Here is a 110,882-nt window from a genome sequence, read left to right as displayed (position 1 = left end):
TGGAAAGCCCCGAAGCCTATGACCGCTTCCTGCACCGGTTCCTCTTCAACATGCCGGGCATCCGGCAGACGCGCACCATCGTGGCGCTTCGCGAGATCAAGCACGAACAGCGGCTGCCGCTGTAGCCGTTTCGGGGCGCTCTATATATAGAGAGGTTCTGTCGCTTGAAACCAACGCATTTTTGCGGTTTCCGCGCGGATTCCGGGCACGCTCGCGGCCGCACTGTTGCGCATTTGCACACGGCGCGGATCCTCGTTGATTCTTCCCTGGCGCCTATTTAGAGTGCGTGAAGTCCGCTGCGCCTGGGACGTGCCGGTGTGATCGGCGCGGCGCGTCGGCGGACGTCTTGAGGAAGTCATGAGCAGTGTGTTTTTGCGTACGGCAGGCGTTGCCTGCGCCCTCGTGATCCTGGCCGGTTGCGCCGCCAGGAAGCCCGCCGCCATCACCGAGGTCCAGCCTGCGGATCCGCCCAAGCCGGTGGCTTGCACGCCCGCCAAGGCTGGTGATCCGATGGTCGGCACCTGGTTGTCGAATTCGCGTCCGCGCGACGTGGCCGGCGACATGCAAGCGCTGATCGTGCTGTCGGCCGACGGCACGATGTCCTACGAATCCCTGCTCAAGATCGGCCGCAAGACGCGTCCCGCGCTGCGCGAGACGGGCTGCTGGAGCGTGGAGAACGGCGTCTACACGATGCGCACCACCAAGTCGGCCGGCGAGCCGGTGGACCCCACCGATCCGATCTATCTGAACCGCTACCGCGTCGAAAAGGTCGAGCAATCCAAGCTGTCGCTGCGTGAACTCAAGAGCGGCGGCATGCTGCTCACCGCGCGCCGCATGCCGGCGGGCTATCGCCTCGCCTACTGAGCGTTGCGCCGGGCGGACACTTCGCCCGGCGGTTTCGCCAAGCGGGCCGGGCTGCGGTAAGGTGCGGGCTTCGACTTTCGCCCCGCCGCCGGTTATCCATGCCCGCCCTGTCCTCCGAAGCACGCGCAATCGCGCTGCTGGCGCTGGCCGCCTTCGTCAGCGCCAGCGCTTTCCGAATCTGTGATCCCATGCTGCCGCAACTGGCGGCGGAATTCGGCACCACCACCGGCCAGGCCGCGCGCGCGGTCACGGCGTTTGCCGTGGCGTATGGCGTGCTGCAGATGTTCTTCGGTCCGGTGGGCGACCGTTACGGCAAATACCGCGTGGTCAGCGTCGCCACCGTGGCGTGTGCGCTGGGCAGCGCCGGCGCCGTCATGGCCGGATCGCTCGATATGCTGGTGTTCTGCCGCACCTTGTCGGGCGCCGCGGGCGCGGGCATCGTGCCGCTGTCCATGGCCTGGATCGGCGACAACGTCCCCTATGAACGCCGGCAGGCGACGCTGGCGCGCTTTCTGACCGGCACCATCCTCGGCATGTCCGCCGGCCAGCTTGCGGGCGGCCTGTTCGCCGATACCGTCGGCTGGCGCTGGGCCTTTGCCGCGCTCGTGGCGGGCTATCTGATCGTGGGCGTGCTGCTGCATCTGGAAGTGCGTCGCCAGCGCGCGGCCGGATTTGCGCAGGTCGATCCCGGTGCGCCACGGCAAGGTTTTATCGCGCAGGCGCGGCTGGTGCTCGGCACGCGGTGGGCGCGCGTGGTGCTGGCGACGGTGTTCATCGAAGGCTTGCTGGTGTTCGGCGCGCTGGCCTTTGCGCCGTCGTACCTGCATGAGCGCTTCGATATCTCGCTGACGGCCGCGGGCGCGCTGGTGGCCGTGTACGCGGTGGGCGGGCTGATCTATACAGTCGTCGCGGGGCGCATCCTCAAGCGGCTCGGCGAGCGCGGCTTGGCTGTCGCGGGCGGACTGGTGCTGGGCGTGGCATTCCTGTCATACCTGTTGGGACCGGTGTGGATGTGGAGCCTCCTGGCAAGCGTCCTGGCGGGTTTTGGGTACTACCTGCTGCACGCGACGCTGCAGACGAACGCAACACAGATGGTGCCGTCGGCGCGTGGCACGGCGGTCGCGTGGTTCGCGTCGTGCCTGTTCATGGGGCAGGCGGCCGGCGTGGCGCTGGCGGGGGCGGTGGTGGACGAGATCGGACCGGGCGCGCTGTTCGGCGGCTCGGCCGTGCTGTTGCCGCTGCTGGGGGCGTTCTTTGCCCGGGCGCTCAAGGCGAGGGCGGGGATGCAGCAGGGGTGAGGGCGTTGGCGTTACGCCAGATTGAAAACAGAAAGGGCCTTGTTCATCGTTGGATGAAAAGGCCCTTTGTTTATGCAGGTGTCAGACACCCTGCCGAGACCGTCGCGGGTTTGTGGCGTTATCTCTCAAGGGTGTCAGACACCTGGGCAGTAGGCTTTCGGTGGGTGTCTGGCACCCGGAGTCAAATCGCCGACAGCCGCTTGAGCACGGTTTCCTTGCCCAGCAGCGCCAGCACCGCATCCACCGCAGGCGTCTGCGTCTGACCGGTGACCGCCACGCGCAGCGGGATGGCCAGTTGCGGCATCTTCAGTCCGCGGTCGGCCAGGACGCCCTTGATCAGCGCGGACAGCGCTTCGCGCGTCCACTCCGAGTCCTGCGCACGCTGTGCGAAATCGGCCAGCGCCTCGCGGGCCGGCGCAGTCAGGTGCTGCTCGGCCAGCTCCGCCGGCGCGCCCTTGAATTCGCCGCAGAACAGCATGGCGCCGTCGGCCAGTTGCTCCAGCGTTTCGGCGCGGTCCTTCAGGAGGCCCATGACGCCCGGCAGGTCGATCTGCTCGGGATAACCGCCGCGCGTCGCCACGCGCGTGGCGACGCGTTCGGCCAGTTCGGCATTGTCCATCTGCTTGATGTAGTGGGCGTTGACCCAGTTCAGCTTCTTGGGATCCCACTGCGACGCCGACTTGGACAGATGCTTGGTGTCGAACCACGACACGAGCTGGTCGCGCGAGAAGAGTTCGTCGTCGCCGTGGCTCCAGCCCAGACGGGCCAGGTAGTTGATCATGGCTTCGGGCAGATAGCCCTCGTTGTCGTACTCCATGACGTTGACCGCGCCGTGGCGCTTGGACAGCTTTTCGCCGTCCGGGCCCAGGATCATCGGCACGTGGCCATATTCTGGCAGGGTGGCGCCAAGCGCGCGCAGGATGTTGATCTGGCGGGGCGTGTTGTTGACGTGGTCGTCACCGCGCAGCACGTGCGTGATGCCCATGTCCCAGTCGTCGACCACGACGCAGAAGTTATAGGTGGGCGTGCCGTCCGGACGCGCGATGATCAGGTCGTCGAGTTCGGTGTTGTCGAAGCTGATCGTGCCCTTGACCATGTCGTTCCAGGACGTGGCGCCGTCCTGGGGATTCTTGAAGCGCACCACCGGCTTGCGGCCTTCGGGGATGGCGGGCAGCGTCTTGCCGGGTTCCGGGCGCCAGGTGCCGTCGTAGCGCGGCTTGTCGCCGCGGGCGCGGGCGGCCTCGCGCATCGCTTCGACTTCTTCGGGCGAGCTGTAGCAGTGATAGGCGGTGCCGGCGGCCAGCATCTGGGCCACGACTTCGCGGTACCGGTCCATGCGCTGCATTTGGTAGAAGGGGCCTTCGTCCGGCTGCATGCCCAGCCATTCCATGCTGTCCAGGATGGCCTGCACCGCTTCCGGCGTGGACCGCTCGACGTCCGTGTCCTCGATGCGCAGCACGAAGGTGCCCTTGTGGTGGCGCGCGAAGGCCCAGGAGAACAGCGCGGTGCGCGCGCCGCCCAGATGCAGGAAACCGGTGGGCGAAGGCGCAAAGCGGGTGCGAATGGGTGTAGTGGCGTTGGAAGTCATAGGTGGCAGTGTTAGCGGCTGCGGCGCCACAAAGCGGCGTCGGGCAGTGTCCTCATCAAGCGGACAGCGGGCTTGTCTTGATACGATGAACGCTATTTTAGATTAGTGTGAACAGGCCCTGGCCCGACCTCCCCATGTTGAGACACGCTCTTGCGCCGATGTTCGAACCCGCCTCGCTGGTGATCGTGGCCGATCGGCCGCTGCCCGCGGCAAGTTCCCTGTCTCCCGCCCTGAAGACAAAGACCACGGTTGTCGCCGTCGAACCCGGTGCAGCCCCCGACCTGCCGGACAGGCTTGAAGGCCTGGCCCAGGGCGACCGGCCTGATCTGGCCCTGGTTTGCGTGTCGCCTGCCGTGCTGCCCGAAACGCTGCGCCGCCTGGCGCCGTTGTCGCCTCGCGCCGTAATTCTGCTGCCGCACGAATTGCCCGACCCGTACCCGCGCGGCACGCTGGCGCTGTGCCGGGCCTGGGCCGAGGAAAACCACTGCGAACTGCTGGGGCCGCGCTCCTTCGGCGCGCAGCGGCCGCACGCCGGCCTGAACTTCAGCCAGCACCCGGTGCTGGCGCGCAGCGGCCGCGTGGCGCTGGTGGCGCAGTCGCGCTCCATCATGGCCGCCGTCATGGACTGGGCCGAGGACGTGCACATCGGCTTTTCCACCGCCGTGTCGCTGGGCGACGAAGCCGTGGTGGGCCTGCCCAAGCTGCTGGACTACCTGGCCAGCGATCCGCGCACGGACAGCATCGTCCTCTACCTGGAAGACGTCGGGCCCGCCCGCGAGTTCATGAGCACGCTGCGGGCCGCGGCCAGCATCAAGCCGGTGATCGTGCTCAAGGCCGGCCGCTCCGATGCCGACAGCAGCGACGCCGTTTTCGATGCGGCGCTGCGCCGGGCTGGCGCGGTGCGTGTGCGCTACTTCGTGCAGCTCTTCTCGGCCGTGAAGGTGCTGGGCTACACGCGCCGCCCCAAGGGCCGCCGGGTGGCGCTCATCTCCAACGGCAGCGGCCCCCCGCAGCTCGCCATGGACCTGATCGGCCCCGACGCCGCCGTCCTGCGCGCCGACCTGGCGCCCGCCACGCAGCGCGCGCTGGCCGAGATGCTTGAGCCAGACGCCGGCACCGCCAACCCCGTCATCACCTATCTGCCGATGACGCCCGAGCGCATCCGCGCCATGCTGGAAGTCGTCCTGGACGACACCGGCGTGGATGGTGTGCTGGTGCTGCTGGCGCCCGACGCCTTGGCCGACATGCCGGCAGTCGCGCGCGAACTGGCGCAGATCGCGCCGTCCGCCAAGAAACCCGTGGTGACCTGCTTCATGGGCGACGCGGGGATGCGGCCGCTGCGGCGCATGCTGGACGATGCGGGCACGTCGGCATTCCGCACGCCCGAGTCGGCCGCAGACGCGTTCGGCGTGCTGGCGTCGCACCACTACAACCAGCAGTTGCTGTTGCAGACCCAGCCGCCCGAACCTGCCAGTCACGTGCCGGACCTGGCGGCGGCGCGGGAAATCGTCGCGCGCGTACGTGCCGATTGCCGGCGCGAACTGAACACCGCAGAAATCCGCACGTTGCTGGGGCTGTTCTATGTGCCGTTGTCCGACGCCGCCGCGCCATCAGCCGCCGAAGCCGAGTCCCGGCCCATGGCGATCCGCGTGCGTCGCGATCCGCAATTCGGCCCTGTCATCCGCTTTGGCGCGGGCGGGCCGGACGCGGTGCTGTCGCTGGCCGAGCGCGGCATGGACCTGCCGCCGCTGAACGGCTATCTGGCGCGCCAACTCATCGAGCGCAGCCGGCTTTGGCGTCGCGTGCTGGCTCCCCGGGTCGGCCACCTGGCCGCCGAGGCGCTGCAGCAAACCTTGGTGCTGGTGTCCGAGTTGGTGTCGGAACTGCCCGACATCGAATCCCTGGACATCGATCCGCTCTACGCCGGTGAAACGCATCTGCGCGCCGGCGGCCTGCGCATGACGCTGACCGATACGCCGGGCTGCGCTTCGCCGCAGACCACGGGCTACCCGCACATGGCGATCCACCCGTATCCGGCTCGGCTGGTGCAGGTGCGCCGGTTCGATGACGGCATCCCGTGGGTGCTGCGTCCGATCCGCCCGGAAGACGGGGAGGCGCTGCAGGAATTCATTCGCGGCCTGTCGGAGCGGTCGCGCTACATGCGGTTCGTGTCGATGATGCGCGAACTCACGCCGCGCATGGTGTCGCGCTACACGCAGGTGGACTATCACCGCGAACTGGCCCTGGTGGCGGCGACGCAGGTGCCCAATCCCGCCAATCGCGGCCATCCGCGCGAGGTGCTGGTGGGCTTTGCGCACTACCTGCGCAATCCCGACGGGCGGGGGGCGGAATACGCGCTGGTGATCGGCGACGACTGGCAACGGCGCGGGTTGGGACGTCAGCTCATGACGGCGCTGATCGACGCCGCGCGCGAGCAGGGCCTGGAATACATCGACGGCCTGGTGCTGTCGACGAACCGGCCCATGCTGGCACTGATGACCAGCCTGGGCTTCACGAACGATCGCGATCCCGAGGACCCGACGATGCGCCGGGTCTGGCTGGACCTGGGCTGAGTCTGATTCAGGATCTGGGTCTGGACCTTGGGCTGGGCCCGGGTCTGGACCCGTCACCCGTCACCCGTCGCGCCGGATCGCTTCAGGCGGTCCGGCGCGACGGCTGCGCGGGTTTGAGCCGCGCGGCCGCTTCGTCTACCGACAGCACGTCGCCGAAGAACAGCATCCAGCCGTGCAGCGCGTTTTCGTGCTCGGCCGGCGTCACCGCGGCCAGCGCGTCGTCGATCATGATGGTCCGGAAGTCCCGCATCATTGCGTCGCGCGCGGTGGATTCGCAGCACACGTTGGTGACCGTCCCGGCGATCAGCAGCGTATCCACGCCCAGCCCGCGCAGCAGGGGTTCCAATTCCGACGAACCCGGCGCCATGGCGCTGTAAAAGCGCTTGACCACGCGCGGGTCCGTGGACTGCGCGTGCAGGTCCGGATGCAGCGCAAAGCCCGGCGAATCGCGCCGCAGGGTCTCCAGGCGGCGGGCGCTGCGTTCGGGCGTGAGCATCACGCCATGATGATGCGACCAGAACACGTCCGCGTTGTCCGACGCCGTCTGCACCCACACCACGACCCCGCCCGCATCGCGCACGGCGCCGCACAGGCGGTTGATGGGGTCGATGATCTCGCGCGCGGGGGCGCATTCGCCCTGATAACCCGGCATCAGGAAATACTGCTGCATGTCGATCACCACCACCGCGGTGCGCGCGGCCGGCAGTTCGTCATAGGGATGCAGGCAGCCCTGACGGGCCACGACGCGATCCTTCACCCACTGGGGGAATTCCATGCTGCCTCCTTAGCCGTAACGCCGCGCCACGGCGGACTCGACGCGGTAGATGATGAGGTACATGACGCTGGAAATCAGCGCCAGCATCACGATGGCGGTCATGACGATGTTCAGCTTGAACACCTGGCTGCCGTTCATGATGAGAAAGCCCAGGCCCGAATCCGCCGACTGGAACTCGCCCACGATCACGCCCACCAGCGCCAGGCCGATGTTCATCTTCACGGCCGCGATCAACGTGGGCACGCTGCCCGGCAGCACGACCTTGGTCAGCACCTGCCAACGGCTGGCGCCGAAGGTGTGGGCAAGCTTCACCTTGTTCAGGTCGATACCGCGGAATCCCGCGTACACGACCATGATGGTCACGAACACCGCAATGGCCACCGCCATGCCGTAGACCGCGTAATCGGAACCCAGCCACAGATAGAAGATCGGCACGAATGCGATCTTGGGCATGGCGTTGGCCACCACCAGGAAGGGGTCCAGCACCTTGTACAGAAAGTCGGACCACCACAGTGCGGCCGCCACCACGATCCCGATGCCCATGCTGAGCACAAAGCCGACCAGCGTGGCCGACAGCGTCGTCATGATGTGCTTGCCCAGGCTGCCGTGGTTCCACAGTTCCAGGAACGTGGGCCACAGCGCGCTGGGATAGCTAGTGAGCAGCGGATTGACGATGTGCATGCGCGGCAGGATTTCCCACGCGCATAGAAAGACCACCAGCAGCAGCGCCTGGGCCACGCGGATGTTGCGGCGGCGCGCGCGGTCGCGGCGCAGGTAGTTCAGGTATTTCTCGCTAGGGCCGGGCACGGCGCGCAGCGGAACGGTATTGGCAATCGGCGCGTTCATGGGTCAGCCCTCCACGTGAACATCCAGCTCGTCCCAGAGCTGTTTGAAGTAGGTGTTGAACTCCGGCCGCGAACGCGCCTGAAATGGTGTGGGGCGGACCTGGCCGTCGCCGTAATGGATGCGGTACTGGCTCTTTAAGCGTCCTGGCCGGCGCGACAGCACGATCACGCGGTCGGTCATCGCGATGGCCTCGCCGATGTCGTGCGTCACCAGCACTACCGTCTTGCCTTCGCGCCGCAGGATGTCCACGACTTCGTCGGAAATCGCCAGCCGCGTCTGCGAATCCAATGCCGAAAACGGTTCGTCCAGCAGGATCACGTCGGGCTCGGTGACCAGCGTGCGCGCCAGCGCCGCGCGTTGACGCATGCCGCCGGACAGCTGCCGCGGCGTGTGCGACAGGAACGCGCCCAGGCCGCATTTTTCAAGCAGGTGCACGGCGCGCGCCTCGCTGCGTGCGTCGCGCCGCCCCTGGATCTCGGCGCCCAGCATCACGTTGTCCAGGATGGTGCGCCACTCGAACAGATAGTCCTGCTGCAGCATGTAGCCGATGCGGGCATTCGGCTTGGTCACCGCCTGCCCGTCGACCAGCACCGCGCCCGAGGTCGGCGGAATCAAACCCGCGATCAACGACAGCAGCGTGCTCTTGCCACAGCCGCTTTGCCCGATCAGGCTGACAAACTCGCCCGGCGCCAGACTGAACGAGACGTTCGATAGCGCCTCGGTCTCGCCTTCCGGCGTGAAGTACGAAAGACAGACGTCGCGCAGTTCGATCTTGGCCGTCGCGGTCGCCGGCTTCAGGTTATGGATGGCGGCGCCCATCATTGCGCCTTCTTAGCGAAGTCGGCGATCACCACGTCCTCGTACTTGACGCGGGCGGTGTCCTTCATCACGGCACTGGCCACCAGCATGTCCTGCAGTTGCGTCATCGCCTGCGCGGTCACCAGCGGCGTGGTCTTCCAGATCTGATATTGCTTGTAGCGATCGATCGCCTCGGTCACCGCGGCCTGGTCCATGCCGGGAAAGAAGGTCATGATCTGCGGGGCCAGCGTGGCGGCGGGCGTGTCCTTCACATACTTCTCGGCGCGCGCGACCACGTCGGTCCAGGCCTGGATGACCTTGGGGTTGTCGCGGATGTATTTGTCGGTGGCGGTGAAGACCGTGTAGTCCACCTGGCCCACTTCATGTCCCACGGACGCGACGATGTGCCCCTTGCCGTTGCGCACCAGCTCGCCGGCCTCCGGCTCCAGGAAGATGCCGTATTCGCCCTGGCCCGCCATCCAGGCGCCAGCGCGCGCGGGGATGCCGATGTTGTTGAGCAGCTTTACGTCCTTTTGAGGATCCAGGCCATGCTTGCGCAGCGCGGTCTCCAGGAACACGATGGGATTCGATCCCGGGCGAAAGCCGATCACTTCTTTGCCCTTGAGCATGGACCAGTCGAACTTGTCGACCGGCTTGCGCGACAGCAGGAAAAAGCCGTCGGTGGCGGTCAGGCCGGCAAAGATCTTGGGCTTGACCGGCGATTCGCTGTTCTGCACGTAGATGGACGCCTCGGGCCCGATCAGCACGATGTCCGCGCTGCCCGACAGCAGGGCGGTCATGCCCTTGTCGGTGCCTTGCGAGGTTTTCATGGACACGTCCAGCCCGGCGTCCTTGAAATAGCCCTGCGATAGCGCGACATACTTGGGCACGTACAGGATCGATCGCACCACTTCTTCGTAGCGCACCTTCACGGGAGGGTTCAGGGCTTCGGCCTGAGCGGCCAGAGGGGCAAGCAGCGCGAGCAGCGCCGCGCTTGCCAGGCGGGGCAAGGGCAAGGTCTTCACGGGACTTTCTCCTGCGTCTTGAATGCGCGGACGGATCGGCGCAACACGGCCAATGGGATGGATCGACTGCAACAACAGGGAAGCCCGAACAGAGAAGGCCCGGGCCGGTAAGGCTTGGATCGAATACTATATTCAAGACAAGGAGGCGACAAGCGTTTTGAGATTGGCGTTTTTCTCTATGGACGCAAGCCTTCCGAGCCGGGACAATGCGAGGCTGGAATACCAGTTGGTATACAAAATAAGATTTTGAGCCGCTTCAGATTTGAATCGTGACGGGGCAGGGCTCATCCCATCGTAGGCGCGCAATGCCGGCGCGCCCATCAGCCAGGAACACGAGCCGCGTCTGGCGCGCCGCCCGTCTTCGTTCCTGGCCCGTGCTGCGCTAAACCAGCACTTCGTTCAGGAAGTCCGAAATGTCCGCCACTTCTTCGGCGCAGACCGAGTGCGGCATCGGATACGTGTGCCAGCGCACGTCGTAACCCAGGCGCTTCAATTCTGCCAACGACGCTTCGGCGCGCGCCAGCGCCACCACCGGATCGTATTGGCCATGCGCCATGAAGATAGGCGTGGCATTGTTGGCGGGCTGACGCTCGGCTTCTGCCGTGTCCAGCAGCGGCAGATAGCCAGACAGCGCCATCATGCCGGCCAGTTTCTCTTTCAAGCGCAGACCCGTGTGCAGGGTCATCGCGCTGCCTTGCGAGAACCCGGCCAGCACGATGTTCGACGTCGGGATGCCGCGCGCGTTCTCGCGCGCGATCAGCTGGTGGATGGCGGCTTCAGAGGCGCGGATGCCGCGGCCGTCTTCCACGCGCACCAGATCCATCACCAGGATGTCGTACCAGGAACGCATCGACATGCCGTTGTTGATGGTGACCCGTTGAACCGGCGCATTCGGAAACACGAAGCGCACGCCACGCCCGGCGGGCAGGCGCAGCTCCGGCACGATGGGCGCGAAATCGTTGCCGTCGGCGCCCAGGCCGTGCAGCCAGATCACGGCGTGCGTGGGGTTGGGAGCGGTTTCGATCTCGATGCAGTCGAGCAGGTCGGGTGCGGTCATGGACGGGCTGTTGGGAATATCAGAGGGTAAGGGTCTTGAGCGCCTGGAACAGCGCGCGGTAATGCTTTTTCTGCGGCTCCTGGCCCTGCAACAGCGATGCGTTGGCCAGCTTTTCCTTGCGCGCGGCGCGGATCAGCGTGCGCAATTGCTGCACGTCGGCCTGCGGGTTGTTGGTCAGGAGGCGGGTCAGGGCGTCGTCGTCGTCGAGCAGGCGGTCACGCAGCCCTTCAAGGCGGTGCATGGCGGCCGTTTCCTCGCGGGAGCCGTTCTCCCAGACGTCGAGCTGCTTGCGGATGACGTCAGCCGGCGCGTCGCGCATCAGCTTGCCCACGAAGTGGACCTGACGCCGCAAACCCTCGCGGCCGGTGGTGCGCTGGGCCATGCGGATGGCCTCGTACAGCCGTTCTTCGAGCGGCAGTTGCTTCAGACGTTCGGGCGACAGCGCGATCAATTGCTTGCCCAGGTCCAGCAGGGCGTGCATCTCACGCTTGACCTGGGACTTGCTGGGACGGTCGTAGCCGTTCTCGTCGTAACCGTCGTCGACGGAATCTTCTTGGGGATGGGAATTCATGGAAAACTGCGCAATGACAGACTTGGCTATGATAACCGTCTCTGCAAATTGGACTGCAATGGTTAAAACCTCCTCATCCTTGCCGCTGGCGGCGAATCACGCGCGTTTTTCCGAACTTGTCGAACAAACCCTGGCCTACGCGCGCCAGATCGGCGCTTCCGACGCCGCCGCGGAAGTCTCCGAAAGCCTGGGACTGTCCGTCTCGGTCCGCAAGAACGACATCGAAACCGTTGAGCAGACGCGCGACCGGGCGCTGGACCTGACGGTCTACGCCGGCCAAAGCCGCGGCTCCGCGTCGACGTCCGACTTCTCCGAGGCCGCCCTGCGCCAGACGGTCGAAGCCGCCTGGCACATCGCCCGCCATACCGCCGCCGACCCGGCCGCCGGCCTGCCCGACGCCGATCAGCTGGCCACCGAATTTCCCGATCTGGACCTGCACCGCGCCTGGACAGTCTCCACCGAGGAGGCGGCCGAACTGGCGCTGCGCGCCGAGCGCGCCGCACGCGAGGTCGATCCCCGCATCACCAACACCGACGGCGCCACGGTTGGCACGTACGAAGGCCAGTTCGTGATGGGCAACACGCGCGGCTTCCTGGGCGGCTACCCGTATTCGCGCCACAGCCTGTCGGTTGCGCCCATCGCGGGCCGCGGCAACGGCATGCAGCGCGACTACTGGTACACGTCCGAGCGCGATCCGGCCAAGATGGCTTCGCCCGAAGCCATCGGCCGCTACGCCGCCGAACGTACGCTGTCGCGCCTGTCGGCCCGCCGCGTGCGCACCGGCAAGTTTCCGGTCCTGTTCGAGGCGCCGCTGGCGCTTGGCCTGGTCGGCGCGCTGACGCAGGCCGTCAACGGCGGCTCGCTGTACCGCAAGGCCAGTTTTCTGGTGGATTCGCTGGGCAAGCCGCTCTTTCCCAAGCACATCAATCTGGTCGAAGATCCGCACATCCGCGGCGCCATGGGCAGCTCGCCGTTCGACGACGAAGGCGTGCGCACGCGCCGCCGCAACGTGGTGTCGGGCGGGGTGCTGGAAGGCTATTTCCTGTCGTCCTACACCGCCCGCAAGCTGGGCATGACCACCACCGGCAACGCCGGCGGCTCGCACAACCTGGTGTTCAGCTCCACGCAGACCCGCCGCGGCGACGATTTCGAAGCCATGCTCAAGAAGCTCGGCACGGGCTTTCTCGTCACCGAACTGATCGGTCAAGGCGTCAATTACGTGACGGGCGACTACTCGCGCGGCGCCTTCGGCTATTGGGTCGAAAACGGCCAGATCCAGCATGCGGTGCAGGAAGTCACCATTGCCGGCAACCTGGCCGACATGTTCAAGCAGATCGTCGCGATCGGCGCCGACACGATCTCGCGCGGCACAAAGACCACCGGCTCGATCCTCATCGAGCAGATGGCAATCGCCGGGATCTGATCCCGCGAGCCGGCGGCGCGCAATGCGCCGCCGGATTTCTGCATTTGTCCGCTTGGCAATCCCCCCCGCATGGCAATCCCGCGCATTGCAACCCCTTTACGCTCGGGATTTCCTCTAGCCGTTCCGGCCAGTGCCACCGTGTAATATCCGGCGGGTATTGCTCAAAGTCCCGGGTGTTGCCGTATAGGAGCAAAGTGATGCAACGACGTTCATTCCTGAAGCGCGCCAGCCTGGGCGCCGTCGCTGGCGCCGCCGTCAGTGGGCCCGCGTTCGCCCAGGACATGCCCTCGGTCAGCTGGCGCCTGTCTTCAGGCTTTCCCAGCACCCTGGACCTGCGCGTCGGCGCCGCCGAAAACTTCTGCAAGTTCGTTGCCGAATCCACCGGCGGCAAGTTCAACATCCGCCACTTCCCCGACGGCGAAGTCGTTGCCGCCGCCGACCTCATGGAAGCCGTGTCCACCAAAAAGGTGGAGTGCGGCCACGTCTCCTCGCGCCTCTACTACGCCAAGAATCCCGCGTTCAGCTTCGACGCGGCCGTGCCGTTCGGCCTGAATGCGCGCCAGATGAACGCCTGGATGAGCGAAGGCGAGGGCGTGCGCCTGACGCGCGAACTCTTCAAGCCCGAAAAGATCATCAACTTTCCGCTGGGCAACACCGGCTCCCAGATGGGCGGCTGGTACGTCAAGGAAATCAAGCGCACCGGCGACCTGAAAGACCTGAAGATGCGAGTCGGCGGCTTGGCCGGCGACGTGCTGTCCCGTCTGGGCGTTGTCCCCCAGCAGGCCGATCTGGCCAAGCTGGCCGAGCTCTTCGAAAAAGAGGGCCTGCAGGCAGTGGCGGGGGCGGGCGCGTATGAAGATGCCAAGCTTGGACTGAATAAAGTAGCTAAGTATTACTACGCACCTGGTTGGTGGGCAGGCGGCGAACAGCTGTCGCTCTATATCAACGACGAGGTCTGGAACCAGTTGCCCAAGCACTACCAGGCCGTCGTGCAGTCCGCCGCGCTGGCTGCGCACACCTCGGCAACGGCGCGGTTCGATGCCCTCAATCCGCAGGCGCTGGCGCAATTAACCTCGAATGGCGCGCAAGTGCGCGCATTCCCCCGGTCAATCATGGACGCCGCGTTTGAAGCATCGCAGCAGGTCTACAAGGACTTGAGCGCCAAAGACCCCAGATTCAAGGCATTGCATGATAGTTACATGGGCTTTCGCGACAGCGAGATGCCGTGGTTTCGCCTGACCGAAGGCGCGTTCGGCCAGTACCTGGGCGTGGCGCTGTCGGCCAGGAGTTAGGAGGAAGCCGGTGCCGAATGGCATTCGGTGAGTTTGAGGGTTTCTGCTAGTAACCACACGTTTTTTACAAAAAAATGGGCGGTTTTGAGGCTTTTGTTGAACGGCATTCGAGTTTCGGCCTGATACAAAGGAGTAATATCCCGGGTCTTGACGCGCATACATGCGGCCTTTAGGCGGCATCGACGTCAATCCGGCAGGATTACATCAGCCCGGATTACCAATATTCCGAGACAGACTTTAAGGTGGTAACAACCATGCAATCCAAGACCAAAAAGCTGCTGGCCGCGCTGATCGCCGCCGGTATCGTCCCGGCCGCCAACGCTGCCGACATCAAGCTGGGCGTGGCTGAAGCCCTGTCCGGCGGCGCCGCCCAATACGGCGTGTCGATCCGCAACGGTTTCCAGCTCGCTGCCGATGAAATCAATGCCGCAGGCGGCATCAACGGCAACAAGATCGTCCTGGTGATCGAAGACGAACAAGGCAAGAAAGAAGAAGCCATCAACGTCTTCAAGAAGCTGATCTTCAAGGACAACGTCCTGATGGTCTTCGGTCCCACCCTGTCGAACTCCGCCCAGGCCGCCGACCCGGTCGCCCAGGCCGCCAAGACGGTCGCTTTCGGCACCTCCAACACCGCTGACGGCATCACCTCCATCGGCAACTACGTGTTCCGCAACTCGGTCACCGAAGCCGACGTGCTGCCCGCCACCATCTCCACCGTCAAGGCCAAGACCGGCCTGAAGAACGTGGCGGTGCTCTACGGCAACGACGACGTCTTCACCAAGAGCGGCTACGACAATTTCAAGAAGGCCCTGGAAGACCAGAAGATCCCGGTCACCACGACCGAAACGTTCGCCAAGGGCGACGTGGACTTCAAGGCCCAGCTCACCAAGATCAAGGGCACCAACCCCGACGCCATCGTGCTGTCCGCACTGCTCGCCGAAGGCGCCCCGATCATGGTCCAGGCCCGCCAGCTCGGCCTGAACGTGCCCGTCATTGGCGGCAACGGCATGAACTCGGTCAAGATTTTCGACCTGGCCCCCGGCGGCGCGTCGAACAATCTCTGGATCGGCAGCCCGTGGTCGATCGAGAACAAGGCCCCCGAGAACGTCAAGTTCATCGACGCCTACAAGGCCAAGTTCACGAATGCCCCCGACCAGTTCGCGGCGCAGTCGTATGACGCCATGTACATCGTTGCCCAGGCCCTGAAGAACACCAAGATCACCGGCGAACTGGCCAAGGATCGCGCTGCTCTGCGCGATGCCCTGCCGTCCGTGACCTGGACCGGCGCCACCGGCCCGTTCAAGTTCCGCCAGGCCACCGACCGCGCCGGCAAGCCGGCCGGTTACGACGCCGACCAGGCGCCGATCGTCAGCGTGACCAAGGACGGCAAGTACGTCATCGAGAAGTAAGCAGTACGCATCCCCGCGCGGGGGGATGCGCCTTGCGGATGGCCTGCTGGCCGTCTGCAAGGCGCTTTTTATCGCAGGGCCGTCCCAAGTAAAAAGCTTCCCCGGAAGCAGAAAAGACCTCGCTGTGGGCACAGCGAGGTGGCCCTCTCAGATCTGGAAAGTCCCATCATGTTCGAACAACAATTCGTCAATGCCTTGTCGCTGGGCTGTGTGTATGCACTGTTCGCGCTGGGCTTCACGCTGATCTTCGGCGTGCTCGGGGTGATCAACCTGGCGCATGGCGCCGTCTTCATGGTTGGCGCCTACGCAGCACTCGTCGTGGTCCAGCAGTTCAGCCTGCCCTTGTGGGCCGCGCTGATGGTCGCGTTCTTCGTCGCCGGCTTCACCGGGGTCATCATCGACTACCTGGTCCTCAAGCCGCTGCGCAAGCGCAACGCACCCCACCTGATTCCCATGATCGCCACCATCGGTGTCGGCATCATCCTGAACAACGGCGCCCAAAGCATCTTTGGCGCCAGCAACCTGCGCTTCCCGCACGGCACCGTGCCCGAGGAAGTCATCGAAGTCGCCGGCCTGCACCTGACCGTCATCGAACTGGGCATCATCTTCCTGTCGTTCGCGCTGATGGCCGTGCTGATGTACGTGATGCGCCGCACGCAGTTCGGCCGCGCGCTGCGCGCCATCGCCGAATCGCCCAAGGCCGCCTGGCTGCTGGGCATCAACGTCGAAAAGCTGTTCATCACCACCTCGTTCGCCGCGGCCGCCCTGGGCGGCGTGGCCGGCGTGCTGATCGGCCTGTACTCGAACGCGCTGTTCCCGCTGATGGGCCAGCCGATGCTGCACAAGGGCATCGCGGTCATCATCCTGGGTGGCATGGGAGACATTCGCGGCGCCATGCTGGGCGGTCTCTTCCTGGGCTTCGCCGAGGTGCTGTCCGTGGCTTACATCGGCTCCACCATGCGCGACGCGGTGGCTTTCGGCCTGCTGTTCCTGATCCTGCTGGTCCGCCCGCAAGGTCTGTTCGGCAAAGTGGTTCAACGCAAGGCTTAAGGTATGAGCGGATTCGAAAATTTCTGGGCCATCTACGGCAACCTGGTGCTGACGCTTGGCACCAATGCACTCCTGGCCCTCTCCATCTGGCTGACGCTGGCCTGCGGCATGCTGGCCATGGCCAACGCCGCCTTCATGGGCATCGGGGCTTACACCGCCGCGCTGCTCACCATGAATTACGACGCTCCGTTCACGGTGGCGCTGGCTGGCGGCATGGCCGCGCCCGCGCTGGTGGCGGCCCTGATCGGCCTGCCGACGTTGCGGCTGTCGGGGGTCTACCTGGCGATGGCCACGCTGGGCTTCGGTGAAGTGGTCCGCGTGACCATCCTGAACACCGAGTCCCTCACCGGCGGCGCGCTGGGCCTGAACGGCATCCCGCAACTCACGCAGTGGTGGCACGTCCTGTTGGCCGTCATCATCGTGCTATTCGTGCTGTGGCGCGTGCGTGCCTCCAAGATCGGCCGCTCCTTCGACGCCATCCGTGGCGACGAGACGGCGGCGGGCCTGATGGGCATCAACGTGCGTTCGAACAAGATGCTGGCCTTTGTTGCCGGCGCCATGATCGCCGGCCTGGCTGGCGCGTTGAACGCGCACCTGACGTTCTTCATCGGTCCCAACGAATACGGCTTCGACCGTGGCGTCGAAATCCTGACGATGGCGATCCTGGGCGGCATCGGCGGCCTGGCCGGTCCCGTGATCGGCAGCTTCATCATTACGGTGCTGCCTGAATTGCTGCGCGGATTTGCGGATCTGCGCCTGATCGCGAATGGAGTGATCCTGGTGGTGATTGTGTTGTTCCTGCCGCAAGGCATCTGGGATCCGGCGCGCTTCAAGCGCTGGATGCGTCAAAGCCGCCAGGGAGGGAAGCGTCATGCTTGAGCTGTCCTCCGTCTCCAAGAGCTTTGGCGGCCTGCATGTGCTGCATGACGTCAGCCTGTCCGTGCCCGAAGGCGCCATCTTCGGCCTGATCGGCCCGAACGGCGCCGGCAAGACCACGGTCTTCAACCTCATCACCGGCCTCTTGCCGCCCAGCGGCGGCACCATCACGTTCCAGGGCGAAAGCGTCCTGCGCAAGAAGCCGCACAGCATCACGCGCATGGGCATCGCCCGCACGTTCCAGAACATCCGTCTGTTCAAGGAAATGACGCTGCTGGAGAACGTCGTCGTGGGCGCCTACCGCCACATGAACTACGGTTTCCCCAGCCTGCTGCTGGGCTTGCCCGGCTACCGCGAGCACGAGCAGCGCGCCCGCGAACGCGCACATGAACTGCTGACGTGGATGCGCCTGGATCACAAGGCCAACGATCTGGCGGACAACCTGTCCTACGGCGAACAGCGCCGCCTGGAGCTGGCGCGCGCGCTGGCCACCGAGCCCAAGCTGCTGCTGCTGGACGAACCCGTCGCCGGCATGAACACCGGCGAACGCGCCGAACTGATGCGCGAGATCCTGGCGATCCGCGACCGCGGCTACACCATCCTCATGATCGAGCACGACATGCGCTTCGTCATGGGCTTGTGCGAACGCATTGCGGTGCTGAACTTCGGCAAGATCATCGCCTGCGGCGGTCCCGAGGAAATCCGCAACAACGAGCAGGTCATCGAGGCCTACCTGGGCCGCGAAGACGACGAAGACACCGAACAAGCGGAGGCCGCCAAATGAGCGCCATGCTGGAAGTCCGCGGCCTCGAGGTCAACTACGGCCACATCGAAGCCGTGCGCGGCATCGACCTGGACCTGAACGCCAACGAAATCACCGCCCTGGTCGGCGCCAACGGCGCCGGCAAGTCGACCACGCTGCTGGCGCTGTCGGGCCTCCTGCCCAAAGCGCGCGGCCGCATCCTCTTCGAGGGCGAAGACGTCACCAACCTCGCGCCGAACCAGCTGGTCGCGCGCGGCATCGTGCAGGTGCCGGAAGGCCGGGCCATCCTCACCACGATGACGGTGCTGGAAAACCTGGAACTCGGCGCCTATCGCCGCGGCCTGAAGAACGTCGCCACCGACCTGGAATACGTGTTCAACCTGTTTCCGCGCCTGAAGGAACGGATCAATGGCATGGCCGGCAACCTGTCCGGCGGCGAACAGCAGATGCTGGCCATCGGCCGCGCCTTGATGGCCAAGCCGCGCCTGTTGCTGCTGGACGAACCGTCGATGGGCCTGGCGCCGATCGTGGTCCAGGAAATCTTCCGTTCACTGCGCGCCATCAACGCCGACGGCCTCACGCTGTTCCTCGTCGAGCAGAACGTGCGCCAGGCCTTGAAGATCGCGCAACACGGCTATGTGCTTGAAAACGGCGCGTTGGCGCTGAAGGGCACCGGCCGCGAACTGCTGGGCCATCCCCGCGTCCTGGAAGCCTACCTGGGCGCCTGACGGGGCAGGGGGGGGGCATCATTTGTCCCCTTATCCAAATTGCGGCTGCCGTCTGGCGGCGGTCAGCCGCAAGTCACCCGAATTCTTTCCGCTTGCCCATTTTTTGAGCAACCGTGTTAGAATTTCAGGCTTTCCCTCATTTTGACCTTTGCACGGGCGGATTCATAACGCTTAGGCGGGGGGCGATTAGGGGCTGTAGGTTGTGGCCAAGGCGTGTAGCCAAAGCGCTGCAATACGCGGCCTAGTTTGGGAAAGAACACTGGCGGGATGTTCCGGCCAGAGCAAATTTTTATTCTTAGGAACCATCATGAAGACCTTTGTGGCCAAGCCGCATGAAGTCCAACGTGACTGGTTTGTGATCGACGCCAAGGGCAAAGTCCTCGGTCGTGTGGCCAGCGAAGTCGCACGTCGTCTGCGTGGCAAGCACAAACCTGAATTCACGCCTCACGTTGATACCGGTGACTACATCGTCATCATCAACGCGTCCGATATCGTTGTTACCGGTGCCAAGGCGAAGGACAAGAAGTACTTCCGCCACACGACGTACCCGGGCGGTATCCGTGAAACGAACTTCGAGAAAATGCAAGAGCGTTTTCCCGGCCGTGCCATTCAGAAGGCCGTCAAGGGCATGCTGCCCAAGGGTCCTCTGGGCTACGCCATGATCAAGAAGCTTAAGGTCTATGCCGGTGCCGAGCACCCGCATACCGCCCAGCAGCCCAAGACGCTGGATATCTAAGGAAACGCCATGATCGGTAACTGGAATTACGGAACCGGCCGTCGCAAAACTTCGGTGGCTCGCGTTTTCATCAAGAAGGGCACTGGCAAGATCGTCGTCAACGGCAAGCCCGTCGACGAGTTCTTCGCTCGTGAAACCGGCCGTATGGTCGTGCGCCAGCCGCTGGAACTGACCGGCCACCTGGAATCGTTTGACATCAAGGTCAACGTGCACGGCGGCGGCGAAACCGGCCAAGCCGGCGCAATCCGTCACGGCATCACGCGTGCCCTGATCGATTACGACGCCACGCTGAAGCCCTCGCTGTCGCAAGCTGGCTTCGTCACGCGCGATGCCCGTGAAGTCGAACGTAAGAAGGTCGGCTTCCGCAAGGCGCGTCGTCGCAAGCAGTTCAGCAAGCGTTAATGCCCTGCAAAAAGCCCGCTTCGGCGGGCTTTTTGTTTTTGGGCCGGCAATGCGTCATCGCCGGCCGCGCGCGGAACTCCGCGCCACCCGCCCGGTCGGAAAAAAGGTTTGCAGTGCCAAATCCGGCACGCCGGTGCAATCCGCCGTTTCCCGAGCGATACAATCGTCATTCGTTCTCCGAAGAGCATCCATCATGGCCCAAGCATCGAACACCCGCATCAAGGTTGGTATCGTCGGCGGCACCGGATATACCGGCGTCGAACTGCTGCGCTTGCTGTCGCAGCATCCCAACGTGGAACTGACTGCCATCACGTCCCGCAAGGAAGACGGCCTGCCCGTCGCCGACATGTATCCCAACCTGCGCGGCCGTGTGAAGCTTGCCTTCTCGGCCCCGGAAAAGGCCTCGCTGACCGACTGCGACGTCGTCTTCTTTGCCACGCCGCACGGCGTGGCCATGGCGCAGGCGCAAGAGCTCATCGCTGCCGGCACCCGCGTCATCGACCTGGCCGCCGACTTCCGCCTGCAGGACATCCCCACGTTCGAGCGCTGGTACAAGATTCCCCATACCTGCCCGGACATCCTGGCCGAATCGCAATACGGCCTGGTCGAACTGAACCGCGAAGCCATCTCCAAGGCGCGCGTCATCGGCAACCCCGGCTGCTACCCAACCACGGTGCTGCTCGGCCTGGCGCCGCTGCTTGAAGGCGGCAAGGCGCTGGTCGATACGCAAACCCTGATCGCGGACTGCAAGTCGGGCGTGTCCGGCGCGGGCCGCAAGGCAGAAGTGGGCTCGCTGTTCTCTGAAGCCTCCGACAACTTCAAGGCCTACGGCGTGGCCGGCCATCGTCACCACCCCGAGATCTCCGCCCAGCTCGAAAAGCTGGCCGGCGGCAAGGTGGGCCTGACGTTCGTGCCGCATCTGGTGCCGATGATCCGCGGCATGTTCTCCACCATCTATGCCCGCATCAAGCCCGAAGCGCGCGACACCGACTTCCAGGCGCTGTTCGAACAGCGCTATGCCAACGAGCCCTTCGTGGACGTCATGCCCGCCGGCAGCCATCCCGAAACGCGTTCGGTGCGCGGTTCCAACAACCTGCGCATTGCGCTCAGCCGCCCGGACAACGGCGACCTGCTGATCGTCATGGTGGTGCAGGACAATCTGGTCAAGGGCGCCGCCGGCCAGGCGGTGCAGAACATGAACCTCATGTTCGGCATCCCCGAAACGGTCGGCCTCGACCAGGTCGCCATCCTGCCGTAAGGCCAGGGCGGCCCGCTCGGCGGGCCGCCAACATTGCTCTTTATGCCTGCAGATCCGTCAGTCAGTTCCCCGCCTCGGGCCCGTTATGGCGCCATCGTGCGTCTCTGCGCGATGCTGCTGCTGGGCGTGCTGGTGGGTGGCGCCGCCGGGTTCTTTCACGCGCGGCACCTCTACCGTCCGCAGGACGCCGTGGTCATCAGCGTCCAGCAGGCCGAAGCCCAGGACGAGGCCATGCGACAGCAGGCCACGCAGCTGCGCTACATCCGCGGCCAGCTCGATACCGCCGACGGTGAACTGGTCATCGAACGATCCGCCCGCCAGGAACTCGAAACCCAGCTCCACGCCGCGCAAGCCGAAGTCGGCCGCGTACGCGACCAGCTCGCGTTCTATGAGCAACTGCTGCCGCCCGGTCCTGAAGGGTCTGTGGACATCCGGGGCGTGCAGATCGACCGCGAAGGCGGCGGTCTACGCTACAAGGTGCTGCTGATGCGCAGCGGCCGCAATGGCGGAACGCCCTTCGCGGGGGCGCTGCGCTTTCAGGCCACAGGCGTGCTCAAGGGCGAAACCGTCACCGTCGACCTCGCGCCCATGCAGGTCAAGGCCGAAACCGGTCCCGTCACGGCCACGGGCGAAAACCTGGCTGCCGCCTCGCTTGCCCTGCAGTTCGACCAATACCAACGCAGCCAGGGCATCCTGGCCGTGCCCGAGGGATTTGTCCCCGAAAGTGTGACCGTTAGCGTCCTCGAGGGTGAAACCGTCCGCGCATCGCGCAGTGTCAAACTGGAACTTTGAGTCTGGTCAAGCCCTGCGCTATAGTGACACCATACGAGCGGCGACGCCGCTCACTGAAATATGGCCGATTCGGCCAGGAGTGAACCATGAATGCAGTGACCGAAACCGTCGACCTTCAGGCCCCCCCGCCTGTTCCCCTGGTGTTCACCGACTCGGCTGCCGCCAAAGTGAAAGACCTGTTGGCCGAAGAAGGCAACCCCGAACTGAAGCTGCGCGTATTCGTCCAGGGCGGCGGCTGTTCCGGCTTCCAGTACGGTTTCACGTTTGACGAAGTCGTCAACGAAGACGACACCGTGCTGGACAAGGACGGCGTGCAGTTGCTCGTCGACCCGATGAGCTTCCAATACCTGGTCGGCGCCGAGATCGACTACAAGGAAGACCTGGAAGGCGCGCAGTTCGTCATCCGCAATCCCAACGCCAGCACCACCTGCGGCTGCGGCTCCTCGTTCTCGGTGTAATCGCCAAGGCAGGAAAGAAAATAGCCCTTCGGTTTTCCGAAGGGCTTTTTGCATTGGGGCGGCGCTTGGTGCGCGGCGGGGATTCTGCGCGCGATGCGGTGCGTCCCTACGGTGGGCCTGGCGCCAAGCCCAGATCGCCGCCTGGGCCTGATGCGGAGCTCAAGCCGGATACAGCGCTCCAAGAATCCTCGGGCCGCGTGCGCCGGTCACGCTGGGCAGGCCGGCCGGCTTGCGCATCATGAACGCATGCGCCAGCCACGCAAATGCCAAGGCCTCCACCTGCTGCGCCGGCACGCCTAGCGCATCGGTGGGACGAACGGGGCGTTGCAGGCAATACGCCAGTTCCTGCATCAGGCCGGCGTTGTGCGCCCCGCCGCCGCACACAAAGACCTCCTGCGTCCCCGCCGCGGCCCGATCGATCGCGTCGGCGACCGTCCTGGCGGTCAGCCGCTGCAGCGTCGCCTGCACATCTTGAGGGGCGGGCGCGGCACCGTCGAACTCCGCCAGTCGGGCGTCCAGCCACTGCATGTTGAACAGGTCGCGGCCCGTGGATTTGGGGGGCGGCAAACCGAACCACGGCTCGCTGCCGATCAGTTGTTCGAGCAGGGGCGCCAGCACCTGTCCCGTCGCGGCCCAGCGGCCGCCGGCGTCGTAAGGTCGGCCCAGATGGCGCTGGCACCAGCCGTCCAGCAACACGTTGGCTGGGCCGGTGTCAAAGCCGCGCGCTGGCTGCCCCGGCTCAAGCAGTGTCACATTGGCAATGCCGCCCAGGTTAAGCACGGCGCGGCCGTGGCTGGCGCCGAAGATGGCGGCGTGAAACGGCGGCACCAGCGGCGCGCCCTGGCCGCCTGCGGCGACGTCGCGCGTACGGAAGTCGGCGATCACCGAAATGCCGGTCTGTTCCGCCAGCAGGGCAGGCGCGTTGAGCTGCAGCGTGTAGCCCAGGTCAGGTCGGTGCCGCACGGTCTGGCCGTGTGCCCCAATGGCGCTGACGTCGGCTGCGGCCACGCCGGCATTCGCAAGCAGCTTTGCCACGGCCTGGGCATACACGCGCGCCAGTGCATTGGCCGCGAGCGCGGCGCGGGCAAGCTCGTCGCCTCCCGAAACGTTCAGTGCCAGCAACTCCCGGCGCAGATTCTCCGGCATGGGCAGGCTGGCATTGGCCAACACCTGCGGCGGTTGTCCGTCTTCGAGGTGGGCCAGCACGCCGTCGACGCCATCGACGCTGGTGCCCGACATCAGGCCGATGTAGAGCGGGCGACGGTCTTGCTGCAAGGGCAGGGTGGCATTCACGGGCGCCTCCAAATAAAAAAGGCGGCTGGGGCTTGCCGCCCCGCCGCCGCACCCGCTGCGCGCGGGCCTGTTTAGTGCGGACCTGCCTTAGCGGCTGGCCACGTTGGTCAGCGCGTCAGGCAGCGTCTGCTGGAATTGCGTCAGCAACTGGATCTGCTGCTTGTAGGGTCCGACCGCCTGGTTGAACGCGCGGACTTCCGCGGGTTCAAGGGCGCGCGCCACGGGCAGGTCCACCGACAGCGGGTCGATGGGCTGGTTGTCGACGCGGAATTCGTAGTGCAGGTGGGGACCGGTGGCCCAGCCGGTGGAACCGACATAGCCCAGCAGTTGGCCTTGCGAGACCTTGGAGCCCTTGGTGACGCCTTCGGCGATGCGGCTCTGGTGCGCGTACAGCGTCGAATACTTGCCGTGGTGCTTGACGATGACCACGTTGCCGTAGCCGTTCTGCCAGCCCGAGAATTCGACCGTGCCGTCCGCGGTGGAGTGGATCGGCGTGCCCGACGGCGCGGCGTAGTCGACGCCCTTGTGTCCCGTCCAGGTCTTGTGGATGGGATGCATGCGCATGCCGAACGTCGAACTGATGCGGCTGAACTTCAGGGCGGTGCGCAGGAATGCGCCGCGCAGGCTGGTGCCGTCGAAGTCGTAATAGGAGCCGGACTTTTCGTCGGGGCTGAACCAGACGGCGTTGAAGGTCTTGCCGCCGTTGATGAATTCCAGGGCCAGCACGCGGCCAGCGCCAGCGTAGCGGCCGTCGTGCGAACGCACTTCGTAGACCACGCGGAACTGATCGCCTTGGCGCAGGTCGCGCAGGAAGTCGATCTTGGCGCTGAGGATGTCGGCCATTTGCATGGTGACCGAGTCCGGGATGCCGGCGGAGTCCGTGGCGCCGAACAGCGAGGACTTGATGGTGCCGACGGCGACGCGGGTCTGGCGTTCGGTGCTTTCGGTGACTTCCTCGGCCTTGTAGCTGTCGCCGGACGGGGCCACGTGCAGCATGCGCGTCACGACCTGGCCGTCGGTTTCGTTGCCGGGGGTGTGGATGTAGCGCAGCCAGACCAGATTGCCCTGTTCATCCGTGGCGGCCTGCACCGAGCGGCCCGGGTACAGCTTGTAGATGCTGCGGGCGCTGGCGTCGTGCGTCAGGAAGGATTGCAGGTTGGGCGCGTCGAGTTCCAGGCGCTGCAGCACTGCCGACAGCGTGTCGCCCGGACGGATCCGGGTTTCGCTGATGTAGGGGGCGGCGCTGGGGGTGCTGACTTCGACTTGCTCGGCGGTCAGCGGCAGAATGCTCTGGATGACGCGCGAGGGGGGGAGTTCGGTGCGGTCGGGTTGCTGCACCATGCCGAGAGCGGCGGCGCCTGCGAACAGACCAATTGCGGTGACAAGAAGCGTGCGGCGGAAAAGTCCCGAGCGATGGGGCTTGGGCTCAACGGGCGCAAATACGGCAGCGACTTTGCGCTTGAGGCCACTCGCCAGTTCGTGGAGGCCACGAGTCATCGTGAAAATACCCTCTCAGGTGGCTTGAACTCGCAGGGTGCGGTACACGAACGGCCCTCGCGCGCCACGTTTCCGGGGCAAGGGCTGGCGCGGGGGCGCATCTGTGAACAAGGGATGGTAGAGCGAACGCACCTGCGTACATATGGCAGTTGCGTATGATTAGGCCGGTATCCTAGCCGATTCGGCTAGAATTTACGATAGTTTTCGTCACTTTTTACACCTTTTTGTCGGCTGAAGCCGCCTTGGGCCCCCTGTCATGTCACCCACCGAAGCCCCCATTACCCCCGAAGTCGAAGCGGATCTGCGTATAGCCAAGCGCGGCTGCGATGAACTGCTGGTCGAGTCCGAATTCGCCCGCAAGCTGGCCAAGAGCCGCGCCACCGGCGTGCCGCTGCGCATCAAGCTTGGCCTGGATCCGACCGCGCCGGACATTCACCTGGGTCATACGGTGGTGCTGAACAAGATGCGCCAGTTGCAGGACCTGGGGCACAACGTCATCTTCCTGATCGGCGATTTCACTTCGACCATCGGTGACCCCAGCGGCCGCAACAGCACGCGCCCGCCGCTGACGCGCGAACAGATCGAGGCCAACGCCAAGACCTATTACGCCCAGGCCAGCCTGGTGCTGGATCCGGCCCGCACCGAGATCCGCTACAACTCCGAATGGTGCGATCCCCTGGGCGCGCGCGGCATGATCCAGCTGGCATCGCGCTATACGGTCGCCCGCATGATGGAGCGCGAAGACTTCACCAAGCGCTTCAAGGGCGGCATCCCCATCTCGGTGCATGAATTCCTGTATCCGCTGATGCAGGGTTACGACTCGGTCGCGCTGAAGTCCGATCTGGAGCTGGGGGGCACCGATCAGAAGTTCAACCTGCTGGTGGGACGCGAGCTGCAAAAGGAATATGGACAGGAGCCGCAGTGCATCCTGACGATGCCGCTCCTGGTCGGGACGGACGGCGTAGAGAAGATGTCCAAGTCCAAGGGCAACTACATCGGCATTTCGGAGTCGCCCGATTCCATGTTCGGCAAGCTCATGTCGATTTCCGACACGCTGATGTGGCGATACTTCGAGCTGCTGTCCTTCCGCTCGCTTGAGGACATCGCCGCGCTCAAGCAGGAGATCGACGGCGGCCGCAATCCGCGCGACGCCAAGGTCATGCTGGCCCAGGAAATCATCGCGCGGTTCCATTCGGCCAAGGCGGCGGACGACGCGCTGGCCTCGTTTGAGGCACGGTTCCGCGACGGCGCCATTCCTGACGACATGCCCGAAGTCAACATCGGCGGCGCGCCGGTAGGCATCCTGAAGCTGTTGCGTGAAGCGGGGCTGGTCGCTTCCGGCTCGGAAGCGCAGCGCAACGTCGAGCAAGGCGGCGTGCGCGTCAACGGCGATCGCGTGGAAGACAAATCGTTGCAATTGCCGGCCGGGACTTACGTCGTTCAGGTGGGCAAGCGCAAGTTTGCGCGTGTTAACTTGAACCCGTAAATGCGAAGTTTTGATACGCTGAGGGTACATACAAACGCCTGGCGCCTTTGCGGCATTTAAAGGAGCACGACATGGAACTTTCGAGTTTGTCCTTTTCCGATCACGAGTCGATTCCCGAACGCTATGCTTTCGGCAAGATCGATGCGCAATCGCACGTCGCGCTGGCAGACAACTGCAACCCGCAATTCTCCTGGGACGACGTCCCCGCGGGCACGCAGTCGTTTGCGCTGATCTGCCACGATCCCGATGTGCCCTCGCGTCCTGACGACGTCAACCAGGAAGGCCGCGAAGTGCCCGCCGACCTCGCTCGTGTCGACTTCTTCCATTGGGTGCTGGTCGATCTGCCGGCCGACCTGCGCGAGATCGACGAAGGCGCGTTTTCCAACGGCATCACGCCGCGCGGCAAGGGCGGCCCGTTGGCCCCCATGGACGCGCGCCAAGGCATCAATTCCTATTCGTCGTGGTTCGCCAATGACCACGACATGAGCGGCGAGTACTTCGGCTACGACGGTCCGTGCCCGCCCTGGAACGATGCCCTGGTCCATCGCTACATCTTTACGCTGTACGCCCTGGACGTGCCCAGCCTGAACCTGCAGGGCTCTTTCACCGGCGAAGACGCGCTGCGGGCCATTCAGAAGCATGTGCTCGCGCAAGCGTCGCTGACCGGCACCTATACGCTCAATCCGGCGCTGGCGCCCAAGCAAATCGGGGCCACGTCGGCCTGATCGAGACCGCCATGTACGCAGGGCCGCCAAGCGCGGCCCTTTTTTTTGCCCGCGCCCTTTGCATGAATCTTTCTCAAGTCGTCATGAGAGCCGTTTCCCGGCCCGCGGCGATGCCGTGGTTTTCGCGCCCGTCCGCCGGAAATTGGGCCGGTTCAGGCCGTTTTGAGCGCAAATGATCCCGCATGACGGGGTAAACTACTCAGCATTCTGCGGGTTTACCCGCCCGACGCCGTTTTCTTCTCTCTCGTTTTTTCCTTTTACCGCCTCAGGAAACCCCCGTCATGTTTGACCGCAACCTCACCTTGTCCAAGGCTGACCCGGACGTTTGGGCCGCCATCCAGAAGGAAGATCAGCGCCAAGAGCAGCACATCGAGCTGATCGCTTCGGAGAACTACGCCAGCCCGGCCGTCATGGAAGCGCAAGGCACGCAGCTCACGAACAAGTACGCCGAAGGCTACCCGGGCAAGCGCTACTACGGTGGTTGCGAATACGTGGACGTGGTCGAGCAACTGGCCATCGACCGCCTGAAGCAGATCTTCGGCGCCGAGGCCGCCAACGTGCAGCCCAACTCCGGCTCGCAGGCGAACCAGGGCGTGTACATGGCCGTGCTCAAGCCGGGCGACACCGTGCTGGGCATGAGCCTGGCCGAAGGCGGTCACCTGACGCATGGCGCGTCGGTCAACGCGTCGGGCAAGCTGTACAACTTCATCTCGTACGGCCTGGATGAAAACGAAGTCCTGAACTACGAGCAGGTCGAACAGCTGGCCAAGGAACACAAGCCCAAGCTGATCGTGGCAGGCGCATCGGCCTATGCCCTGCATATCGACTTCGAGCGCATGGCCCGCATCGCCCGTGAAAACGGCGCGCTGTTCATGGTCGACATCGCCCACTACGCGGGTCTGGTCGCCGGCGGCGCCTACCCCAACCCGGTTCCGCACGCCGACTTCGTCACCTCGACCACGCACAAGTCGCTGCGCGGCCCGCGCGGCGGCGTCATCATGATGAAGGCCGAGCACGAGAAGATCATCAACTCGGCAATCTTCCCCGGCATCCAGGGCGGTCCGCTGATGCACGTCATCGCCGGCAAGGCCGTGGCCTTCAAGGAAGCGCTGGAACCCTCGTTCAAGGACTACGCGCAGCAAGTGGTCAAGAACGCCAAGGTGCTGGCCGACACGCTGGTCAAGCGTGGCCTGCGCATTGTCTCGGGCCGTACCGAAAGCCACGTCATGCTGGTGGACCTGCGTTCCAAGGGCATTACGGGCAAGGAAGCCGAAGCGGTGCTGGGCCAGGCCCACATCACGGTCAACAAGAACGCCATCCCGAACGACCCGGAAAAGCCCTTCGTGACCAGCGGCATCCGCCTGGGCACGCCGGCCATGACCACCCGCGGTTTCACCGAAGCCGACGCCGAGCTGACCGCCAACCTGATCGCCGACGTGCTGGACAACCCGCGCGACGAAGCGAACATCGCCGCCGTGCGCGCCAAGGTCAATGAACTGACCTCGCGTCTGCCGGTGTACGGCAAGAAGTAAGCAGGTGCCCCGGACGCGGCCTGGCCGCTTCCGGGCAGAGTCATACCAAGGGACGGCGCCGCAAGGTGCCGTCCCTTAATCTTTCTGAGCGGGTAGGGGGCATCCTGCCGCACGAGGGGGGCAATACGGCGGCCGCGCCGGATTCGTCCCTAATGACGCTTTGCATCATGCCCGTCGTTACAATATGCTCAATTTTTGCGTCCAGCGCCTTTAGGGATCACACATGCGGTGTCCATTTTGCGGCAATGCCGAAACGCAGGTCGTCGACAGCCGGGTCTCCGAAGAGGGCGACGCCATTCGCCGTCGCCGCCGTTGCCTGTCCTGTGACAAGCGGTTCACCACCTATGAACGGGTGGAGCTCGCCATGCCTTCGATCGTCAAGCGCAATGGCAGCCGCAGCGAATACGATCCGGTCAAGCTGCGCGCCAGCCTGAGCCTGGCCCTGCGCAAGCGCCCCGTCAGCACGGAGGACGTGGATGCGGCCGTCGCGCGCATCGAGGAACAACTGCTGGCCAGCGGCCAGCGCGAAGTGCCGTCCGAACACATCGGCGAACTGGTCATGAACGAACTGCGCAAGCTCGACAAGGTGGCCTACGTGCGCTTTGCCTCGGTCTACAAGAGCTTCGAGGACATCGGCGAGTTCGTCGAGGCGATCCGCGAGATGCAGGGGCCGCTGCTGCCCGGCAAGCTGCGCAAGGACTAGCGCCGCACGGCGCGGCCTGACCGATCATGAACGGCGCCTGGAGCGCCGTTCATTGCATTGGCGTCCCGCGCAGGGCATCTCCAGGTGTGAACTCCCCCCGCATCAGGCTTGGCGTCAGGGGCTGAAACTTGCGCCATACGCGGCGCATGTGTTGCGCCGACCCGAATCCGGACTTTTCCGCCACGCGCTCCAGGTCCAGCCGGGTGTCGCGCAACAAGTCGCGCGCCAGTGCCACGCGGATCTGATACAGGTAGTCCATCGGCGTGCAGCCGGCGTGTTCACGAAAGAGGCGCGTCAGATGGCGGGCGCTGGTGTGCGCCTGATCCGCCAGCGACTGGGCCGACCAGGGCGCAGCCGGATCGCGGATGACGGCATCCTGGACCCGGTGCACGCCCGGGTGCATATGGCTGCGATGGTCCAGCCAGGGCGACAACGCGGAATCCGAGCCCGCCCGGCGCTGGTAGACGACCATGTCGCGCGCCGCCTCGCTGGCCGCGCGCGGGCCGCAATGGCGCGACACCATGTGCAATGCCAGATCGATGCCGGCCGTGATGCCCGCGCTGCTGACCAGATTGCCGTCCTCGACGAAGATGCGGTTGTCCAGCACGCGGGCGGTGGGATCCAGCGCGGCAAGCTGTTCCAGACAGGTGTGATGCGTGGTGCACTCGCGCTGCTGCGTCAGGCCGGCCGCGGCCGCGAACAGCGCGCCCGCGCAGACCGTCATCAACGTGAAGCCGTCGGCCGGGTGGCGAACCGCCAGCCAGTCGACGATGGTGCGCGCATCGTCGTCTTCCAGGCGCGTGTGTTTGCCCACTACGCCCGAGATGATGACCAGCGCATTGCGGGGCACGGCCGCCGGCAGCGGTTGCACGTGCGCCAAATGCAGGCCCGGAATGCCGCTTTCGACGTCGCGGGAAGGGCCGCAGAAATGCTGCGCGAACGTGCCCGGACACAGCTTGTTGGCCACGCGGAAGGCTTCCGCCGGACCCGCGAGGTCCAGCAGGACGATGCCCCGCGGCACCACGAAATACACCGGGATCATCTGCGCCTCCAACCGGACGCTACGCGGCCAGCGCGTCGGCCGCGCGCACGATGCGGGCAAAGCGGCCCTGCAGGACCAGCTCGGTCCGGTCGCGGATCTCGGCCGGCGTGTAGTTCCTGCCGGACGGGCTTTGCATGGCAAAGGTCAGCGTGGCGTCGGTGGGAAACACCACCTTGAAGCCGGCGTCGCTGGCATGGCGCGACGTCGTTTCGCAGCACTGTTCCGTGCGGATGCCGGCCACGATGATGCCTTCGACGCCGTGTTTGAGCAGCCAATCGTGCAACGAGGCGCCATGCTCGTCCTTGGCGTACAGCGACGAATGCACTGTCTTGTGAAACACCGCCGTGGGAGAAATTCGCAATTCCTTGAGCGTCCTGACGTGGCCGGAGGCGAGCGAAAACGGATTGGCGGGGTCGTCGGCGGGGCTGGTGTGGAATACCTGCAGGACCGGCATGTCCTTCGCGGCGGCGGCGTCGATCAGCGGCTGGATCTGCGAAATGAACGCCGGATACTCCGATTCGTCCCAAAACGGACGTTGGCGAAAGGATTCCTGGACGTCGATGACGATAAGTGCCTGTTTCATTTCCGGGCCTCCTGGCCATGGATTCGTGGGGGTGACGCCATTTTTACTCCCGATTGGCCGGATCCGCGAGCGCGTTCCAAGACGGCCGGCGGCCCAAAACGGACATGGCGGGGTGGCAGCCGGAAAGCGCCCGGACCGCGCGGCAGATTCGTGCGCGGCGGACATACAATCCTCGGCATGGACATTACCCGCGACTCCGACGATCTCTTCTGGATGCGACGCGCCCTGGCGCTGGCGCACACCGTCATGTTCACCACCGCGCCCAACCCTCGGGTCGGCTGCGTGATCGTGCGTGACGGCCGCGTGCTGGGCGAAGGCGCGACGCAGCCGCCGGGCGGCCCGCACGCGGAAATCTGCGCGCTGCGCGATGCGCAAGCGCGCGGCGAGACGGTCGCCGGTTCCACGCTGTACGTCACGCTGGAACCGTGCAGCCACTTCGGCCGCACGCCGCCATGCGTCGATGCGGTGCTGGCGGCGCGGCCGGCGCGCGTGGTGGTCGCCATGGGTGATCCGAATCCGCTCGTCAACGGGCAGGGGCTGGCGCGGCTGCGCGAAGCGGGCATCGCGGTGACGACCGGCGTCTGCCGCGAAGAAGCGCTGGCGGTGAACGCCGGCTTCATCTCGCGTATGAGCCGCGGCCTGCCGTGGGTGTGGATGAAGATGGCGGCGTCGCTGGACGGCCGCAGTGCGCTCCATAACGGCATGTCGCAATGGATCACCGGACCCGAAGCGCGGGCCGACGGACACCGCTGGCGGGCGCGCAGCTGCGTCGTGCTGACCGGCATGGGCACCGTGCTCAAAGACGATCCGCAGCTGAACGTGCGCGACGTCGATACGCCGCGCCAGCCGCGCAAGGCCGTCGTGGACGGCCAATTCCAGATCCCGGAGACCGCGCGGCTGTTCGATGGCGCAGAGGTCATCGTGTTCACCGCGCGCGAAGATGCTGCGAAGGCAGCGCGCCTGGCGGACAAGAATGCGCGCGTGGTGTGCTTGCCGGGCTCGGAACCTGACCGCGTCGATCTGCCTGCCATGATGCGCTGGATGGCCGAGCAGCAGTTCAACGAGGTTCACGTCGAGGCAGGCGCGGGCCTGAGCGGTGCGCTGGTGTCGGCCGGCTGCGTCGACGAACTGCTGTTGTATCTTGCGCCGGTGCTGCTGGGCGACGCGGCGGGCATGGTGCGCTTGCCGATGCTCGAACACCTGGACGCCGCGCGGCGCTACGAATTTACCGATATCGCGCGCGTTGGCGCCGATCTGTCTGTGCGCGCGCGCGTGGCAGGCACGTGGCGGCAATTGATGGAAAGCGTCGCGTTGCCCACGTTGTCGTAACGGATTTGCTGTTAGCACTCCGCGCGTTCGGCTGCCAATCGTTTGAAAGCCGCGCACAGCTTGCGTCTGCACGATTCACCCTATCGATGCGTGCGGATCGGCATGCGCGATGGGCGCGCACCACACCGCGCACGAAGGCGTTTCGCGTGATTACACGAGCAATTATTCGCGCAAAATGAATTGCCACAAAAGAGTCACGGGCTTAGCATAAGCAGCATGACTTGGCGCTACGCGCTCACGGACCACCCGCACAGCCGCTTCGCGCCCTCGTCACCACGGATTCCCGTGCCGCGAATCGGCGCAGTTCAACACCGACCGGCACGCCACTGAACGAAGTCGCCCAGCGCCGTTCAGCCCGTTCGCTGCGATCGCATGGCGAACGCTCCGGGTTTATCCCGGGCCAACAAGAATCCATCGGATATCGCTCATTCCGTCGTTTCGTTGCCGACCATTTCATGTGCGGTTGCGTCAGGCACGCTATATGCGGGTCTATGCTCGAGACGACGAGTTAACTTGCTCACGTTAGTTGCAATCCCTGACGGAACTAGTGCGAAAGGGGTGCAGCCTAAACACAAAGGGTCCGATCGTGCTTATGGTTGATGTGTGGCGAAAGCAACATAACAACTTGCCGAAAACGCCAACTGCGAAGTTGTTTAGTAATTCGCAGGCGCTGATGCACAATGGGCATGTAGGGACGTATTGAATTTTTCGCGTGTTGTATGTAGGAGGTTTCCGTGCAAAACATCGTCGAAGGCTTCAAGTCGCAGTATGCAAGAGAGCAGGAATCAGAGCTCTCGCTCGAGGAGTATCTGAGCCTCGCCAAGCGCGATCCCATGGCCTACGCCAGCCCCGCTGAGCGCATGCTTGCCGCGATCGGTGAACCTGAAATCGTGGATACGCGCAACGACCCACGTCTTTCCCGTTTGTTTTCCAACCGGACCATCCGGCGCTATCCCGCGTTCCAGGAGTTCTACGGCATGGAGGACGTGATCGGACAGATCGTCGCGTTCTTCAAACACGCCGCGCAGGGGCTGGAAGAGCGCAAGCAAATCCTCTATCTGCTGGGACCGGTGGGCGGCGGCAAGTCGTCCATCGCGGAACGGCTCAAGGCGCTGATGGAAAGTTTTCCCATCTACGCGTTGAAGGGATCGCCGGTGAACGAATCGCCACTTGGGCTGTTCCATCCAGAACGATTCGGCGACACGCTCGAAAAGGAATACGGCATCCCCAAGCGCTACCTGACCGGCATCATGTCGCCGTGGGCAGTCAAGCGCCTGAAGGAGTTCGACGGCGACATCTCGAAGTTCCGTGTCGTGCGCCTGAACCCGTCGGTGCTGCGCCAGATCGCCATCGCCAAGACCGAACCGGGCGACGAAAACAACCAGGACATTTCGTCGCTGGTGGGCAAGGTTGATATCCGCAAGCTCGACCGCCATTCGCAGGACGACCCGGACGCGTACAGCTATTCCGGCGGTCTGTGCCTGGCGAACCAGGGGCTGCTCGAGTTCGTGGAAATGTTCAAGGCCCCGATCAAGATGCTGCATCCGCTGTTGACGGCTACCCAGGAAGGCAACTTCAAGGGCACGGAAGGCTTCTCGGCCATCCCGTTCAACGGCACGATCCTGGCCCACTCGAACGAATCGGAATGGCAGACCTTCCGCAACAACAAGCACAACGAGGCGTTCCTTGACCGTATCTATATCGTCAAGGTGCCTTACTGCTTGCAGGTGTCCGAAGAGGTCCGCATCTACGAAAAACTGCTGCATCACAGCTCGCTGTCCGAAGCGCCGTGCGCGCCCGGAACGCTGGACATGATGGCGCAGTTCTCGGTGCTGACGCGCCTGAAGGAACCCGAGAATTCCAGCATCTATTCCAAGCTGCGGGTCTACGACGGCGAAAGCCTGAAGGACGTCGATCCCAAGGCCAAGGCGCTGCAGGAATACAAGGACTACGCGGGCACGGATGAAGGCATGACCGGCGTCTCCACGCGTTTCGCGTACAAGATCCTGTCCAGCGTCTTCAACTACGACCAGACCGAAGTGGCCGCCAATCCGGTGCACCTGATGTACGTGCTGGAGCAGCGCATCGGCCGCGAAGACTATCCCGACGAAATCCGCCGGCGCTATCTGGAGTTCATCAAGGGCTTCCTGGCGCCGCGTTACGCGGAGTTCATCGGTAAGGAGATCCAGACGGCTTACCTGGAGTCCTACTCCGAATACGGCCAGAACATCTTTGATCGCTACGTCACGTTTGCCGACTGCTGGATCCAGGACGAGGAGTTCCGCGATCCTGAAACCGGCGAAAGCTTCGACCGCAGCGCGCTGAACGACGAGCTGGAAAAGATCGAGAAGCCGGCAGGCATCGCCAATCCGAAGGACTTCCGCAACGAGATCGTGAACTTCGTGCTGCGGGCGCGCGCCAACAACAGCGGCCGCAATCCGAACTGGACCAGCTATGAAAAGCTGCGCGAAGTGATCGAGAAGAAGATGTTCTCGAATACGGAAGACCTGCTGCCGGTGATTTCGTTCAACGCCAAGGCCTCGGCCGAGGACAAGACGAAACATCAGAGCTTCGTCGACCGGATGGTGGAGAAGGGCTACACGGAAAAGCAGGTCAGGCTGCTGTGCGAGTGGTATCTCCGTGTGAGGAAGTCTTCCTGAGCGAGGTGAATCATGAATTCACTGATCGATCGCCGTCTTAACGGTCGCAACAAGAGCGCCGTTAACCGGGAACGCTTTCTGCGGCGTTACAAGGATCAGATCCGCAAGGCGGTACACGGGATGATCCGTGACCGCTCGATCCAGGACATGGATCAAGGCGGTGAGATCAATCTGCCCGCCCGCGATATTTCCGAGCCGACATTCCGGCACGGCGCGGGCGGCGACCGCGAAATGGTGCATCCGGGCAACCGCGAATTCGCCAAGGGCGACACCTTCGACCGGCCGCAGGGCGGGCAGGGCGAGGGCGGCTCCGAGCCGGGTGAAGGTGAATCGGTGGACCAGTTCACCTTCAGCCTGTCGCGTGCCGAATTTCTGAACCTCTTTTTCGAGGATCTGGAACTGCCGCACCTGGCGCGCAACCAGCTGGGCGAAGTCAGCCAGAAGAAGTGGCAGCGCGCCGGCTACACCACCACCGGCTCGCCCAGCACGCTGAGCATCAGCCGCACGCTTAAGTCATCGCTGGCGCGTCGGGTGTCGCTGGGCGTGAAGGCGCGCGCCGACCTGCGCGATGCCGAGGACGCGCTGGAAGAGGCCAAGGCTGCGGGTGTGTCGCAGGCCCGAATCCGCGAGCTGGAACAGGAGGTCGAGGATTGCCGCGAGCGCCTGGCGCGCGTGCCGTTCCTGGACGACCTGGACCTGCGCTATCGCAACCGCGTGTCGGTCGCCATCCCCATGGCGCGCGCCGTCATGTTCTGCCTGATGGACGTGTCCGGTTCCATGGACGAGGGCAAGAAGGATCTGGCCAAACGCTTCTTCACGCTGCTCTACCTGTTCCTGTCGCGCAAGTACGAGCACGTCGATCTGGTGTTCATCCGCCACACCGACAACGCCGAGGAAGTGGACGAGCACACGTTCTTCTACGACCCCAAGAGCGGCGGCACAATCGTGTTGTCGGCGTTGGAGCTGATGCGCGAGATCCTGGAAAAGCGCTATCCGCCGTCCGCGTGGAACGTCTACGCGGCGCAGGCCAGCGACGGCGACTCGTTTGGCGCCGATGCGGGCAAGAGCGCGCGATTCCTGGCCGAACATCTGCTGCCTTCGTCGCGCTACTTTGCCTACATCGAAATCCCCGACTCGCAGGAAGCCCGCAAGAGCAGTCTGTGGGCCGAGTATGAACAGAAACTGGAGCCGCACTTCGTCATGCGGCGCATTTGCGACCGCGGGGAAATCTTTCCCGTGTTCCACGACCTGTTCAAGAAGGAGACCGCATGAACGCCAACATGGGTGCGCTCGTGGAGCCGGGATCGGACGGCGGTGTCCGGCCGATCTCGCAGGGTTCCGAATGGACGTTCGAACTGATCCAGACCTATGACGACGCGATCTCGCAGATTGCGCGCGAATACGGCTTGGACACCTATCCGAACCAGATCGAGGTCATCACCTCGGAACAGATGCTGGACGCGTACGCATCGGCGGGCTTGCCCATTGGCTACCCGCATTGGTCGTACGGCAAGGAATTCATCCGCAACGAGCAGTACTACCGCCGCGGCATGCAGGGGCTGGCGTACGAAATCGTCATCAATTCCAACCCGTGCATTTCTTACCTCATGGAAGAGAATTCCATGCCGATGCAGGCGCTGGTGATCGCGCATGCCTGCTACGGGCACAATTCCTTCTTCAAGGGCAACTATCTTTTCCGGCAATGGACAGACGCCGACGGTGTGCTGGACTACCTGGTGTTCGCGCGCAAGTACGTGATGGCGTGCGAAGACCGCTACGGCATCGACGCCGTGGAGTCGCTGCTGGACTCGTGCCATGCGCTGTCGCATCACGGCGTCGACCGCTACAAGCGCCCGACGCCGGTCTCCTTCAAGGAAGAGGCCACCCGCCAGGCCGAGCGCGAGGAACACGCGCGCCTGCAGTACAACGACCTGTGGCGCACGCTGCCGCGCATCGAAGCGGACAAGGACACGCGCGTCGCCGCGTCCGTGTTTCCGCCCGAGCCCGAGGAAAACCTGCTGTACTTCATCGAGAAGTACTCGCCCAAGCTGGCCCCGTGGCAGAAGGAGCTGGTGCGCATCGTCCGCAAGGTCGCGCAGTATTTCTATCCGCAGACCCAGACCAAGGTCATGAACGAAGGCTGGGCCACGTTCTGGCACTACACCATCCTGAACCGCCTGCACGAGAAGGGGCTGGTGAACGACGGCTTCATGATGGAGTTCCTGCAAAGCCACACCAACGTCGTCAGCCAGCGCGGCTTTGACGAGCGCGGCTATGGCGGCATCAACCCGTACGCGCTGGGCTTTGCAATGATGTCGGACATCCGCCGCATCTGCGAAGCGCCCACGCCCGAAGACCGCCGCTGGTTCCCCGACATCGCGGGCGGCGACTGGTTGAAGACGTTGGACTTCGCCATGCGTAATTTCAAGGACGAGTCCTACATCTCGCAGTATCTGTCCCCGCGCCTGATCCGCGAATTCCGCTTCTTCGCGATCTCGGACCACCAGGCCAACCCCAAACTGGAAGTGGCCGCGATCCACGACGACGAAGGCTACCGCGACATCCGGCGCCTGCTCGCCGCGCAGCACAATCGCGACAACCTGGTGCCCGACATTCAGGTCGTCCGCTTCAACCGCGACACCGACCGCTCGCTGGTGCTGCGCCACTTGAAGAGCCGCGGCCGGCCGCTGGCCGGTGAAGATGCCGAACAGGTCATGAAGCATCTGGCACGTCTGTGGGGATTCCGCGTCCGGCTGGAAGAAACCGAACCGGACGGCACGATCAGCTCCTACCGGGAGCAGGACCCGCCCGCGTCGAAGTAATGACGCCGGCAGGGGAAGGGACGCGCGTAGTGCGTCCCTTTTTGTTTGCCCGCTTGCTGTGCTGTTGCCGATTCTGCTAGAATCGCGGATTCGCATTTTCAGCAGCGCCTTTCATCAGCACCGAAAGGCCCCTGGAAGTGCAGTAGGACAGGTGGCCGAGTGGTTGAAGGCGCACGCCTGGAAAGCGTGTATACGTCAAAAGCGTATCGGGGGTTCGAATCCCCCTCTGTCCGCCAGGAATACTGGCAAGGCCGCCAAGCCCCCAAAAAGCGGCCAAGCCAAAAAGGCCCCAATCTCCCAGAGATCGGGGCCTTTTGCATTTCCGGGAATCGTTACGGTACGCTCGTGCCATGACTTTCGACCTGCCGATTCGATCATCCGCGCCTCGCCTGGATCTCTACAGCCTGCAGGTCTTTGTGGCCGTGGTTGAAGAGGGCAGCATTGCCGCGGCCGCCGCGCGTGAGCACATTGCGCCCTCGGCGCTGAGCAAGCGGCTGTCGGAGCTGGAGCGCATCCTGGATGTGGTGCTGATCACGCGGCATGCTCGAGGGGTGGCGGCGACGGGCGCGGGGCATGCGTTGGCGCGCCATGCGCGGGCGCTGCTGCATCAGGCGCGCGGCCTCACCGACGAGATCCGCGATTTTTCGTCGGGCGTGCGCGGGCATGTGCGCATCGCGGCAAACCTCTCTTCCATCACGCAGTTCCTGCCCCAGGATCTGCGGCGCTTTCTGACGCTGCACCCCGGCGTGCAGATCGATCTGGAGGAGAACGTCAGTTCCGCGGTGACGCGAGCGGTGCAGCAGAACATGAGCGATATCGGTATCTATACCCAGACCGACGACGACAGCGGGCTGCAGAGTTTTCCGTACCGGCGCGATGTGATGACGCTGCTGGCCAACCGGTCTCATCCGCTGGCTGCGCGGGAGCGCGTGGCGTTTGCCGACACGCTGGAATACGACCACGTCGGCATGCACCGGGGCAGCGCGGCGAACTACCTGTTCACGCGCGAGGCGGCAGCCATCAATCGGACGGTGCGGCTGCGGTTCCAGGTCACGTCATACGATGCGCTGGTGTCGATGGTGCGCTGCGAGCTGGGCATTGGCATCGTGCCCGTGGAGGCGCTGTCCCTCTTCGATTGCGGCGATCTACGGATTATCCCTTTGACGGACGCGTGGGCGCGTCGCCAGCTCAAGTTGTGCGTGCGCAGCAATGAGCCCCTGTCCGGCGCTGCCCGGTTGCTGATGGAGCACCTGCTGCAAGAGGCCGCCGCCTCCGGCAATTGAGGCAGGTCTTTCGGGATTCGGATCCGGATGTTGCGTAGCAAAATCCGGACGGCCAACGCAGGCGCCGCCGCGCTCAGCCATCGCGAATGGCGATGCCCCGCTGAAGAATCGCGATTTGTGCCACGCCGGCGGACCTCGGAAGATAGCTCATCAAGCCCATGGACCGCCCGCCGCGCGGGCGCGAGGAGAGAGAGAGAGACGTGAGCCTTCCAAGCCGAGTGCAGATCGTGGAGGTGGGACTGCGGGACGGGCTGCAAAGCGAGCCCGAGTTCGTGCCCACCGACACCAAGGCTGCCATCCTGAATGAACTGATTGCCGCCGGCGTGCGCCACATCGAGGCAACCTCGTTCGTGTCGCCCCGGGCGGTGCCGCAGATGCGCGACGCCGCGGAGTTGCTGGCGCTGGCGGACAAGCGGCCGGGCGTGGTGTTGAGCGCGCTGGCGCCGAACCCGCGCGGTGTTGAACGCGCGCTGGCATCGCGTGCCGATGAAGTCGTGGTGTTCCTGTCGGCCAGCGAAAGCCACAACAGAAAGAACCTGAACCGGTCCGTGGAGCAATCGCTGCGCGACATCGACGATGTGGCGGCGCTGTTGCAGGAACATCCCATGCGGCGCAAGGGCGCCATCGCGGTCGCCTTCGGTTGTCCGTTTGAAGGCGATGTCGATATCGCCACGTTGAAGACCATCGTGGCCGAGTTTGCCCGCCTGGATTTCGACGCCGTCACGCTCGGCGACACGACGGGCATGGCGACGCCGCGGCTCGTGCGCAAGACGGTGGACGCGCTGCGCGCCGCGTTTCCGGCCATGGATTTTTCCCTGCACTTTCACAACACGCGCGGCCTCGGGCTGGTGAATGTGGTCGAGGGGCTGCACGCCGGCATCACGTCCTTTGAATCGTCGCTGGGCGGCTTGGGCGGCTGTCCGTTCGCGCCCGGGGCGACGGGAAATGTCTGCACCGAGGACACGGTCAACCTGCTGCACGAGATGGACATCGAGACGGGCATCGACCTGGCGGCGCTGATCCAGGCGTCGCGGCATCTTGAGCAGGTGATGAAGCGCCCGTTGTCAGGACAGGTGATGAAGGCCGGGCCGCGTCTTGCCTTGCACGATTACGACGGCGCCGTGGCCGCCGTTGGCTGATTTCCGCAACCCTGGATTCAAAAGAACCCATGCCTTTATCCGGATTCCGCATTCTGGATCTGACCCGCATCATCTCGGGTCCGTTCTGCACCTCTCTGCTTGCCGACATGGGCGCAGAGGTCATCAAGATCGAGACGCCGGGCGAAGGCGACCCGGTGCGCGCCCAGGGCGTGATACGCGACGGCCTGAGCTGGTACTTCGCCAACTACAACCGCAACAAGAAATCCGTCACGCTCGACCTTTACAGCGAGGAAGGCAAGGCCGTGCTGCGGCGCCTGATCGCCGAATGCGATGTCATCGTCGAGAACTACCGTCCCGGCGTAATGCAGAAGATGGGGCTGGGCGACGAGGCGCTCAAGGCGCTCAAGCCCGACATCATTCATTGCAGCATCAACGGCTTTGGTACGACGGGGCCTTATCGCGACCGGCCGGCATTCGATTTCATCGCGCAGGCGATGAGCGGGTTCATGAGCCTGAATGGCGCGGAAAGTCAGCCGCCCATGCGCGCGGGCCCCCCCATCAGCGATCTGGTGGCCGGCATGAATGGCGCGCTCGGCATCGTGGCGGCATTGTTGCGCCGCGAGCGCACCGGGCAGGGCGACAGCGTCAGCGTGAGCCTCCTGGGCAGCATGATCGGCCTCTTGAGCTTTCAGGCGTCGAACTACTTTGCCGATGGCCGGCTGCCTGCGCGCACGGGCAACGATCACGGCATCGCGTCGCCCTACGGGCTGTTCGAGACGGCCGACGGGCAGGTCGCAATCGCGCCCAGCAACGACGTCGTCTATCACAAGCTGCTGGACGCGTTGGAGCTGCCGGAACTGCGCGCCGATCCCCGTTTTGCGACGAACGCCGATCGCATGCGCAATCGTGGCGCCATCACCGAGGCCATCCAGACGCGCACGCGCCAGCACACCAGCGCCCACTGGATCGAACGCCTGAACCGGTTCGGCGTGCCGTGCGGTCAGGTGCTGAACCTTCAGGAAGTGTTCGAGGATCCTCAGGTGCAGGACCAGCGCATGGCGATCGACGTGCCGCATGGCGACCATGGCGATGTGCGGATGCTGGGCTTCCCGATCAAGTTTGCGCAGGCCGAAGCCCGGCCCGTGCAAGCCGCGCCCGCGCTGGGCGCCGATACTCGCGATGTGCTGCTGCGATTCGGATTCGCACAGGAGGACATCCGCGGTTTGCAGGAACGCGGCGTCATCTGAATGCGCCGCGGCAGGACCACCAAGGCGATACAGCCTGCCCATAAAGCAATAACGACGGAGACAAACGACATGCTACGCAACCTTCTGCTTTCAGCTTGCGTGCTGGGCGTCGCGGCAGGCGCCCACGCCCAGGAGTCCTACCCGAATCAACCCATCCGCATCATCGTGCCGTTCACGCCGGGCGGCGGCACGGACTTCCTGTCCCGCACAGTGAGCGCCAAGCTGGGCGAGACCGCCAAATGGAACGTGGTGGCCGAGAACCGGCCGGGCGCCGGCGGCACCATCGGCATCGGCGCGGCCGCGCGCGCCAAGCCGGACGGCTATGAAATCGTCATGGGGCAGGTCGACAACCTGGCGGTGGCGCCTTCCATCTACAGCAAGCTCTCCTACGACCCGATCAAGGACTTTGCGCCGATTGGCATCGTGGGCGAAGCGCCCCTGGTCATCGTGGCCGGCAAATCCAGTCCCTACCAGACCTTGCAGGCGCTGATCGAAGCGGCCCGCAAGGCGCCGGGGGCCGTCAACTACGGGTCGCCCGGCGCCGGCACCATCACGCACCTGGCTGCCGAACTGCTCCAGCAGCGCGCGGACGTCAAGCTGGTCCACGTGCCGTACAAGGGGTCGGGGCCCGCCATGGCGGATCTGCTGGGCGGGCAGGTGCCGGTGATCTTCACGTCCATCCCGTCGGCGGCGCCGCAGCTCAAAGCCGGCAGCGCGGTCGCGCTGGCCGTCACCTCGCCGCAGCGCAGCCCGGCGCTGCCCGACGTGCCGACCGTGGCGGAACTGGGTTATCCCGGCTTTGACGTACGGGTCTGGTATGGCTTGCTGGCGCCCGCCAAGACACCCAAACCCATCATCCAGACGCTGAACACGGAGCTCAACAAGGTGCTGGCATTGCCGGCGATGCAGGAGGCCTTGGCCGCTCAGGGTGCGCAAGCCATGCCCACGACGCCGGAACAGTTCGCGGCGACCATCAAGCAGGACTACCAGAAGTGGAAGCCTGTGATCGAGGGTGCGAAGGTGAAGCTGGACTGAGGGTATCGCCGGCTTTGCGCCGGCGATCCCTATGCGCGGAACACGTTGCGCGTCACGTCTTCGGCGTGTCGTACGACGTATCCAGCACGTCGTCTTCGGGCGTGATGACGCCCGGTTCGCCAGGTTCCGCAATGGCGCGGCCACGCCGCGGCATGCCTGCGACGACGTTGCTTTCATCCGGCATGGGCAAGGTCTCGGTACCCTTGCGCGGGTCTGTCGGGGGCTTTTGTTCGTCCGCACCCTTGGACGCAGTGGTGGGATCAGGGGTGGTTTTCAGCATGGCGATTGCTCCGACTGCGCGCGAGGCCAGGATGGCGCCGCGCCTGGACATTGATCCATCTTAGAACCCCCATCCCGGTGAGGCAGCGTTCTGGATGTCACGATTGCAAGGGGCTGTTGCAGCACGAGCCCATCAAAACTTGCCACACTGCGTCCTTATAATCTCGAGCTTCGCGCCGCCATTTTCTGCCGACCGCCCATTCTCGATATCCCCACGCCCACCTTGACCGAATCCGTCGAACGCTCCGTCCATGCTGAACTCGTTGCCGTGCTGGTTGCGGTGACCAACGGCGAGCCGCGGGTGCTGACGACGGACGATGCCAGGGCGTTGCCGGCCGGGCCGTTCGAGTTGTCGCACCGGTCGCTGCAGGCCGGCTTGCGCGATTGGGTCGAGGCGCAGACGCATCATCCGTTGGGGTATGTCGAGCAGCTGTATACCTTTGCGGACGGCGATCGCTCGGATGAGCCCGGCGGGCGGGTCATCTCGGTCAGCTACCTGGGCCTCACGCGTGAAGCGGGCGAGACGGGCGTTGCGCAAGTCGGCTGGCAGGACTGGTATCGCTACTTTCCGTGGGAAGACCGCCGCGCGGGCACGCCGGCGCTCGTCGAGGATGTGATCGTGCCGCGGCTCACCGCGTGGTGCGAAGGCAGCGCGGACGCATCGGTCCGCGCGCGCCGCCAGCAGCGCGCGGCGATCACCTTTGGACTGGATGGCGCGGCGTGGAATGAGGACATGGTGCTGCAGCGCTACGAACTTTTGTTCGAAGCCGGGCTGGTGCCCGAGGCGGTGCGGCGCACCGGCGAAGCCGCGGTGGTGCCCGGACAGCCGATGCGCCACGACCACCGGCGCATCCTGGCCACCGGCATTGCGAGGCTGCGCGCCAAGATCAAGTACCGTCCGGTGGTGTTTGAACTGATGCCGGACGAGTTCACGCTGTTGCAGCTGCAGATGGCAGTCGAGGCGCTGGCGGGGCGTGGGTTGCACAAGCAGAACTTCCGCCGCTTCATCGAGCAGCAGGATCTGGTCGAAGAGACCGGCGCCATGGCGACCGGCACCGCCGGCCGGCCCGCCAAACTGTTCCGGTTCCGGCGCGACGTGCTGCTGGAGCGGGCCATTGCAGGCAGCAAGCTGCCGGTGTCGCGCGTCGTTTGACGCTTGACAAGGCTTATACTCATATTTAGCATAAGTGGTGCGCAATCCTTGCGCGCCTTTTTTTACGCTACAAATACTCAAAATGAGCATTAAAGCCGCAAAGCCCCTCGCAGCCGATCGCCTTCCCGTTCCGCCGCTGCCGGACGTCATGCTGGAGCCGCTCGTCCGGGCGGCGTTGTTGGAGGACCTGGGCCGCGCTGGCGACCTGACGACCGACGCCATCGTGCCGGCCGATGCCACGGCCGAAACGCGGCTCGTGGCGCGGCAGGAGGGCGTGCTGGCGGGATTGGATCTGGCCCGGCTGGCGTTCCGCACGATGGACGCAAACCTGGCATTTACGGTGTCACGCCGCGATGGCAGCGATCTCGAGCCCGGGATGGAAATCGCGCGCATTCAGGGCAATGCGCGCGCGATGCTTAGCGCGGAGCGGGTGGCGCTCAATTTTCTGTGTCACCTAAGCGGCGTGGCGACAGCCACGGCGTCGATTGCTCGGGCCATCTCGGATTTCGGCGCGCGTGTCACGTGCACGCGCAAGACCATGCCGGGGCTGCGGGCGGTGCAGAAGTACGCGGTGCGCGTGGGAGGCGGCAGCAATCACCGTCATGGGCTGGACGACGCGGTACTCATCAAGGACAACCACATTGCGCTGGCCGGCAGCGTGGCGACCGCCGTCGAACGGGCGCGCGCCGGCGTGGGCCACATGGTGAAGATCGAGCTGGAAGTGGACACGCTGGAGCAGCTTGAAGTGGCGCTGTCGCTGGGCGTGGACGTGGTGCTGCTGGACAACATGAGCCTGGATGACCTGCGCCGCGCCGTCGCGATGGCGCGGGGCCGGGCGATTACGGAAGCCTCGGGCCGGATCACGCCCGAAACCGCGGCGGCCGTGGCCGCTACCGGCGTGGACCAGATCGCCGTGGGTTGGCTGACGCACAGCGCCAAGGTGCTGGACATTGGTCTGGACGCCTGACATTTCATTGGTCCCGAACATGAAACGCCTGCTGCTTTCGTCTCTTACGCTTGTTGCTCTGTCGCTGACGGCCTGCGGTAATCCGCCCTCGGGCGAGGCGCCGGGCGATGCGTCGTATCCGTCGCATCCCATCACGATCGTCGTGACGTTTCCGCCCGGCGGCGGGACCGATCTGCTTGCACGCCGCATCGGCGCCAGTCTGCAGGAGTCGTTGGGGCAGCCGGTGGTGGTGGAGAACCGGCCGGGCGCCAGCGGCAACATCGGTGCGCGGATCGTGGCCGAGTCGCCGCCGGACGGCTACACGCTGCTGATGGTGAACAGCTCGTTTGCGATCAACCCGGGCGTCTATCGCAATCTGGGCTTCTCCCCGAAACGGGATTTTGCGGCGGTCATCAATGTGGCTTTCGTGCCCTCGGTGTTTGTCGTGCCGGCGGCGTCGCCTTTGCGCAATCTGGATGACGTGATCGTGGCCGCCGTGCCGGACAAGCCGCTGGCGTTTGCGACGTGCGGCAATGGCACACCGCAGCATCTGGCGGGCGAGATGCTGTCGCGCAAGACGGGCGCGGTGATGCAGCAGGTGCCGTACAAGGGATGTGGCCCGGCGCTGACCGATGTGATGGCGGGGCAGGTGGGCGTAGGGGTGGTGACGGCTTCCAGTGCGGCGCCGTTGATCGCCGCGGGCAAGCTGCGCGCGCTGGCCGTGACGTCGCCCGCGCGGTCACCGCTCATGCCCACCGTGCCGACGGTGGCCGAGCAGGGCGTGTCAGGCTATGCGCTGGATCAGTGGCACGGCCTGTTGACCCCGGCGGCGACGCCGCCGGCAGTGGTCGACAAGCTGAATGCGGCGGTGGGGAAGATCGTGCGGCGGCCGGATGTGCAGGCCGCGCTGCGTGAGCAGGGCTTTACGCCTGCCAGCAGCTCGCCGCAAGAGTTTCAGCAGATGATCGGCGCGGACATCGACCGCTATACGTCGTTGACCGAGGCGATCGGGTTGCGGGCGGATTGAACGGCAAAGCGGCCGATCCGGCGCGTGATGCGCGGAATCGGCCGCGGAGGGGGCTGGAACTACGGTTGCAGCGTCAGCCGCTGTTATCAGACAGCCGCCTTGGCGTGCTGCTCCAGTTGCTCCTTCAGGCCTGGTTCCAGCTTGAGCTGACGCGCCAGCTCATCCAGGTACGCGCGCTCCATGTAGCTTTCCTCGTCCACGACGAGCAGGCTGGCCAGGTACATTTCCGCCGCCATTTCGGGCGTCTTGGCCGACTGGGCAATGACGCTGGGATCCAGCGGACGGGACAGCTCGGCTTCCAGCCAGCGGCGGTCCTGGGCGTCGGATGACAGCTTGGCCAGTTCCGTTTCCAGCAGCGTTTTTTCCTCGGGGCCGATGTGGCCGTCGGCCTTGGCCGCGCCGATCATGGCGGTGAGGACGGCGTTGCTGTGCTGTTCGGCCTCGGGGGCGGGCAGGCTGTCCAGCGTCTGGGGCGGGGCAGTGGGCGCGCCCGCCTGCTTGCGCTGCCAGTCGCCGTAGGCGCGATAGGCCAATGCGCCCAGCGCGGCCATGCCGCCGTACATGGCGACCTTGCCGCCGATCTTGCGGGCCTTCTTGCTGCCCATCAAGAGGCCGAGGGCGCCTGCGCCCAGGGCGCCGCCGCCCAGGCCGGAAAGCAGGGACGATCCCTTGCCGCCGGTGGCGTTCTGCACGCGGTTTGTGGTGTCGGAAAGCAGCCCTTGTCCGGACTGCAACAGTTGATCAAGTAATTGCCGGGCGCTCATGCGGCCTCCTGTAAAACGGTCGGTCAGGGATATCGGACCGTGGCCGTCGCAGGAAGTTCAGCTAACCGTCAGGCGGTTGATCCGGCCCCGGAAGGCTGCGGCAAGTGCTACAACCGTCCTTGTCGCCGGCCGACCGGCCGCCCCATGCAGGCGCAGCCAGATCATCCAAGGCTGTCCCTGGTAGTCCCAACACAGGAGAACCGATCCATGAGCATCCGCGTGCGCCAGAATGCGCCCCAGTCCCTGCAATTCACCGCCACGGCCGAAGGCCACGACCTGCCGCTGGACATGCCCAAGCCGCAAGGCGAGGGGCCGGACCCGCACGATTACTTCGATACCGCGCTGGGCGGCTGCAAGGCGATGACGCTGATGGTCTACGCGCAGCGCAAGGGCCTGCCGCTGGAATCGGTGGGGGTGGAAGTGGTGCGCGATGCCAGCGAGGAACGCCGTGGCATCTACCGCCTGACCGCCAAGCTGACGCTGCACGGCGAGTTGTCCGATGCGCAGATCGACGAATTGCTGGCCGTGGCCGAGAAGTGCCCGATCCACAAGCTGATGACGGCGGTGGACGTGCAGGTGTCCACGCTGATCGTGCGGCCGGACTGAGAAACAGGAAATCGGAGAAGGGGCCGGAGAAACCGGCCCCGTTCGGCAAGGCGGGGCGCCAGGCCCCGTCCCAAGAAAGTCTTACTCTTCCATGCCCGGAACGATGGTCGAGAAGCCGCCGTCCACGTGGGTGATCTCGCCGGTCACCCCGGCAGCCAGGTCCGACAGCATGAAGGCCGCGACGTTGCCGACGTCTTCGATGGTGATGTTGCGGCGCAGGGGGGACTGGTTTTCCACGAATTTCAGGATGGCCGAGAAGTCCTTGATGCCGCTGGCGGCCAGGGTCTTGATCGGGCCGGCGGAGATGCCGTTGGCACGGATGCCGCGGGGGCCCAGCGCCGTGGCCAGGTATCGCACGCTGGCTTCAAGCGACGCCTTGGCCAGACCCATCGTGTTGTAGTTGGGAACCACGCGCTCGGCGCCCAGGTAAGTCAGCGTCAGCACGGAACCGTTGCGGCCTTCCATCAGGGGCAGCGCGGCCTTTGCCATGGCGGCAAAGCTGTAGGCCGAGATGTCGTGGGCGATGCGAAAGCCTTCGCGCGACAGGCCGTCCAGGAAGTTGCCGGCAATGGCTTCACGCGGGGCGAAGCCAATGGAGTGGACCAAGCCGTCCAGGCCGTCCCAGTGCTTGCCCAGTTCGGCGAAGGCGCCGTCGATCTGGCTGTCTTCGGCCACGTCGCAGGGCAGCACGATCTTGCTGCCGAATTCGGCGGCGAATTCGCTGACGCGGTCCTTGAAGCGGTCGCCCACGTAGGTGAACGCCAGTTCGGCGCCTTGCTGATGACAGGCGCGCGCGATGCCGTAGGCGATGGAACGGTTGGAAAGCACCCCGGTGACCAGGATGCGCTTGCCGGCGAGAAAGCCCATAGATGTGTCCTTGAAATTTTTCCCTTCTGGAGGCCGCCTATTTTAGGGAATTTGGCGGTCCAGCGGGCGAGACGGCGCGGCCCCCTTGCGGGGTGCCGCGCCGGGGTGTCGCGCCGAGTGTGCGGCGATTATGGCGGGAGGTTACCCGCGCGCGTTTGTGCCCGGCACGCGCAGCTGCGTGCCGATCTTCAGGGCACTGCCCTTGATGTTGTTGAGCGCACGCAGCGCGTCGACCGTGGTGCCGTATTGCTTGGCCAGCGAGAACAGGGTGTCGCCCTGGCGGACCTTGTGGCTGCGGACGTTGGGGCGGGCGCTGGAAACGCGGGCGGCGGGCGCCTGCGTGGTGCGGCCACGCGGGGCGGCGGCCTTGTTGTCCTGCGGCGCCGCGTCCAGCGCGCCCACCGGCGGGGCCAGCGATGCGATCTGCACGCCGCCCGTGCCGGGGTCGCCCGGCACCAGCAGCGCCTGGCCGTTCGCGGATTTCTGGCGGCGGCTGATGTCGTTGGTCTCGCGCAGAGAAGCCTCGGACACGCCGAAGCGCTTGGCGATGGCCGCGTAGGACTCGCCGCGCCGGGAGTGGTAGACCTTCCAGGCGGACAGGTCGCCCTTGTAGTTGGTGAGGTTGGCGTTGAAGATTTCGACGCGATCGGCTGGCAGCAGCAGGGTGGGGCCGTGGTCGCCGCGGATGACCGGGCGGTTGAAGGACGGGTTCAGGGCCTTGAATTCGTCCAGCGGCATTTCGGCCAGCTTGGCGGCGATTTCAAGGTCGATGTCGCTGTTCTTCTGCACCGTCACGAAGTACGGCGTGTTGCCCACGGGCGGCAGGGCCACGGCATAGCGCTGCGGATCCGCAATGATGTTCTTGATGGCCTGCAGCTTGGGCACGTAGTTGCGGGTCTCGTCCGGCATGTTCAGCGACAGGTAGTCGGTGTTCTGGCCGGCGGCCTCGTTCTTGGCCATGGCGCGCTGCACCGAGCCTTCGCCCCAGTTGTAAGAGGCCAGGGCGAGGTACCAGTCGCCCTGCATTTCAAACAGCTTTTCCAGGTAGTCCAGGGCCGCGTTGGTCGAGGCGATGGGATCGCGGCGCTCGTCGCGCCACCAGTCCTGCTTCAAGTTGAAATGCTGGCCCGTGGCCGGCACGAACTGCCACAGGCCCGAAGCCTGCGCGCGGGACAGCGCCGTCGGGTTGTACGCGCTTTCCACGAAGGGCAGCAGCGCCAGCTCGGTCGGCAGACCGCGGCGGTTGATCTCGTCAACGATGAAATACAGGTATTTGCCTGCGCGTTCCGCCATGCGCTGCACCGCCTCGGGGTGGGACGCGTAGTAGTCGGTCCACTGCTTGGAGAGGTCGGTATTCAGGTTGGGGATCGCGAAACCGCGGCGGATGCGGTCCCAGGCGTCGGCCGGCGGGTTGGTCAGGTCGATCGTGCGGGAAGTGTCCCGGGCGATGTATCGGCCTTGGGAATTGGTGGTGAGGTTCTTGCTATCGGGGGCTTTGGTTCCTGCGCAACCGGCGAGGACTGCCAGCATGAGCGGCAGAAGGAGTCGGGATAGATTCATCAGGTGGTCACTTGAAATCGTTCTTCCATTCACGAAGGGAGGCAAAAACCTCTACCGGCGTTTGCTGGTGGCGTCCGGCCCAGCTTGCGGCGGCCTGGACGACGTCGGGCTGCTGCGTGCGCAAGAACGGATTGGTCGCGCGTTCCTGGCCGATGGTCGAAGGAAGCGTGGGGTGACCATCCGCGCGTAATTGCTGGGCCCGCAGGTGCCACGTTTGCAGGTCGCGGTTGGCCGGTTCGACGGCCGATGCCCAGCGAAGGTTCGCTAGAGTGTACTCGTGTGCGCAAAAAACTTTTGTATCCGGCGGTAAAGCGGAAAATTTTTCCAAGGAATCAAACATTTGCGCTGGGGTGCCTTCGAAAAGCCGGCCACAGCCCCCCGCGAAAAGCGTGTCGCCACAGAACAGCGCGTGCTCGACGCCGGCCGCGCGGCCGGCATAGGCGATGTGTCCGGCGGTGTGGCCCGGGACGTCCAGCACGGTCAGGTCCAGGTCCAGTTCCGGCAGCGTCACGCGGTCGCCTTCGGCCAGACGGACGTCGCAGCGCGGCAGCTTTTCGCGCGCCGGACCATATACGGTGATGCCCTCGATGCGGGACAATTCGAGCACGCCGCCCACATGGTCGCCATGGTGGTGCGTGAGTAGAATGGCGCGCAGCTTCAAGCCATGCTGATCCAGGAACTGCAACACGGGGCCGGCTTCGCCGGGGTCCACGACAGCCGCCAGGCCGTCCTGGACGATTGCCCAGATGTAGTTGTCGGAAAAGGCTGGCAAAGGCAAGACCGCGGCGTTGCGTTCGCGGCCGCCTGCGGGGGCGGTCAAGGCTTGCATGGGATTCGAAGGAAAAAACGTGGCAGAAGAAACTCCGCCGATTGTAGAACTGGCCGAATGGTTCCAGACGCCGCCGGGCCAGTACGTGCTGGCCTGGGAACGGGCCCAGTTCGACGCGGCCGTCGCGGATGTCTTCGGATATTACGCCTGGCAGGTCGGCCTTGCCGACCTGAACCTGTTGCGGGCGAACCGGATGCCGTTCAAGGGCTATGTGGGCACCGAGACCCCTGCGCCGGAAAATATGCCCGGCTGGCAGTCGCGCGTGGTCGTCGCAGAGCCCGAGGCTCTGCCGTTCGAATCGCAAAGCGTCGATCTCCTGATCCTGCCGCACACCTTCGAACTCACGCCCGATCCCCACAACGTGCTGCGCGAGGTCGAGCGCGTGCTGGTGCCCGAGGGGCGGGTCGTCATTTCGGGGTTCAATCCCTGGAGCATGTGGGGCGCGCGCACCCGCATGCCCGGCATGGAGCCCTGGCTGCCGCAGCCCCCGTCGTCCCAGGTGTCGCTTGTGCGGCTCAAGGACTGGTTCAAGCTGCTGTCGCTGGAAGTCGATGAAAGCCAGTTCGGCTGCTACGCGCCGGCCTGCCGCAGCGAAAAATGGCTGCAGCGCTGGGGCTTCCTGGAATCCGCCGGCGCCCGCTGGTGGAGCCTGGGCGGTGCGGTCTACATGGTCTCCGCGGTCAAGCGCGTGACCGGCATGCGTATCATCGGGCCTGCCTGGAAGACCAAACCCAAGCGCGCACGCGCGGCGTCGGTGGTGGTCAACCGCCAGGCGGACGACGGCTTCGACCCCTCCTGAACGGCCGGGCCGGCCTCACATTGCAAGAACAAGGACACGCACGCAGCACCATGCAGGACAACAAAGCGAACGATCAGAAAGTGGAAATGTGGACCGACGGCGCCTGCAAGGGCAATCCGGGTCCCGGCGGCTGGGGCGTGCTGATGCGCGCCGGCGCGCACGAAAAGACGCTGCATGGCGGCGAACTCCAGACCACCAACAACCGGATGGAACTGCTGGCGGTCATCGAAGGCCTGCGCGCCCTCAAGCGTCCGTGCGTCGTCACCATCCACACCGACTCGCAATACGTCATGAAGGGCATGACCGAGTGGCTGGCCAACTGGAAACGGCGCGGCTGGATCACCGCCGAGAAAAAGCCGGTCAAGAATGCCGAGCTCTGGCAGGCGCTGGATGAGCAGGTGCAGCGGCACACGGTGTCGTGGCGCTGGGTTCGCGGTCACGCGGGCGACCCCGGCAACGAGCGCGCCGACCAGCTTGCCAACATGGGCGTCGACGTCGCGCGCCGCGCCTGAACGGTATCGGCCGCCCCGCCGGCATCCGGAAATACCCTCAAATCGGCCCGCTAGGGCAGATTTAGTTCTTTCATCGCGCTTCAGGATTGTTCCAGTATGTAAATCCGGGTGCTAAAGTGCCTTCCCTTCCTCCAGTTCCTGCGGCGACGTCCGAGTGGGGCATGCCCGGTCCGCGTCGCAACACCGCCACTTTCGCGCATGAAAAAAGCTGTACTGCTGGCCGCCGTCGCGGCAGGGTTGGCCGCGGGGGCCGCGCTCGGCGTGTTTGTGCCGCGCTGGCTGGCGCCGTCCGCCGCTCCCGCCCCGGTCACCACCAAATCTCAAGCCGCGCCCGCCGCGCCGTCCCGCGTGGCCGTGGCCGCCGTCCAGGAAATCCCCTTTGCACGCGGCCTGTCCGCAGTGGGCAGCCTGCGTTCCGATGAGTCCGTCGTCCTGCGCCCCGAAGTGACCGGGCGCATCCAGGCCATTGATTTCAAAGAAGGCCAGCCCGTCAAGCAGGGTCAGTTGCTCATCCGCCTGGACGATTCGGTGCCGCGCGCTGAACTTGCGCAGGCGCGCGCGAACCTGACGCTGGCGCAAAGCCATTACCGCCGCGCCGTCGAACTGCAGGGCAAGGGCTTCGTCAGCCAGCAGGCGCGCGACGAGTCGGCCAGCACGCTGAAGGTGCAAGAGGCCGCCGTGGCGCTGGCCCAGGCCCGGCTCGACAAGATGACGATCACCGCGCCGTTCGCGGGCATCGTCGGCCTGCGTAGCGTGTCGGTGGGCGACTACGTGAACCAGGGGCAGGACCTGGCGCCGCTCGAGGCGATCGATCCGCTCAAGGTGGATTTCCGCGTGCCCGAGATGTACTTGAGCAAGGTGCGGGTCGGCCAGCAACTGACGCTGCGCCTGGACGCCTTGCCCGGCCAGGAGCGCCGGGGCCTCGTCTACGCGGTCAGTCCGCTGGTCGACGCGGGGGGGCGGTCGATCCTGCTGCGCGCCACCGTGGCCAACCAGGACGGCGTGCTGCGCCCCGGCATGTTCGCCCGCGTGCAACTGCTGTTCAACGAGGACAAGGCGCTGGTCGCGCCCGAGGCCGCGCTATCGCCGTCGGGCGAAACGCAGTACGTTTACCGGGTCGAGAACGGCGTGGCGCACCGGCGCGAAGTGACCATCGGCGAGCGCCGCGAGGGCCGAGTCGAGATCCTGACCGGCGTCGCCCTGAACGACCAGCTGGTGGTCTCGGGCCTGCAGCGCGTGACCGATGGCGCGCCCGTGACCATCGTGGGCAACGGCCAATAGCCGGCCCCTTACCCTTTCAGCGATAGCGCCATGCGTATCTCGGAAACCTGTATCAAGCGCCCGGTGTTCGCGTCGGTCCTGTCGCTGATCATCGTGCTGATCGGCCTGATCTCGTATTCGCGCCTGACGGTGCGCGAATACCCCAAGATCGACGAACCGATCGTATCGGTCGACACCACGTACAAGGGCGCTTCGCCCGAGGTGATCGAATCGCAGGTGACCAAGCCGCTGGAAGACCAGCTGGCCGGCATCGAAGGCGTGAACGTGATGACCTCACGCAGCCGCTCCGAGCGCAGCCAGATCAACATCAAGTTCAACCTGACGCGCGACCCGGACGCCGCGGCGGCCGAAGTCCGCGACAAGGTCTCGCGCGCGCGGCGCTTTCTGCCGGATGAGATCGACGAGCCCATCATCGGCAAGGTCGAGGCGGATTCCCAGCCCATCATCTACATCGCGGTGGAATCCGGATCGTTCTCGGCCATCCAGACGTCCGACTACATCAACCGCTATATCAAGACCCGTCTGTCGGTGCTGCCGGGGGCGGCCGAGGTGCGCGTCTTTGGCGAGCGGCTGCCGTCCATGCGCATCTACGTCGACCGCGACAAGCTGGCCGCGTACGGCCTGACGGTGCAGGACGTGGAAGCCGCGCTGCGCAGCCAGAACGTGGAAATTCCGGCGGGGCGCATCGAATCGCGCGCGCGGGAATTCTCGGTGGTGTCCGCGACCGACCTGCAGACGCCGGCCCAATTTGAAGACGTGATCGTCGCCAACGTGAAGGGCTATCCGGTGCGGATGCGCGACGTGGCCAAGGTCGAGATCGCGGCAGCCAATGACCGCATCCTGTCCCGCTTCAACGGCAAGCCCGCCATCAACATCGGCGTCACGCGGCAGTCCACCGCCAACCCGCTGGAACTGTCCAAGGCGGCGCGCCAGGAAGTCGCCCGGCTGAACGAGACCCTGCCGGCCGGCATGAAGCTGAATATCGCGTACGACTCGTCCGTGTTCATCGAGCGGTCGATCGATTCCGTGTTCCACACCATCATCGAGGCCATCGTGCTGGTGGTGCTGGTGATCTTCTTCTTCCTGCGCAACCTGCGCGCCAGCATCATTCCCATCGTCACCATCCCGGTGTCGCTGGTGGGCGCGTGTGCGCTGATGTACCTGTTCGGCTTTTCCATCAACACGCTGACCCTGCTGGCCATGGTGCTGGCGATCGGCCTGGTGGTGGACGACGCGATCGTGGTCCTGGAGAACATCTACCGCCACATCGAGGACGGGATGCCACGCAAGGAAGCGGCGCTGCGCGGCTCCAAGGAAATCGGCTTTGCGGTGGTCGCCATGACCATGACGCTGGTCACCGTATATGCGCCGCTGGCGTTCGCCACGGGACGCACCGGCCGGCTGTTCATTGAATTTGCGCTGGCGCTGGCCGGCGCGGTGCTGGTGTCGGGCTTCGTGGCGCTGACGCTCACGCCCATGATGTGTTCCGTGCTGTTGCGGCACGAGACCAGCCATAGCCGCTGGTACAACCTGATCGAAGGCTGGCTGAACGGCATGAGCAACGGCTATCGCCGCATGCTGGGCGCGTCGCTGCGGCATCGTTGGATCGTCGTGGTGATCGGCCTGGCCGTGGCCGCGGGCAGCGGCGTGCTGTTCAAGGTGGTCAAGAGCGAGCTGGCGCCGGTCGAGGACCGCGGCGTGGTGTTCGGCATCGTGAACGCGCCCGAGGGCGCGACCCTGAACTACACGCTGGACAGCATGCTGGGCATCGAGAAGTTCTATGCCGACATTCCGGAAGCCAGCGGCAGCCAGGTCACGGTGGGTTTTCCGACGGTCACGGACGGCACCGCGATCCTGCGCTTGAAGCCCTGGGAAGAGCGCGAGCGCAAGCAGCAGGCCATCACGCAGCAATTGCAGCCGCAGTTTGCCTCGCTGCCGGGCGTGCGCGCCTTTCCCACGAATCCGCCGTCGCTGGGCCAGTCCGCCCGGTCCAAGCCGGTGGAGTTCATCATCATGAGCCAGGCCTCGTATGAAGAGCTGTCGCGGCTGACCCAGATTTTCCTGACCGAGCTGCGCAAGTATCCGGGCCTGCTGAACCTGGACACAGACCTGCGCCTGAACACGCCGGAGCTGCGCGTGCGCGTGGACCGCGACAAGATGGCCGACGTGGGCGCCAACGTGGACGTCGTGGGCCGCACGCTGGAATCCATGCTGGGCGGGCGCCAGGTCACCCGCTACAAGGACGAAGGCGAACAGTACGACGTGATCGTGCAGGTCACGCCGCGCGACCGCGCCAATCCCACCGATATCTCGGGCATCTATGTGCGCGCGCGCGACGGCAGCATGGTCCAGCTGGACAACCTGCTGGGCGTGCACGAAGGCGTGTCGCCGCAGTCGCTCAACCACTTCAACCGCCTGCGCGCCGTGAAGATCGACGCGGCTGTCGCGCCCGGCTATGCGCTGGGCGAAGTGCTGGAACACATGCACCAGGTGGCGCGCGAGGTCCTGCCCAACACGATCATCACGGACCTGGACGGCCAGTCGCGCGAGTTCCGCGATTCGTCGGGCAGCATCTATCTGGTGTTCGCGATGGCGCTGGCGTTCATTTATCTGGTGCTGGCCGCGCAGTTCGAAAGCTGGCGCAATCCGTTCATCATCATGCTGTCGGTGCCGCTGTCCATGACGGGCGCATTGCTGGCGCTGTGGCTGACGGGCGGCACGCTGTCCATCTACAGCCAGATCGGGCTTATTACATTGGTCGGCCTGATCACCAAGCACGGCATCCTGATCGTGGAATTCACGAACCAGTTGCGCGACGAGGGCAGGGAGCTGTTCGAGGCCGTGGTTGAAGCCAGCGTGCTGCGCCTGCGGCCCATTCTGATGACCACGGGCGCCATGGTGCTGGGTACTGTCCCTCTGGCGCTGTCCACCGGCGCGGGCGCGGAATCGCGGCAGCAGATCGGCTGGGTTCTGGTCGGCGGGCTGTTGCTGGGTACACTACTGACCTTGTTCGTCGTGCCGGTGGCCTACACGCTGATTGCCACCGCACGCAAGAAGGCAGGCAAGTCCGGCAGCGAAGCGCATCAATCGCACACGCCGCCAGCCTCGCAGCCTCAAGCATCGGAATAAACCCTTCGGAATAGACGCGTCGGAATAGACGCGTCGGAATCGTTATGCGCCAGATCATCTTTGACACTGAAACCACCGGACTGGACCCTGCACAGGGTCATCGCATCGTCGAAATCGGCTGCGTGGAGCTCGTCAACCGGATGGCCACGGGCAACAATCTGCACATCTATCTGAACCCGGACCGCGACAGCGATCCCGAGGCGCTGGCCGTTCACGGGCTGACCACCGAGTTCCTGTCGGACAAGCCGCGCTTTTCCGAGGTCGCGGACGAATTCGTCAAGTTCATCCAGGGCGCGGAGCTGATCGCGCACAACGCCGCGTTCGACGTGAAGTTCTTCAACGCCGAGCTCGCGAAGACCGGGCGCGGTCCCATCACCGAGTTCTGCGAGACCGTCACCGACTCGCTCCTGCATGCCCGGTCGCTGTTCCCCGGCAAGCGCAATTCGCTGGACGCGCTGTGCGACCGCTTCGGCATCTCGAACGCGCACCGTACGCTGCACGGCGCATTGCTCGACTCGCAGCTTCTGGCGGAAGTCTGGCTGGCGATGACGCGCGGCCAGGACGCGCTGTTGATCGACGTGGACGACAATGCGGGCACCGGCAGCGATGGCCTGGTGCTGGCCAAGTTCGACGCATCGGGGCTGCCGGTGCTGTACGCCAACGCCGAAGAGCTGGCCGAGCACGAGGCTTACGTGGCTGCGCTGGATAAGAGCGTGGGCGGCGAGAGCATCTGGCGCAAGCTCGATGCGCCTGTTGCAGCGGCAGCGTAAAAGGGCTGCACAGCACGGCCGCAAAGAAGTTTTCCCGAGGCGACTTGCACGCGTTTAAAGATTCGTGCTATTATTTCGCCTCTTTCGGGGTGGTTAGCTCAGTGGTAGAGCACTGCCTTCACACGGCAGGGGTCACTGGTTCGAACCCAGTACTACCCACCAAAGACCTTCTCAGGCTTCACAGCCTTTGAAGAGCCCCAAAAGACAAAGCCCGGTTCGTAAGCAGCAATGCAGCAGTAATTCAGCGATATCGGTTTTGTTATTCGGGCAATAAATACTTTGGGCAGTAAATACGTCGGGCAGTAATGCCCAAGCAAAAAGCCAACCTTCATCGGTTGGCTTTTTTGTTTTTGATTCATTAATCTTCTTCTGATCTGTCGCAATCGGCCAGCTTTCGGTTGCGCCAAGCCTGTTCCACGCCTGTCTATCATCGATAAAACGGCGAATGACTGCCGAGCAAAACAGGAGAAGGCCATGGGTCCGCATACCAATACCATGCTCATCATCATCTGCACCGGCGTGGCGCTCATGTTGATCGGCTTCGGGTTTCGTGACCGCAATCTCGGCATGACCCTGATGGGCCTGGGCCTTGTCACCGCGATCGGCGCGATCATCTACAAGGCATACATCACCTTTTACTGACCACTGATAATTGACCGCCGGGGCTGCCGGCGGTTTTCAGTTTTTCTGCGCCTGCTGGCGGGCCACCCGCGCGAGCAGCGTGTCGAGTTGGTTCGCGAACGCCTTGCGGTCGGACTGGCTGAATGACGACGGGCCGCCCGTGTCCACGCCGCTGGCGCGCAGTTCTTCCATCATGTCCCGCATCGCCAGCCGCTCGCGAATGGTTTCCGGCGAGTAGCGTTCGCCGCGGGGGTTGAGCGCCATCGCGCCCTTTTCCAGCACCTGCGCAGCCAGCGGAATGTCGCCGGTGATGACCAGGTCGCCCTTTTCTGCCCGCTCCACGATATGCGCGTCGGCCACGTCAAAGCCGCGCGGCACCTGCACGGCCCGGATCAGCGGCGACGGCGGTGTGTACAGCGCCTGATTGGCCACCAGCGTCAGGGGCACCTGCCAGCGCTGCGCGGCGCGGAACAGGATGTCCTTGATGACGGCGGGGCAGGCGTCCGCGTCGACCCAGATGTGCATTGCGCTTACTTGCCCAGCGCTTTCTCAAGCGCCTCGGCCACGAGGTCGTTGGTCGACACGCCGCGTTCGGCGGCGGCGGCGCGCAGCTTGTCGGCCTGCGCCTGCGACAGCTTCAGCGGGAAGGGCACCAGACCGGCGGCCTGATCCAGCTTGCGTTGCTCGCGGCGGTCGGGCACTTGGGACGAGGCGCCAAAACGGTCGGGCGTCGCCGATTGCTTGAGTTGGCCGGCCAGCTTGAGGGCCTGGTTCTTTTGAAGATCGAATTTGTTCATCGGAATTCCTGATAGGGAGCGCCATCATAGACGCAACGCGCCTCAGCGCGGTTTGGCGTGCTCCAGTTGGGCGATACCTTCCTCGGCGCCGTCGTGCAGCGGCACGCTCAGGCCGAGCCGGGCGGTGGCCGCCGATACCTGCGAGCCCTGCGTCGAACCGGCCGCCAGCAGGTCCTGGCCGGCCTGGTAGACCGCGCGCACGACCACAAGCGCTTCGTCGCGCGTGAGGTCGGTGGTGGTCAGCATCAGCGCCGCCACGCCCACGGTGGGGATGCGGTCCTGCTGATTGGGATACGTGCCCGCCGCGATGTCCAGCGGCATCAGCACGCTGTCGCCGGCCGTGAGGGTTTTGATCGCCTCGGCATCGAGCGGCAGCAGCTTGAGCTGCGCGGGAATCAGCGCATCGCGCAGCGGCGTGGCCGGCACGCCGATCACCTGGGCGGCGGCGTCGACCGCCCCGGATTGCAGCAGCGGCAGGGCGGCAACAAACGGTGTGTCGGACACTTGGTAATCGCGCCCGGCCTGCAGGCCATGCGCGGCCAGCACAGTTTGCAGGGTAGCGCGCACGGCTGACCCTTCGGGACCCAATGCGATCGTCTTGCCCTTCAGATCTCGCACGCCACGCAGAGCGGGATCGTCGCGCACGACGATGTGGACCATCTCCGGATACAGGCTGCCCAGCGCACGCAGGCCGGGAAACGGCCCCTGACCCGCGAAGGGACCCGTGCCCTCGTAGGCCATCTGCGCGGTATCGGCCTGCGCCAGGCCGACGACGGCGTCGCCGCTGCGCAGCAATGCGATGTTGTCGGCCCCGCCGCCGGTGATTAGCGGCGACACCCGGATCTGACGCGCGCGCGCCACGTCGCTCAGGGCGCGGGAAAAGGCCAGGTACTCGCCGCGGTCCGGACCGCCGGCCAGCGGGTAACCCTGCTGGAGCCGGGACAGCCGGCCATTGATGCGCGCCACCGAGCGTTCCAGCTCCTGCTGGACGACGTGCTGGGCCGTGCTGGACGCGCTGTAGGCTACCGAGTGGGTGATCTGGTCGAGCGTGTCCAGCAGCTGGCGCGTGACGGGCGGCGGCGCCCCGGTGTCCAGCGACGGCGCCTCGGCCGCCTTGAAGCCTGCGGGCGTCACCAGCTTCCACGCGCCGTCCGCTTCGCGGTAGATGGCGCTGGCGTGGGCAATGATGCGATCGCCGGCCTTGTTGCCGCCGGACTTCACGCCGCTGATGCTGCGCGGACCGGCGCCCAGCAACGTCACCAGCGACGCCGCGCCGGGCTGATCCCATGCGCCCAGCGAAATGTCGCGGGTCAGTTCCAGGTCGATGTCGTAGTACACGACGCGCCGGGTTTCGCCCGCCGGGGCGGTGCTGTCCGTGGCCGACCCCATGCGCTTGAGGTCAGCGATGCGGAACAGGTCCTGCCCATAGGTCGCATCCAGGCTGCGCGTGACGTCCACGCGCAGGGCGTCCGCGTCGGGCGCGCGGCCGCACGCGGCCAGCACCGCGCACAGCAGGACCATCAAGAGTCTTTTGAACATGGCTACATCCCTCCCACGAACGGCAAGGAAATCAGCGAACTCAGGACGATCACGTTCAGGATGTCCACCAGGAAGGCCCCGGTGACGGGGACCACGATGAAGGCTTCCGGCGCCGGACCGTGGCGGCGCGTGAGCGCCTGCATGTTGGCGATGGCGGTGGCGGTGGCGCCCAGCGCGAAGCCGCAGAATGCCGCGGACATGATGGCGGCCTCGTAGTCGCGCTTGAGCAGCCGGAACACCACCCAGGCGGCATACAGCGCGCAGACCAGCGTCTGCACCGCCAGCATCAGCGCCAGCGGACCGGCCAGGCGCGCGACGCTGGACAGGTCCAGCGTCATCATCGTCATGCCCAGAAACAGCGATAGCGAGATCGTGCCGATGATGTCGGTGGCGCGATCGTCGAGCCGGATGCCCACCAGCGGCCCTGCATTGCGGATTAGTACCCCGGTCGCAAGGCACCACAGGAAGTTGGGCAGGCTGACCGGGGCATCTTCCACCAGCGCTGCCAGCATGCCGCCGACGACCAGGCAGACGAACGCGGCGGTCATGGACAGGATGAACGTACCCGGGGTGGGCGGCTGATGCGTTTCATTCAGGTCGGCGGCCTGGTGGCCTTCGGCCGCGGTGTGGTCCAGGCTGCCCGACACTTTGTGGCGGCGCATGATCCATTCCGCCACGGGGCCGCCCACCACGCCGCCCAGCACCAGTCCCAGCGTCGCCGCCGTCATGGCCAGCGGCATGACGTCCTGGATGTTGTTGAAGTCGGCAAAGCGCGTCGCGTAGGCCGCGCCGGTGCCGTGACCGCCCACCAGCGTGATCGTGCCGCCCAGCAGGCCCATGAGCGGGTGCATGTCCAGCAGCCATGCCATGCCCAGCCCCACGGCGTTCTGCAGGACCAGAAACGGAATCAACGCGAGGAGAAAGGCGATGAGACGGGGCCCGCCGCGCGCCAGCAGCTTGAGGTTGGCGGTAAGCCCGATGCAGCCGAAGAACAGCAGCAGCAGCGTGGGCTTGATGCTGGTCTCCAGCGAGACGGCGACGCCGCCCCAGGTGGACAACAGATAGGCCAATACGGCGAACAGCAGGCCGCCTACGATGGGGTCCGGAATGCTGTAGCGCGCCAGGACGCCGATGCGCGTGGTCATGACCCGTCCGATGACGAGCACGAGGCAGCAGGCGAGGAGGGATTGGACGGGCGAAAGGGAGATCATATGAACCTTCGCGCCCCGCCGGGGCGCAGCAAGACTAGCTGTTCAAACCCGATGTTCAAGCCCGCTGTTCAGGCCATCTTCCGCCGCATCGTTCGCGGACTGCGAAGCTATCTTACGTCCAGGCCAGTGCACCTGTACACGGGTTGGGGGACGCCGTCAGGCGCGCAACGGGCGTGCGGCCGGGAAGGGAAAGGCGCGCGACATGTAACTGGCGCCCTCGCCGTAGCCCGCCAGTTTTTCGGCCAGACCCGGCGTCTGCGGCGCGAGCGGCGCGTAGCCATGACGCAACCAATAGCCGGCCGCCGATGCCAGGGACACCAGGCTGGCGCGCGTCAGGCCGTTGTCCATGGCGCTTGCGGCGGCGGCGCCCACCAGCGCCTGACCCACGCCCGTGCCTTGCGCCGCCGGCACGACCGCGCAGTCATGCAGAAACCAGTGATCGGCCCGCGCCGGCAGCGCGGGTAGCGGCACGTCCAGGGCGGGGGGCAGGCCCGCGTCCCACGGGTAGGAAATCAGGTAGCCCAGCAACACGCCCGAAGACATTGGCGTGCCTGGCTGGGCAACCCAGCAATATTGCGGCGCAAGCGCGAGACGGTTCAGGAAGAAGCCGGCGCCTTCCAGCAGGAACTGAGGATAGGCAAGGGCCTGGGCCTGCAGGATGGCGTCCACATCGCTGACCCGCATGGGACGGACTTGGTATTGCATGACAACCGGAAGACTGGAGATGCCCGCCATTTTAGCGGCCACGTGCGGGCCGGCATTTCATGAAAATTCGACGAGCCCCTGCGCATACTGCACCGCATCGTGTCCCGCATTCCATCATTGCAGAACCCCATGCACATCCAGTTACGGTCCGACCCGCCAGCGCCGCAGGTGCTGGCAAAATCCCTGCCGCTTAGGTCCGTGTGGCCGCCGCAGGCCGCCGACGTGCCGTATGACATCCGCGTCACCTGCGTGATTCCGTGTCTGAACGAGTGCGAGAACCTGCGCGTGCTGCTGCCGCTGCTGCGCAACCGGCTCTCCGCGCTGTGCACCAGTTGGGAGATCATCGTGGCCGATGATGGCAGCACCGACGGCACGGACGCGCTGATGGCCGAATGGACCGAGCACGAAGGCTTTCGCCACGTGCAGTTGTCCCGCAATTTCGGCAAGGAGGCGGCGCTGAGCGCAGGTCTGGAAGCCGCCAGCGGCAACGTGGTCATCTGCCTGGACGCCGACCTGCAGCATCCGCCCGCGTTGATCGAGCTGATGTTGGCGCGATGGGCCGCGGGGGCCGAGATGGTGTACGCCGTGCGGCGCGACCGCGCCGACGAATCCTGGCTCAAGCGCTCGGGCGCGCGCTGGTTCTATCAGTTGCTCAGCAACGCACGCGGCGTGCAGGTGCCAGCGCACGCCGGCGACTTCCGGCTGATGGACCGCAGCGTGGTCGATGCGCTGATTGCGCTGCCCGAGCGCACCCGCTTCATGAAGGGCCTGTATGCCTGGGTCGGCTTCAAGGGCGAGGCCGTGCCCTACACGCCGGACGAGCGCATGCACGGGACCAGCACCTACAGCGGGCTGCGCCTTTTTCGCCTGGCGCTTGACGGCCTGACGGCATTCACGACGTGGCCGCTGCGCATGGTCAGCCTGGTGGGCGTGGCGTTTGCCGTGCTGGCGCTGGCCTATGCGGCCTTTCTCGTGGGCGATTACCTGATGTCCGGCAACGCTGTCTCCGGGTGGACGACCATCGTCACCGCGGTGCTGTTCTTTGCGGGCGTCAATCTGATCTCGCTGGGCGTGGTGGGCGAATACGTGGCCCGCATCTTCGACGAGGTGAAGGGCCGTCCGCTGTTCGTCGTGCGGCGCAGCCGCGGCCGGCCCGCTGGCAAGGCGCAGGGCTGATGATGGCGGACTACAGCACCCCGGCGCGCTCCGAATGGACCCCGCCGGCAGGACGGTTCTTGCTGGCCGTCGGCATCTGGCTGGCCTGGCTGGCGTGGATGCGGCCGCTGACCTTGCCCGATGAAGGGCGCTATGCCGGCGTGGCCTGGGACATGCTGCGCAGCGGCTCACACGCCGTGCCGCTGCTGGACGGCATGCCGTACTTCCACAAGCCGCCGCTGTACTACTGGCTGACCGAGCTGTCGTTCTCGGTGTTCGGCGTGCATCCGTGGGCGGCGCGCGTGCCGTCTTGGCTGGCCGCCTGGGGCGCCGCCGCCGGGTTGTACGTTTTCGTGCGGCGTCATCGCGATGCATTTGCCGCCACGCTGACCGTGCTGGCGCTTTGCACCATGCCGTTCTTCTATGGGGGCGCGCAGTTTGCCAACCTGGACATGCTGGTTGCGGGCCTCATCACGCTGTGCGTCCTGGCCGCCGCTGAAACCGCGCTGCGCGTCGAACGCGGGGAAGGGGCGCGCGGGATGTCCGTGGCTGCCGCGGCGTTGGCCGCGCTGGCGGTATTGGCCAAAGGGCTGATCGGGTTGGTGTTGCCGGGGGCAATCCTGCTGCTCTGGCTGGTCTGGGAGCGGCGCTGGCGCGGGCTGGCGGCGCTGGTGTGGCCGCCGGCGCTGCTGGTGTTCATGGCAGTGGCGGCGCCGTGGTTCGTGCTGATGCAGGTGCGGTATCCCGGCTTCTACGACTATTTCTTCGTCTATCAGCATTTCCAGCGCTTCGCCGCCAGCGGCTTCAACAACGCCCAGCCGTTCTGGTTCTACCTGCCGGTGCTGGCTGGCCTGAGCCTGCCGTGGTCACTGTGGGGCGGCGGCATCCTGCGGCGCGCCTTCTGGATCGCAAGTCCGGCGCGCGGCCTGCGGCGCCTGGGCGCGGTGTGGTTCGCCGTGGTGGTGGTGTTCTTTTCGTTGCCGCATTCCAAGCTGATCGGCTATGTGTTGCCGGCGCTGGCGCCGCTGGCGTTTCTGCTGGCGGAGGTCATCCTGGCGGCGTGGCGCAGCGAGAACGGGGTGACGACGCCGCGCCTCGTGCGCATCAGCGCGGCGGTCGCCGCCGGCATCTGCGTCACTGCTGTGGGCGTTGCGGCATTCAATGCCCGAGGCAGCGCCGCGCCGCTGGCCAAGGTGGTGCGGCAGGAGGCGCGGCCGGACGACACGTTTGTCTCGTTGCATGCCTATCCCTTCGACCTGGCGTTGTACGCACGCGCGCCACGGCCGACGTGGGTCGTGGACGACTGGCGCAATCCCGAAGTGCCGGTGCGCGACAACTGGCGCAAAGAGCTTTATGACGCCGCGAAGTTCGATCCCGTCACCGGAAAGCAGGTGCTGATCAGTGCCGCGCAGTTCGACGCAACGCTGTGTGCGGCGCCGGATGGTGCACGGTTCTGGGTGTGGGGCGGTCATGGCGATGGCGCCATCTACCTGCCGCTGCAAGGGCTGGCTCCCGTCGTTGTGAGCGCCCGGCATGCGATGTGGCGAGTGGACGCGGGAGCGGCGCTCAGGAAGCAGGTTTGTGCCGGAACGCCCACAGCCGGCTAGCGATGAACGTCGCGAACGCCAGGCCGATCAGAATCAGCGCCAGCAGCGTGTCGTACGGCACGTCGGTGGCGTGCAACAGCCAGGCGTAGGCCGTTTCATTGATCAAGAAGCCGATCGCTGAAATGAAAAGGAAACGACGGGCCGCTACGGTCCAGGGGATGGGCGAATGTCGGAACGTGAGCCGGTAATGGCCGCTGAAGGACACCACGAAGGCGACCATCCAGCCGATCAGGTTGGCCGCCAGCGGGGGGGCGCCGAACGCTTCGACGCAGCCCACGGCAACGGCCCAATGCGTTGCCGCGGCGGCGCAACCGACGGCGATGAAAAGGCTGATTTGCCGGATGAGGGCGCGCATGTGGGATGTGGCGGACAGAAAGACGGAGAGGCGGCGATGAGCAAACGCGTCGTGGTGTGCGGTGATGATTTTGGCATGAATGCGGATGTCGACGAGGGCATGATTGCGCTGGCCGGCATGGGGCGCGTCAGTGCGGTCAGTTGCCTGACGCTGGGACCCACCTTCGCGGCCAACGCGCCGCGGCTCGCCGCGTTGGATGTGGACATCGGCCTGCACCTGAATCTGTCGGAAACGTTGCGCGCGGGCGCCGAACCGATGCCCGCGTTGGGCGCGCTGATCCTCAAGGCCTACGCCGGCCTGCTCGACGCGGCGTGGGTCGAGGCGCAGCTTGTCCGGCAGTTCGATGCGTTCGAGGCGGCGTTCGGCCGGGCGCCGGACTATGTGGATGGACACCAGCATGTGCATCAGCTGCCCGGCATCCGCCAGCGCTTGCTGGCATTAATGGCGCGACGTTATGGCACGCAGGCGGGCGCGCAGGCGCCCTGGCTGCGCCAGACCGCGCCCGGCATGCAGTGCGGGATGCCGCTGAAGGAGTCGGTGAAGGCGCGCGTGATCGGCGCGTTGGGGGCGTCGGCGCTGGCGCGCGAGGCCCGTTCAAGCGGCTTGCGGACCAACAGGCGGCTGCTGGGCGTCTATGCGTTCGACGGCGGCAAGCGCCGCTACGCGCACTTCTTGCAGACCTGGCTGTTCAACGCGCGCGAAGGCGATCTCGTCATGTGTCATCCGGCACTGGGCAGCGAGCGGGGCAGCGCCATGGCTCGCCAGCGGCGCGCCGAATTCGACGTGCTGGCCGATCCGAAGCTGGGTGAATGGCTGCGCGCCAATGGCGTCAGCATCACGCGCCTGGCATTGACGCACGCGGAGCCCGTGTTGCCCGTGGCGGCGCGCGCTATCCCTGCGTAAGGCTTTCCAGCAGCCAGGCGCCCGCAGGTCCCAGCGCGCGGCGCGTGGACCAGACCGCGTCGACATGTATGTGGCGCGGCCAACCCGGCACCTTCAATTCCACGAGCTGGTCGCGGCCGAAGCGCTGGATCATCCAGCGCGGCAGTTCGGTCCAGCCAAAGCCCAGGCTGGCCATTTCCAGCAGCATCAGATAGCCCGGCGCCGACCACGTCGAATGGGCCGGCGTGGCCTCCTTGTCGTCCAGTTCGTAGGTGCTCAGTCGCAGCTCGCGTTCGGTCTTCAGGTGATCGGACGTGACCGACGGCAAACTGGCCAGCGGATGCGAGCGCCCCACGCACAGGACGATTTCGGAGCGTTCCGCCAGGCACGCGTGCGCGACGTCCGGCGGATAGCTTTCCTGCGCCGCCATCAGCCCGACGTGCGCGCGGCCCTGCTGCACCAGCGCCACCACGTCCTCGTATTCCGCGATCAGGCATTCGAAGCGCAGCGCCGGATAACGCGCGTCGATCTGGCTCAGCATGGCCTCGAACGTGCGCGACTGGAACGTGTCGGACAGCACGACGGTGAGCCGGGGTTCCAGGCCTTCGGATAACTGGCTGGCGCTGCGGTTCAGGCGATCGTTGGCGGCCAGCACCTGCAAGGCCTGCCCCAGCAGCACCTTGCCGGCGGCGGTCAGGGAAGGCTGGCGCTGACTGCGGTCGAACAGCGCGACGTTCAGGTCCACCTCGAGATTGGCGATGGTCTCGCTGATGGTGGACTGGCTCTTGCCCAGCTTGCGGGCCGCAGCCGAGAACGAGCCTTCAGAGGCGACCTGGGCGAAGGCGGCGAGGGATTCGAGGGAGTGGCGCATAGTGGCCCGGCGGTAGGTGTATCGGTTTTTCCGATGGATATTATCTTTTTCGTACCGGAAATGTCGCGGACAATGCGGTCACTCTTCAGCAATCGACCGCAGGTGGGTCATGACCCAAGCCAAGAAAACCCTAAAAGAACGTTTCATCCACGCCTTCTTGTTCGAAATTATCGCCATCGGCCTGTGTGCGCCCGTGGCCGCGTGGGCCATGGGCAAGTCGCTGTTCGAAATGGGCGTGCTGACCGCGGTCATCGCCTGGATCGCGCTGGTCTGGAACATGATCTACAACGCTGGCTTCGACCGTGTCGAAAACCGCTTCGGCTGGACCCGTACGTTCCGCATCCGCGTACTGCACGCGTTCGGCTTCGAGTTCGGCCTGATCCTGATCGTGATTCCGCTGGCGGCCTGGTGGCTCAGCATCAGCCTGTGGGAAGCCTTCGTGCTGGACATCGCGCTGGTGCTGTTCTATCTGCCCTACGCGTTCTTCTACAACCTGGCGTACGACCGCAGCCGTCCCCGCGTGATCGCGTGGCTGTCCCGCCGCAGCGGCGCCGCTGCCGCCGTCTGACGTCTCTTCAACCCTTCTTGCGCTCGTATGCCTGGCTGGCGTCCTGCATGAAGGTTCTGACAGCGGTCTCGTACTGCGTGCCGCTGCGGAAGGCGCCCGAATGCGAGGCGCCTTCTATTTTCACCAGCCGCTTCAATTCGGGCGCCACGTTGCGGGCAGCGGCAAAGAGTTCGTCGCTCATGGTGTGAGGCACCACGCGGTCGGCCGTGCCGTGCATGAACAGCATGGGCGTGTGCAGCTGGGCCAGCTTGTCCACGGATGCGAACGGCTGCGTGACGAGCAGGCTGGCGCCGGGCACGTTGCCCCAGCGCAGCGTGGCCAGCATGGCGCCGATGCTGGTGAAGCTGGATTCCACGATCAGGCCCGCGAAGTCCGGTTGCTCGGGACGTGAGGCCAGGTCGATGGCAATTGCGCCGCCCAGGCTGTGTCCGTACACAAAGCGGCGCGCCGGATCGGGCTGCAGGCGCGCCAGTTCCTTCAGGCCCGCCATGGCGTCCTCTAGCGCGCTGTCTTCAGAGGGCAGACGCGGCGTGGACGCACCGAAGCCGCGGTAATCGATCGCCAGTATGGAATACCCCATGCGGCTCCAGCCGTCGATGCGGAACGCGCTGCCATTCAGGTTCCAGCGCGCGCCGTGCAGATACAGCACGGTGGGGGCGCCTTTTTTGGGGCTGGCCAGATACCAGGCGCGGATCTTGTCGCCGTTGTCGAGCGCCAGGTCGTAGACCTGCGTTCCCGCGGCTGGGTCCCGCCACCAGGATTGCGGCTCGGACTGTGGCGAAAAAATGGTCTGGCGCTGCCAGGAATCCAGTTGGGAGCAGCCGACCACGCCGGCGGCGGCAAGCACGGCGGCGGCAAACAGGCGGCGGGCGGAGAGTCGGGGCAGGGCGGGCATGAATGATCTGACCCGGCAAGTCGGGCCGGGTTCCGGCATCAGCATACTCCGGCGCGGGCGCCGGAAGTTTGTCCCGATGTTTACCGGTCCGGGCGCGGTCCGCCATCAGGCGGCGCCCGGGTGGACCTCGCGCGTCAACGCCAGCCATGCCTGCGCGGCATACGACAGATAACCGCCACGGCGCCACACCAGGACCATCTCCCAGTCCGTCCCCGAATCACGCAAAGGCACGCGGGCCACGCTCGCATGCAATTCCTCGTTGGCCTTCATGCGCGGCAGAAACGCCACGCCCAGCCCCGCCGCCACCAGCGCCACGATGAAATCGATCTGACCGCTGCGCGCGGCGATGGTCGGGACGAACCCCGCCCGTTGGCACGCGTCGTGGATGATGCGGTTCAGGGCAAACCCTGTTTCGAACAGCACGAAGGGCGAGTCGCGCAGGTCGTGCAGCCCCACCGACTCGGCGCGGGCCTGTGGGTGATCGGCGGGCATCAGCGCCACCAGCGGTTCGCGCGCGACGGGCTGCCATTCGAAGTGGTCCGGCACGGGCTTGAGCGATCCCGCCAGTTCGATTTCACCGGCCATCACCATTTCTTCAAGGCGGCGGCTGCCGTGTTCGACCAGGCTGATCTCGATGCGCGGATAGCGGCTGCGAAAGCGCGCGAACATCGGCGCAAACAGCGAACTGCTGCCCAGCGGCGGCAGGCCCAGGCGCAGCACACCCCGCTTCAGGCCCTTCAGGTCATCCAACTCGGCGTTCAGGTCGTCGCGTTCGGCCAGCATGTTCAGGGCGCGCCGATACACGATCTCGCCCGCGGCCGTCAGCCGCAGCGGCTGCGCCTGCCGGTCCAGCAAAAGCATGCCCAGCTCGTCCTCCAACTGCCGAACGGCCTTGCTGATCGTGGGTTGGGTCGCGTGGATCACTTTGGCCGCCTGGGAGAAACCGCCTTGCCTGACGACCTCCACCAACGCGCGCAACGTTCGCAGTTCCATCGCTATGCCAGTTTGGAATAAATAGGATTCATCGAATTCATTTTATCTATGCGCCTACGAAGCGTAAAACAAGGGCTTGCCGCTGGATCTTCGTCTCATGCCTCGCTTTCGTCATTCCGTCCTTATCCGCAGCGCGCTGCGCCGCAGCCGTCTGCTGCAGATTGCATTGATCGTCCTTTTTTCCGTGCTGGGCCAGGCGATGGCGCAGGCCTCAGGGCTGCCGGTGCCGGGCGGCGTCATCGGGATGGCGCTGGTGCTCATCCTGCTGGCGACGCGGCGCTTGCGCGTGCGCAACGTGCAGCGCGGGGCGAGCTGGCTGCTGGGGGAAATGCTGCTGTTCTTTGTGCCGGCGGTGATGTCATTGCTGGACCACCGCGAATTTCTTAGTCTGCTCGGCGTGAAGCTGCTGGCCGTGATCCTGCTGGGCACGGCGCTTGTCATGGCCGGCACGGCGCTGACGATCGATCTTTGCTATCGCTGGATGAACCGCCATGCAGCCTGAATTCAACCTGCTGTTCTGGCCGGCGGCCACCGTCGCCGCGTATGTCTGCGCGCGCCTGTTCTACCGCCGCTTTGCCTATTGGTGGACATCCACCCTGGTCGTCGCGCCCGCGCTTCTGCTGACGCTGGCCATTCTGCTGCATACCGGCTATCGCGACTACATGTCCGGCTCGCACTGGCTGATGGCCATGCTGGGACCGGTCATCGTGGCGTTCGCGCTGCCGCTTTACGAGCAGCGGGCGCTGATCCGGCGGTACTGGCCGGTATTGGCCGCGGGTGTGGCCGTGGGCAGCGGCATCGCGGGCGTCAGCGCGTGGCTGCTGGGCAGCCTGCTGGATTTACCGCCCGACCTGCGGCTCAGCCTGCTGCCGCGATCGGTCGCCACGCCGTTCGCCATCGCGGTGTCTTCCCACGTGGGCGGGGTGCCCGACCTGACGGCGGTTTTCGTCATCGTCACGGGCGTTTTCGGCGCGGCCATCGGCCAGCTCATGTGCCGCTGGCTGCCGCTGCGCTCGGCGCTGGCGCGCGGCGCGCTGTTCGGCATGGGCGCACATGGCGCCGGCACGGCCAAGGCCCGCGAGCTTGCCGCGGAAGAGGGTGCGGTCGCGGGCCTGGTGATGGTGATGGCGGGCCTGTTCAACGTGCTGGTCACGCCGGCCGTCGTGGTGGGATTGCTGGCCTGAGCCGCTTTTCAGTGCAGCAGTTCCAGCGCGACCGGATACAGCGAGGCGACGAGCAGCAGGGCCATGCCCACATTGAAGGCGCGGATCGCGGCAGGCCGGTGCAGGACGCGGCGCAGGGCTGTACCGAACGTCACCCAGATGCCGATGCTGGGCAGGTTGACGATGCCGCAGACCAGCGTCGCGATCACCAGGTTGGCAAAGAACCCGTTTTGCGGCGTGTAGGTGGCCACCACGCCCACCGCCATCACCCAGGCCTTGGGATTGACCCACTGGAAGGCGGCGGCCTGCAGGAACGTGAACGGTTTGCCGCGCGCCTCGCCCTCGTCCAGCGGACCCGAGGTGGCGATCTTCCAGGCGAGGTAAAGCAGATAGGCCGCGCCGGCATACTTCAGGATGGTGTAGAGGACAGGGGTCTGCTGAAACACCGAGCCCAGGCCCACACCGACCAGAAAAATCATCAGCGTGAAGCCCAGGTTCACGCCCAGCAGGTGCGGAACGCTGCGCCGGAATCCGAAGTTCAGGCCCGACGACGCCAGCATCACGTTGTTGGGGCCGGGCGTGATCGAGCTGACCAGTGCAAACAGCGCCAGCGGACCCAGGAGGGAAAGCGAGGCCAGTGGGACGTCGGCCCAATTGGCGGGAAACAGGTTCATGTCGGGGTCCTTACGATGGCGCGGCGTCCGCCGGCAATAACGGCGATCACGGCGGCGGCAAACACGAACGTCGTCGCCTCCACGGTTTCGCCAAACAGCAAAGCAGCGGCCACGACGGTAAGGAAGGGTTGCAGCAATTGCACTTGTCCGACCCGGGCAATTCCGCCGGCGGCCAAGCCGCGATACCAGGCGAAAAATCCCAGGAACATTGAGCCGAAAGCCAAGTAGGCGAAGGCGGCAACCACATCGGAACTGGGCCAGTGGGGCTGCTGCGCCGCCATCCAGCCGACGGGCAGGGCAACCACCGGTGCGCTGATGGTCAGCGCCCAACATATTGTGCGCCAACCGCCCAGCGTGCGCGAGGCCCGCGCACCCTCCGCGTACCCCATTCCGCCCAGCACCACCGCCACTAGCAGCCACAGGTAGCCGGCCGTCAGCGTGCCTTCGCCCTGGCGCAGCGCATAGGCGGTGACCAGCGCGGCGCCGGCGACGGCCCAGCCCCAGAAGGCGGCGGACGGACGCTCGCCGCTGCGCAGGGCGGCAAAGGCGGCGGTGGATAGCGGCAGCAGGCCGTTGAAGACAGCGCCCTGCGACGAAGGCACCGTCTGCATCGCCATCGACGAGGCCAGCGGCCAACCCACGACGATGCCCAGCGCCGCCAGAATCACGCCTGGCCATTCCTGCCGGTTGGGCCGGCGGCTTCGCGTGAGCCACAACAGGGCGATGGCGGGCAGGGCAGCGATCAGCGCACGACCCAATCCGACCAGCAAGGGCGACAACTCGGCCACCGCGACGCGGGTCATTGGCAGGGTCAGCGAAAACACCAGCACGCCCAGGAAACCATAGCCGTATCCCTCCCAGAGGGAAGTCGAGGCGGCGGAGGCGGCCGAAGGCGTGGGATAAAGCGCGGGACGGGACATGACGGCACCGTAAAAAGTGACATGGCCGCAGCGCCTGCGGTTGCAGGTTTGCGGCATTGCTGTCACTCTACGCACAGCCGTCAGTACAGTACCGGTACACCTTCGCAGTCACTTTAATCACTGGCCTGGTCAAATCTCCATGACAGTTGCTCACTCCCCCCCATCTTCCCTGCCTTGGCAGCCCGTGCGCCAGGCCGATGCCACGCTGGTGGCGCAACTGGCCGATGGCCTGGCCCGCCGCATTGACGAGCAAGGCCTGCGGCCCGGCACGCGCCTGCCGTCCATCCGCAAAATGGCCGAACAGTCGGGCGTCAGCCGTTTTACCGTGGTCGAAGCCTACGACCGCCTCGTGGCGCGCGGACTGGTGCAGTCGCGCCGGGGCGCGGGGTTTTTCGTCAAGGCGCGCAGCGGCCCGTTGACGGCGGTGGCCGCGGCCGCGCCGAGCACGCTTGCGCCGCCCGCGCGGGTCGACATCGCGTGGCTGCTGCGCAGCATGTTCCGGGAATCGACCGCGCCGGGCATGCCGGGCGGCGCGGGCCTGCTGCCCGCAGACTGGCTGGATCCCGACATGGTGGCGGGGGCCGTGCGCGCCGTGGGCCGCTCGGTGCGCGCCAACCTCGTCAGCTACGGCAGCCCCCAGGGCTTCGCGCCGCTGCGCCAGCAGATTGCGGCGGTCCTGCAGAACGAAGGCGTGCCCGCCCATCCCGAACTCAACCTGCTCACGACCAACGGCGTCACCCACGGGCTGGACCTCATCGCGCGCCATCTGGTCAAGCCGGGCGATACCGTCCTGGTCGAGGACCCGGCCTGGTTCGTGATCTTCGGCCGGCTGGCGGCCTTTGGCGCCCGCCTGATCGGCGTGCCGCGCGGCCCGGACGGCCCCGATCTCGACCTGCTCGAGCAACTGGCCGCGCAGCACAAGCCCAAGCTCTTCATCATCAATGGCTCGGTCCACAATCCCACCGGCCACACCCTGTCCGCGGGAGCGGCCTACGGCATTCTGCGCATCGCCGAGCGCCACGATTTCATGGTGGTCGAAGACGACACCTACGGCGAGCTGCATCCGGGGGGCGCCATCAAGCTCGCCGCGCTGGACCGGCTTAACCGCGTCATCTACGTGGGCGGCTATTCCAAGATGCTGGCGGCCAGCCTGCGTGTCGGCTATTTGGCCGCCAATTCCGAACTGCTGCAGAAGCTGGCCGACCTGAAAATGCTGGCGGGGCTGACCTCGCCCGAACTCGGCGAGCGCGTCGTGCACCGCGTCCTCATGGAAGGGCAGTACCGGCGGCATATCGAGCGCGTGCGGCACCGGGTCGATGACGCGCGCCAGCGGTGCATGAAAGGGCTGCTGAAACTGGGCCTGACCATCCCGCACGAGCCGCACGGGGGCATGTTCGTCTGGGCCGATTGCGGGCGCGATTCCGAGGTGCTGGCGCGCGAAGCCGCTGACCGCGGCCTGCTGCTGGCGCCCGGCACGTTGTTTTCGCCGACGCAGGCGCCGTCCACCATGCTGCGCTTTTCGGTATCCGTTGCCGACCACCGGGGAATCTGGGCCGAACTGGAAAAACTTTTCGCGCAGAACGGGTCCTACAATCAATAATTCCGAGCCACATCGCCAGTCACCGAAGGAACCGTCATGTCCGCACCCATCAAGCCTCTCACCCAGAACTTTGCCGTCGCCCCGCAACTGGGGCCCGACGACATGGCCGACGTGGCCGCCGCCGGCTACAAGAGCGTCATCATCAACCGCCCCGATTTCGAGGGCGGTCCTGACCAGCCCACCGCCGCCGACGTGTCGCGCGCCGCGCAGGAAGCCGGCCTGCAGATCGAATACCAGCCCGTCGTGGGCAGCGCCATGACGGCCGCCGACGTCGCGCGCTTTGCGGAACTGCTGCGCACCCTGCCGGGTCCGGTCCTGGCATACTGCCGCACCGGCACCCGCTGCACGAACCTGTTCGCGGCTGCCCAGCAGTTGGGATAAACCCGGCCTTGACCCTCGTCAAGGCCGCCGGTTCGACGGATGTGGACCCGGCGGCTTTCCGGTAGCATAAAGATTCCTTTAAAACAGGAGCAGGCAAGATGTTCAAGAAGATCCTGATTCCCACCGACGGTTCTCCGCTCTCGGCGCAAGCCGCCAACGCAGGTATCTGCTTCGCGCGCTCGGTTGGCGCCGAAGTCGTCGCCCTCTACGTGACGCAGCCGTTCGCGGCCACCATCGGTTTTGACGGCATGGCCGCGGCCTATGCCATCACCGACGAAGACTACGAAAAGGCCTCCGCCGAGCAAGCCGACAAGTACCTCAAGCAGATCATCGACCGCGCCGACACCGCCGGCGTCAAAGCCGATGCGCGCGCGGTGTCCAACTTCAACGTCGCCGACGGCATCGTCCAGGCCGCCACCGACGCCGGCTGCGACCTGATCTTCATCGGCAGCCACGGCCGCAGCGGCCTGTCGCGCCTGCTGCTGGGCAGCGTCACCGCCAAGGTGCTGTCGCTGGCCACCACCGCCGTGCTGGTGTATCGCGTCAAGGAAGACAAGAAGTAATTGCGCGCCAAAGTGGTGCGCACCGCGCGCCGCCGCATGCGCCACAGCCCCTCCCCGGAGGGGCTTTTTTATGCGCCGCGCATTCACTTATACGTTGGTATGGCGGGGCCAAACTCATTGCCCTCGCAAAGACCCCTCAGCGGCCCGTTTTTGGCTTGTATCTTGTCGCATGGCGCGTAATATTTACGCATCTTCATCCAACCGTAGGAAGAGGCCATGACCCGCAAGACGCGCATCGAGCTTTATCGCAATATCGGCATCAGCGCCCATATTGATGCAGGCAAAACGACGACCACCGAGCGCATCCTCTTCTACACCGGCATCACCCACAAGATCGGCGAAGTCCATGACGGCGCCGCGGTGATGGACTGGATGGAACAAGAGCAGGAACGCGGCATCACCATCACGTCGGCCGCCACCACCGCCTTCTGGAAAGGCATGGCGGGCAACTACCCCGAACACCGCATCAACATCATCGACACGCCGGGCCACGTCGACTTCACCATCGAAGTCGAACGTTCCATGCGCGTGCTCGACGGCGCCGTCATGGTCTATGACGCCGTGGGCGGCGTGCAGCCCCAGTCGGAGACCGTCTGGCGCCAGGCCAACAAGTACCGGGTGCCGCGCCTGGCCTTCGTCAACAAGATGGACCGCGTGGGCGCGGACTTCCTGCGCGTGCAGCGCCAGATCGCCGAGCGCCTGAAGGGCGACGCCGTGCCCATCCAGTTGCCGATCGGCGCCGAGGACCACTTCGAAGGCGTGATCGACCTCGTCAAGATGAAAGGCATCATCTGGGACGACGCCAGCCAGGGCGTGAAATTTCAGTACGTGGACATTCCCGCAGCCATGCAGGACGAGGCGCAGAAGTGGCACGACAAGATGGTGGAAAAGGCCGCCGAGGCCAATGAAACCCTGCTCGAAAAATACCTGTCCGGCGAAGCCCTGACCGAAGCGGAAATCAAGGAAGGCCTGCGCGCCCGCACGATCGCCAACGAGATCGTGCCGATGCTGTGCGGCAGCGCGTTCAAGAACAAGGGCGTGCAGGCGATGCTGGATGCAGTCATCGACTACATGCCGTCGCCGGTGGACGTGCCCGCCATCAAGGGCCACGACCAGCGCGACAACGAAATCGAGCGCCACCCGACCGACAACGAGCCGTTCTCTGCACTCGCCTTCAAGATCATGACCGATCCGTTCGTGGGGCAGCTCGTGTTCTTCCGCGTGTATTCCGGCGTGGTCAAATCCGGCGACTCGGTCTACAACCCGATCAAGGAAAAGAAGGAACGCCTGGGCCGCATCCTGCAGATGCATGCCAACGAGCGCCGCGAGATCACCGAGGTCTACGCGGGCGACATCGCCGCGGCCGTGGGCATCAAGGACGTCACCACCGGCGACACGCTGACCGATCCGTCGCACATCATCATCCTTGAGCGCATGGTCTTTCCCGAGCCCGTCATCTCGCAGGCCGTGGAACCCAAGACCAAGGCCGACCAGGAAAAGATGGGGATCGCGCTGGGCCGCCTGGCGCAGGAAGACCCGTCGTTCCGCGTGCGCACCGACGAAGAGTCCGGGCAGACCATCATCTCCGGCATGGGCGAGCTGCACCTGGAGATCCTGGTCGACCGCATGAAGCGTGAATTCAACGTGGAGGCCACGGTGGGCAAGCCGCAGGTGGCGTACCGCGAGACCATCCGCAAGACCTGCAACGAGGTCGAGGGCAAATTCGTCAAGCAATCGGGCGGCCGCGGGCAATATGGCCACGTGGTGCTCAAGCTTGAACCGCAGGAAGCGGGCAAGGGCTACGAGTTCGTCGACGCCATCAAGGGCGGCGTCGTGCCGCGCGAGTTCATTCCGGCGGTGGACAAGGGCATCCGCGAAGCGCTCAACGCCGGCGTGCTGGCGGGGTACCCGGTTGTGGACGTGAAGGCGACGCTGTTCTTCGGCTCGTACCACGACGTCGACTCGAACGAAAACGCCTTCAAGATGGCCGGTTCGATGGCATTCAAGGAAGGCATGCGGCGCGCCGATCCGGTGCTGCTGGAACCCATGATGCAGGTCGAGGTCGAGACGCCCGAGGACTTCACCGGCAACGTCATGGGTGACCTGTCGTCGCGCCGGGGCATGGTGCAGGGCATGGAAGACATCGCGGGCGGCGGCGGCAAGGTCGTGCGCGCCGAAGTGCCGCTGGCCGAGATGTTCGGCTATTCGACGTCGCTGCGGTCACTGACGCAGGGCCGCGCCACGTACACGATGGAGTTCAAGCACTACGCCGAAGCGCCGCGCCAGGTGGCGCAGGAAATCATGGCGGCGCAGGGCGCGGGCCGCTGATTTCCCTGCGGCTGGTTTTCCGGCCGCAGCGTTTCAGGCAACAGCGTTTCAGGCGGCGGCTGCGGCCGTCGCCGGGCGCAGCCGCGACGCGGCCAGCTTCACGCCCAGCAGGATCATCGCAAAGCCGTATGCATGAAAGAGCTGCGGCGCCTCGCCCAGCAGCGGCCAGGCAAGCAGCGCGGCGTAGACCGGCACCAGAAACATCGACAGGCCCGCGGTCGCGGGGCCGGCCACGCTGATTAGCCGGCCGTACACGTAATAGGCGCCCAGGCTAGGCACCACCGCCAGAAACAGCAGCACCGCCGCCAGGCGCGGGTCCGTCCAGGCAGGCGCCATGCCGGCGGCCGCTTCAATGCCCGCGAACGGCGCCAGCGCCAGCGCGCCGCCCAGCATCATGGTCGCCAGCCGCGCGCTGTCGGGCACCAACGGCAGGGTCAGACGCTTTTGCAGCACCGTGTAGAACGCCCACCCGGTGGCCGCCAGCAGCACCCACAAGTCGCCTTGTCCGAACGCCAACCGGGCCAGCACATTGGCGTCACCGCGTGTCAGCACCACCAGCACACCGCCCAGCGCCAGCGCAAGGCCGGCCGCGCGCGGCGCGGACAGCGGCTTGCGCCAGATCACGGCCTCCAGCAGCGTCACCAGCAGCGGGCTGCACGAAAAGATCAGCGCGATATTGGTGGCGCTGGTGGTCTGCGCGCCGATGTACTGCGGCGCCACCGCCACGCCCATGCCCAGCACGGCCAAGGGCAACAGCGCCGGCAAGCCGCGCCACAGCGCCCGGCGATGCGTGCGCAGCGCGGGGAGGGCGAACGGCAAGAGGATCAGAAGGGCAATCAGCCAGCGGCCGAACGCGAGGAAAACGGGGGGAAGGTTGGCGTCGTGGGCCCAGCGGGCTGCGACCATGTTTGAAGCGAATAGCGCCGGAGCGCTGAAGAGCATGACGGCGCCGGACAGGCCGAGACCGGGTTTTGCGGGTGCTGCTGTGTGGGGCATGATTTCCGGCCGCGCGGATCGGCGCGCGGGCTTGCTGCGTGGGAACTGCCGGCGCACCCGCCGGGTTGTGCCGCAGCGAAAGCGCCGAATCGGGGCGTGCTGGATAGGTGCGCGCCTTGGGGAAAGTCTACGTGCCCACGCGCAAAATAGGTTTCCTGATTCCCGCCTGTTTGCGGCAATTTGAAGAATCTTCTTTCTGTAGAATCCGCTCTTGCAGGGATTCTGTCTTCACATATCGCCCACGATGCCCACATTGCCCAAACTCGATGAAACCGACCGCAAGATCCTCCGCGCGCTGCGCGCGGACGGTAGGCTGACCAATCTGAAGCTGGCCGAAACGGTCGGCCTGTCACCCACGCCGTGCTGGAACCGCGTCAAGGCGCTGGAAGAGGCGGGCGTGATCGAAGGCTATGCGGCCTTGCTGAACCAGAAGGCGCTCGGGCTGCCGGACACGGTAATGATCGAAGTCACGCTGGAGCACCACGACGACGACACGCTGGCGCGCTTTGGCGAAGAGATCAGCCGCCTGCCCGAAGTGGTCGAGGCGTTCCTGGTGACGGGCGAATACGACTACCTCATCAAGGTCGCCGTGGCGGGCACGGAGGGCTACGAGGAATTCCTGCGCAAGCGTCTGTACAAGGTGCGCGGTGTGCGGCACAGCCGCTCCACCTTTGTGCTGCGCCGCCTGAAGCACACGCCATCGGTCGAACCCTGAAGGGTGCGTCCGTTATCCGCCGAGGAATTCCTGAATGGCGCCATTGAAGGCGCGCGGATTGCCCAGGTTCATGCCGTGCGATGAGCCCACGATATCCAGGCGCTGGGCTTGCGGCAGCCACTGCGCCAGCGCATCAAGCACGGCCGGATAGGGCGCCGGACTGAGCGCGCCGCCGATCAGCAGCACCGGCATGGTCAGGCTGCCGATCTGCGCGGGCGTCAAGGCGTCGGGCTGCTCGTCCACTTGCGCGAAAAGCGTGCCCACGTTGTCGCGCACCATCTCCTTGAACCACGGCACCATGCGCTGCCACGTGTCGGGTCCGGTCACGGTGTCCACGAACAGGGCCAGCCCTTCTTCGACGTCGCCTTGCCGGATGAGCGTCAGGGCGCGCTGGCGGAAACCGCCGCGTTCATCCTTGCAGCCCGGCAGCGACAGGCCGGGGTCCGCAAGAGTAAGACTGCGTAGCGAGTCGGGCTGGCGCAGGGCGGCTTCCAGCGCGACGCGCCCGCCACGCGAATGGCCTACCAGATGGGCCGGGCCGCCGGCCACCGTGTCGATGAATTCCAGCACGTCGCTGGCATGCTGCTCGACCGAAAAGCCACCGCCTTCGCCGTCCCAGGTCTCCGGCCAATACCGGCGCAGGCACACGGCCAGCACCCGGAAAGAACGCCCGAGCGGCGCCATTTGCGACTTCCAGTAGCGGGCGTCGGACAGCGAGCCATGCACCAACACCAGCGGCGTGCCGCTGCCGTACTCGGTGTAGGACATGGCGTAACCGCCGATGGATGCGGTTTGCAGGGGCAGAACGGGTTCGGAACGCATGTGGATCGGGAGGTGAAGCCAGGCACGCATTCTAGCCCGGCATCGCGTCGCAGCGGGCGTGCCGGACGCTGATACACTCGTCTGCGGCGCGCCGGCGGGAGTCCGCCCGCGCGCCTGTTTTCTTGAACGGAGTTTTCAACGATGTCGCCAGAATCCATCGCCGCCTTGCCGGAATCCGCCCAGCGCGTTGCGCGCCTGCTGGTGGACATGGGGCACGACAAACCCGTGGTGGTGCTGCCCCAGTCGGGCAAGACCTCGGCGGAAGCGGCTGCGGGCCTGGGGTGCGAAGTCGCCCAGATCGCCAAGTCCATCATCTTTCGCCGCGCCACCGACGACGCACCGGTGCTCGTCATCGCCAGCGGCGCCAATCGCGTGGACGAAGCCAAGGTCGCGGCGCAGGTCGGCCCGCTGGCCAAGGCCGATGCGCGTTTTGTGCGCGACATGACCGGTTACGCCATCGGCGGCGTCTGCCCCATCGGCCACGCGGTCAAACCCGTGATGCTGCTGGATGCGGATCTCTTCAATTGCGAAAGCCTGTGGGCCGCCGCCGGCCACCCGCACACCGTGTTCAACCTGACGCCGGCCCAGCTGGCGGACATGACCGGCGCGCCGGTTGCGGACGTGGCGCTGCGAGCCTGAAGGCCCCGGTTTGATCTTTGGGTCTGGGATTCGGATTCGAGCACAGGGCCGGAGACCCCGGCCTGCGCTGCGGCATTGCGCTGCGGCCCGGCCCGGTCAGCCGGGGTGCGCCTGAAGCCCGTCGATCAGCACCTGCCGCCGCCCCTGCGAGCACGATTCCACGCGCGCCTCCACGCCATAAACGGCGGCCAGCGAATCCGGCGTGATGACGTCCGCCGGCGCTCCGGCGGCGTGCAGACGCCCCTCGTGAATCATCACTGCCTGATCCGCGTGCTGCAGGGCCACGTTCAAGTCGTGCAGGACGATCAGGCTGATCAGGCCATGCTCTCGCGTCTCTTGCCGCAGTAGCCGCATGACGTGGAACTGATAGTTCAAATCGAGGGCCGATAGCGGCTCGTCCAGCAGCAGCACGCGCGGATGGCGGATCAACGCCTGCGCCAGGCCCACCAGTTGCTTTTGTCCGCCGGAAAGGGCGTCCAGATAGTGCAGCGCCAGATGCGCAATGCCCAGCCGCGCCAGCAGTTGGTCGATGGCCTGCAGATCAACGGGCCCCGCCGCGGCGTCGCTGGCGCGCGCCGCGACCAGTACCGATTCGAACACGCGCAGGTGAACCGCCGCGGGCAGGCTCTGCGGCAGATACACCACGTGGCGCGCGCGCTCGCCGTGGTCCAGCCGGGTCAGGTCCAGCCCGTCCAGCGCCGCGTTGCCCGTCCGGGGCCGCACCAGACCCGCCAGAGCCTTGAGCAACGTCGACTTGCCGCTGCCGTTGGGGCCCAGCAGGGCCGTCACCTTGCCCGGCGCCAGCGGGGGGATCGACAGGTCGTGCAGGACGTCTTCGCGCCCGTAGCCCACCGTCAGCGCTTGCACCGTCAGTCCGGAAGATTGGGTCGTGTGTGCCGGTGTTGTCATGGCAATTGGCGGCGCAGCACGACGGACACGAAGAAGGGGATGCCGACCAACGCGGTCACGATCCCCACGGGCACCACGACGCCGGGCATCAGATTCTTGGAGGCAATGGACGCCAGCGACAGGATCACGGCGCCCACCAGCGCGCTGCCCGGCAGATAAAAGCGGTGGTCTTCGCCGAACAGCCGCCGCGCAATGTGCGGCGCGACCAGCCCGATGAAACCGATGGTTCCCACGAATGCCACGGCCAGCGCGGACAGCAGGCTCACGCGCGCCAACGCCGACACGCGCACGCGGCGCACGTCCACACCAAAGCTCGCGGCGCGATCCTCGCCCAGCCGCAACGCGGTCAGCTTCCACGATTGCCGCATGGCCAGCGGCAGCGCCACCGCAAACGCCAGCGCCAGCACGCCCACGGTCGTCCAGCTTGAACGCGCGAGGCTGCCCATTGTCCAGAACACCAGATTCTGCAAGGCCTCGGCGCTGGCCGTGAACTGCACCAGCGACACCAGCGCATTGAAGGTGAACACCATGGCGATGCCGAACAGCACGACGCCAGAGGTGTTCATGCCGCCCCAACGGGCCACGGCATCGAGCAGCAGCGCGGCCAGCAGGGCAAACAGAAAGGCGTTGGCGGCAATCAGACAGCCGGCCGGAATGCCGGGCAATCCGAACTGAAGCACGATCGCCAGCGACGCCCCAAAGGCGGCCGCCGACGACACGCCCAGGGTGAACGGGCTGGCGAGCGGGTTGTTCAGAATGGTCTGCATCTCGGCGCCGGCCAAGCCGAGCGCCATGCCCACCAGCGCGGCCATCAGCGCGGACGGCAGGCGGATGTCCCAGACGATCACGCGATAGGTCGGGTCGGCGTCGCCGGGCGCGGCCAGCGTCTGCCAGAGCGCGCGCCAGGGCAGGCCGGACGGGCCCACGGTGAAGTCGATCAGCAGCGCAAACAGAATCGCCGCCAGCAGCAGGGCGATGAGCCCCGCCCGGCGGCGAAGAATGTGGCGGTAAGCGCCTGCCGCGCTTGCGGCGTGCCGCATTACTGCAGCAGTTGCAGCCGGCTCTTGGCCGTGGTGGCGGCCGGCGTGGTCGGGTAGTCGCGAACGATGCGCTGCAAGGTGGTCTTGGCGCCGGCGCGGTTGTTCAGTTCGATCTGGCTGCCGGCGATGATCAGCAGCGCGTCGGGCGCGCGAGCGTTATCCGGCGACTTCTGGACCATGGCGTTCAGTTGCTCGATGGTGCCCTTGAAGTCCTTCAGCGCATAGCGGCTGCTGCCCTGGTAGAACTGGGCGCTGGGCGCGAGCTGGCTGTTGGGATAAAGCGCGGTGAAGGCGGCCAGCGATTCGGCCGCTTCCTTGTATTGGCCCTTTCGGAACAGGTCCATCGCGCCGTCATAGGCGGTCTGTTCTTGGGGGTCGCCGGCGGAGGCGCCCGGGGGATTGGCGCTGCCCGGCGCGGTGCCCGGCTTGGCGCTCGGTTGCTGGCGCGACACCAGTTCAAGCTGGTCGCGCAGTTGGGCGATTTCCTGCTGCAACGACTGGATCTGGTCGGCCAGTTGCAGCTTGGCGCGTTGGCTTTGCTCGTTCTGCTGCTGCACCTGCTGGCGCAAATCCAGGATGGCCTTGCGGGCTTCATCGTCGGAAAAAGCGTGAGCGGGGGCCGTGAGGGCGGCAAGCGCCAGGCCAGTGGCCACAATCAGGGGACGCAGGGACAGAACGTAATCGCGCATGAATATTCCCGGGTATAAAAACAAACGTCGGGACGGCCGGCTGGCCGTCCCGACGCGAGGTAGGGCTCCAGACTAAGCGAAAATCTTAGCGCAGATAGTTGATATCGGCGCGGCGGTTTTCAGCAAAGTCGGCTTCAGTCGTACCCGTCGAGCGCGGCTTCTCTTTGCCGAAGCTGATGGTTTCGATCTGGTTGTCGCTGACGCCCAGCAGGGTCATCATGCGACGCACGGCGTCGGCACGACGCTGGCCGAGGGCCAGGTTGTACTCAGCACCGCCGCGTTCGTCGGTGTTGCCTTCGATCTTGATCTTTTGCTGTTGGTGCGAAGCCAGATACTTGGCATGGGTTTCGACCAGGCCACGGTATTGGTCCGACACGGTGTAGCTGTCGAAATCAAAGTACACCGAGCGCTGTTGCGCCAGGATGCTTTGGGGGTTGAAAGGATCAAGGATTTGGCCAGAGGCCGAAGATCCTTGGCCAGCGCCTCCACCCTGACCCGCTTTATCGTCGAGAGGGACGGAGCTGCAAGCTGCCAGGGCGGCAGCCAGAGCGGCGATGGTTAGGCTTTTGGCAATGCGCGACTTCATGATAGTTCCTTTGCAAAGAGAGTCACACGTGTTATCGGGTAATGAATGGGCCCCAAGTCGGTTCACGTATTTCCCCGTTCAGTACCGAAAGCGTTTGTCGCACGCGTCCATCGCTTGACACACCTGCCAGCACGCTACGGCCATTCTGGATGGCGGCGTAGAGCACTTGCATTCCGTTGGGCGCAAAGCTGGGCGACTGATCGTCACGACCATCAGTCAGCAAGGCTTCTGCACCAGTGGACAAGTTCAGAGATGCGATTCGAAACGCGCCGTCTCGTCTTGCAACGTACAGCAGCGTCGATCCATCGGGGGAAATTCGGGGTGAGATGTTGTAACCACCATTAAACGTGAGACGGCGTGCTTCGCCGCCTGTCGAGCCGGTCTGATAGATTTGCGGCCCGCCGCTGCGGTCACTCGTAAAGATAATGGAAGCGCCGTCGGGCGTAAAGCTCGGCTCGGTGTCAATCCCGGGAGAACGCGTAACTCGGCTCGGATTCGAGCCATCGGCCGCATTAACGACGTAAATTTGCGACAAACCGTCACGCGTCAAGGCGACAGCCAGCTTGCTGCCATCGGGCGACCAACCGGGGGCGCTGTTGTTGCCCTTGAAGTTGGCGACTGGTGCGCGGGCGCTGGTGGCCAGCGTGTGCACGTAGACGACGGGCTTTCCGGACTCGAAGCTCACGTAGGCGAGCTTGGCGCCATCGGGCGACCAGGACGGCGAAATGATCGGCTCGCGCGAGCGCAGGGCAACCTGCGGATTCTGGCCGTCGGCGTCAGCCACCTGCAGTTCGTACGTGGAACCCTTCTTCAGCACGTAAGCGATACGGGTCGAGAACACGCCGCGAACGCCGGTGATCTTTTCGTAGATGCGGTCGGCGATCTGGTGGGCCACACGGCGCAGTTCCTGCTCGGTGCCCGAGAACGCCACGCCGTCCAGCTGCGACTTCTTGACCGTGTCGGCCAGGCGATAGCGCACGTCGTAGCGGCCATCGGCGCCGCGGGTAATGCTGCCGTAGGCGATGAAGTCGGCGCCCTTGCCGCGCCAGTCGTCGTGGGCAATTGGGGAATCGACGTTCAGGCCGGAGCCGGCCGCGTTGATCAGGCGGAACTGGCCGGTGCGGGTAAGGTCGGCGCGGATGACTTCGGCCAGCGCGCGGCCGTGGGTATCGTCAACGGCGAAGTCGGCGATGGCCACGGGGTATTGCGTGGCGCCGGTGCCGGAGATATCGACACGCAATTGCGCGTGGGCGGGCTTCATGGCCATCAGGCAGGCAAGCGCCACCATCAGCAGTCCGATTCCATACGCTCTCCAGAGCGCGAGAGTGGGTACTCGTCGACTATAAGCGGGAGTCATGTTCGTCAATCTCCTGTCAGTCATACATTCTGTAGACAACGTCAATAATGGGTTCGTAGCGGCCCGTCGAGGGCTTCGGGAACGGGTTGCAACGGCGGATGCCCGTCTCGACCGCGCGGTCGAAGCCGGAGTTGCCAGAAGAACTGGTCAACGTAACGCCATTCACCTTCCCGTCAGAACCTAACTGTACCCGGTATTGGGCGGTCGGATTTCCCGAGCCGCTGCGGGGCGGGGGCGGATACGCCACCCCGGGTTGCACGCAGGCGCGGACCTTGGCGCCGTAGCCGCTGTCGCGTCCGCCGCCCGCCTGATTGCGGTCGGCGGTGCCGCCCGGAATGCCGGCGGCGCCCAGGGCGTCGTTGCGGAACGCGTCCTTCAGCGCCTTGTCGGCGGCGGCCTTCTTGGCGGCGGCAGCCTTCTCGGCAGCCGCCTTTTCGGCCGCAGCTTTCTCAGCCGCAGCCTTTTCGGCAGCGGCCTTTTCCGCGGCAGCCTTTTCAGCAGCCGCCTTCTTGGCGGCTTCTTCCTTGGCCTTCTTCTCGGCAGTCGCCTTTTCAGCAGCGGCCTTCTCGGCTGCGGCCTTTTCAGCGGCGGCCTTCTCGGCGGCAGCTTTCTCCGCAGCCGCCTTCTGGGCGGCAGCCTTTTCAGCCGCGGCCTTTTCGGCAGCCGCCTTTTCGGCGGCCTGGCGTTCCTGTTCCAGGCGCTTCTTTTCCTTCAGTTCGGCCTGCTTGCGCTCTTCCTCGAGACGCGCCTTTTCCTTGGCGGCCTCGGCGGCTTCGCGCGCCTTCTCTTCCTGCTCGCGCTTTTTCTTGGCTTCCTGGATGGCGATCTCGGGATCGACTTCCTCGGTCTTGGCCTGAACCTGCGGTTCGGGCTCGGGAGGCGGCGGCGGGGGCGGCGGAGGAGGCGGCTCAGGCGTCTTTTCCGGCTCCGGCTCGGGCTGGGGCTTGGGTTGCGGCTTGGGCGGTTCGGGCTGGGGCGTGGGCGGCGGCGAGACGGGCGAATTGCCGTCTGCCCAGAGCTGCACCTGGACGGGGCCAGGGTTCTCGGTATGCCAGTTCACGCCAAAGATCAGGGCAACCAGCAGCAGCAGGTGCACCGCCACAGCCAGAATCAGCGAATTCCGGTTGTCGTTGTTGGGCGGGGTGGCCGGCGGGCCGCTGCGGTGTCGAATTATGGGTGGCGTCATGTGCGGTGCATGCCGGCCAGGCCGGCGGAGGGCGGCGCGTTAGCGTTTCTTGGCGGGGACGGGCTGGGAGGCGGCGCCGGACTGGTCCACCAGCAGGCCCAGGCGGGTGATGCCGTTGGTGCGCAGCTCGTCCATGACCTTCACGACCGTCTCGTAGGGCACCTTGCCGTCGGCGGCGATCACCACCGGCGTTTCCGCGGTAATGCGCGAACGCACTTGCGCGACCAGTTCGGGGCGCGCGATGTCCTGCATGGTGGCGCCGGCTTCACGCATGCGCAGCGCGATCTTGCCGTCTTCCGAAATCTGGACTTCCAGGGGCTTGACCGGCACGTCGGAGGCGGCGCCCACCGACGGCAGCTGGATCAGTCCGGGCGTGATCAGGGGCGCGGTCACCATGAAGATGACCAGCAGCACCAGCATCACGTCGATGTACGGCACCACGTTGATGTCGGCCTTCATGCGGCGGCCGGACCTGCCGCGCGAGCTTACCGAGGGCATTAGCGCACCTGCCGTTGCAGAATGTTCAGGAATTCATCGACGAAGCTGTCGAAGCGGATCGAGATGCGGTCGATGTCATTCGTGAAGCGGTTGTAGGCAACCACGGCCGGGATGGCGGCGAACAGGCCGATCGCGGTGGCGATCAGCGCCTCGGCAATGCCGGGGGCCACCGAGGCCAGCGTGGCCTGCTGCATGTTCGACAGGCCGATGAAGGCGTGCATGATGCCCCAGACCGTGCCCAACAGGCCGATGTACGGGGACACCGAACCGGCGGACGCCAGGAAGTTGAGGTGGGATTCCAGCGAGTCCATTTCACGCTGGTAGGCGGCGCGCATGGCGCGGCGCGGGCCGTCCAGCACGGCCGTGGCATCGCCGCTGGCGTTGCCGCGGCGGGCCTTCAGGAATTCGGTCATGCCGGCATCGAAGATGCGGGCGAGGGCGCCTTGCTCGTCGCGGCGCGAGGCCACGGCCTGCTGCAGCATCGACAGGTCGCCGCCCGACCAGAAGTCGTCTTCGAAGCGGCGCGTCTGGTCATGGGCCCGCTTGATGGCCATGCGCTTGGCGAAGATGTAGGTCCAGGACATGATCGAGATGCCCAACAGCATCAGCATGATGAGCTGGACCGGCACGCTGGCGTGCGAAATCAGCGAAAGCAACGACATGTCGTTGGTGACTTGCATGGTTATTCCTGAATGAATTCCAGTTTTGCGCGAATGTCAGCCGGCAACTCCGCCGGCCGCATGTGAACGGCATCGACGCAACAGACTTGGATGTTGCCTTCGGCAAGCAGTTCCCCGTTGCGCTCCGCGCGCTGCGCGAAGTGTATCGAAGCGCGGCCCAGTTTGGTGACTCGGCTGCGTATGGTAAGCAAATCGTCCAGTCTGGCCGGTTTGCGGTAGGACATGTCCAGGGCGCGGACAACGAACAGCCGTTGCTCGCTGGCGGCCAGTCCGGACTGGTTGACGCCAAGGTCCCGCAGCCATTCGGTGCGGGCCCGCTCCAGGAATTTCAAGTAGTTGGCGTAGAAAACCACCCCGCCGGCATCCGTGTCTTCGTAGTAGACGCGGACTTGCAGGGTGGATTCGGCGGACTTCGGGTCGGTCACGGTACTCAACAGATGATATGCGGGTCGGGACGCGGAAAGTCCGTAGTGGCTACAAGGTTAGAGCGTGTCGAGCTTGGTCAGCACGGCCTCAAGCGCGGACTCTACCGGAATCTTGGCCGCTTCGGTTTCCCGGCGGGCCTGCAATTCCACCACACCATCGTTCAGGCCGCGTTCTCCAACTGTTACACGCAGCGGCGCACCGATCAGTTCCCACTCGGCAAACATGACGCCGGGGCGGGCATCGCGGTCGTCCAGCACGACATCAACGCCGCGCGCCAGCAGGGATTCATAGAGCTTTTGCGCGGTGTCACGCACCGTTTCACTTTTGCCCCAGCCCACCGGGCAGATCACGACCTCGAACGGCGCGAGCGCTCGGGGCCAGATAATGCCGCGCGCGTCGTGGTTCTGCTCGATGGCGGCGCCCACGATGCGGGTCACGCCGATCCCGTAGCAACCCATTTCCAGGACTGCGGGCTTGCCGGTTTCGTCCAGGAAGGTGGCCTTCAGGGCTTCGGAGTACTTCTTGCCCAGGTAGAAGACGTGGCCCACTTCGATGCCACGCTGGATCGACAGCGTGCCCTTGCCGTCGGGCGAGGGGTCACCGGCGACCACGTTGCGCAGGTCGGCCACGAGTTCGGGCTCGGGCAGGTCGCGGCCCCAGTTCACGCCCTGGGTGTGGAAATCTTCGCGGTTGGCGCCGCACACGAAATCGGCCATGTTGGCCACGGTGCGGTCGGCGATGACGTGGACCGGCTTGACCGTCTTGACCGGGCCCAGGTAGCCGGGCTTGCAGCCAAAGTATTCGACGATCTCAGTTTCGGTGGCAAAGCGGAAGCCCGACAGGCCCGGCAGCTTGCCCGCCTTGATTTCATTCAGTTCGTGGTCGCCGCGCAGCAGCAGCAGCCAGATGTCTACCTTGCCCTTTTCACCGTCGGTGGCCAGGACGATCGACTTGATCGTGCGTTCCAGCGGAATGTCCAGCAGCTTGGCCACGTCCTCGCACTTGGCGGCGCCCGGCGTCGCGACGTCTTGCATCGTCTGGGCGGCAGCGGCACGGGTGGCGTACAGGCTGGGCGCCTCGGCCAGCTCGATGTTGGCGGCGTAGTCCGAGTCCGCGTTGTAGACCAGCAGGTCTTCGCCCGTGTCGGCGATCACCTGGAACTCATGGCTGCGCGTGCCGCCGATGGAACCCGTATCGGCCGCCACCGCGCGGAACTCCAGGCCCAGACGGCCGAAGATGCGCATGTAGGCGGCGAACATGGTGTCGTAGCTCTTCTGGGCGCCGGCTTCGTCACGGTCGAAGGAATAAGCGTCCTTCATCGTGAACTCGCGGCCGCGCATCAGGCCGAAGCGCGGACGGCGCTCGTCACGGAACTTGGTCTGAATGTGATAGAAGTTCAGCGGCAGCTGGCGGTAGCTGTGGATCTCATTGCGCGCGATGTCCGTGATGACTTCCTCGGACGTCGGCTGCAGCACGAAATCGCGCTGGTGCCGATCCTTGATGCGCAGCAGTTCGGCGCCGTACTGCTCCCAGCGGCCGGATTCCTGCCAGAGTTCGGCCGGCTGCACCACGGGCATCAGCAGCTCGATGGCGCCCGCCGCGTTCATTTCTTCGCGGATGATCGCCTCGACCTTGCGGATGACCTTCAGGCCCAGCGGCATGTAGGTGTAGATGCCGCCCGCGAGCTTGCGGATCATGCCGGCGCGGGTCATCAGCTGGTGGCTGGCGACTTCCGCTTCGGACGGGGCTTCTTTGAGGGTGTTGATGTGGTAGTTGGATGCGCGCATGTTTAAAGGTGGCAGCAGATACGTATAATCGACCGTAATTGTATTGAATTCGGTGGGGGTGGCCCATGCTTGACCGCGAAGGCTACCGCCCCAATGTCGGCATCATTCTCGTCAACACTAGAAACGAGGTCTTTTGGGGCAAGCGTATCAGGGAACATGCGTGGCAGTTCCCCCAGGGCGGCATCAAGTATGGCGAAAGCCCGGTGCAGGCCATGTATCGCGAACTCCATGAAGAGGTGGGCCTGAAGCCCGAGCATGTCCGTATTTTGGGGCGTACACGCGATTGGTTACGTTATAACGTGCCCGATCACTTTGTCCGGCGTGAGTGGCGTGGCCACTATAAAGGACAAAAACAGATTTGGTTCTTGTTGCGCCTGGTGGGACGTGACAGTGATGTTTGCTTGCGCGCGACGCAGCATCCGGAATTCGACGCCTGGCGCTGGAGCCAGTACTGGGTTCCGCTGGATGCCGTCATCGAGTTCAAGCGAGACGTCTATACCCAGGCGTTGAACGAGTTGTCGGCTATCCTCTTTCGGCGCCATCACGAGACCCGCTACCTGCGCCAACGGGTGCATGGTCAGCGGGCTGCAGAGAATTTGCCCGAAGGAACGGACGGTCATGCGCATATTGTTGGTTGAAGACGAACGGGACATGGCGTCCTGGCTGATGCGCGCGCTCGCCCAGAGCGGGTTTGTGCCCGATCACGCGGCGGACGCGCGCACGGCCGAAGCCTTCATGGCGGGCACCGAATACGATGCCATCGTCATGGACTTGCGCCTGCCCGACAAGCATGGTCTGGTCGTCCTCCGGGAAATGCGCAACCGGGACGACCGCACGCCCGTCCTGCTCCTGACCGCGCAAGGTGCGCTGCAGGACCGTGTGCGCGGCCTGAATCTCGGCGCCGACGACTTCCTGACCAAGCCCTTTGCTCTCGAAGAACTCGAAGCGCGCTTGACCGCGCTCGTGCGCCGCAGCCGCGGCCGCCAGCATCCGCGCCTGCAGTGCGGCTCGCTGTCCTACGACAGCGAAAGCCGTGCGTTCACGCTGGACGGATCGCTGCTGTTCCTGACGCCGCGCGAACACGCCGCCCTGGCGGCGCTGCTGACGCGCAGCGGCTACCCGGTGGACAAGTCGCAATTGTTCGGCAAGGTCTTCACGCACGACAGCGAAGCCAATCCGGACGCCATCGAGGTGGTGCTGCACCGCCTGCGCAAGAAGCTGGCCGGCAGCGACGTGCGCATCGTGACCGTGCGCGGGCTGGGCTACATGCTGGAAAGCGTCGCCAGCGAGTCCGCGGAACCCTAAGTGAGCCTGCGGATTCCCGGACTGCCGCGCGTCGGCATCCGCGCGCTTCTCATCATCCTGCTGCTGCCCGGCGTGGTGGTGCTGCTGGTCATCGACAGCCTGAACGACTACCGCACCCTGGCCGAGATCACCAACGAAGCCTACGACAGCGCGCTGGTGGAACCTGCACGGGTGCTTGAAAGCAGCCTGGAATTCACGCCGGACGGCAACCTGCAGGTTGCCACGCCGCTCTACGCGCAGGTCATGCTCGAATCTCGAGCCGGCCTGCGCAAGTATTTCCGCATCGAGGAAATCGATCCGCCCTTGCCCGACGGGGCGCCCGTGCCCCAGACGCAGGGCAAGACGCTGCTGGGCATGCCGGAAATGCCGCGCCCGCCGTCCTGGCCCCGGTCCAACGGCCAACCCATCTTCTACGACAGCGTGTACCGCAACGATCCCGTGCGGGTCGTATCCGTGGTGCGCGATCTCTATTACCAGGGCCAGCATCGCCAGGTGCTGGTGGTCGTGGCCGAAAGCACCGGCAAGCGCATCGAGGCCGAGAACAATGCGCGGCGCCAGGAGATCCTGCGCGATTCACGCATGCTGGCGCTGGTCGTGCTGCTGGTCTGGTGGGGCGTGTCGTGGGCCTTGAAACCGCTGCGCCGGCTGCAGGCCGACATCCGCGGACGCCGTCCGGACGACCTGACGCCGCTGGACGCCTCGCGCGTGCCCAGCGAAGTCGCTCCGCTCGTCGAAGCCGTCAATCACCACATCGCCCGCTACCGGCGGGTGCTGGACGAGCAATCCAACTTTCTTGCCGACGCCTCGCATCAATTGCGCACGCCGCTCGCCATCATGCTGACGCAGGCGCAATACACGCTGCGCGAACGCGACCCCGCGCGCGTGCGCGAGGGACTTCGCGCCATCGTCGACCAGCTCGGGCGCACGCGCCGGCTGACCGAACAGCTTTTGTCGCTGGCGCACGCAAACCAGGCCGGCCAGACCCCGCGCCAGTTGCTCGACATGAACGCGGTCTCGCGCGAAGTCGTCTTGCAGTACCTGCCGCTCGCGCACGAAAAACAGCAGGATCTGGGCTGGGTGCAGGCCGATGCCGAAGACGGCCAGGACACGCCGGTGCCGGTGTCCGGCAACGAGGCCGAGCTGCACGAGGCCTTGTCCAATCTCGTGCACAACGCGATCCATTACGCGCCGGTCGGCGCGCAAATCACGGTCTCCGTCTGCCGTGCCGACAACAGGGTCGAGGTCGCCGTGTCCGACAATGGGCCGGGCCTGGATCCCGTCATGCGCACGCGCGCCTTCACACGGTTCGAGCGCGTGGGTACGGACAAGCCGGTGACCTCCTCCGGTTCCGGCCTGGGCCTGGGCATCGCGCGCGCCTACGCCCGGCGCAACGAGGGTGATATCGAACTGCGCGATGGCGAGCCCAACGACCAGGGCGGCGTCGGCCTCGCGTCGGTGCTGTGGCTGCCGCTGGCGCCCACCGTATCGCAGTATCCGCGGCCCGCCGAGGTCCAGCTCAAGGGCGATCAATAACCGAGCAATCAATAAGGCGGCGCTCCCCAGCGCCTTCCTCGACGCTCAATCCATCAAGGTCCGCTTCCCCACTACCCGCTTTTCTCGCGGCTTCGCGCATGCCGATCAGGGATAACCCCCGGATTCAGGAATGCGACAGCGCATAGAAAGCGGATTAGCAGCTTCCTTCCGTAATCTGCGATCCGGCCTGTCGTCAGGGGCCGGGCGCTGTCCGCTTCGAGCAGCGCATGAAAGGCCGGCGCTGTCCGGCACAAGGAAGGAGGACGGAAGTGAAAAAGACAATCAACAGAAAGGACTATTACGGCGGCGCGCTGATGGTCCTTATCGGCATGGCCGCGATTTATGGCGGCACCGACTACCACATCGGCTCGCTCAGCCACATGGGTCCGGGATTCTTCCCCGCGGCGCTCGGCGGCCTGCTGGCGCTCACCGGCCTGCTGATCGCGATGTCGGCGCGCTCGGCCGAACCCGCGGCCCCGGCGCCCGCCGAAGGCCATCCCACCGGCATGCCGGACATCCGTGGCAGCGTCTGCATCCTGCTCGGCATCCTGGCATTCCTGCTGCTGGGCCATTACGGCGGTCTGCTGCCCGCCACGTTCGCCATCGTTTTCATCTCGGCGTTGGGCGACCGCAAGAACACGATCAAACAGGCCATCCTGCTGTCGATCGCCATGTCCGCGATCGCGGTCGTCGTTTTCTGGTGGGCGCTGCAACTGCAGCTTCCGCTGTTCCGCTGGGGTTGATGCGCCATGATTTCTCAAGCTTTGGTAGACCTTTGGTACGGCTTCGGCGTCGCGTTCCAATGGCACAACCTCATGTGGTCGTTCTTCGGCGTGCTGGTGGGCAACCTTATCGGTGTGCTGCCCGGCATGGGCGCGCTGTCCGCGATCTCCATCCTCCTGCCGCTCACCTACGTCATGCAGCCCGTGCCCGCCATCCTGATGCTGGCCGGCATTTTCTATGGCTCGCAATATGGCGGCGCCATCGGCGCGATCCTGCTCAACCTGCCTTCGCATCCGCCGCACGCGGTCACGTGTCTTGATGGTTATCCATTGACCAAGCAGGGCAAGGGCGGGACAGCGCTCGGCATCACGATGATCTGCTCGTTCTTCGCGGCATCGGTCGGCATCATCGTCATGATCTTTGCCTCGCCGCTGCTGGTGGAAGTCGCCTTCAAGTTCGGCCCGACCGAGATCTTCTCGATCATGCTGCTGGGCCTCTTGGCGGGCGCCACCATGTCGCGCGGCTCGCCGCTCAAGGGCGTGGCGATGACGCTGTTCGGCCTGATGTGCGGCGTGGTCGGCACAGACGTGAACACCGGCACGATCCGGTTTTCGTTCGGCCTGCTCGACCTGTCCGACGGCCTTGAACTGGTCGCGATCTCGATGGGGCTGTTCGGCGTTGCCGACTTCCTGATGAGCGTGAACCGCATGACCATCATCGGCAGCGGCGCCAAGCTGCGACTGCGCGACATGCGGCCCAGCAAGCAGGAGCTGAAGACCGCCTTCTGGCCCATGGTGCGTGGCACGGCCGTCGGCACGCTGTTCGGCGCCATGCCCGGCACCGGCCCGACCATCACCACCTTCGTCGCCTACGCGCTGGAGCGCAAGGTCTCCAAGACGCCCGAGAAGTTCGGCACCGGCATGATCGCCGGCGTGGCATCGCCCGAAGCATCGTCGCATTCGAAGACGCAGGTCGACTTCATCCCGACGATGAGCCTGGGCATTCCGGGCGACGCCGTGATGGCGCTGATCCTGGGCGCGCTGCTGATCCAGGGCATCCAGCCCGGCCCGCAGCTCATCACCGAGCATCCGGACATCTTCTGGGGCCTCATCGCCAGCTTCTGGGTCGGCAACGTGCTGCTCATGGTGCTGAACGTGCCGCTCATCGGCGTGTGGGTCAAGCTGCTGCAGGTGCCGTACCGCTACCTCTTTCCCTCGGCGTTGTTCTTCATCGCGGTGGGCGTTTACAGCACGCAGAACAGTCTCTTCCAGATCTGGGAAGTGCTGGCATTCGGCGTGATCGGCGCGGTCCTGATGACGCTGGAGTTCTCGGTGGCGCCCATTCTGCTGGGCTTCGTGCTCGGCCCCATGGTCGAAGAGAATTTCCGCCGCGCGCTGCTGCTGTCGCGCGGTGACCTGGCGGTGTTCGTCGAACGTCCGATCAGCGCATGGTTCATCGGCGCCAGCGCCTTGCTGATCGCGCTGCAGGTCTGGGCCTTCCTGCGTCGCAACAAGGGCAAGAACAAGCCTCAGCTGCCGCAGACGGCCTGATCCCTCGGCTTGCTTCTGGCACACGCGGCCCGGCTTTTGCCGGGCCGTTTGATTTGTACGGCGGCATCCCTCATGCTTGGGGTTTTCATCGCCCGCGCACTGCCACCATGCACATTCTCTTTGCTTGTCCCCATCACGATCCTGACGCCTGGGTGCCTCGCCTCGAGGCCGCCATGCCCGGTTGCCGTATTTCGGTTTGGAATCCCGACGGCCCGCCGTCTGGTGCCGAGGTCGCGCTGGTCTGGCGTCCGCCGGCCCAGCTCTTCCAGCACGAAACCGGTTTGCAAACCCTCTTCAATCTGGGTGCGGGTGTCGATGCCTTGCTGAAGATGCCGGAGATCCCCGCCCACGTTCGCATCGTGCGTCTCGAAGACGCCGGCATGGCCGTGCAGATGGCCGAATACGCGCTGTATGCGCTGCTGCGCGTCTCGCGCGATTTCGAAGCCTTCGACCAGGCGCAGGCACGGCAACATTGGGACACCCGCGAGGGCACCCGGCAGGCGGACTGGCCCGTGGGCGTTCTCGGGTTGGGGCAGGTCGGGGCGCGCGTTGCGCAAACCCTGGCCGAATTCGGCTATCCCGTGGCCGGCTGGTCGCGCTCGCCGCGCGAGATCCCCGGTGTTGAATCCTTCGCTGGCGAGGCCGCCTTGCCGGCCTTCTTGGGCCGCACGCGTTTTCTGGTCAACGTGCTGCCGCTGACGCCCGACACGCAAGGCATCCTCAACCGCGAAACGCTGTCGCAGTTGCTGCCTGGCGCGCATCTGGTCAACGTGGGACGCGGCGAGCATCTGGTCGAAGACGATCTGGTGCAGATGCTCGAAGAGGGCGAAATCGCGGGCGCCACGCTCGACGTCTTCCGCACCGAACCGCTGCCGAAAGACCACCCGTTCTGGCACGACCCGCGCGTCCATGTCACGCCGCATATCGCGGCGCGCACGCTGCGCGACGAAAGCATCGAACAGATCGCGGGCAAGGTCGCGCAACTGATGCGCGGCGAATCCATCACCGGCGTCGTGGAGCGCTCGCGCGGCTACTGAGGCGCGGGCGTCACGGCTTTCTCCAGCCGCTCGTACATCGAGGGCAGGCGCTGCGACAGGAAATCCAGCAGCGTCCGCACGGCGGGCATCATGCCCCGCCGTGACGGATAGATGCAGTGCACGATGCCCTCGGGCGATTGCCATTGCGGCAGCACCGGCACCAGCTGCCCGCGGCGCAGTTCCTCCTGCGTGGCGATCGACGGCAGCAACGCGATGCCGCGTCCCCGCACGGCAGCTTCCGTCAGCACGATGAAGTCGTTGCACGACAGTTGCGGTTTCAGTTCGATCTGCACCTCCTCGCCCTTGTCATTGCGCAGCGGCCACCGCACTTCGTTCTGCGGATCGCTGAAACTCAGCGTCACGTGCGACGCCAGGTCCTGCGGCGTATCGGGCGCGCCGTGGCGCTGCAGGTATCCGGGGCTGGCCACCAGCGTGCCGCGCGCCGTGCCCAGATGCCGGACGACCAATTCGGCGTCCGTGTCGAGCTTCGTGCGGACCCGCAGCGCCAGGTCCACGCCTTCGCGGATCAGATCCACCCGCCGGTTGGTCACCAGCAGTTGCACCGATATTGCGGGCCACGCGTCCAGAAATTCCGGCAGCAGCGGGGCCAGCACGTCCTGCGCGATCGACACCGGGCAGCTCACGATCACCGGGCCGGTCGGCTCCGCCTGCAACTGCCGCATCGCGTCGTCCGCCGCACGCGCCGATGCGGCCATCTCCCGGCAGTAATGCAGATAGCGCTCGCCGGCGGACGTCAGCCGAAGCCGGCGGGTGGTGCGCTGCAAAAGACGCACCCCCAGGCTTTCTTCCAGGTGGGAGATACGGCGGGATAGACGGGATTTCGGAATGTCCAGCGCGCGCGCTGCGGCGCTGAAGCCTCCTTGCTCGACGACTTGCGAGAAGTAGTAGAGGTCATTGAGATCTTGCATGATTGTTCTATGTTTGGAACGAACAGTTCATCATACCCGTATTTATGTATTCAATCGGTCCTACTACAGTGTCGCCATGCACAACGGATCTGCCAACGCCGCCCAAGCGGCAAGGCCCCGCCCGATCATCCTGACGGGTGCGGCGCTGACAGATCCAGACCGTCCACCCCGGGCGGGCCCACTGGAGATATCTGCAATGAAAACCCTGGTCATCCTTTCCTCGATTCTCGGCGAACGTTCCAACAGCAAGCAATTGGCCGATCACCTGATCGCCCGCATCAAGGCGTCGAACCCGGCCTCGGCCATCAAGGTTCGCGACATCGGCGCGCAACCCATTCCTTATTTCGACGGCAACACCGCTGGCGCCCTGTTCACGCCCGCTGAATCGCGCTCGGTTGAGCAACAGCGTCTGGTCGAACTGAGCGACTCGCTAGTCGCCGAAGTGATGGAAGCCGATCGCATCGTCTTCGCCGTGCCCGTGTACAACTTCAACCTGCCGGCGCAGTTCAAGTCCTACCTGGATCACCTGGCGCGCGCCGGCGTCACGTTCCGTTATACGTCGGAAGGCGTGCCCGAGGGGCTCGTCAAGGGTAAACAGGTGCTCGTGCTGACCGCGCGTGGTGGCAAGGCGGAAGGCACGCCGTCCGACACGATGACGCCTTACCTGCGCCAGATGCTGGCGTTCCTGGGAATGACCGAAGTGACTTTCATCGCCGCGGAAGGCATGGCCATGGGCGAAGTGGCCGCGCTGGAAGGACTGGCCCTGGCCAAGCAACGCATCGACGCGCTGCTGCCGGCTGCCAGCGAAGCCTCGCTCGCCGCCTGACCCGGCGGCGCTGCCGGATCAAACAAAAAGGCGAGCCGGAAGGCTCGCCTTTTGCATTGGGCCAGGACGGCTGGCTTAGTCGCGCAGACGCTTGATGAGGCTGGACGTGTCCCAGCGTCCGCCGCCCAGTTTCTGGACGTCGCCGTAGAACTGATCCACCAGCGCGGTCAGCGGCAGACGCGCGCCGTTGTTGCGCGCCTCCGCCAGCACCAGGCCCAGATCCTTGCGCATCCAGTCCACCGCGAAACCGAAGTCGAACTTGTCGTCGACCATGGTGCCGCCGCGGTTCTCCATCTGCCAGCTCTGCGCCGCGCCCTTGCTGATCACGTCCAGCACCTGCTTCATGTCCAGCTCGGCCGCCTGGCCGAATGCGATCGCTTCCGACAGGCCCTGCACGATGCCGGCGATGCAGATCTGGTTGACCATCTTCGCAAGCTGGCCTGCGCCCGGGGGGCCGACCAGCGTGACCGCGCGGCCAAAGCACTGGGCGACGGGCTGGATGGCGTCAAACACCGCCTGCTCGCCGCCGCACATGACTGTCAGCACGCCATTGACGGCGCCTGCCTGACCGCCCGAGACGGGGGCGTCCACGAAGTTCAGGCCCAGCTCCTTGGCTTTCGCGTGCAGTTCGCGCGCCACATCGGCGGAAGCCGTGGTGTGGTCGACGAACACGGCGCCCGACGCCATGCCGGCGAACGCGCCGTCAGGACCCAGCACGACGCTGCGCAGGTCGTCGTCATTGCCCACGCAGGCAAAGACGATCTGCGCGCCGGCAACGGCTTCGCGCGGGGTGGCCGCGCTATGGCCGCCAAACTCGGCGACCCAGGCCTGCGCCTTGGCGGGGGTCCGGTTGTAGACCGTGACGTCATGCCCGGCGCGGGCCAGGTGACCGGCCATGGGCAAGCCCATCACGCCCAATCCGAGGAAAGCGACTTTCTGGGCTACGGCTGCGTCGTAGCTCTTGGTACCGATCGTTGCCATGCAATGGACTCCGCTGAATAAGGGTAGGTCTGTTTCAGGACACTAACCTTAACGCAATCAAAAGCCGGCGGCGAGTCCATCTCTGCGGCTATCGCTGGCGCTGACGTAGCCGTCGACGGCCGGATCGCCCAACCGCCAGATGAACTGCCCCGATCCGAAGTCCATGTACGGATCGTCCATGCCCTGCAGCACATGGCCGCGCTCCCGCAGTCCCTGTGCAACGGCAGGGGATACCGTCGGCTCCAGGTCCACCTCCAGGCCCTGGTTCCACTTCCAGCGCGGTGCATCGCAAGCGGCCTGCGGCTGCTGGCGATAGTCCAGCATGCGCACCAGCGCCTGCATCTGGCCCTGCGGCTGCATGTTGCCGCCCATGACGCCAAAGCTCATCACCGGCGCGCCATCACGCATCAGAAAGCCCGGAATGATCGTGTGGAACGGCCGCTTGCCGCCCGCGACCACATTGGCGTGCTCGGGATCGGCGCTGAAGCAGTGGCCACGGTTCTGCAGGCTGACGCCCGTGCCCGGCACCACGACGCCGGATCCGAATCCCATGTAGTTCGATTGGATGAAGCTGACCATCATCCCGTTGCGGTCGGCGGCGGTCAGGTAGACCGTGCCGCCTTGCGGCGCATGGCCGGTCGCGAAAGTCTGCGCGTGTCGCGGATCGATCAGTCGCGCGCGCTCGGCCAGGTAGTCGGCCCGCAGCATCTCTTCCGGGGCGACCCGCATGTGGCGCGCGTCGGCCACGTGCGCATAGACGTCGGCAAACGCCAGCTTCATCGCTTCGATCAGCAGATGCTGCGTCTCGGGATGATCGATCGGACGCGCCGCCAGATCGAAGTTCTGCAGGATGCCCAGCGCAATCAGCGCCGCGATGCCCTGGCCGTTGGGCGGAATCTGATGCAGCGTATGGCCACGGTACGCCTGGCTGATCGGCGTGACCCACTCGGGGGTGTAGTCGCTCAGATCTTTCAGCGTCAGGGCCGCGTCGTGCGCTTGTGCGTGCGCCACCAGCTTGTGCGCCGTCTCGCCTTCGTAGAAGTCGCGCCCGCTGGTTGCCGCAATGCGCTTGAGCGTCGACGCCGCGCCTTGCAGCACGAAGTGTTCGCCGATGTGCGGCGCACGGCCGCGCGGCAGGAAGTGGTCGGCAAAGCCGGGCTGCGGCTGCAGCACGTCAGCCTGCGCGGTCCACTTCTGATGCACCATCGGCGTGATCGCAAAGCCGCGTTCGGCGTATTCGATGGCGGGCGCCAGGATGTCGGCGAAAGACAGGCGGCCCAGCTTTTCGTGCAACGCAGCCCAGCCGGCCACGCAACCCGGGACGGTCACGCTGTCCCAACCCCTCGCCGGCACCGCGCCCTGATGCTTGCGCCGGAAGTAGTCCACGTTCCAGGCGGCAGGCGCCGGTCCGGAAGCGTTAAGTCCATGCAGCTTGGCGCCGTCCCAGATGATGGCAAAGCAATCCGAACCCAAACCGTTGCTGACGGGTTCGACCATCGCCAGGGTTGCCGCCGCGGCAATGGCCGCGTCCACGGCATTGCCGCCTTGCGCCAGGATGCGCAGGCCGGCCTGCGCAGCCAGTGGCTGGGAGGTGGCGACGACGTTGCGGGCAAAGACGGGCGTGCGGGTACTCGTATACGGATTCTTCCAGTCGAAATTCATGTCGAATCATCGCGTGGGGTAAACCCGTAGCTTAACGTAGATGAAATCGGCTATGTACGATTTGTTGCTGTAGGTAATTTTCAGTAGTCTTCAGCCGAATGCACGACGTTCGCGCAAAGAAAAACCCCCGAGCAAGGCCCGGGGGTTTTTTAGCAGGACAGGGCGCCGCACGGGCGGCGCGTTGTGCCTTTAATCTTCTTCGACGAAGGTTTCTTCGCGCTTCTTGCGGATGGCCGGCAGGGCCACCAGGATCACCAGGAACACGGCGACGGCCAGCAGGGTTGCCGACAGCGGACGCGTCACGAAGGTGGAGAAGTCGCCGCGGGACAGCAGCAGGGCACGGCGGAAGTTTTCTTCCATCATGGGACCCAGCACCAGACCCAGCAGCAGCGGGGCGCCTTCGCACTTCAGCTTCGACCACACATACCCGATGATGCCGAACATGGCCGTCGTGAAGATGTCGAACGGGTTGTAGTTAAGTGAATACACACCGATCGTGCAGAACACCAGGATCGCCGGGAACAGGATGCGGTAGGGCACCTTCAGCAGCTTGACCCACAGGCCGATCAGCGGCAGGTTCAGCACCACCAGCATCAGGTTGCCGATCCACATCGAGGCGATCAGGCCCCAGAACAGCTCCGGGTGGCTCGTCATGACTTGCGGGCCGGGCTGGATGTTGTGGATCGTCATGGCGCCCACCATCAGCGCCATCACGGCGTTGCCGGGGATACCAAGCGTCAGCAGCGGAATGAACGAGGTCTGGGCTGCAGCGTTGTTCGCCGATTCCGGACCTGCCAGGCCGGCCGGGTGGCCCTTGCCAAAGCGTTCCGGATTCTTCGAGATCTTCTTTTCCAGCGTGTAGGAGGCGAACGAGGACAGCACCGCGCCACCACCCGGCAGGATGCCCAGGGCCGAACCCAGCGCCGTGCCGCGCAGCACGGCCGGAGCGGCTTCCTTGAACTCCTGCTTGTTCGGATACAGCGTGCCGATCTTGTCGGTGATGTCGACGCGGTTTTCCTTCTGCTCGAGGTTGGTCATGATTTCGGCAAAGCCGAACACGCCCATGGCCACGATGGCGAAGTCGATGCCGTCTTGCAGTTCCGGCACGCCGAAGTCGAAGCGGGCAACGCCCGAGTTGACGTCGGTACCGACCATGCCGAGCAGCAGGCCCAGGATGATCATCGCGATTGCCTTGGGCAGCGAACCCGAAGCCAGCACCACGGCGCCGACCAAGCCCAGGCACATCAGCGAGAAGTACTCGGCAGGACCGAACTTGAACGCGACTTCAGCCAGCGGGGGCGCGAAGGCAGCCAGCAGCAGCGTGGCAACGCAACCGGCGAAGAACGAACCCAGCGCGGCAATTGCCAGCGCAGCGCCCGCCCGGCCGTTGCGGGCCATCTGGTGACCGTCCAGCACGGTCACCACCGCGGACGTTTCTCCTGGCAACGCCACAAGAATGGCCGTCGTGGAGCCGCCGTATTGGGCGCCGTAGTAAATACCCGCCAGCATGATCAGGCCGGCCACCGGGGGCAGCACGTACGTGATCGGGAGCAGCATTGCGATGGTCGGAACGGGGCCGATGCCCGGCAGCACGCCGATCAGCGTCCCCAGGATGCAGCCCAGCAGTGCGTACATCAGGTTCTCGGGCGTGAACGCCACCGAGAAACCCATCATCAGGTTGTCAAACAATTCCATGACCGGTTGCTCCTCAGTTCATGCCCAGAAACGACGGCCACAGCGGGAAAATCAGCCCCAGCCCCTTGATGAATGCCAGGTACGTGAACACCACCAGGAAGATGCCGTTGGCAACAGCGACCTTCAGGTTGAATTCATGGCTGGCAAGACTGCTGACGACCACCAGCACGAACACCGAGATGTACACGCCCAGCAGCTTGAGGATCACGCCATACAGCACGACGGAGCCCACCACCAGGAAGACGATGCGCCAGTCGAACTTGTCGACGTGAGTTTCATGGGCTTTCTTGGACAGCGAGCCAAGCAGCACGATGGCGCCGAGCAATGCGAGAACAATGCCTAGCCAGAAAGGAAAGTACCCTGGTCCCATTCGGGCAGCAGTACCCATTTGGTAGCTGCTGGCCTGCCAGGCGAATCCCAGTCCGAGAGCGATGAACATCACCCCCGACCAGAAATCCTGTCGATTGCGTAGCTGCATGATTGGTTGGCTCCTGTTTACAGCATGTAGATAAAAGAGGTTTGTAGCCGGATGGACGCTCGCCGAAAGGCGAGTGACAGGCACAAAAAAGGCACTTCGGGGTGCCATTAATTATTCTGAAAGCGACGTCGTGGTTTCTTGAAAGGCCGAATGGTAATGGACGCCCGCCACGCTGCAAACCCTGTAAGGTCTGTGAAAGGCTGGGGTTTTCCCTAGAATTGGGGAACTCCCGATCCCCGTTTGTAACGCGGTCAGAAGTTTGAGGGCTTTTTGAAAGCCAAGTGAAAGTTTATAGAAAGATTCACGAAAGCCGGATCGGCCGGATGCGGCAATTTCGACGGATGGGGACTTTTCTTGGCAGGCAAGAGCCGGTAACCTTCGCGCGCCAAACCCAACCGTATTTCCTACTGAATATTGCCGGGTTTCTCACCTTGCGTGAAGAGGCCCGGTCCAACCCAGGATGGTTTACGATAGCGCCCATGCTGCAAGATCTAGACCAACTCGCCGCCCGAATCGGGCAACTGGTGCAACGCACCCGCCAACTCCACGCCGAGCGTGACGCGTTGCGTCTCCGCCTGAACGACTTCGAAGCCGAGCAGCGTGTGCTCAAGCAGCGCGCTGCTGATCGCGAGGCCGAGGTCGTCACGCTGCAAAGCAAGCTTCAAGATAACGACGGCGCCGTCTCGGCCATGCTCGAGGACGCCAAGCGGGCAGAAGCCGCGCTGCGCGAGCAACTCGCTCGCGAAACCGCCGAACGCCAAGCGCTCGAATCGCGCTTCGCCGCCCGCGAAAGCGAACTGCAGGGCAACCTGCAATCGCGCGACACAGAACTACAGCGCTTGCGTGTGGCCGCCGCTTCGGCCCGCGAGCGCATCGACGCCGTCCTGGCCCGCTTGCCGGGTGCGCCGTCCGGAGAGCAACACTAAATGGAACGTGTAGACGTATCGATCCTCGGCCGTGAGTATTCACTTGCGTGCTCCGCCGAAGAAAAGCCCACGCTGCTGGCTGCCGTGCGCCATGTCGATCAGCTCATGCTGCGCATCCAGGGCACGGGCAAGGTTTCCAGCAACGAACGCATCGCTGTGATGGCTGCATTGCAGATCGCTGGCGAGCTGCTTGCAATGAAAGCGCCGGACGGTCCGCTGGGCGGTTTGGCGGTCGGCGACTTCAAGCGTAGAATTGAGGACATGAACGCAGTACTCGATGACGCCTTGTCGGGTCAGGAAAAACTGCTCTAACGTTCATAGGCTGCATTCAAGATTTTCAAGTTTGTCCCTGCCGTGTTCGTGACTAGGCCATACATTCTCTGAACCTATGTCTTTTTGGCATATTGGTTGCGGGAGTGCAGAGCTGGAGTGATTGTCTCTTGCAGACGAACCCGATGCTCTTCGGAACGCGACCACCTTGAACCTCAGGGTTCGAGATGCCGGCCTTGACGGCACAGGCGGGGCATCTATCCCAGCGGACCTGCCATGGAGCAGGTCCGCGTCGGGTGCCTCTCGGCAATTCCCCTTCGTCCTCCCACATAGGACCAGTCCATGTTCAAACACCCTGTTTTTTCGCTCACCAGGCTTGGTGCGGCGTGCGCAGCCGTGGCCGCCATCGCTGTGGCCCAACCCGTTTTCGCGCAGGCTCAGGCGCCCGCACCGGCGGCCGCTGCCGAGTCCGCCGCGAACCGTGCGCCGGAGCTGACCTTGCAAGCGATGGTGTCGTCCGAGGTCAAGCAGGACACCGTCCGCATCGCCCTGTCCGCCGAAGTCGAAGCGCCGGATCAGCCGACCGCCGGCCAGAAGTTGACCGCTGCGCTCGAAGACGTGGTCAAGCGCGCGCGCGACACCAAGGACGTGGAAGTGCGCACCAGCAACTTCAACGTCTGGCCCAACATGAACAACAAGGGAAAGATCGCCTCGTGGCGCGGCCAGGGCGAGATCGTGCTGGAATCCAAGGACTTCGCGGCTGCCGCGGCCCTGGCTTCCAAGCTTTCCGACAAGACCGCCATTTCCAACATCAGCTTCTCGCTGTCGGACGCCGCGCGTGAAGCCGAAGAGCGCAAGCTGCTCAAAGAAGCGGCACAGGCCTTCAAGGACCGCGCATTGGCCGCGGCCAACGCGTTCGGTTTCTCCGGCTACCGCCTGTCCAAGCTCGATCTCGGCGGCTCCGGCGCTCCCGCGCCGATGCCGCGCATGATGGGCGCGGCCATGGCGAAGGGCGGTTCCTTCAGCAGCGCCGACGTCAGCGTTCCCCTTGAAGCAGGGAACGTGACGGTCAGCGTCGCCGTCAACGGGACGATCGTTTTGCAGTAAGACTGAACATGATGGCGCCCAAGGCGACCATCGGCAGGGACAGCCACTGTCCCATGCTCAATCCACCCGCGAGCAGACCCAGGAAGTTGTCGGGCTCGCGGGTGAACTCCACCAGGAAGCGGAACGTTCCATAACCCATCAGGAACAATCCGCTCACCTGGCCCAGCGGGCGCGGCTTGCTCGAAAACCACCACAGCAGCGCGAACAGCACGATGCCTTCCAGGCCCAGCTCATAGAGTTGCGAGGGATGGCGGGGCAGGCCGTCGCCGCTGTCGGGAAATACCGTCGCCCACGGCACATCGGTGGGACGGCCCCACAACTCGCCATTGATGAAGTTGCCCAGCCGGCCAAAACCCAGGCCCAGCGGAATCAACGGCGCGATGAAATCGCTGATTGCAAAGAACGGCAGGCCCTTCTTGCGCGCAAACAGCAGCATCACCAGGATTACGCCGATCAGGCCGCCGTGGAAAGACATGCCGCCCTGCCACAGGTACAGCACTTCCAGCGGATGCGAAAGGTAATAGCCTGGCTTGTAGAACAGCACATATCCCAGCCTTCCCCCCAGCACCACGCCCAGCACGCTATAGAAGATCAGGTCTTCCAGGTCCCGCACGTTCAGCGATGTAGTGTGCCCGCTCTTGATGCGATGGCGGCCCAGCAAATACACGAGCGCGAAGCCCGCCAGGTACATCAGCCCATACCAGTGAATGGCGAGCGGCCCGATCTGCAGGGCGATGGGGTCGATTTTTGGATATTCCAGCATGTTCTGCCCGACACAATAAAGTTGAATGATAATAACCGGCGAGCACTGAAGATTCGCATGCCAAGCGAGCCAGCTTCCCCGGGTGCGTTCGCCATGTCCGCGCCCCGACGGCCGACAGGAGACACTGACCATGCCGCACAACGAACGTTCCCGCCACATTACCGAAGGCGTCGCGCGCGCACCCAATCGCGCCATGTACTACGCGCTGGGCTACAAAGAAGCAGATTTCCAGAACCCCATGATCGGCGTGGCCAACGGCCATTCGACGATCACGCCCTGTAATAGCGGCTTGCAACGGCTGGCCGACGCCGCCATCGACGCGATCCGCGCGTCACGCGCCAATCCGCAGGTGTTCGGCACGCCCACCATTTCCGATGGCATGTCCATGGGCACCGAAGGCATGAAGTACTCGCTGGTGTCGCGCGAGGTCATCGCCGACTGCATCGAAACCGCCGCGCAAGGCCAGTGGATGGACGGCGTCGTCGTCATCGGCGGATGCGACAAGAACATGCCCGGCGGCATGATCGCCTTGGCGCGCACCAACGTGCCGGGCATCTATGTTTACGGCGGCACCATCAAGCCAGGCCGCTACAAGGGCAACGATCTCACCATTGTGTCCGTGTTCGAGGCCGTTGGCGAATACACCATGGGCCGCATGCCCGAAGAAGATTTCAAGCAGATCGAGAAATGCGCGATTCCCGGCTCGGGCTCCTGTGGCGGCATGTACACCGCCAATACGATGAGCTCGGCATTCGAAGCCATGGGCATGAGCCTGCCGTATTCCAGCACGATGGCCAACGAAGACGAGGAAAAAGTCACTTCGGCCGCCGAGTCCGCGCGCGTGCTGGTCGACGCGGTCAAGCGCAATCTGCGCCCGCGCGACATCATCACGCGCGAAGCCATCGAGAACGCGGTGTCCGTCATCATGGCCACGGGCGGCTCCACCAACGCGGTGCTGCATTTCCTGGCCATCGCGCACGCCGCTGAAGTGCCGTGGACTATCGACGACTTTGAACGCATCCGCCGGCGCGTGCCCGTGCTGTGCGACCTGAAGCCGTCCGGCAAGTACGTGGCCACCGACCTGCATCGTGCCGGCGGCATTCCGCAAGTCATGAAGCTTCTGCTCAACGCGGGCCTGCTGCATGGCGATTGCATCACCATCACGGGCAAGACCATCGCGGAAACGTTGGCCGACGTACCCGACGTGCCGCGCGCGGATCAGGACGTCATCATGCCGATCGATCGCGCGCTCTATCCGCAAGGGCACCTCGCTATCCTGAAGGGAAATCTCTCGCCGGAAGGCTGCGTCGCAAAGATCACTGGGCTGAAGAACCCCGTCATCACGGGACCCGCACGCGTGTTCGATTCCGAAGACGACGCGATGACGGCCATCATGGCACAGCAGATCCGCGACGGCGACGTCGTCGTCATCCGCTACGAAGGCCCGAAGGGCGGTCCGGGCATGCGTGAGATGCTGGCGCCCACGTCCGCGCTTGTGGGGCAGGGGCTGGGCGAAACCGTGGGTCTCATCACAGACGGCCGTTTTTCCGGCGGCACCTGGGGCATGGTGGTGGGCCACGTCGCGCCCGAAGCGTACGTGGGCGGTCCCATCGCCCTCATCCAGGAAGGCGATTCGGTTACCATCGATGCCCACAAGCTGCTGCTGCAGCTCAACATCAGCGACGAAGAGATGGCGGCTCGTCGCCAGGCCTGGGTCCAGCCCAAGCCGCGTTATTCACGCGGTGTGCTTGCCAAGTTCGGCAAGCTCGCCAGCACCGCCAGCCGTGGGGCAGTAACCGATGCGTTTGAAGATTAGTCTGTTGTTGGCCGCGGCCGGCGCCCTGGGCGCTGGCGCGGTGCATGCGCAAACCACTGGCCTGGATCTGGCCAAGAGCAAGGCCTGCATGGCCTGTCATCAGGTGGAAGCCAAACGGGTCGGGCCGCCCTTGAAGAGCGTGGCGGAACGATACGCGGGGCAGGGCGACGCCATGGTGGATTACCTGGCGGGCAAGATCCGCGGCGGTGGCCGCGGCGCCTGGGGCGCGGTGCCCATGCCCGCCCAGACCCACGTCACGCCTGAAGACGCCCGCGCTTTGGCCGAATGGATCTTGTCGCTGGCGCCGGCAAAGCAGTAGCCTTATTCTTATGCCCCGGCACCAAGCCGGGGGCGCCGGCCGCGCGCAGCGGCCGTCTACAGCAAAGGAATCGTCATGGCAGAACAACCATCACCGGGCAATGAAGTCGCCGTACTTGGCGGCGGTTGCTTCTGGTGCGTCGAAGCAGTGTTTGTCGATCTGCGCGGGGTCAAGAGCGTCTTGCCGGGCTACGCCGGCGGACACGTCGACAATCCCAGCTACGAACAGGTCTGCGGCAAGGACACCGGCCACATCGAAGTCGCGCGCATCGAATTCGATCCGGCCGAACTTTCGTACAGCGATCTGCTCCGCGTTTTTTTCGCCACTCACGATCCCACCACGCCGGGTCGCCAGGGCAACGACATCGGCCCGCAGTACGAATCCGCCATCTTCTGGCAGAACGACTCGCAGCGCGAGCAGGCCGAGACCGTCATCGCAGAGGTCGAGGCGCAGAAAGTCTACGATGCGCCCATCGTGACCAAGCTGCTGGCGCCCGCGCATTTCTGGCAGGCCGAGGACTATCACAGCAATTATTTCGCCTTGCATCCCGAACAAGGCTATTGCCAGTTTGTGATCGCACCGAAGGTCGCCAAATTCCGTAAGCAATTCCAGGATCGCCTGGCTCGCTGAGCGGGGGCGATCGTTTCGCGTGACTGAAGGCCTCGTACGGCGGACATCGTTCCACCGATCAATGCGGGGCCTTCTCGCATGTGGGGTTTTTTCCCATGCGGTGCTTTTCCCGATGCGTCGCGTGTCAGATTGACGATCGCCCAAAGAAAAACCCCGCTTCGCAGCGGGGTTTGGACAAGCTTGGTAGACGCACGCCTGGCGCCCGTCTGCAAGCCTTATTCCACGGTCTTCACAACGCCACGGCGCATCTGGTCCAGCTCGATGGATTCGAACAGGGCTTTGAAGTTGCCTTCACCAAAGCCGTCGTTGCCCTTGCGCTGGATGATCTCAAAGAAGATCGGACCGATCTGGTTTTCGGTGAAGATCTGCAGCAGCAGTCCGCCGTCCGGCGCGCCATCCAGCAGGATCCGGTTCTTCTGCAGGCGATCCACGTCTTCGCCGTGGTTCGGCATGCGGCGATCCAGCAGTTCGTAGTAGGTCTCCGGCGTGTCCAGAAACACGACGCCCGTCTCGCGCAGCGCTTCTACCGTCGCATAGATGTCATCGGTCGCCATGGCGATGTGCTGGATGCCTTCGCCGCGGTACAGATCCAGGTATTCCTGAATCTGGCCTTTCTCGTCGGTGCCTTCCTCGTTGATGGGAATGCGGATATTGCCGCAAGGCGACGTCATCGCCTTGGACTTCACGCCCGTCACCTTGCCTTCGATGTCGAAGTAGCGCACCTCGCGGAAGTTGAACAGGCGCTCGTAGAACTCCGACCATTCGGCCATGCGGCCCTTGTGCACGTTGTGCGTCAGGTGGTCGACCAGCGTCAGGCCCGCGCCGCGCCAGTTGACGTCGGTCTGCGCATTGGCCGGATCCAGCGGAATGAAGTCCACGTCGTAGATGCTGATGTCGCCAATGCCGCCGTGGCCTTCCTTGCCGGCCCAGCGGTCCACCAGATAGATCAGCGAATCGCCAATGCCCTTGATGGCAGGAATGTTCAGTTCCATCGGCCCGCTATGGGAATCAAAGCCCCACGCGCCCAGTTCCAGCGCACGCTTGTAGGCGGCGTTGGCGTCCTGCACCCGAAAGCCAATCGCACAGATCGACGGGCCATGCAGGCGAGCAAATCGTTGAGCGAAGGAATCGGGCTCGGCGTTGATCAGGAAGTTCACGCCGCCTTGGCGGTACAGCGTCACGTCCTTGTGGCGATGCTTGGCAATGGCCTTGAAGCCCAGCAACTCAAACACCTTGCGCAGCGCGGCGGGGTCCGGCGCGGCATATTCAATGAACTCGAACCCGGCGGTGCCCATCGGGTTGTCCCAGGGTTGGAAAGCGCTGCTCATAAGTCTGCTCCCTTGCATGTTTTGTGAGGACGACTTGTTCTTCAAGTCTAGACGCAGATTGTAGGTACGAAGGCCGGGCAGACAATTGCAAACATGGCGCGAAAGCCGATGACCTGAGCAATAATATTGCTCGTTATCGAATTTGGGGGGTTGAAGATGTCCGGAATTGAGCTAGACAGGACAGATCTAAGGATTCTGGCTGAACTGCAGCGCGACGGACGCCTCAGCAATCAGGAGTTGGCAGACCGCGTCTCGCTGTCGCCCAGCCCCTGCCTGCGCCGAGTGCGGCGTCTTGAAGAGCAGGGCTTCATCAAGAAATACGTGGCGCTCATCGACGCGGCCAAGGTAGGCCTCGGGCTGCTCGCGTACGTCAATATCCGCCTGAACAAGCACAGCGGATCCAGTCACGCACCCATGAGCGACTTCGCACGCGACGTCCAGCTCTGGCCGGAAGTCGTCGAGTGTTACGCCATGTCCGGCGACATGGACTATCTGCTTCGCATCCAGGTCGCCGATCTGGCGCACTTCTCGCGCTTCGCCATGGACACCCTAATGCGCCACCCGGCGGTGGTGGACATGCGTTCCTTCTTCGCGCTCCAGCAGATCAAGGAAACGACGGAGCTTCGTATATAGACTCAATGAGCGGGGCGGGTGCCGCCGTCGAAGCCATCCCCGTACCTTCTATATATATAGAGGCGAGCCCGCACGCTCTATATAGATAAGTATCGAAGAAGGCCGACTCAGCGGCTTGCCCGCGACTGCGTCCCCAAAAAGAATCACATTTCTGCAAAATGGGTGTCATGCTGATCCCACACGCCAAAATTCTGTGCTATAGTCTCGCTCCTTCGCTGCTCCAACAGTTTTGAACAGCGAAGCCAAGCAGGTGCAACAGGTTCGCGGGTTTCCCCGGCCTGCCGCAAAGGCAGTCAGAAATGAGGCCAAGCGGTTATTGCAAAGATCGGCGCAAATCAGGCGGAAGCCAGTTGCAAGATCTGCAAAAATTGTGCTATAGTCTTGGGCTTGGCTGGTGATGACGAATCAGGGTTTACCCGAATCGATGTTTCAGCCATCTGTGCGGTAACCAGCCTTCGGGTTTTCCGAAGCCGCTTGAAAGTTGAGCGGGGTTGCAAGATGCGGTGCAAATCAGGCAGAAGCCAGTTGCACAATCTGCAAAAGCTGTGTTATAGTAGAGAGCTTGGCGGTTGCCGAAAAATTAGGGTTTACCCTGACGTTTCGATAGTCGCTAAGCGCTGAGAAATCAGCGCCTCGATTTTGAAGTTAAGTAGTACAGAATTTAGCAGTACAGAATTTAGTAAGACCGCTCTTTAACAATTAAACAACCGATAAGTGTGGGCGCTTGATGCGAGTGCAGCGGTTTGGGTTTGGCCTGAATCGCAAGCACAAG

Annotated in this window: 111 protein-coding genes, 2 tRNA genes and 1 other RNA gene (1 of these 114 running past the window's edge); 67 read left to right on the top strand and 47 right to left on the bottom strand. The window is 64.9% G+C overall.

Annotation, left to right across the window (positions count from 1 at the left end):
• From B3098_RS28245 to B3098_RS28235, 3 genes are all read left to right on the top strand, one after another.
• A protein-coding gene (locus B3098_RS28245) for an Lrp/AsnC family transcriptional regulator (protein ID WP_175126229.1) crosses the window boundary here: on the top strand, positions 1–125 show its end. The gene continues 325 nt to the left of window position 1, outside the view; 125 of the gene's 450 nt are visible here — the last part of the coding sequence; its start codon lies beyond the left edge, outside the window; it ends in the stop codon at positions 123–125.
• Between the two features lie 232 nt (positions 126–357).
• Positions 358–864 carry a hypothetical protein gene (locus B3098_RS28240; RefSeq protein ID WP_286900493.1) on the top strand — a complete coding sequence of 169 codons (507 nt, stop codon included), beginning with the start codon at positions 358–360 and terminating at the stop codon, positions 862–864.
• Between the two features lie 98 nt (positions 865–962).
• Positions 963–2,162, top strand: a complete 1,200-nt coding sequence (locus B3098_RS28235; protein WP_286900490.1) for an MFS transporter — start codon at positions 963–965, stop codon at positions 2,160–2,162.
• A 181-nt stretch (positions 2,163–2,343) separates the two neighbouring features.
• Here the strand turns inward: B3098_RS28235 and gltX are convergent, their stop codons facing one another.
• A complete protein-coding gene (gene gltX / locus B3098_RS28230; RefSeq protein WP_279974955.1) occupies positions 2,344–3,750 on the bottom strand; it encodes a glutamate--tRNA ligase in 1,407 nt (468 codons plus the stop codon).
• A gap of 134 nt (positions 3,751–3,884) precedes the next feature.
• Here gltX and B3098_RS28225 point away from each other — a divergent pair, with 134 nt between their 5' ends.
• Positions 3,885–6,323, top strand: a complete 2,439-nt coding sequence (locus B3098_RS28225) for a GNAT family N-acetyltransferase (protein ID WP_279974956.1) — start codon at positions 3,885–3,887, stop codon at positions 6,321–6,323.
• Positions 6,324–6,405: 82 nt separating this feature from the next.
• Here B3098_RS28225 and B3098_RS28220 read toward each other — a convergent pair whose 3' ends face one another.
• The 6 genes from B3098_RS28220 to yjgA form a co-directional block, all read right to left on the bottom strand.
• Entirely contained in the window at positions 6,406–7,098 is a 693-nt protein-coding gene (locus B3098_RS28220) for an isochorismatase family cysteine hydrolase (protein WP_286900487.1), read from the bottom strand.
• A 9-nt stretch (positions 7,099–7,107) separates the two neighbouring features.
• A complete protein-coding gene (locus tag B3098_RS28215; RefSeq protein ID WP_191578201.1) occupies positions 7,108–7,944 on the bottom strand; it encodes an ABC transporter permease in 837 nt (278 codons plus the stop codon).
• 3 nt (positions 7,945–7,947) lie between these two features.
• The gene (locus B3098_RS28210; RefSeq protein ID WP_286900871.1) at positions 7,948–8,763 is read right to left on the bottom strand and encodes an ABC transporter ATP-binding protein; all 816 of its coding nucleotides are present in this window, start codon (positions 8,761–8,763) and stop codon (positions 7,948–7,950) included.
• Complete coding sequence (locus B3098_RS28205; RefSeq protein WP_286900485.1) at positions 8,763–9,767, bottom strand: ABC transporter substrate-binding protein; 1,005 nt, start codon at positions 9,765–9,767, stop codon at positions 8,763–8,765. The genes B3098_RS28210 and B3098_RS28205 overlap by 1 nt, the downstream gene beginning before the upstream one ends.
• Positions 9,768–10,149: 382 nt before the next feature.
• Positions 10,150–10,824, bottom strand: a complete 675-nt coding sequence (locus tag B3098_RS28200; protein WP_286900483.1) for an alpha/beta hydrolase — start codon at positions 10,822–10,824, stop codon at positions 10,150–10,152.
• A gap of 19 nt (positions 10,825–10,843) precedes the next feature.
• Positions 10,844–11,395 carry a ribosome biogenesis factor YjgA gene (yjgA, locus tag B3098_RS28195; RefSeq protein WP_175125487.1) on the bottom strand — a complete coding sequence of 184 codons (552 nt, stop codon included), beginning with the start codon at positions 11,393–11,395 and terminating at the stop codon, positions 10,844–10,846.
• A gap of 58 nt (positions 11,396–11,453) precedes the next feature.
• On the opposite strand from yjgA, the gene pmbA reads away from it, so the two are divergent.
• From pmbA to erpA, 12 genes are all read left to right on the top strand, one after another.
• Entirely contained in the window at positions 11,454–12,818 is a 1,365-nt protein-coding gene (pmbA, locus tag B3098_RS28190; protein WP_286900481.1) for a metalloprotease PmbA, read from the top strand.
• A 197-nt stretch (positions 12,819–13,015) separates the two neighbouring features.
• Positions 13,016–14,110 (top strand): TRAP transporter substrate-binding protein, encoded by a 1,095-nt coding sequence (locus B3098_RS28185; protein ID WP_286900479.1) that lies wholly within the window; start codon positions 13,016–13,018, stop codon positions 14,108–14,110.
• Positions 14,111–14,364: 254 nt separating this feature from the next.
• Positions 14,365–15,519 carry an ABC transporter substrate-binding protein gene (locus tag B3098_RS28180; protein ID WP_175139118.1) on the top strand — a complete coding sequence of 385 codons (1,155 nt, stop codon included), beginning with the start codon at positions 14,365–14,367 and terminating at the stop codon, positions 15,517–15,519.
• Positions 15,520–15,687: 168 nt separating this feature from the next.
• Entirely contained in the window at positions 15,688–16,569 is an 882-nt protein-coding gene (locus tag B3098_RS28175; RefSeq protein ID WP_056564389.1) for a branched-chain amino acid ABC transporter permease, read from the top strand.
• A 3-nt stretch (positions 16,570–16,572) separates the two neighbouring features.
• Positions 16,573–17,448: a branched-chain amino acid ABC transporter permease gene (locus B3098_RS28170; RefSeq protein WP_175125479.1), complete on the top strand. Its 876-nt coding sequence runs from the start codon at positions 16,573–16,575 to the stop codon at positions 17,446–17,448.
• Complete coding sequence (locus B3098_RS28165; protein ID WP_175139117.1) at positions 17,441–18,229, top strand: ABC transporter ATP-binding protein; 789 nt, start codon at positions 17,441–17,443, stop codon at positions 18,227–18,229. The genes B3098_RS28170 and B3098_RS28165 overlap by 8 nt, the downstream gene beginning before the upstream one ends.
• Positions 18,226–18,936, top strand: a complete 711-nt coding sequence (locus B3098_RS28160; RefSeq protein ID WP_175139116.1) for an ABC transporter ATP-binding protein — start codon at positions 18,226–18,228, stop codon at positions 18,934–18,936. Before B3098_RS28165 ends, B3098_RS28160 begins: the two co-directional genes overlap by 4 nt.
• A 307-nt stretch (positions 18,937–19,243) precedes the next feature.
• Positions 19,244–19,672: a 50S ribosomal protein L13 gene (gene rplM / locus B3098_RS28155; RefSeq protein WP_008163100.1), complete on the top strand. Its 429-nt coding sequence runs from the start codon at positions 19,244–19,246 to the stop codon at positions 19,670–19,672.
• A gap of 9 nt (positions 19,673–19,681) precedes the next feature.
• On the top strand, positions 19,682–20,074 hold the full coding sequence (gene rpsI, locus B3098_RS28150; RefSeq protein WP_008163098.1) for a 30S ribosomal protein S9: 393 nt from the start codon (positions 19,682–19,684) through the stop codon (positions 20,072–20,074).
• A 193-nt stretch (positions 20,075–20,267) separates the two neighbouring features.
• The gene (gene argC, locus B3098_RS28145) at positions 20,268–21,332 is read left to right on the top strand and encodes an N-acetyl-gamma-glutamyl-phosphate reductase (protein WP_279974963.1); all 1,065 of its coding nucleotides are present in this window, start codon (positions 20,268–20,270) and stop codon (positions 21,330–21,332) included.
• 42 nt (positions 21,333–21,374) lie between these two features.
• Positions 21,375–22,124: a DUF6776 family protein gene (locus tag B3098_RS28140; protein ID WP_313065619.1), complete on the top strand. Its 750-nt coding sequence runs from the start codon at positions 21,375–21,377 to the stop codon at positions 22,122–22,124.
• 86 nt (positions 22,125–22,210) lie between these two features.
• A complete protein-coding gene (erpA, locus tag B3098_RS28135; RefSeq protein ID WP_063951957.1) occupies positions 22,211–22,582 on the top strand; it encodes an iron-sulfur cluster insertion protein ErpA in 372 nt (123 codons plus the stop codon).
• Between the two features lie 159 nt (positions 22,583–22,741).
• On the opposite strand, the gene B3098_RS28130 is transcribed toward erpA, so the two are convergent.
• Together B3098_RS28130 and B3098_RS28125 are read right to left on the bottom strand one after the other, a co-directional pair.
• Complete coding sequence (locus B3098_RS28130; protein ID WP_279974966.1) at positions 22,742–23,875, bottom strand: anhydro-N-acetylmuramic acid kinase; 1,134 nt, start codon at positions 23,873–23,875, stop codon at positions 22,742–22,744.
• An 87-nt stretch (positions 23,876–23,962) separates the two neighbouring features.
• On the bottom strand, positions 23,963–25,372 hold the full coding sequence (locus tag B3098_RS28125) for a M23 family metallopeptidase (protein ID WP_175139114.1): 1,410 nt from the start codon (positions 25,370–25,372) through the stop codon (positions 23,963–23,965).
• 256 nt (positions 25,373–25,628) lie between these two features.
• On the opposite strand from B3098_RS28125, the gene tyrS reads away from it, so the two are divergent.
• The 4 genes from tyrS (at position 25,629) to nrdR (ending at position 29,818) form a co-directional block, all read left to right on the top strand.
• Entirely contained in the window at positions 25,629–26,858 is a 1,230-nt protein-coding gene (gene tyrS / locus B3098_RS28120; protein ID WP_175186501.1) for a tyrosine--tRNA ligase, read from the top strand.
• Positions 26,859–26,929: 71 nt separating this feature from the next.
• Positions 26,930–27,583, top strand: coding sequence for a YbhB/YbcL family Raf kinase inhibitor-like protein (locus B3098_RS28115; RefSeq protein ID WP_175139112.1), 654 nt, complete (start codon positions 26,930–26,932; stop codon positions 27,581–27,583).
• Positions 27,584–27,864: 281 nt separating this feature from the next.
• Entirely contained in the window at positions 27,865–29,115 is a 1,251-nt protein-coding gene (gene glyA, locus B3098_RS28110; protein WP_175139111.1) for a serine hydroxymethyltransferase, read from the top strand.
• Positions 29,116–29,338: 223 nt separating this feature from the next.
• Positions 29,339–29,818 carry a transcriptional regulator NrdR gene (gene nrdR, locus B3098_RS28105; protein WP_056327845.1) on the top strand — a complete coding sequence of 160 codons (480 nt, stop codon included), beginning with the start codon at positions 29,339–29,341 and terminating at the stop codon, positions 29,816–29,818.
• 49 nt (positions 29,819–29,867) lie between these two features.
• Here the strand turns inward: nrdR and B3098_RS28100 are convergent, their stop codons facing one another.
• The gene (locus tag B3098_RS28100; protein WP_286900471.1) at positions 29,868–30,860 is read right to left on the bottom strand and encodes a GlxA family transcriptional regulator; all 993 of its coding nucleotides are present in this window, start codon (positions 30,858–30,860) and stop codon (positions 29,868–29,870) included.
• Positions 30,861–30,879: 19 nt separating this feature from the next.
• Complete coding sequence (locus B3098_RS28095) at positions 30,880–31,443, bottom strand: cysteine hydrolase family protein (RefSeq protein WP_218342164.1); 564 nt, start codon at positions 31,441–31,443, stop codon at positions 30,880–30,882.
• 213 nt (positions 31,444–31,656) lie between these two features.
• Here B3098_RS28095 and ribD point away from each other — a divergent pair, with 213 nt between their 5' ends.
• The 9 genes from ribD (at position 31,657) to B3098_RS28050 (ending at position 42,919) form a co-directional block, all read left to right on the top strand.
• A complete protein-coding gene (gene ribD / locus B3098_RS28090) occupies positions 31,657–32,772 on the top strand; it encodes a bifunctional diaminohydroxyphosphoribosylaminopyrimidine deaminase/5-amino-6-(5-phosphoribosylamino)uracil reductase RibD (protein WP_414631323.1) in 1,116 nt (371 codons plus the stop codon).
• 743 nt (positions 32,773–33,515) lie between these two features.
• Complete coding sequence (locus B3098_RS28085) at positions 33,516–35,432, top strand: PrkA family serine protein kinase (RefSeq protein WP_370633001.1); 1,917 nt, start codon at positions 33,516–33,518, stop codon at positions 35,430–35,432.
• A gap of 12 nt (positions 35,433–35,444) precedes the next feature.
• Positions 35,445–36,704 carry a YeaH/YhbH family protein gene (locus B3098_RS28080; RefSeq protein ID WP_175125456.1) on the top strand — a complete coding sequence of 420 codons (1,260 nt, stop codon included), beginning with the start codon at positions 35,445–35,447 and terminating at the stop codon, positions 36,702–36,704.
• Positions 36,701–38,254, top strand: coding sequence for a SpoVR family protein (locus B3098_RS28075; protein WP_175125455.1), 1,554 nt, complete (start codon positions 36,701–36,703; stop codon positions 38,252–38,254). The genes B3098_RS28080 and B3098_RS28075 overlap by 4 nt, the downstream gene beginning before the upstream one ends.
• A gap of 145 nt (positions 38,255–38,399) precedes the next feature.
• Positions 38,400–38,490 (top strand) — tRNA-Ser (locus B3098_RS28070).
• A 114-nt stretch (positions 38,491–38,604) separates the two neighbouring features.
• Positions 38,605–39,537 (top strand): LysR substrate-binding domain-containing protein, encoded by a 933-nt coding sequence (locus B3098_RS28065; protein WP_175125454.1) that lies wholly within the window; start codon positions 38,605–38,607, stop codon positions 39,535–39,537.
• Between the two features lie 200 nt (positions 39,538–39,737).
• Positions 39,738–40,676: a hydroxymethylglutaryl-CoA lyase gene (locus B3098_RS28060; RefSeq protein WP_279974972.1), complete on the top strand. Its 939-nt coding sequence runs from the start codon at positions 39,738–39,740 to the stop codon at positions 40,674–40,676.
• Between the two features lie 29 nt (positions 40,677–40,705).
• Complete coding sequence (locus tag B3098_RS28055) at positions 40,706–41,884, top strand: CaiB/BaiF CoA transferase family protein (RefSeq protein WP_175186375.1); 1,179 nt, start codon at positions 40,706–40,708, stop codon at positions 41,882–41,884.
• A 69-nt stretch (positions 41,885–41,953) separates the two neighbouring features.
• Positions 41,954–42,919, top strand: coding sequence for a Bug family tripartite tricarboxylate transporter substrate binding protein (locus B3098_RS28050; protein WP_286900467.1), 966 nt, complete (start codon positions 41,954–41,956; stop codon positions 42,917–42,919).
• Between the two features lie 52 nt (positions 42,920–42,971).
• Here the strand turns inward: B3098_RS28050 and B3098_RS28045 are convergent, their stop codons facing one another.
• The gene (locus B3098_RS28045) at positions 42,972–43,199 is read right to left on the bottom strand and encodes a hypothetical protein (protein ID WP_175125437.1); all 228 of its coding nucleotides are present in this window, start codon (positions 43,197–43,199) and stop codon (positions 42,972–42,974) included.
• Between the two features lie 222 nt (positions 43,200–43,421).
• Between B3098_RS28045 and B3098_RS28040 the strand changes: the two genes are divergently transcribed.
• From B3098_RS28040 to B3098_RS28030, 3 genes are all read left to right on the top strand, one after another.
• Entirely contained in the window at positions 43,422–44,351 is a 930-nt protein-coding gene (locus B3098_RS28040) for an NUDIX hydrolase (RefSeq protein ID WP_286900463.1), read from the top strand.
• Between the two features lie 82 nt (positions 44,352–44,433).
• Positions 44,434–45,318, top strand: coding sequence for a carboxylating nicotinate-nucleotide diphosphorylase (gene nadC / locus B3098_RS28035; protein ID WP_286900460.1), 885 nt, complete (start codon positions 44,434–44,436; stop codon positions 45,316–45,318).
• Positions 45,319–45,337: 19 nt separating this feature from the next.
• Entirely contained in the window at positions 45,338–46,324 is a 987-nt protein-coding gene (locus tag B3098_RS28030; protein ID WP_286900457.1) for a tripartite tricarboxylate transporter substrate binding protein, read from the top strand.
• Positions 46,325–46,410: 86 nt separating this feature from the next.
• Here the strand turns inward: B3098_RS28030 and B3098_RS28025 are convergent, their stop codons facing one another.
• Positions 46,411–47,088: a tellurite resistance TerB family protein gene (locus B3098_RS28025; protein WP_286900455.1), complete on the bottom strand. Its 678-nt coding sequence runs from the start codon at positions 47,086–47,088 to the stop codon at positions 46,411–46,413.
• A gap of 207 nt (positions 47,089–47,295) precedes the next feature.
• Here B3098_RS28025 and B3098_RS28020 point away from each other — a divergent pair, with 207 nt between their 5' ends.
• Positions 47,296–47,694, top strand: coding sequence for an OsmC family protein (locus tag B3098_RS28020; protein WP_056327870.1), 399 nt, complete (start codon positions 47,296–47,298; stop codon positions 47,692–47,694).
• Positions 47,695–47,775: 81 nt separating this feature from the next.
• On the opposite strand, the gene fabI is transcribed toward B3098_RS28020, so the two are convergent.
• The 3 genes from fabI to gloB all read right to left on the bottom strand — a co-directional run bounded on the left by fabI (position 47,776) and on the right by gloB (position 50,950).
• A complete protein-coding gene (gene fabI / locus B3098_RS28015; protein WP_286900451.1) occupies positions 47,776–48,561 on the bottom strand; it encodes an enoyl-ACP reductase FabI in 786 nt (261 codons plus the stop codon).
• A gap of 141 nt (positions 48,562–48,702) precedes the next feature.
• Positions 48,703–50,121: a transglycosylase SLT domain-containing protein gene (locus B3098_RS28010; protein ID WP_175139097.1), complete on the bottom strand. Its 1,419-nt coding sequence runs from the start codon at positions 50,119–50,121 to the stop codon at positions 48,703–48,705.
• Positions 50,122–50,128: 7 nt separating this feature from the next.
• A complete protein-coding gene (gloB, locus tag B3098_RS28005) occupies positions 50,129–50,950 on the bottom strand; it encodes a hydroxyacylglutathione hydrolase (protein WP_175125415.1) in 822 nt (273 codons plus the stop codon).
• Between the two features lie 19 nt (positions 50,951–50,969).
• On the opposite strand from gloB, the gene B3098_RS28000 reads away from it, so the two are divergent.
• From B3098_RS28000 to B3098_RS27975, 6 genes are all read left to right on the top strand, one after another.
• Complete coding sequence (locus B3098_RS28000; protein WP_175139096.1) at positions 50,970–51,749, top strand: class I SAM-dependent methyltransferase; 780 nt, start codon at positions 50,970–50,972, stop codon at positions 51,747–51,749.
• A 50-nt stretch (positions 51,750–51,799) separates the two neighbouring features.
• Entirely contained in the window at positions 51,800–52,261 is a 462-nt protein-coding gene (gene rnhA, locus B3098_RS27995; RefSeq protein ID WP_175139095.1) for a ribonuclease HI, read from the top strand.
• Between the two features lie 198 nt (positions 52,262–52,459).
• The gene (locus B3098_RS27990) at positions 52,460–53,542 is read left to right on the top strand and encodes an efflux RND transporter periplasmic adaptor subunit (protein WP_286900446.1); all 1,083 of its coding nucleotides are present in this window, start codon (positions 52,460–52,462) and stop codon (positions 53,540–53,542) included.
• Between the two features lie 30 nt (positions 53,543–53,572).
• Positions 53,573–56,671: an efflux RND transporter permease subunit gene (locus B3098_RS27985; RefSeq protein ID WP_286900445.1), complete on the top strand. Its 3,099-nt coding sequence runs from the start codon at positions 53,573–53,575 to the stop codon at positions 56,669–56,671.
• 44 nt (positions 56,672–56,715) lie between these two features.
• Positions 56,716–57,441 carry a DNA polymerase III subunit epsilon gene (gene dnaQ, locus B3098_RS27980; protein ID WP_286900443.1) on the top strand — a complete coding sequence of 242 codons (726 nt, stop codon included), beginning with the start codon at positions 56,716–56,718 and terminating at the stop codon, positions 57,439–57,441.
• 87 nt (positions 57,442–57,528) lie between these two features.
• Positions 57,529–57,603: transfer RNA gene (locus B3098_RS27975), tRNA-Val, on the top strand.
• Positions 57,604–57,612: 9 nt separating this feature from the next.
• Here B3098_RS27975 and B3098_RS27970 read toward each other — a convergent pair.
• The gene (locus B3098_RS27970) at positions 57,613–57,927 is read right to left on the bottom strand and encodes a hypothetical protein (protein WP_286900441.1); all 315 of its coding nucleotides are present in this window, start codon (positions 57,925–57,927) and stop codon (positions 57,613–57,615) included.
• Between B3098_RS27970 and B3098_RS27965 the strand changes: the two genes are divergently transcribed.
• Complete coding sequence (locus tag B3098_RS27965) at positions 57,916–58,083, top strand: hypothetical protein (protein ID WP_175125403.1); 168 nt, start codon at positions 57,916–57,918, stop codon at positions 58,081–58,083. The genes B3098_RS27970 and B3098_RS27965 overlap by 12 nt on opposite strands.
• A 36-nt stretch (positions 58,084–58,119) precedes the next feature.
• Here the strand turns inward: B3098_RS27965 and B3098_RS27960 are convergent, their stop codons facing one another.
• The 5 genes from B3098_RS27960 to B3098_RS27940 all read right to left on the bottom strand — a co-directional run bounded on the left by B3098_RS27960 (position 58,120) and on the right by B3098_RS27940 (position 62,293).
• The gene (locus B3098_RS27960) at positions 58,120–58,587 is read right to left on the bottom strand and encodes a YaiI/YqxD family protein (protein WP_175186378.1); all 468 of its coding nucleotides are present in this window, start codon (positions 58,585–58,587) and stop codon (positions 58,120–58,122) included.
• A gap of 5 nt (positions 58,588–58,592) precedes the next feature.
• Entirely contained in the window at positions 58,593–58,859 is a 267-nt protein-coding gene (locus tag B3098_RS27955) for a ribbon-helix-helix protein, CopG family (RefSeq protein WP_175139078.1), read from the bottom strand.
• Between the two features lie 42 nt (positions 58,860–58,901).
• Complete coding sequence (locus B3098_RS27950; protein ID WP_286900435.1) at positions 58,902–60,398, bottom strand: TAXI family TRAP transporter solute-binding subunit; 1,497 nt, start codon at positions 60,396–60,398, stop codon at positions 58,902–58,904.
• Between the two features lie 2 nt (positions 60,399–60,400).
• Positions 60,401–61,609: a sodium/glutamate symporter gene (gene gltS, locus B3098_RS27945; RefSeq protein ID WP_175186380.1), complete on the bottom strand. Its 1,209-nt coding sequence runs from the start codon at positions 61,607–61,609 to the stop codon at positions 60,401–60,403.
• Between the two features lie 156 nt (positions 61,610–61,765).
• Positions 61,766–62,293, bottom strand: coding sequence for a GNAT family N-acetyltransferase (locus B3098_RS27940; protein ID WP_286900870.1), 528 nt, complete (start codon positions 62,291–62,293; stop codon positions 61,766–61,768).
• A gap of 150 nt (positions 62,294–62,443) precedes the next feature.
• Here B3098_RS27940 and B3098_RS27935 point away from each other — a divergent pair, with 150 nt between their 5' ends.
• Both B3098_RS27935 and B3098_RS27930 read left to right on the top strand, forming a co-directional pair.
• A complete protein-coding gene (locus B3098_RS27935; RefSeq protein WP_279974986.1) occupies positions 62,444–63,490 on the top strand; it encodes a glycosyltransferase family 2 protein in 1,047 nt (348 codons plus the stop codon).
• A 2-nt stretch (positions 63,491–63,492) separates the two neighbouring features.
• Complete coding sequence (locus tag B3098_RS27930; RefSeq protein ID WP_286900869.1) at positions 63,493–65,076, top strand: ArnT family glycosyltransferase; 1,584 nt, start codon at positions 63,493–63,495, stop codon at positions 65,074–65,076.
• Here B3098_RS27930 and B3098_RS27925 read toward each other — a convergent pair.
• Complete coding sequence (locus tag B3098_RS27925; RefSeq protein WP_286900434.1) at positions 65,036–65,431, bottom strand: GtrA family protein; 396 nt, start codon at positions 65,429–65,431, stop codon at positions 65,036–65,038. The two genes, B3098_RS27930 and B3098_RS27925, sit on opposite strands and share 41 nt — an antisense overlap.
• A gap of 36 nt (positions 65,432–65,467) precedes the next feature.
• On the opposite strand from B3098_RS27925, the gene B3098_RS27920 reads away from it, so the two are divergent.
• On the top strand, positions 65,468–66,334 hold the full coding sequence (locus B3098_RS27920) for a ChbG/HpnK family deacetylase (protein ID WP_279974988.1): 867 nt from the start codon (positions 65,468–65,470) through the stop codon (positions 66,332–66,334).
• On the opposite strand, the gene B3098_RS27915 is transcribed toward B3098_RS27920, so the two are convergent.
• Positions 66,321–67,184, bottom strand: coding sequence for a LysR family transcriptional regulator (locus tag B3098_RS27915; protein ID WP_105237320.1), 864 nt, complete (start codon positions 67,182–67,184; stop codon positions 66,321–66,323). The genes B3098_RS27920 and B3098_RS27915 overlap by 14 nt on opposite strands.
• Before the next feature lie 109 nt (positions 67,185–67,293).
• Here B3098_RS27915 and B3098_RS27910 point away from each other — a divergent pair, with 109 nt between their 5' ends.
• On the top strand, positions 67,294–67,752 hold the full coding sequence (locus tag B3098_RS27910; protein ID WP_286900431.1) for a multidrug/biocide efflux PACE transporter: 459 nt from the start codon (positions 67,294–67,296) through the stop codon (positions 67,750–67,752).
• A gap of 7 nt (positions 67,753–67,759) precedes the next feature.
• Here the strand turns inward: B3098_RS27910 and B3098_RS27905 are convergent, their stop codons facing one another.
• Together B3098_RS27905 and B3098_RS27900 are read right to left on the bottom strand one after the other, a co-directional pair.
• Complete coding sequence (locus B3098_RS27905) at positions 67,760–68,647, bottom strand: alpha/beta hydrolase (protein ID WP_191578167.1); 888 nt, start codon at positions 68,645–68,647, stop codon at positions 67,760–67,762.
• A 105-nt stretch (positions 68,648–68,752) separates the two neighbouring features.
• On the bottom strand, positions 68,753–69,640 hold the full coding sequence (locus B3098_RS27900) for a LysR family transcriptional regulator (protein ID WP_175125380.1): 888 nt from the start codon (positions 69,638–69,640) through the stop codon (positions 68,753–68,755).
• 97 nt (positions 69,641–69,737) lie between these two features.
• Here B3098_RS27900 and B3098_RS27895 point away from each other — a divergent pair, with 97 nt between their 5' ends.
• Together B3098_RS27895 and B3098_RS27890 are read left to right on the top strand one after the other, a co-directional pair.
• A complete protein-coding gene (locus B3098_RS27895; protein ID WP_286900429.1) occupies positions 69,738–70,142 on the top strand; it encodes a CidA/LrgA family protein in 405 nt (134 codons plus the stop codon).
• Positions 70,132–70,824: an LrgB family protein gene (locus tag B3098_RS27890; protein ID WP_105237325.1), complete on the top strand. Its 693-nt coding sequence runs from the start codon at positions 70,132–70,134 to the stop codon at positions 70,822–70,824. The genes B3098_RS27895 and B3098_RS27890 overlap by 11 nt, the downstream gene beginning before the upstream one ends.
• Before the next feature lie 8 nt (positions 70,825–70,832).
• On the opposite strand, the gene B3098_RS27885 is transcribed toward B3098_RS27890, so the two are convergent.
• Positions 70,833–71,477 (bottom strand): LysE family translocator, encoded by a 645-nt coding sequence (locus tag B3098_RS27885; RefSeq protein ID WP_175139069.1) that lies wholly within the window; start codon positions 71,475–71,477, stop codon positions 70,833–70,835.
• Positions 71,474–72,397 carry a DMT family transporter gene (locus B3098_RS27880; protein WP_218342132.1) on the bottom strand — a complete coding sequence of 308 codons (924 nt, stop codon included), beginning with the start codon at positions 72,395–72,397 and terminating at the stop codon, positions 71,474–71,476. The genes B3098_RS27885 and B3098_RS27880 overlap by 4 nt, the downstream gene beginning before the upstream one ends.
• A gap of 139 nt (positions 72,398–72,536) precedes the next feature.
• Between B3098_RS27880 and B3098_RS27875 the strand changes: the two genes are divergently transcribed.
• The 4 genes from B3098_RS27875 (at position 72,537) to fusA (ending at position 77,269) form a co-directional block, all read left to right on the top strand.
• Positions 72,537–73,997, top strand: coding sequence for a PLP-dependent aminotransferase family protein (locus B3098_RS27875; RefSeq protein WP_414631319.1), 1,461 nt, complete (start codon positions 72,537–72,539; stop codon positions 73,995–73,997).
• A gap of 36 nt (positions 73,998–74,033) precedes the next feature.
• Positions 74,034–74,378 carry a TIGR01244 family sulfur transferase gene (locus B3098_RS27870; protein ID WP_062838528.1) on the top strand — a complete coding sequence of 115 codons (345 nt, stop codon included), beginning with the start codon at positions 74,034–74,036 and terminating at the stop codon, positions 74,376–74,378.
• A gap of 98 nt (positions 74,379–74,476) precedes the next feature.
• The gene (locus tag B3098_RS27865) at positions 74,477–74,941 is read left to right on the top strand and encodes a universal stress protein (RefSeq protein ID WP_175125369.1); all 465 of its coding nucleotides are present in this window, start codon (positions 74,477–74,479) and stop codon (positions 74,939–74,941) included.
• 216 nt (positions 74,942–75,157) lie between these two features.
• Positions 75,158–77,269 (top strand): elongation factor G, encoded by a 2,112-nt coding sequence (gene fusA / locus B3098_RS27860; protein WP_175125367.1) that lies wholly within the window; start codon positions 75,158–75,160, stop codon positions 77,267–77,269.
• Between the two features lie 48 nt (positions 77,270–77,317).
• Here fusA and B3098_RS27855 read toward each other — a convergent pair whose 3' ends face one another.
• The gene (locus B3098_RS27855) at positions 77,318–78,265 is read right to left on the bottom strand and encodes a DMT family transporter (protein WP_286900424.1); all 948 of its coding nucleotides are present in this window, start codon (positions 78,263–78,265) and stop codon (positions 77,318–77,320) included.
• A 244-nt stretch (positions 78,266–78,509) separates the two neighbouring features.
• Between B3098_RS27855 and B3098_RS27850 the strand changes: the two genes are divergently transcribed.
• A complete protein-coding gene (locus B3098_RS27850) occupies positions 78,510–78,980 on the top strand; it encodes an Lrp/AsnC family transcriptional regulator (RefSeq protein WP_286900423.1) in 471 nt (156 codons plus the stop codon).
• 12 nt (positions 78,981–78,992) lie between these two features.
• On the opposite strand, the gene B3098_RS27845 is transcribed toward B3098_RS27850, so the two are convergent.
• Positions 78,993–79,802: an alpha/beta fold hydrolase gene (locus B3098_RS27845; protein WP_175125363.1), complete on the bottom strand. Its 810-nt coding sequence runs from the start codon at positions 79,800–79,802 to the stop codon at positions 78,993–78,995.
• A gap of 141 nt (positions 79,803–79,943) precedes the next feature.
• Here B3098_RS27845 and B3098_RS27840 point away from each other — a divergent pair, with 141 nt between their 5' ends.
• A complete protein-coding gene (locus B3098_RS27840) occupies positions 79,944–80,441 on the top strand; it encodes a YbaK/EbsC family protein (RefSeq protein WP_286900421.1) in 498 nt (165 codons plus the stop codon).
• Positions 80,442–80,537: 96 nt separating this feature from the next.
• Here the strand turns inward: B3098_RS27840 and B3098_RS27835 are convergent, their stop codons facing one another.
• The 10 genes from B3098_RS27835 to B3098_RS27790 form a co-directional block, all read right to left on the bottom strand.
• The gene (locus tag B3098_RS27835; RefSeq protein WP_286900420.1) at positions 80,538–81,350 is read right to left on the bottom strand and encodes an ABC transporter ATP-binding protein; all 813 of its coding nucleotides are present in this window, start codon (positions 81,348–81,350) and stop codon (positions 80,538–80,540) included.
• Complete coding sequence (locus B3098_RS27830; RefSeq protein WP_286900418.1) at positions 81,347–82,390, bottom strand: FecCD family ABC transporter permease; 1,044 nt, start codon at positions 82,388–82,390, stop codon at positions 81,347–81,349. The genes B3098_RS27835 and B3098_RS27830 overlap by 4 nt, the downstream gene beginning before the upstream one ends.
• A complete protein-coding gene (gene ybgF / locus B3098_RS27825; protein ID WP_056564227.1) occupies positions 82,390–83,079 on the bottom strand; it encodes a tol-pal system protein YbgF in 690 nt (229 codons plus the stop codon). Before ybgF ends, B3098_RS27830 begins: the two co-directional genes overlap by 1 nt.
• Before the next feature lie 85 nt (positions 83,080–83,164).
• Positions 83,165–83,665, bottom strand: coding sequence for a peptidoglycan-associated lipoprotein Pal (gene pal, locus B3098_RS27820; protein ID WP_056564223.1), 501 nt, complete (start codon positions 83,663–83,665; stop codon positions 83,165–83,167).
• A 31-nt stretch (positions 83,666–83,696) separates the two neighbouring features.
• Entirely contained in the window at positions 83,697–85,022 is a 1,326-nt protein-coding gene (gene tolB / locus B3098_RS27815) for a Tol-Pal system beta propeller repeat protein TolB (protein ID WP_175186389.1), read from the bottom strand.
• 16 nt (positions 85,023–85,038) lie between these two features.
• Positions 85,039–86,208 (bottom strand): cell envelope integrity protein TolA, encoded by a 1,170-nt coding sequence (gene tolA, locus B3098_RS27810; RefSeq protein WP_279976059.1) that lies wholly within the window; start codon positions 86,206–86,208, stop codon positions 85,039–85,041.
• A gap of 39 nt (positions 86,209–86,247) precedes the next feature.
• Positions 86,248–86,706, bottom strand: a complete 459-nt coding sequence (gene tolR / locus B3098_RS27805) for a protein TolR (RefSeq protein WP_105237338.1) — start codon at positions 86,704–86,706, stop codon at positions 86,248–86,250.
• Positions 86,706–87,386 carry a protein TolQ gene (tolQ, locus tag B3098_RS27800; RefSeq protein ID WP_056564211.1) on the bottom strand — a complete coding sequence of 227 codons (681 nt, stop codon included), beginning with the start codon at positions 87,384–87,386 and terminating at the stop codon, positions 86,706–86,708. Before tolQ ends, tolR begins: the two co-directional genes overlap by 1 nt.
• Before the next feature lie 2 nt (positions 87,387–87,388).
• Positions 87,389–87,811 (bottom strand): tol-pal system-associated acyl-CoA thioesterase, encoded by a 423-nt coding sequence (gene ybgC, locus B3098_RS27795; protein WP_056564208.1) that lies wholly within the window; start codon positions 87,809–87,811, stop codon positions 87,389–87,391.
• A 57-nt stretch (positions 87,812–87,868) separates the two neighbouring features.
• Positions 87,869–89,599: a proline--tRNA ligase gene (locus B3098_RS27790; RefSeq protein WP_175125352.1), complete on the bottom strand. Its 1,731-nt coding sequence runs from the start codon at positions 89,597–89,599 to the stop codon at positions 87,869–87,871.
• Positions 89,600–89,664: 65 nt separating this feature from the next.
• On the opposite strand from B3098_RS27790, the gene B3098_RS27785 reads away from it, so the two are divergent.
• From B3098_RS27785 to B3098_RS27760, 6 genes are all read left to right on the top strand, one after another.
• Complete coding sequence (locus B3098_RS27785) at positions 89,665–90,237, top strand: RNA pyrophosphohydrolase (RefSeq protein ID WP_056327909.1); 573 nt, start codon at positions 89,665–89,667, stop codon at positions 90,235–90,237.
• Positions 90,218–90,904: a response regulator gene (locus tag B3098_RS27780; RefSeq protein ID WP_056327910.1), complete on the top strand. Its 687-nt coding sequence runs from the start codon at positions 90,218–90,220 to the stop codon at positions 90,902–90,904. Before B3098_RS27785 ends, B3098_RS27780 begins: the two co-directional genes overlap by 20 nt.
• The gene (locus B3098_RS27775; RefSeq protein ID WP_175125350.1) at positions 90,905–92,437 is read left to right on the top strand and encodes a sensor histidine kinase; all 1,533 of its coding nucleotides are present in this window, start codon (positions 90,905–90,907) and stop codon (positions 92,435–92,437) included.
• 314 nt (positions 92,438–92,751) lie between these two features.
• On the top strand, positions 92,752–93,180 hold the full coding sequence (locus tag B3098_RS27770; RefSeq protein ID WP_175186404.1) for a tripartite tricarboxylate transporter TctB family protein: 429 nt from the start codon (positions 92,752–92,754) through the stop codon (positions 93,178–93,180).
• A gap of 6 nt (positions 93,181–93,186) precedes the next feature.
• Entirely contained in the window at positions 93,187–94,710 is a 1,524-nt protein-coding gene (locus tag B3098_RS27765) for a tripartite tricarboxylate transporter permease (RefSeq protein ID WP_175139058.1), read from the top strand.
• 107 nt (positions 94,711–94,817) lie between these two features.
• Positions 94,818–95,747: a 2-hydroxyacid dehydrogenase gene (locus tag B3098_RS27760; RefSeq protein WP_279976055.1), complete on the top strand. Its 930-nt coding sequence runs from the start codon at positions 94,818–94,820 to the stop codon at positions 95,745–95,747.
• Here B3098_RS27760 and B3098_RS27755 read toward each other — a convergent pair.
• Complete coding sequence (locus B3098_RS27755) at positions 95,741–96,676, bottom strand: LysR family transcriptional regulator (protein WP_175125345.1); 936 nt, start codon at positions 96,674–96,676, stop codon at positions 95,741–95,743. The two genes, B3098_RS27760 and B3098_RS27755, sit on opposite strands and share 7 nt — an antisense overlap.
• A 196-nt stretch (positions 96,677–96,872) precedes the next feature.
• On the opposite strand from B3098_RS27755, the gene B3098_RS27750 reads away from it, so the two are divergent.
• Positions 96,873–97,502 (top strand): FMN-dependent NADH-azoreductase, encoded by a 630-nt coding sequence (locus tag B3098_RS27750; protein ID WP_218342121.1) that lies wholly within the window; start codon positions 96,873–96,875, stop codon positions 97,500–97,502.
• A gap of 75 nt (positions 97,503–97,577) precedes the next feature.
• On the opposite strand, the gene B3098_RS27745 is transcribed toward B3098_RS27750, so the two are convergent.
• From B3098_RS27745 to B3098_RS27730, 4 genes are all read right to left on the bottom strand, one after another.
• Complete coding sequence (locus B3098_RS27745; RefSeq protein ID WP_286900409.1) at positions 97,578–98,483, bottom strand: NAD(P)-dependent oxidoreductase; 906 nt, start codon at positions 98,481–98,483, stop codon at positions 97,578–97,580.
• Positions 98,484–98,540: 57 nt separating this feature from the next.
• Complete coding sequence (locus B3098_RS27740; protein WP_286900406.1) at positions 98,541–100,145, bottom strand: gamma-glutamyltransferase family protein; 1,605 nt, start codon at positions 100,143–100,145, stop codon at positions 98,541–98,543.
• 189 nt (positions 100,146–100,334) lie between these two features.
• Complete coding sequence (locus B3098_RS27735; protein WP_279976050.1) at positions 100,335–101,840, bottom strand: tripartite tricarboxylate transporter permease; 1,506 nt, start codon at positions 101,838–101,840, stop codon at positions 100,335–100,337.
• A 13-nt stretch (positions 101,841–101,853) separates the two neighbouring features.
• The gene (locus B3098_RS27730) at positions 101,854–102,318 is read right to left on the bottom strand and encodes a tripartite tricarboxylate transporter TctB family protein (RefSeq protein WP_063956077.1); all 465 of its coding nucleotides are present in this window, start codon (positions 102,316–102,318) and stop codon (positions 101,854–101,856) included.
• Positions 102,319–102,797: 479 nt separating this feature from the next.
• Between B3098_RS27730 and B3098_RS27725 the strand changes: the two genes are divergently transcribed.
• The 4 genes from B3098_RS27725 to B3098_RS27710 all read left to right on the top strand — a co-directional run bounded on the left by B3098_RS27725 (position 102,798) and on the right by B3098_RS27710 (position 104,621).
• Positions 102,798–103,244, top strand: a complete 447-nt coding sequence (locus B3098_RS27725; protein WP_175125332.1) for a hypothetical protein — start codon at positions 102,798–102,800, stop codon at positions 103,242–103,244.
• Positions 103,245–103,556 (top strand): cell division protein ZapA, encoded by a 312-nt coding sequence (locus B3098_RS27720; protein ID WP_076518838.1) that lies wholly within the window; start codon positions 103,245–103,247, stop codon positions 103,554–103,556. It begins immediately after the preceding gene.
• Between the two features lie 31 nt (positions 103,557–103,587).
• Positions 103,588–103,773, top strand: a non-coding RNA gene (gene ssrS / locus B3098_RS27715) — 6S RNA.
• A gap of 83 nt (positions 103,774–103,856) precedes the next feature.
• A complete protein-coding gene (locus B3098_RS27710; RefSeq protein WP_286900403.1) occupies positions 103,857–104,621 on the top strand; it encodes an SIMPL domain-containing protein in 765 nt (254 codons plus the stop codon).
• Here the strand turns inward: B3098_RS27710 and lgt are convergent.
• On the bottom strand, positions 104,596–105,384 hold the full coding sequence (gene lgt / locus B3098_RS27705; protein ID WP_286900401.1) for a prolipoprotein diacylglyceryl transferase: 789 nt from the start codon (positions 105,382–105,384) through the stop codon (positions 104,596–104,598). The two genes, B3098_RS27710 and lgt, sit on opposite strands and share 26 nt — an antisense overlap.
• A gap of 130 nt (positions 105,385–105,514) precedes the next feature.
• On the opposite strand from lgt, the gene ilvD reads away from it, so the two are divergent.
• From ilvD to msrA, 3 genes are all read left to right on the top strand, one after another.
• Positions 105,515–107,200, top strand: coding sequence for a dihydroxy-acid dehydratase (gene ilvD, locus B3098_RS27700; protein ID WP_286900399.1), 1,686 nt, complete (start codon positions 105,515–105,517; stop codon positions 107,198–107,200).
• On the top strand, positions 107,184–107,519 hold the full coding sequence (locus B3098_RS27695) for a c-type cytochrome (RefSeq protein WP_175125326.1): 336 nt from the start codon (positions 107,184–107,186) through the stop codon (positions 107,517–107,519). The genes ilvD and B3098_RS27695 overlap by 17 nt, the downstream gene beginning before the upstream one ends.
• Before the next feature lie 75 nt (positions 107,520–107,594).
• Positions 107,595–108,149, top strand: coding sequence for a peptide-methionine (S)-S-oxide reductase MsrA (gene msrA / locus B3098_RS27690; RefSeq protein WP_286900397.1), 555 nt, complete (start codon positions 107,595–107,597; stop codon positions 108,147–108,149).
• Between the two features lie 215 nt (positions 108,150–108,364).
• On the opposite strand, the gene hppD is transcribed toward msrA, so the two are convergent.
• Positions 108,365–109,477, bottom strand: a complete 1,113-nt coding sequence (gene hppD / locus B3098_RS27685) for a 4-hydroxyphenylpyruvate dioxygenase (protein WP_175186401.1) — start codon at positions 109,475–109,477, stop codon at positions 108,365–108,367.
• A gap of 156 nt (positions 109,478–109,633) precedes the next feature.
• On the opposite strand from hppD, the gene B3098_RS27680 reads away from it, so the two are divergent.
• Entirely contained in the window at positions 109,634–110,110 is a 477-nt protein-coding gene (locus B3098_RS27680; protein ID WP_056566859.1) for an Lrp/AsnC family transcriptional regulator, read from the top strand.
• Positions 110,111–110,882: the final 772 nt, after the last annotated feature.

Source organism: Achromobacter sp. UBA2119, assembly GCF_002331005.1.
In the GTDB taxonomy this organism is placed as follows: domain Bacteria; phylum Pseudomonadota; class Gammaproteobacteria; order Burkholderiales; family Burkholderiaceae_B; genus Achromobacter; species Achromobacter animicus.
This window is presented reverse-complemented; position numbering and strand designations above follow the sequence as displayed.

Excerpts from the sequence above, each read along its gene's own strand:
- tolA (WP_279976059.1), bottom strand. The coding sequence starts at position 86,208 with ATGACGCCACCCATAATTCGACACCGCAGCGGCCCGCCGGCCACCCCG.
- B3098_RS27920 (WP_279974988.1), top strand. The coding sequence starts at position 65,468 with ATGAGCAAACGCGTCGTGGTGTGCGGTGATGATTTTGGCATGAATGCG.
- B3098_RS27875 (WP_414631319.1), top strand. The coding sequence starts at position 72,537 with ATGACAGTTGCTCACTCCCCCCCATCTTCCCTGCCTTGGCAGCCCGTG.
- pal (WP_056564223.1), bottom strand. The coding sequence starts at position 83,665 with ATGAAGTCGCGCATTGCCAAAAGCCTAACCATCGCCGCTCTGGCTGCC.
- B3098_RS27965 (WP_175125403.1), top strand. The coding sequence starts at position 57,916 with ATGGGTCCGCATACCAATACCATGCTCATCATCATCTGCACCGGCGTG.
- tolB (WP_175186389.1), bottom strand. The coding sequence starts at position 85,022 with ATGACTCCCGCTTATAGTCGACGAGTACCCACTCTCGCGCTCTGGAGA.
- B3098_RS27790 (WP_175125352.1), bottom strand. The coding sequence starts at position 89,599 with ATGCGCGCATCCAACTACCACATCAACACCCTCAAAGAAGCCCCGTCC.
- B3098_RS27900 (WP_175125380.1), bottom strand. The coding sequence starts at position 69,640 with ATGGAACTGCGAACGTTGCGCGCGTTGGTGGAGGTCGTCAGGCAAGGC.
- B3098_RS28065 (WP_175125454.1), top strand. The coding sequence starts at position 38,605 with ATGACTTTCGACCTGCCGATTCGATCATCCGCGCCTCGCCTGGATCTC.
- B3098_RS27765 (WP_175139058.1), top strand. The coding sequence starts at position 93,187 with ATGATTTCTCAAGCTTTGGTAGACCTTTGGTACGGCTTCGGCGTCGCG.
- B3098_RS27730 (WP_063956077.1), bottom strand. The coding sequence starts at position 102,318 with ATGCAGCTACGCAATCGACAGGATTTCTGGTCGGGGGTGATGTTCATC.
- B3098_RS27755 (WP_175125345.1), bottom strand. The coding sequence starts at position 96,676 with ATGCAAGATCTCAATGACCTCTACTACTTCTCGCAAGTCGTCGAGCAA.
- B3098_RS28235 (WP_286900490.1), top strand. The coding sequence starts at position 963 with ATGCCCGCCCTGTCCTCCGAAGCACGCGCAATCGCGCTGCTGGCGCTG.
- tolR (WP_105237338.1), bottom strand. The coding sequence starts at position 86,706 with ATGCCCTCGGTAAGCTCGCGCGGCAGGTCCGGCCGCCGCATGAAGGCC.
- B3098_RS27970 (WP_286900441.1), bottom strand. The coding sequence starts at position 57,927 with ATGCGGACCCATGGCCTTCTCCTGTTTTGCTCGGCAGTCATTCGCCGT.
- B3098_RS28010 (WP_175139097.1), bottom strand. The coding sequence starts at position 50,121 with ATGAATCTATCCCGACTCCTTCTGCCGCTCATGCTGGCAGTCCTCGCC.
- B3098_RS27890 (WP_105237325.1), top strand. The coding sequence starts at position 70,132 with ATGCAGCCTGAATTCAACCTGCTGTTCTGGCCGGCGGCCACCGTCGCC.
- B3098_RS27780 (WP_056327910.1), top strand. The coding sequence starts at position 90,218 with ATGCGCATATTGTTGGTTGAAGACGAACGGGACATGGCGTCCTGGCTG.
- B3098_RS27680 (WP_056566859.1), top strand. The coding sequence starts at position 109,634 with ATGTCCGGAATTGAGCTAGACAGGACAGATCTAAGGATTCTGGCTGAA.
- ilvD (WP_286900399.1), top strand. The coding sequence starts at position 105,515 with ATGCCGCACAACGAACGTTCCCGCCACATTACCGAAGGCGTCGCGCGC.
- B3098_RS28180 (WP_175139118.1), top strand. The coding sequence starts at position 14,365 with ATGCAATCCAAGACCAAAAAGCTGCTGGCCGCGCTGATCGCCGCCGGT.
- B3098_RS27770 (WP_175186404.1), top strand. The coding sequence starts at position 92,752 with ATGGTCCTTATCGGCATGGCCGCGATTTATGGCGGCACCGACTACCAC.
- ribD (WP_414631323.1), top strand. The coding sequence starts at position 31,657 with ATGCGACGCGCCCTGGCGCTGGCGCACACCGTCATGTTCACCACCGCG.
- B3098_RS27750 (WP_218342121.1), top strand. The coding sequence starts at position 96,873 with ATGAAAACCCTGGTCATCCTTTCCTCGATTCTCGGCGAACGTTCCAAC.
- B3098_RS27785 (WP_056327909.1), top strand. The coding sequence starts at position 89,665 with ATGCTTGACCGCGAAGGCTACCGCCCCAATGTCGGCATCATTCTCGTC.
- B3098_RS28100 (WP_286900471.1), bottom strand. The coding sequence starts at position 30,860 with ATGATCCCGGTGTATTTCGTGGTGCCGCGGGGCATCGTCCTGCTGGAC.
- B3098_RS27830 (WP_286900418.1), bottom strand. The coding sequence starts at position 82,390 with ATGCGGCACGCCGCAAGCGCGGCAGGCGCTTACCGCCACATTCTTCGC.
- B3098_RS28140 (WP_313065619.1), top strand. The coding sequence starts at position 21,375 with ATGCCTGCAGATCCGTCAGTCAGTTCCCCGCCTCGGGCCCGTTATGGC.
- tolQ (WP_056564211.1), bottom strand. The coding sequence starts at position 87,386 with ATGCAAGTCACCAACGACATGTCGTTGCTTTCGCTGATTTCGCACGCC.
- B3098_RS27870 (WP_062838528.1), top strand. The coding sequence starts at position 74,034 with ATGTCCGCACCCATCAAGCCTCTCACCCAGAACTTTGCCGTCGCCCCG.
- gltX (WP_279974955.1), bottom strand. The coding sequence starts at position 3,750 with ATGACTTCCAACGCCACTACACCCATTCGCACCCGCTTTGCGCCTTCG.
- B3098_RS28030 (WP_286900457.1), top strand. The coding sequence starts at position 45,338 with ATGAAACGCCTGCTGCTTTCGTCTCTTACGCTTGTTGCTCTGTCGCTG.
- B3098_RS28020 (WP_056327870.1), top strand. The coding sequence starts at position 47,296 with ATGAGCATCCGCGTGCGCCAGAATGCGCCCCAGTCCCTGCAATTCACC.
- B3098_RS28055 (WP_175186375.1), top strand. The coding sequence starts at position 40,706 with ATGCCTTTATCCGGATTCCGCATTCTGGATCTGACCCGCATCATCTCG.
- B3098_RS27740 (WP_286900406.1), bottom strand. The coding sequence starts at position 100,145 with ATGAATTTCGACTGGAAGAATCCGTATACGAGTACCCGCACGCCCGTC.
- B3098_RS28095 (WP_218342164.1), bottom strand. The coding sequence starts at position 31,443 with ATGAAACAGGCACTTATCGTCATCGACGTCCAGGAATCCTTTCGCCAA.
- B3098_RS27710 (WP_286900403.1), top strand. The coding sequence starts at position 103,857 with ATGTTCAAACACCCTGTTTTTTCGCTCACCAGGCTTGGTGCGGCGTGC.
- tyrS (WP_175186501.1), top strand. The coding sequence starts at position 25,629 with ATGTCACCCACCGAAGCCCCCATTACCCCCGAAGTCGAAGCGGATCTG.
- rpsI (WP_008163098.1), top strand. The coding sequence starts at position 19,682 with ATGATCGGTAACTGGAATTACGGAACCGGCCGTCGCAAAACTTCGGTG.
- B3098_RS27845 (WP_175125363.1), bottom strand. The coding sequence starts at position 79,802 with ATGCGTTCCGAACCCGTTCTGCCCCTGCAAACCGCATCCATCGGCGGT.
- B3098_RS27935 (WP_279974986.1), top strand. The coding sequence starts at position 62,444 with ATGCACATCCAGTTACGGTCCGACCCGCCAGCGCCGCAGGTGCTGGCA.
- rnhA (WP_175139095.1), top strand. The coding sequence starts at position 51,800 with ATGCAGGACAACAAAGCGAACGATCAGAAAGTGGAAATGTGGACCGAC.
- B3098_RS27850 (WP_286900423.1), top strand. The coding sequence starts at position 78,510 with ATGCCCACATTGCCCAAACTCGATGAAACCGACCGCAAGATCCTCCGC.
- B3098_RS27910 (WP_286900431.1), top strand. The coding sequence starts at position 67,294 with ATGACCCAAGCCAAGAAAACCCTAAAAGAACGTTTCATCCACGCCTTC.
- ybgF (WP_056564227.1), bottom strand. The coding sequence starts at position 83,079 with ATGCGCGATTACGTTCTGTCCCTGCGTCCCCTGATTGTGGCCACTGGC.
- B3098_RS27925 (WP_286900434.1), bottom strand. The coding sequence starts at position 65,431 with ATGCGCGCCCTCATCCGGCAAATCAGCCTTTTCATCGCCGTCGGTTGC.
- yjgA (WP_175125487.1), bottom strand. The coding sequence starts at position 11,395 with ATGAATTCCCATCCCCAAGAAGATTCCGTCGACGACGGTTACGACGAG.
- B3098_RS27835 (WP_286900420.1), bottom strand. The coding sequence starts at position 81,350 with ATGACAACACCGGCACACACGACCCAATCTTCCGGACTGACGGTGCAA.
- B3098_RS27760 (WP_279976055.1), top strand. The coding sequence starts at position 94,818 with ATGCACATTCTCTTTGCTTGTCCCCATCACGATCCTGACGCCTGGGTG.
- msrA (WP_286900397.1), top strand. The coding sequence starts at position 107,595 with ATGGCAGAACAACCATCACCGGGCAATGAAGTCGCCGTACTTGGCGGC.
- B3098_RS27915 (WP_105237320.1), bottom strand. The coding sequence starts at position 67,184 with ATGCGCCACTCCCTCGAATCCCTCGCCGCCTTCGCCCAGGTCGCCTCT.
- glyA (WP_175139111.1), top strand. The coding sequence starts at position 27,865 with ATGTTTGACCGCAACCTCACCTTGTCCAAGGCTGACCCGGACGTTTGG.
- gloB (WP_175125415.1), bottom strand. The coding sequence starts at position 50,950 with ATGCAAGCCTTGACCGCCCCCGCAGGCGGCCGCGAACGCAACGCCGCG.
- erpA (WP_063951957.1), top strand. The coding sequence starts at position 22,211 with ATGAATGCAGTGACCGAAACCGTCGACCTTCAGGCCCCCCCGCCTGTT.
- B3098_RS28200 (WP_286900483.1), bottom strand. The coding sequence starts at position 10,824 with ATGACCGCACCCGACCTGCTCGACTGCATCGAGATCGAAACCGCTCCC.
- B3098_RS28115 (WP_175139112.1), top strand. The coding sequence starts at position 26,930 with ATGGAACTTTCGAGTTTGTCCTTTTCCGATCACGAGTCGATTCCCGAA.
- B3098_RS27735 (WP_279976050.1), bottom strand. The coding sequence starts at position 101,840 with ATGGAATTGTTTGACAACCTGATGATGGGTTTCTCGGTGGCGTTCACG.
- B3098_RS28045 (WP_175125437.1), bottom strand. The coding sequence starts at position 43,199 with ATGCTGAAAACCACCCCTGATCCCACCACTGCGTCCAAGGGTGCGGAC.
- B3098_RS28240 (WP_286900493.1), top strand. The coding sequence starts at position 358 with ATGAGCAGTGTGTTTTTGCGTACGGCAGGCGTTGCCTGCGCCCTCGTG.
- B3098_RS27695 (WP_175125326.1), top strand. The coding sequence starts at position 107,184 with ATGCGTTTGAAGATTAGTCTGTTGTTGGCCGCGGCCGGCGCCCTGGGC.
- B3098_RS27940 (WP_286900870.1), bottom strand. The coding sequence starts at position 62,293 with ATGCGGGTCAGCGATGTGGACGCCATCCTGCAGGCCCAGGCCCTTGCC.
- B3098_RS27720 (WP_076518838.1), top strand. The coding sequence starts at position 103,245 with ATGGAACGTGTAGACGTATCGATCCTCGGCCGTGAGTATTCACTTGCG.
- hppD (WP_175186401.1), bottom strand. The coding sequence starts at position 109,477 with ATGAGCAGCGCTTTCCAACCCTGGGACAACCCGATGGGCACCGCCGGG.
- B3098_RS28025 (WP_286900455.1), bottom strand. The coding sequence starts at position 47,088 with ATGAGCGCCCGGCAATTACTTGATCAACTGTTGCAGTCCGGACAAGGG.
- B3098_RS28185 (WP_286900479.1), top strand. The coding sequence starts at position 13,016 with ATGCAACGACGTTCATTCCTGAAGCGCGCCAGCCTGGGCGCCGTCGCT.
- B3098_RS28075 (WP_175125455.1), top strand. The coding sequence starts at position 36,701 with ATGAACGCCAACATGGGTGCGCTCGTGGAGCCGGGATCGGACGGCGGT.
- B3098_RS27855 (WP_286900424.1), bottom strand. The coding sequence starts at position 78,265 with ATGCCCCACACAGCAGCACCCGCAAAACCCGGTCTCGGCCTGTCCGGC.
- B3098_RS27745 (WP_286900409.1), bottom strand. The coding sequence starts at position 98,483 with ATGGCAACGATCGGTACCAAGAGCTACGACGCAGCCGTAGCCCAGAAA.
- argC (WP_279974963.1), top strand. The coding sequence starts at position 20,268 with ATGGCCCAAGCATCGAACACCCGCATCAAGGTTGGTATCGTCGGCGGC.
- B3098_RS27725 (WP_175125332.1), top strand. The coding sequence starts at position 102,798 with ATGCTGCAAGATCTAGACCAACTCGCCGCCCGAATCGGGCAACTGGTG.
- B3098_RS28050 (WP_286900467.1), top strand. The coding sequence starts at position 41,954 with ATGCTACGCAACCTTCTGCTTTCAGCTTGCGTGCTGGGCGTCGCGGCA.
- B3098_RS27930 (WP_286900869.1), top strand. The coding sequence starts at position 63,493 with ATGGCGGACTACAGCACCCCGGCGCGCTCCGAATGGACCCCGCCGGCA.
- B3098_RS28215 (WP_191578201.1), bottom strand. The coding sequence starts at position 7,944 with ATGAACGCGCCGATTGCCAATACCGTTCCGCTGCGCGCCGTGCCCGGC.
- rplM (WP_008163100.1), top strand. The coding sequence starts at position 19,244 with ATGAAGACCTTTGTGGCCAAGCCGCATGAAGTCCAACGTGACTGGTTT.
- B3098_RS27865 (WP_175125369.1), top strand. The coding sequence starts at position 74,477 with ATGTTCAAGAAGATCCTGATTCCCACCGACGGTTCTCCGCTCTCGGCG.
- fabI (WP_286900451.1), bottom strand. The coding sequence starts at position 48,561 with ATGGGCTTTCTCGCCGGCAAGCGCATCCTGGTCACCGGGGTGCTTTCC.
- B3098_RS27885 (WP_175139069.1), bottom strand. The coding sequence starts at position 71,477 with ATGAACCTGTTTCCCGCCAATTGGGCCGACGTCCCACTGGCCTCGCTT.
- dnaQ (WP_286900443.1), top strand. The coding sequence starts at position 56,716 with ATGCGCCAGATCATCTTTGACACTGAAACCACCGGACTGGACCCTGCA.
- B3098_RS28210 (WP_286900871.1), bottom strand. The coding sequence starts at position 8,763 with ATGGGCGCCGCCATCCATAACCTGAAGCCGGCGACCGCGACGGCCAAG.
- B3098_RS27955 (WP_175139078.1), bottom strand. The coding sequence starts at position 58,859 with ATGAACAAATTCGATCTTCAAAAGAACCAGGCCCTCAAGCTGGCCGGC.
- B3098_RS27985 (WP_286900445.1), top strand. The coding sequence starts at position 53,573 with ATGCGTATCTCGGAAACCTGTATCAAGCGCCCGGTGTTCGCGTCGGTC.
- B3098_RS28080 (WP_175125456.1), top strand. The coding sequence starts at position 35,445 with ATGAATTCACTGATCGATCGCCGTCTTAACGGTCGCAACAAGAGCGCC.
- B3098_RS28160 (WP_175139116.1), top strand. The coding sequence starts at position 18,226 with ATGAGCGCCATGCTGGAAGTCCGCGGCCTCGAGGTCAACTACGGCCAC.
- B3098_RS27840 (WP_286900421.1), top strand. The coding sequence starts at position 79,944 with ATGTCGCCAGAATCCATCGCCGCCTTGCCGGAATCCGCCCAGCGCGTT.
- B3098_RS28220 (WP_286900487.1), bottom strand. The coding sequence starts at position 7,098 with ATGGAATTCCCCCAGTGGGTGAAGGATCGCGTCGTGGCCCGTCAGGGC.
- B3098_RS27880 (WP_218342132.1), bottom strand. The coding sequence starts at position 72,397 with ATGTCCCGTCCCGCGCTTTATCCCACGCCTTCGGCCGCCTCCGCCGCC.
- nrdR (WP_056327845.1), top strand. The coding sequence starts at position 29,339 with ATGCGGTGTCCATTTTGCGGCAATGCCGAAACGCAGGTCGTCGACAGC.
- B3098_RS27950 (WP_286900435.1), bottom strand. The coding sequence starts at position 60,398 with ATGTTCAAAAGACTCTTGATGGTCCTGCTGTGCGCGGTGCTGGCCGCG.
- B3098_RS27905 (WP_191578167.1), bottom strand. The coding sequence starts at position 68,647 with ATGCCCGCCCTGCCCCGACTCTCCGCCCGCCGCCTGTTTGCCGCCGCC.
- B3098_RS28225 (WP_279974956.1), top strand. The coding sequence starts at position 3,885 with ATGTTGAGACACGCTCTTGCGCCGATGTTCGAACCCGCCTCGCTGGTG.
- pmbA (WP_286900481.1), top strand. The coding sequence starts at position 11,454 with ATGGTTAAAACCTCCTCATCCTTGCCGCTGGCGGCGAATCACGCGCGT.
- B3098_RS27960 (WP_175186378.1), bottom strand. The coding sequence starts at position 58,587 with ATGCACATCTGGGTCGACGCGGACGCCTGCCCCGCCGTCATCAAGGAC.
- nadC (WP_286900460.1), top strand. The coding sequence starts at position 44,434 with ATGAGCATTAAAGCCGCAAAGCCCCTCGCAGCCGATCGCCTTCCCGTT.
- B3098_RS27895 (WP_286900429.1), top strand. The coding sequence starts at position 69,738 with ATGCCTCGCTTTCGTCATTCCGTCCTTATCCGCAGCGCGCTGCGCCGC.
- B3098_RS28165 (WP_175139117.1), top strand. The coding sequence starts at position 17,441 with ATGCTTGAGCTGTCCTCCGTCTCCAAGAGCTTTGGCGGCCTGCATGTG.
- B3098_RS27990 (WP_286900446.1), top strand. The coding sequence starts at position 52,460 with ATGAAAAAAGCTGTACTGCTGGCCGCCGTCGCGGCAGGGTTGGCCGCG.
- B3098_RS28170 (WP_175125479.1), top strand. The coding sequence starts at position 16,573 with ATGAGCGGATTCGAAAATTTCTGGGCCATCTACGGCAACCTGGTGCTG.
- B3098_RS28175 (WP_056564389.1), top strand. The coding sequence starts at position 15,688 with ATGTTCGAACAACAATTCGTCAATGCCTTGTCGCTGGGCTGTGTGTAT.
- B3098_RS28125 (WP_175139114.1), bottom strand. The coding sequence starts at position 25,372 with ATGACTCGTGGCCTCCACGAACTGGCGAGTGGCCTCAAGCGCAAAGTC.
- gltS (WP_175186380.1), bottom strand. The coding sequence starts at position 61,609 with ATGATCTCCCTTTCGCCCGTCCAATCCCTCCTCGCCTGCTGCCTCGTG.
- fusA (WP_175125367.1), top strand. The coding sequence starts at position 75,158 with ATGACCCGCAAGACGCGCATCGAGCTTTATCGCAATATCGGCATCAGC.
- lgt (WP_286900401.1), bottom strand. The coding sequence starts at position 105,384 with ATGCTGGAATATCCAAAAATCGACCCCATCGCCCTGCAGATCGGGCCG.